Here is a 113,632-nt window from a genome sequence, read left to right on the forward strand (position 1 = left end):
TTTGCCTGGTGGCAATAGCGTTGTGGTCCCACCTGATCCCATGCCGAACTCAGAAGTGAAACGCAACCGCGCCGATGGTAGTGTGGGAGTTCCCATGCGAGAGTAGGTCACCGCCAGGCTCCTAATTTGAACGAACCCCGTCTCGAAAGAGGCGGGGTTTTTTCGTATTTACAGCGTGCCACTTCTGCACGGTGTAAGAGTGCAAAAGGGCGTGGCTGTAAGCTGACTTTTGTACGATGGACCAAGGCACTCTGAGTTCCATGGTGCTGGTTGTTCGCTGAATTGTGATGGAGCCGCAAGCCCCCTCGGAGGGCCGTCTAACCAACGCTTTGAGGGCATTATTCAGTATCGAACGGGCTGAACTGGTGTGATGTTGAATGGCAATTCATCGAACAGGGTAATTAGTCGCCAAACGGATCTTTCAGGGCGAAAAAGCCCTTTACCTTTCACTGCGCTTCCGTATAATTCACCTCGTTCGCTAGGGGCATAGCTCCAATTGGTAGAGCACCGGATTCCAAATCCGGGTGTTGGGGGTTCGAGTCCCTCTGCCCCTGCCATCTCTAGCGAAGAAAGCCCGCTTTTTAAGCGGGCTTTTTTTGTGCCTGTTCGCTGCTGCTTCCACCCTTTTCCCTCTTTGCAAACTCGCCAATCGAGGCAGAACGATAGGTTTCCTGGCGGCGCTCCAGAGACTCGCTAAGCCCTTGCCCCGATCTCTTAGAGTGATTGATGTGGAACCTTTCCAGGAAACGCTACAAGGCCTCAGAGTCGCTATTCAGCGTAGGTTGCCTTGCTTTGCCGTTGGGGCTTTTTATGCGGCTGAAGCGTTACTGCCCGGAGGAGAGAAGCAGGGCAGTGCGGTCGATGCCAATCTAGGGGCTTTGCCTTCATCGACGCCGCTGCTGCACTGCCAGGGTGAGTGACGCAGCCTCTTTCTTTGCGGTTTAAACCACGGGAACGAGAAAGATGTTCTGCACGAAGTGGAGAATGAGCATGCTTCCTAAGGCTGAAAGTAAAGGGGTTATCAGCCAACCCACCACCACTCGACCCAATGTGCGCCACTGGATGGGGAGGCCCTTGAGGATACCGATTCCAACCACTGCACCAATTACGGCCTGGGAGCTGGATACCGGCACCAGGGGTATGGCGGGTAGCCCGAGATTTTGTACGGCGTCAGACAGGCTTTGAGACGAGAAGAGGAATAACACCAGGGAGTGGGCCATAACGACAACCCAGGCGGCAATCGGTGTCATGGGGATCAGGCTGTTGCCCACCGTCATCATCACTTTTTTGGAATAGGTGAAGACACCCACTCCAATGGCAATGCCACCGGCGAGAAAGAGTTGCATGGTCGGGCTGAATTCAAGGCCAAACCACACGCTCTGTTCAAGCGGAGTACTGGGCACAAACACGCCCATGACGTTGGCGATGTTATTGGCGCCAAGTGCGTAGGAGCCAAAGGCTCCGGCCAACAACAAGCCAAAGCGGGTCCAGTTGTCCAGGGCGAACAGACCTGGCCGTAATCGTGAGATGATCCAGCTGGTCATCTGGTACAGGGCGATGGCGGTAAAGAACGCGATGATGGGACACAGTACCCAGGTGGAGAGGATTTTACTCAGGACTTTGGGATCGGTGCTGGTGTGGCTGAAGAGGTTCCAACCGATAATGGCACCCACAATCGCTTGTCCTGTGGATACCGGCAGGCCCCATTTGGTCATCAGGTAGACCGTCAGCGCTGCGGTAAGCGCAACGGTAAAGGCGCCCCCGATGGCCGAGATGCTGCCCAAGCTGCCCAGGGTGTGGCTGGCGCCGGCTCCGCTGATTACGGCTCCCAACACCACCATCAGTGAGCAGACCGCCGCGGCAGTGGTAAAGCGAATCATCCTTGAGCCAACAGCGGTACCAAAGACGTTGGCGGCGTCATTGGCGCCAAGCGACCATCCTAGAAACAGACCACTGGAGAGAAAAATTACGATACTGATGTCCATACTCTTCCCCTTACAGCATGCGTTTCAGGGTGAAGATGGATATCCGGTCACTGACATCTTCGGCGATGCTGGCCAGGTCATCGATGCGGTCGAAGAAGTAGCGTAATTGCACTTTGCAGGTGAGGGGCAGGTCGGTGGCAAACAGCAGTGTCTTGGCCTGGTTGCAGATCTCGTTGGTGTCACTTTCGAAAAGGATCACCTTCTGGTGGTACTCCCGCACACGTTGCAGGTCGCTGAAGAAACTGCGCGCGCACAAGACGGTGTGGTCCAGTGTTTTCCCTACCAATTCCAGTAACTCATACAGGCTGTCATGGACCTCTTCAGGGACCGTTGGCTGTTCGATCTTCAGGTGGATGCCGATGGTCTCCTGTTGATTGATCAGCTTATCGATAAGTTCTATGAGCAGGGCGACATCGGACCGGAGGTCCGGAATCAGGGTGCGGGCATAAAGCCGATTGTCGATCTCCCGGCGTAAGCGGTCGGCGTTGCTCTCGATGGCACGAAGCTCAGCCAGGGTGGTTTCAAAATCCTGACCCTGGCCGCCCTGGGTCAGGTAGATGTGCCACAGGCGCACAAACTTATGATGAGAGAGCGTGACCTGATCCAGGAATTCGTAAACCAGCGTTTCGGTACTTTGGCTCTGGTTGAGCAGGGAACGCACTTTGGTAAACCAGCGCATGGCACCTCCTTGTTGCGTAGACAGATATGCGGGGGAGAGGATTAAGGGGCCTGAGCAGGCCCCTTAGGGCTTACTTAATTAAAGTTACTTGAGATGCTGTAAGTTGCATTGGTTTTGGAACCAACGTGTCCGTCGGACAGGCCCGTGGCCTGGACTTCCGTCTTCAGGTGTTGATACAGGGCATCCAGGCTGCTGCGATCGCTGGTCTGCCCTTTGAATGAGATCTCCGCCAGGCTCATCCGAGGGCGACGGTAGTATGGGGTCCAGACCTGGAACTCCACTTCGGCATTACCATACTGGCTGTTGGCAACGTCACCTTCCCACTCGTAAGTGCGCATGACCACGGTTTGCTGCAGCGTTTCCTGATGGGTGGTCATCAAGTCCTTAACCACGGCCCAGGCATTGGGATCACGCTGGATGTGGGCGATGACGGTGACGATGTCCACCTCTTTGACATTGATGTCGGCAGGAGAAAAGGGGATGTCATAGCTGACACTGTACTTATCCTGGCCATTGATGTGGTCAATCTCCGCCTTGGTATAGCCACTGAGTTCGCCAAAGCCAGAAGGGTCTGCTGCACGCAGCTTAACGGTGATCTTGCTCTTCTTAGGTTTGGTGACGTGCTCTCTGACCCGGATGGAGACGCTGTGCGCTTTCAGTGCCCGGTCCTGAGTGTCCAGGTAGGTCACCAGCTTCTCGGATACTTCATCGTCCCACTCGATGAAATCGTAGGTTTGCTTGAAGCTGTCGGTCAGGGTATCGGTAGCGTATGGCAGGGTCTTGCCGGTGTCGGCACCGATGGCGTACTCAATATTGTCGAAGTCCCCTTTTGACAGGGCGTAGGCCTGGCCAGAAAGGCAGAGTGCAATGACACTCAGCAGCAATTTGTTGGGTCTCATGATCTTCTCTCCTTAGAACGCAAACTGGATTCGGGCCTGAACGATATTGGTATCCTGGCTGGTGAATTCCGTGCCATCGATGGCCTCGTAGCTCTTGGGATAGTCCGCCTCGGCGTAGACGTAGTTCAGTTGGGCTTTGAGGTTACGCTCCAGGTACCAGTTCAGGCCCAATACATAATTGGTCATGTCGCCACCGTACTTGAGCACATCGGTAGCAAAGTTGGCCTGGTCATAGCGCAGAGCAACCTCCCATGCCCCCCAGCCCCCCTGAGAAACGGCATGCTTGGGCTTTGGAGAGCGCAGTTTGCCTTTTTTGTAGCTCCAGCTTTCTCCGGTGATAACCCAGGAGCCGGACAAGTACCAGGCGTCTACATCCACATTGTCGGTCTCGACGGCGTCAGCCGAGGAGGCGATGTATTCGGATTGGACCATCAAGTTTTGATACTGATAGATGAACTCGGCGCCATAGCTCTGACTGCTTTTCGCAGCAAACTTGCCGGTGTCGACCATTCGACCGGTGGCTTTGGTGCCCGGACGAGCCCGGTAGCGCATCTCAAGATATTGATCCTGGTCGCGATCCAGGCCGGTATACAGATAACTGGCACCGACACTCAGGAAGTGCAGATTGTTATTGATTGGCGTTGCAGTCAGGCGGGCGTTATAGGTCAGCACCTCATCGTGATAGATCGATTCATTCTCATCCAGCTCGCCATCCTCGATGACCAGCTCAACCTCCTCGACCGTTTTGGCATCCCAGCCCAAGCCGGTTTGCAGCATCCACTGGTTGCCGATATAGCGGTACTGAACACCCAGGGCACGTTCGGGAGCAAAAGCATCCGTCGGCGCACGCTCCATAAACAACAGGTTGGCGGAGCTGCCGGTGCTTTCCAGGCCGAAGGCGTACTTCTGGTAGCCAATGGTCAGCTTGCTGTTCTCCCAGCCTTCGTAACCGATGTTGGCGTCTTTGATGTCGACTTCGTTGTCGGCAAAATCGATTTCGATTTCGTATTCCCAGTCACGGGCAAACTGACCTTCAATGCCAAAGCGCAGGCGACGAATGGAGGTCGTGTTGAAGGCTTCATTGTAATCATTGAGCTTCTTGCCGGTGTATAGCTCCCCGGCATGGACGGCATCGGCCTGAATGCGCGCCTTGAACTCCAGACTGGCGCGACCATCTCGCGACACCAGTTCCGGAGACGCTTCGCCCTTACTGAACTTGACCCGGTCAGTGTGTTTGGCGGCATCACGGGCGTCGATCACTTCCATTTCCAGGATCTCGATACGCTCCTGCAGTTCCTTTAAAGCCTCTTGATCCGCTGCCAGGGTGGCTGAAGAAGTCAGCGCGATTGTAATACCCAAGGCCAGGGTGGAAGGGCGCATGCGTTTCATAAGTACCTCCTCCTATGGAGTCTGTTTTTGTTGGCAATATGCTAATTGCCTTTAGTCCTGTTGTTAGGGTACCGATCGGTCAGGAAGATATCGTGATCGCGGTCAATAAATCTCAACTAAATCTGACAGTTTGTGGTTTTATAAAAAGGCGGCTGATCGGCATGTTGGTGCCGCCCAAAGGTTTGGGTTGAACGCTGAACGGAAGTGCTCTGTGGTGCCCGAGATTAAGTGGCTATTGGCTGGATCCGGTGAATTCCTTGTCGGCTTACGTCAAGTCGGTAGGTTGATAGGGCTGTCTCTTGATTGTTTCGACTCTCAATCGCCAGATAGAGACTGCTGATCTGTTCCACCCGGTATTTACGGATTTGCTTGTCTTCGTATTGCAGAATGGTATCGCTGCGTGAGGGCAGAAGTCGTAACTGGGGGCTGAGATTTAGTGTCAGATTTTCAATGAACAAGTTTGGGGTTTCTGAAGCGCTGGGACGCTGCCGGTAGCGACGCCGGTAGTACCAGGTCGCTGCGATGCGGTTTCGCTCTGCCGTGGGCAGTTTGGCCAGTACCGTGGAAGACAGGTGCGCCATTCTTTTTCCGGCCCGTTGGAAAAAGGTGTCTTTGACCTCAACCAGAAAGTGGCTTCGCTGGTAGAAACGATAGTGGTGCTGGTGGAAGCGGCTGTGGAACAGGTCGACGAGTTGGTGGCGTCCCACCTCTTTGATGCGGTCCTTGAAGATGTAAGAGAGCACCAGGGAAAAGAAAAAGGGGGTGGAGAAATTGCCAAAGGCTTGTTGTGTGGCGAAGGCTATCGCGGTCGCAAACGCCATTGCGACGGCAGCTGAGAAACCGAGAATGGCCTGTTCCTGCCATATCGGTCCCCCCATTGGCTTCCGGATAAGCTGGTAGGGGCGCTCGATCAGTTTTTGGCTCAGGCTCAGTCGAGCCATTAGCCGCTCTCTTCCGGATTCATCCTGACGTTCCAGCGTCACCCCCAGGCGCTCTGCATAGCGCCTGATAAAACGAAAACCGCGCTTAAAGCGGTGCTTTTCCTCCCTTCTGAGTCCTTTGAGCTGAACATTCAGCAGAGCCTGATGGTAATGAAACAGCACCAGATGGCGGGCCAGCATCAACTGTTTGCGGGATTTGGGCTCGGTAACCAGGGTGCTCAGTCGGCACAGTTGAAGCACCAGACCGTGGTAATCCAGCAGTGCAGCGCCTTCCACCAGCCGAATCAGGCGCTGCAGGCCAGTGACCAGACTGGCCAGAGTTTGACGAAAGTGCTCGGGATTGGACTGAGCCAGCGCTGGCAGAGCGCGGCAGTGTTGGCGCAAGCTTTGCCGGGTGACAGGATGCTGTGGTATCAGTTGGCTTTGATGCAACTGATTCTGATAGAAGCGTTCAGCGCTAAATGACTCGCCGTCGTTGACCATGGAACCGGGAAACAGCAGCTGCATTTTCCACTGAGCCTGCCGGGTCGTCGGGAGTAAAGTCACCTGCAGGTCCAAATGGTAGCGGTCAACTATCGACGGCGAGATCATCGCTTTACCACTTGCTATAGGGCTGCTTCATCAGCATCGAGTTGTAGTAGCGCGCATCGCCGGTGACCTCCTCTCCAAGCCACTCCGGCCGGGAAACCGCTTGTTCTTCGGATTCCAGTTCAACTTCGGCCACCACCAACCCTTCGTTATCTCCGTAAAACTCATCCACCTCAAACTGCAGCGCGCCGTGGTCTACCAGGTAACGGGTCTTGTCGATCACGCCTGGCTCGCACAGTGCCATCAATGCTTTTGCATCTTCTAGCGGGATCTCTCTTTCCCACTCGTAACGGCTGGCGCCGGACGCGTTGCCAATCCCTTTGATGGTAAGGAACCCTTTATCCCCTTTAACGCGCACGCGCACGGTGCGCTCGGGGACACTGCAGAGGTAGCCCTGAGTGATGCGAGTCAGCTTGTGAGCATCCTGCTTATAACCGTCACCGGACACCCGATATTTACGTTCAATTTCCACACTCATGTCGGGCTCCTCAGTTCGCCAACGGTTTGTTGCTCATGCCAATAACGCGCTTAATCGCTTCGAGATAATTGATGTTTTCGACCCCCACTAGCTTGAGGTCCTCAATGGTCTTAAGGATCTCTTCCACTTCGGTGGATTCCGAGTTGACGCTCACGATCCGGGCACCGTTAACCAGAACATTGGCCACCTCACAGATGGTGTTGTTGACCATGTAGCCAAAGCGCTCCTTATGGATGCGAACGGCTTGCAGCTCCGGCTGGGCATCGATCAGCGCCAGAAATTCATCGAGGGTGTAGCTTTCCTGATCCAGCGGGGGGCAGGGCACCATAAAGGCGGGGAACACATCCGCTTCCAACTGGGCGGCAGGGATTGGGAATTCGGCTTTGAGCTTGGGATCCCACTGTTCGAGTCCGTCCTGGCGCTGGACAAAGGTTTTAATGTCCATCTTGCCGTCCCGGATCTTGGTGTTATTCACATCGTTGGTGCGGGAGACAATGTAAATCTCGTCGCTGTGACGGCACCAAACCTTTTCCGGGACCGGCACGGAAAGGCGGGCCATGCGCTCAGCCGCTTCGCTGAAGCTCTGACCAAATGTGCGGAATTCGAATCTGGGTTTGGAGATTTCGCCGATCTTGAGTTCGCTCATAGGGGGGTCCTTGTGTGATGTCACGTACATTTCTTTAACGGCCTGTTTGCCTGAAATTCATGCTACGCCGACAACCAGGAAAAAGTATGACCAAAGTCAAATTATCTCAAATTAGTTCAAACCAATTCTGACATGCTGTTGTTTCTTGTGACTAGATTGACTGAATAAAAACTATAAAAAACAATGCAATGCACTCCTTGGTGGGACGAAAATAAAAATTGCGTTTGTTTGATTTTGTTTGCATTTGAGTTTTCTTGATCTGAGTCGAGATTTTCTCGTTTTCCAGATGCTAACCTGCCGCTATCAACGCGTTAAAAAGGATGCAGCACAATGGGTGGCGTAAGTGGTGTGAGCGTGGTTCAACAGGGAGGGGCGGCACAGAGCGCTTTGGATAATACCCGGGCCAAAGAGGCGTCCGCGGCGCCGACTGACGACCTTCTCGATATGGCCCGTTACCGAATGGAACATCTGCCCGAGAGGGTTAAATCTCCATTTGAGCAGGGGCTGGAGCGTTATGGGTTGTTGGTTGCTGTGCTGGCATTCTGCTGGCTGTATTTTGGTCCGGTTCCAGGATTTTTGCAGCAGATTGACCCGGGGGTGCTGGGCAAAACCGCTTACCAGCATTGGCAGGAGGTGGGCGCCGAACAGTTTCAGCTGCACTCGGTTGCGATGCTCGCGATTTTCACGACTGCCGTCATCTTGTGGATCAGTGAGGCCCTGCCCAATTACTTGACATCCCTTATTGTCATCATCGCCATGGTGTTGTGCGGCGTACTGCCGGAGCGGGTTGCTTATGCGAATCTGGGCCATCCCATCATGTGGCTCAATATTCTCTCCTTTATCCTGGCTTCCATGCTGGTTACCACCGGAGCGGCGAAGCGATTTGCGCTCTGGTTTATCTGCCGCTTCGGCACCCAGGCCACCCCGATCTTTTACAGCTTTATGGTGATCAACCTGGTGTTGTCGGCCTTTATCTCCGCCACCACCGCCAAAGCGGCCATCCTGATGCCGATTTTTATGGTGATTGCGGCGGTCTACGGCGCGACAGGTGGTGAAAACCGTAATAACTTCGGGCGAAATCTGGTGCTGCAGAACCTCCTGCAGATCAACCTGTGTGCGGGAGCCTTTGTCACGGGTTCCGGTGCCAACTTGCTGGCTGCCAGCCTGATCGCCGGTGCCATTGGCGGCAGCTTCTTTTTTGCTGACTGGATGATCGTCGCTGCGCCTATTGCGATCTGCATGATCTTTATCGGCTGGTTGCTGGGCACACGGGTGTTTTTCCCACTGGCTCCGGAAGAGCGCTTGCCTCACATTGAGGGGGGCATGGAGCGTCTGAAAGCGGAGTTGGACGCAATGGGGCCGGTAAAGACCAGTGAGATTCGGGCCCTGATCATCTTTATTACCATCCTGGCGCTTTGGGCTACGGACCGTTATCACGGCGTCAGCGCGACGGCGGTTGCATTCCTGGGCGCGATCATCGCCTTGTCCCCCCGGATTGGGGTCGTCAACTGGAACCAGGTGGACATTCCCTGGCACCTTTTGATGTTCTCAGCCGGGGCTTATACCTTGGGGGCAGGCTTTAAGCAGACTGACATGCCGAACCTGGTGGTCAATGCAGGCCTTGAGTGGTTTGGCATGGGTGATGAAACGCCGTTTTGGGTGTTCTACATCAGTTTGACCGGGTTGATGCTGTTAAGCTCTCTGGTATTCCAGTCCAAGACCATGCGGACCATGCTGTTTGTGCCTATCGCTATCGGTATCGCACAGCGATTTGGTTACCCGGTCATGAGCCTGGCTCTCCCCGTTGCGTTGCTGATCGAGCATGTCTATGTACTGCCCTTTAACAGTAAGCCCGCGCTGCTGTTATACAGCACGGATCACTACAGCCTTACTGACACTTTTAAGTTTGGTTTCAGTATGTTAATGATTGGTTGGGTGGCGAGCGTTGTGCTTGGCGAAACGTGGTTCCGTTGGTTGGGATACACGCCCAATGGGGTTTTCTGGTAGCCCCCGTGGTTTTAGGATAAATCGCATTTATGTCGAAGAAAGACGCAGAGATCCGGAGCAAGCTCGCGCTGCTGCAGTTGGTAGAGGAACTGGGCAGCGTCAGCAAGGCTTGCGAGATCATGGGCTACAGCCGGGACAGCTACTACCGCTTCAAAAAGCAGTTTGACGAAGCCGGCCCGCAAGGGCTGAAAAACCTGTCCAAGAAGCGCTCAGTGATGAAGAACCGCCTGGCACCGGAAGTGGAAGCTCAGGTGATTGAGATCGCACTGGATTACCCCAACTATGGCCAGTCCCGGGTTGCTGAGTTGCTGACGGCCCGAGGCTGCATCATTTCACCTAGCGGTGTCCGCTCTGTGTGGCTGCGCCACAATCTCGAAACTAAGAAAAATCGTCTTCTGGCTTTGCAGAATCAGTTGGCTCAGCGGGCCGAGCTGGATGGGGCCAGTCGAGACAAGATGGAGATGGTTCATCGACTGACTCAGGATATGGGGGAGTTGGAGTGTCAGTATCCGGGCGAGCTTTGGGTGCAGGATACCTTCGCCATTAACACCAACGGCGGATTGGGCACCCTGTACCAGCACACCTTTATTGATGCCTACACGCAGTTGGCTTTTGTCCGCCTCAGTGCTGACAAGGATGCCCGTGCCGCTCAGCAGTTTTTGCATGAAGGCGCCGTGCCCTGGTGCCACACTCTCAATCTGCCAATCGATACGATCCTGACCGATAAAGGGGCGGAATTCTTTGGCCCTCAAAGCGGCCCCTATCAGACGATGATTGCTGAGCTGGGTTGCAAGCACATCCATATGCGGGCCTACAACGGACCGGTGGTCAACGGTCTGGCAGCACGCTTCCAGTCCCTGATGAACAATGAGTTCTATGCTCCGCTATTCAAAAGCAGCCGGGTTGAGGAGATTGCGACATTGCAGGCCAAGCTTGATCAATGGCTGAGCGACTACAACCAATCTTTTGCGGTGTCCGGGCGTTACACACTGGGGAAAGCGCCGATGCAGACCTTACAAGTCAGCCGTCACCTGATTCCACAACATTGTGGTGGTCTGAACGACTAGCTCTTACCGCAGGGCCAAACGTCCTCCAAGAAAGCCCGCTTTTTAAGCGGGCTTTTTTTGTACCGGTTCGGTGGCTTAACGATGGGCAAACACGCTCAGCCCCAGCGCCCTGGCAAAGTGAGAAACGGCCGCTACGCCACGGACACTGTTTCCCGCTTCATCCAGTGGGGGTGAAAAGGCCGCGACGGCCAGCCGCCCGGGCGCCACGGCCAGCAGACCACCGCCTACCCCACTTTTTCCGGGTAGCCCGACCTGGTAGGCAAAATCCCCCGAGCTGGTATACAGCCCTTCCATCATCATTTCGGCAAGAACCGGTTGAACGTGCTTCTCCGCCAATACCCGTTCCTGCGTCACGGGGTTAACGCCTCCATTTGCCAGACAAGCCCCCATGGTGGCCAGATCGACCGCGCTCACCAGAGTGGAGCATTGGCGCGTGTAGATGTCGACGGCTTCCATCGGATCGCTGTAACAGGCGCCTGCAGAGTACAGCAGCCAGGCGATGGCGCGATTGTGGAAGTTTGTCGTTTGCTCCGACTGATTGACCTCGTCCGACAGTGGGATTGCACGTCCAGCAAACCGCGATTGGGTGTTAAGAATGGCGTTCCAGCGGCGGTCCGGTGTCTCGCCCTCCACCAGGCTGGCTGTGGCGATGGCACCCGCATTCACCAGGGGGGAGAGCGGTTTGCCGCCATGCAGTTCCAACGCTATCACTGAGTTAAAGGGGAGCCCGGTAGGGTCCGCTCCCACCTTTTGCTGAACCCCGTCAGCGCCAATCTGGTCAATGACGTTGCAAAGGGTAAAGACCTTGGATATCGACTCAATAGCAAACCGGTAATCCGCGTCGCCCATTGAGGCTACCTGGCCATCTACCGTCACCACCGCAAGCCCCAAAAGATCGGAGGGCACTGAAGCCAGGTAGGGGATGTAGCTGGCATTAACACCACCAGAGACTGTACCGGCAAATCTCAGGGCATCGGTCATGGCATCTGAGATGGCATTCATCGATATCAGCATGCGCTCTACTCCTTTGGCTCCCAACTGAAGGGCTCAAATTTGGCGCCCGGCATGCGCCAATGGGGGCGTCGCAACGCATAGATGATCAAGGGGATGGCCACGAAGAAGAGTGTTCCGCCGATCAGCAGCCCCACAAAGGTGGCCGGGCTGCCCACTGATATCTGTGCCGGAGGGATAAAGGAAACCAGGAACGCCAGCAGGGCAGCGAGAAAACCGAGCCCGCCGAAAAACCACATCCCGACTTTGCCACCGGGCACGCTGTAGGGACGGGGGCGGTCCGGCTGAGAGTGGCGCAGGTAGATGGCCGCAGCAAACATCAGCAGGTACATCACCAGATAGAGGATCACGGTTAACTGGCTCAGGATCTGGTAAGCCGCTTCAACCGATGGCAGTACCACAAACATCAGACCCAGAATCGTCACCAGTACCGCCTGAAGCACCATCAATGTGACCGGAGCACCATGTGAGTTGGTCTTCTGCAGGAACGGCGGAAGGTAGCCGGCGCGGCCCACCTCCAGCAGACCGGCGGAAGGCCCGGCGACCCAGACCGTAACGCCGCCCAGTACACCAAAAGCCAACATCGCAGCGATGATGGAGCCTGCCCAGGGGACGCCAAAGAACTGGAAGAAATCGTCGTAGGAAACCAGCAGGCTCTGCACCAGGTTGATCTGGGCTTTGGGAATGATGATGGCGATCGCCAGGGTGCCAAGCACAAACACTGCCACGGTGGCGATGGAGGAGATCATGATCGCCAGGGGGTAGTTGCGGGTCGGGTTATCCACCTCACCCACATGGATGGCGTTCATCTCCATGCCGGCATAGAACAGGAAGATGGATGCCGCTAACACCAGATTGTTGAAGTTGCTGAGGTCGGGTACCAGATCACCAGCTTTTAGCGCGATCTCGGAATGGCCGGTCATGGCGTAGTAGGTCAGGCCCATCACAATCAGAATCCCGGCGGGAAGAATGGTGCCAATCAGGCCTCCCCACTTGGCGACCGGGGCGAAGGCCTTGGCCCCAAACAGACCGATAGCCGTGGCCAGCCAGTAAACCCCAACCACAATCGCCACGGTGTAGTACTGATTGGCGGCCAGAGCCTGGTCCCAACTCTGGTCCGGGCCGATAAAGGCGAGCGACACGGCCGCAAAGGTCAGTACGGTGGGAAACCAGATGGTGACCTCGATCCAGAGCATCGCCATGGCGAGAAACGCGATGCGGGGACCAAACGCCTCCCCCACCCAGCGGAATACGCCGCCTTTCTGAGGCCAGGTGGTGGCCAGTTCTGCGGCAACAATGGCTACGGGGATCAGGAAGAACACGGCGGCAAACAGGTAATAGAACGCGGAGCTGACGCCATATTCCGCTTCGGCGGGTAAACCTCGCAAACTGACGACGGCGGTGATGTTCATCACCGCGAGCGTCATTACCGACAGCTTAACGGTTTGGCTGGTCGATTGAGATGAGCCTGACATACGCCCTCCCTCAACGGGTTGCGAATGGTGGCGGCGTACCGCCACTGAGGTGACTTAACCGTGCGTGAAGGAACCCCTTTCGCTCTGGGTAAGAGGCACCTGAACCGGGCGCTTCTGAAAATGCTCAATGGCGCGACGGATGTCGTCCATCAACAGGCTGGCCAGATCCATATCCACCCCCTGACGCACCATCACGCGCATCACTGCAATGTCTGAAGCCTCACCTGACAGCTGGAATGCTGGCACTTGCCAGCCACGCTCTAACAGCTTGGCAGAGAGGTCATAGAGGCTGAAGGGCAGGGTCTCGCCCTCCCGAACCCGGAAGCAGACCGCCGGGATACCCTGCTTCGGATCCCCGGTATTGATGAACTCAAAGAGACCAAAGCGATTCAACTCGTTTGCCAGGTATTGGGCCACCTGATAGCACGCATCCTGAACCCGTTTATAGCCATCAAATCCAAGCCGGTTAAACAGGTAATACTGCGCCACTACCTGACCGGCAGGGCGGGAGAAGTTGATGGCAAAGGTGCCCACCTGCCCACCCAAATAGGGGACGGAGAAGATCAGGTCCTCAGGCAACTCAGCTTTGTCCCGCCATACGATCCAACCCACGCCAAGCGGAGCCAGCCCATACTTGTGCCCCGAGGTGCTGATCGATTTGACCCGGGGTAAACGAAAATCCCAAACAATGTCCGGTGTGCAGAATGGGGCTAGAAAGCCGCCGGACGCCGCATCCACATGCAGGTCGATATCCAGCCCGGTTTGTTGCTGCAGCAGGTCTAACGCATCGGACAAGGGTTTTACCTGCTCGTAGTGGCCGGTGTAGGTCACGCCAAAGGTGGGGACAACGCAGATGGTGTTCTCATCCACCGCCTCCAGCATGCGCTCCACATCCATCCCAAAATTGCCCGGCTTCATTGGGATCTGGCGCATCTCAATGTCCCAGTAGCGGCAGAACTTCACCCAGCAGATCTGGACCGGACCGCACACAAGATTCGGCTTGTCCGTTGGCTTTCCTTGCGCTTTACGGCGAGCACGCCAACGCCACTTCGCTGCCATCCCACCCAGCATGCAGGCCTCTGAAGAGCCAACCGTCGACGTACCGAGGGAGTTGGCGAGATCGGGCGCGTTCCACAGGTCCGCCAACATGTGAGCACAGCGGATCTCCAGCTCAGCCGTTTGCGGGTATTCGCTCTTGTCGATCATATTCCGGTCTATCGCCTGATCCAGGATACGGTGCACCTCGTCCTCCTCCCAGGTCTGGCAGAAGGTCGCCAGGTTCTGGCGAGGGTTGCCATCCAGATAGAGCTCATCTTCCACCAGTTGGAGAATGTCCCGGGGAGACTGCTCCTCCGGAGGAAACTTGTACTTAGGGAGCGGCTTGGCGGTGTCTCGGGCCGCAAAGGTGGTGTCATTCAACTTATGACGAATGTCATCTCTGGAAATCAGGGACATAGAAATTCTCCTGTTGCTCTGAGGAGGCCTGAGCCGCAGGGGCAAATGGAAGTGACGGGTGGCAAGTCACCGGTGCGGGACCTGCCAGCGGCAAAAATCAGAGGCCAGACGGAGAATTAAGAAAAGTCGCCCGAGCCTGGATTGTCAACGTGCCTGATAAGGGGGCAGCCGGACGGCCCATCCTCTATCTGTCCTATACTCCAACAGCACGTTCGTGCGCTTACTTGAAAATCCCCCACTCTCAACCTGCAAGGAGACCTGTCAATGGAACCCAAAGCGGCGTTTGTAGACCGGGCTTGGCGCTTTGCCAGCCTGGCAGTTTTGCTGATTGTGGCCACCTTTTACTCTCTTTTAGTTCAGGCCGACGAGGCTGGAGCGAAACCCAATATTTTGGTGCTTTGGGGTGATGACATAGGCCAGACCAATTTGTCGGTGTATTCACATGGGTTGATGGGTTACCAAACCCCCAATATCGACAGCATCGCGGAACAAGGCATGATGTTCACCGATTACTACGGTGAGCAGTCCTGTACTGCGGGGCGCTCTTCGTTTATCACCGGACAAAGTGTGTTTCGGACGGGGCTATCCAAAGTGGGGATGCCTGGCGCTAAGGAGGGGTTGAGCACAGAAGATCCGACCCTGGCGGTTCTGCTCAAGGCGGAAGGTTATGCCACTGGCCAGTTTGGCAAGAATCACCTGGGGGACCGGGATGAGCATCTGCCAACCAACCACGGTTTTGATGAGTTCTTTGGCAACCTTTACCACCTGAATGCCGAGGAGGAGCCGGAGCTGCCGGACTACCCCGGTGATATGAAAATGGCGGATGGCAAAACCTTCCGCGAAACTTTTGGTCCCCGAGGCGTGATTCACTCCTACGCCGATGGACGCATCGAAGATACCGGCCCGCTGACCCGCAAACGGATGGAAACCATCGACGACGAAACCGCGGCGGCCGCTCTCGAGTTTATTGAGCGCGAAACCAAACAGGGAAAACCCTGGTTTGTTTGGTGGAACGCCACCCGGATGCACTTCCGTACCCATGTGAAGGAGGAATTGCGTGGGATCTCGGGTCAGGACGAGTATGCCGACGGCATGGTCGAACATGATCGACACATTGGCCTGTTCCTGGAGAAGCTTAATCAGCTTGGGATTGCGGATAACACCATCGTGTTTTACTCCACCGACAACGGCCCTCATATGAACACCTGGCCGGATGCGGGGATGACGCCGTTCCGGGGAGAAAAGAACACCAACTGGGAAGGGGGCTGGCGCGTACCAGCGATGGTGCGTTGGCCCGGGAAAATCGAAGAAGGCTCGGTCTCTAACGCCATCATGCACCACATGGACTGGATCCCCACCTTCCTGGCGGCGGCGGGCAACGACGACATCAAGTCTGCGCTGGTGAAAGGGGGCGTTAAGTCGATCGGGCGCAGTTACAAGGTGCACCTGGACGGGTATAACTTCCTGCCCTACCTGACCGGCCAGTCAGAGTCCTCGCCACGCCATGAGATCTTCTACTTCTCCGATGATGGTGATCTGACGGCACTGCGCTATGACGACTGGAAGCTGCTGTTTATGGAGCAGCGCTCTCCCGGCACGCTGGAGGTCTGGGCCAATCCCTTTACGCCGCTGCGGGTGCCTCTCATCTTTAACCTGCGTCGGGACCCCTTCGAGCGGGCCCAGATCACCTCCAACACCTACTATGACTGGCTGCTGGATCACGCCTTTATGCTGGTGCCGGCACAAGCCTACGTTGGCAGCTTCCTGGCGACATTCGAGGAATTTCCACCCCGGATGAAAGCCGCCAGTTTCAGTCTGGATAAGGTGATGGAGAAACTGGAGACATCCGGAACTTCACAATAAACGGCATGGTGCTTCCCGCCTTTCTTTTGGGGAGGCGGGGAGCGTCCGGGAGAACCTGAAATGACCATGATGATTGGACGGGTCGTTGCCGGGGTGGTGATGCTCTGGCTTGCCTGTTCGGCGTGGGCTGATCCTCTGCCCTCCTGGCGAAGCGGCCCGGTGAAAACAACCATCACTGAGTTTGTGGAGACCACAACAACACCGGGAGACCCTAACTACCTGCCGGAATCTGAACGGGTAGCGGTGTTTGATAACGATGGCACCCTATGGGCAGAGCAGCCCTTCTACGTCCAGTTCGCCTATGCCATGGAGCGCGCCCGCAACGCGGAACCGGGCACACTCAGTGAGCCGTTGGCCAAAGCACTGAAAGCGGGCGATGTGGGGGCGATCATGGAGAGTGGTGCGGACAGTCTGATTGAGCTTCTGGCGGTCAGCCACGCCAATCTCTCAGTCGACGAGTTCCAATTGGATGTAGCGCGCTGGTTGTCGCAAGCCCGCCACCCCGAGACCGGGCTGCCCTATACCAGAATGGCTTACCAACCGATGTTGGAGCTGTTGCGCTATCTGAGGGACCGGCGCTACCGGGTCTACATCGTTTCCGGTGGAGGCTCTGACTTTATTCGGGCGTTCTCCAGCGAACTGTATGGGATCCCACCCAACCAGGTGATAGGCAGTCTCGGCAATCTTGAAGCGGTAGAGCTGGATGGGCGGTTGGTGTTGATGAAGCGGCCCGGTATTGCCTGGCTGGACGACGGCTTGAACAAGGCGCTGGCAATCGAGCGTGTGATCGGACAACGGCCGGTATTGGCGGTTGGCAACTCCGATGGTGATTACCCGATGCTGGTATGGACCACTGAAGGGGAGGGGCCAAGGCTTGGCGTACTGGTGCATCACACGGATAAAACGCGGGAGTACGCGTACGACAGAGACAGCCACATCGGCAAGTTGGATAAAGCGTTGGACGAGGTGGAGTCGCGGGGATGGGTCCGTATTGATATGGCCCGGGATTGGGCGCAGATCTACCCTCAGACCCCCTGAACCCGGAATCCGGCAGCGGCTCCGTGAGCGACTGGCGCTGTCGGGACTTATTGCTGTGGTGCTGCTCTGCCCTGGGGCGGTACTGGCGGATGTTCCTGGTGTCGCCTCCGACGCGGCTGGGTACGCGACTGAAGGGACGTGCGACCGCTGCCATCAGCAACAGGCGAACGCCTGGCAGGGCTCGGATCACAGCTGGGCGATGCGTCCCGCTCAGCCGGCTAATGTGCTGGGGGACTTTGAAGGCGCCAAGTTCGAGGAAGCGGGCGTATCAGCCCGCTTTCATCGCAGTGAGCAACGCTATCTGGTTACCCTGAAGGGGCCGGATGAGCCGGAAGCCACCTGGGAGGTGGCCTACACCTTCGGCCACAGGCCTTTGCAGCAATACCTGGTGACGCGCCCCGGTGGCCGCCTTCAGGCGCTGACCCTTGCCTGGGACTCCCGTGACAAAGCGGCGGGGGGACAGCGCTGGTTCTCACTCTATCCGGGGCAATCCTTCTCGGTGGATGACCCGCTGCACTGGCAGGGGCGCTACCAGAACTGGAATGCGATGTGCGCGGACTGCCACTCCACCCATCTTCAGAAAGGCTACCAACCCGATACCGACCAGTTTGCCACCACCTGGCAGGAGTTGAGTGTGGGCTGCCAAAGTTGCCACGGTGCCGGGCAACGACACATCGACTGGGCTGAGGGGCGGTTACCCGATGCCTCAGATGCGCCCGGCTTGCCGGTGGCGCTTGGCGCCCTCTCAGGTCAGCAACTGGCCCAGCAGTGTGCCCGCTGCCACAGTCGCCGGCAGATGCTGGGCGTGGGGCATCAGATGGGGGAACCCCTACTGAACGTGGCCCTGCCAGCGCTGCTGACCGAGGGGTTCTATTACCCGGATGGCCAGATCCAGGGCGAGGTTTATGTGTATGGCTCGTTCTCACAGAGTCGTATGCACCAGATGGGGGTAACCTGCACCGATTGCCATGACCCCCACAGCGGCCAACTGAAGCAGCAGGGCAATGCTCTCTGCACCCAGTGCCACGGCAGCCGCCCGGATCCCCGCTTCGTATCACTGAGGCCTGGCTCCTATGACAGCGAGGCCCATCATCATCATCCGTCGGGCTCTGAAGGGGCCCTGTGCGTCAACTGCCATATGCCGGAAACCACCTACATGGTGGTGGACCCGCGCCGGGACCACAGCTTTCTTATTCCGCGGCCGGACGACAGAGGGGAAACCGGCAGTCCCGACCCCTGTACCGATTGCCATCAGGAGATGAGCCCGGGTGATGCCTCCGAGTGGATTGTCCGTTGGTTTGAGAAAGGGGAACGGCGCCGAAGCGAACGACCCCACTGGGGGCCCGCCTTCAATGCCGCCCGTTCCGGCGATCCTGATGCGCTGGCACTGCTGATTGAGCTGGTTACCGACCAGACTCAGCCGGAGCCGGTACGAGCCACCGCCGTAGCGTCGCTGCCCCTCTACGGCAACGACGCTTTGCCCCATCTTGAAGCGGCGCTTCGCGATCCCTCTGCCTCGGTGCGGGCGGCAGCGGTTCCGATTTTTGCTGAGGCTCCTGAAGCGGTCAAAGTCCGTTTGCTGTTGTCTCTGCTGGATGACCCGATGCTGGCGGTCCGGGATGAGGCACTCAAAGCGCTGGCTGGCACCTCGCCGCAGGGGTTGGGGGAGGCGCAACCGCGCTTTGCACAGCAGCTTGAGGCGTATCATCAGCGGCTCAGGCAGAATGCTGACCTGCCGGGAAATCGGCTGAACCTGGCGGTTCTGGAGGCGCGAATGGGTGATGTCGAGGGGGCGATTGGACACTATGAGGCGGCGCTCAATATGGATCCCTATTTTTTCCCGGCCCGGGTGAACCTGGTGACCTTGCTGAGCCAGCAGGGCAGTGTTGACAGGGTGCGTGCGGTTTTGGACCAGGGTCTGGCGCTGGACGATATCGCCCCTGCCGATCGAGCTCAATTGGCCTATCTCAGAGGGTTGGCTGCGGCTCAGTCCGGAGAATTGGAGCAGGCGAACCGATGGCTGGAGCAGGCGATTGCTCTGCAGCCAGACCACCTGCGCAGTCACTACAACCGGGCACTGATACTGGATCGGCTTGGCCGAAAAGAGGAGGCGCTCGGTGCGTTGCAGCAGGGGTTGCGGCTAGCGCCTCAGGCGCCGGATCTGCTCTACGCTTCGGTCTATCTCAATGCGACCCTGGGGAACCTGCCCCAGGCCCTCTCCGATCTGGCAACGCTGCGTCAGTTACGCCCTGATGATCCTCAATTGGAGCGCCTGGAATCGCAACTGAGAGGACAGTGAACACTCTGGGTCACTCCAGGCCATAGTGTGTGGAGAGGTAGTCGAGTACGCGCCTGAGGTCCTCTTCAGAGAGCGGCGCCATTCCCTGCTCCTCCACCATCCATTCGAGCGTCTCCTGCCAGCTATCCCGGCTCAGTCCCTGCTGAGTCACCAGGTGCAGGGAGTGGCAACCGGAGCAGGCACCGGCGACCAGTTCAACACCTTCGCCAGACTCCAGCGGGTCGAAGCTAATTGGTGGGCCTGGTACCCGGATGGGCTGCCAGTCCGGAGGTGTCGGGTTCTGGCTCGCCAGCCAGGTGATGACCGCCGCTCGGGAAGCAGGCTCGGACAAGCCGGGGAATACCATATTGGTGCCAGGGGCAAACGCGCTGGGGGCCGACAGAAAACGGTCCAGCCGCTCTGCGTCCCATCGGCCTTGGTGCTGCTTCAGCGCGTCACTGTATTGGAACGCCGGGTAGGAGGCGATGTCGCGCTCAGCCAGTCCCCACAGAGGGGGGCCGATGGCCGGTTTGGCGTCGGGCCCGGTCTGATGACAGGCGGTACAGGCCAGAGCCTGCGGGGGGATCGTCTCAGCGAAAGCGAGGTTGCCCCCCCAAAAGAGCAGCCAGAGCGCGGCCAGAGAGCCAAAGGGTGCCTTTTGCATCAGCCCACCATCAGCGCGATTCGGTGGTAACTGTTGTTCAGATACCCTTTGGGGTTCCAGGCGATGGCGAACGGCTGACTGATCCCCTGATCATCGGTCGCTTTGGCCCATATTTCGTAATATCCCGCCTCCGGAAAATCGATTTTGGCGGTGAAGGTCTGCCAGGCGCCCGCATTTACCGGCGGGCTCAACGCCGCTTTTTCCCAGGTGGCACCAAAGTCTTTCGACACTTCAACGCTCGTGACATTGCGATCGCCAGACCAGGCATGTCCCCGAATGGTGGCCTGCTTTCCCGATACCGTGCTGTTGGTCTGGGGAGAGGTGATCAGGGATTTCACCGGCATCCGTTCAATGATCACAAAGTCCTTTTCCGCCACCTTTTCACCCGGGGCTACCGGATGGTTGGGAACGCGGTATGCGGTGCCGGTCATCTTCGGCCCATCGTGCACTTGATCCCGGATCTCGATACGGGTCAGCCATTTTTGGGAGCAGGAGCCGGGCCAGCCGGGCACCACCAGTCGCAACGGGGCGCCATTCATGGGGTGCAAGGGTTCACCATTTTGCTCAAAGGCTACCAGGATGTCTCCGCGCATCGCTTTCTCAATCGGCACGCCACGGGAGATCGGCAGTTTGTCGGGTTGGCCGGAGAGGTGCTTGTCAGCACCATAATGGGCCGTGTAAACCGCATCCGGTTTGACCCCCGCTTTCTTGAGCAGGTCGGAGAGCCGGACGCCGGTCCATTTGGAGCAAGCGACCGCCCCGTAGGTCCATTGATTGCCTTTGGCCTTGGGGTCAAAAAAGGCCCGGCCATTGCCACCACATTCGATCAACAGCGCTTCGGTCACCACATCAAATTCCGACTTGAGCTGCGCCAGAGTCAGGGTCATCGGTTGCTCTACCAGACCGTCGATGGTGAGAGTCCACTTGTCGGCATCCACCTCCGTGGGGGGGAGGCCGTTATTGCGGATAAAGTGTCTGGCGGTCGGGGTGATGTCGTCATCCAGCAGGTGAGGGGGCGTTTCGGCATTGACCGGACGGTCATTCAACACCACTAGGCCATCTTTACCCTCAATCACCATATCTTCCAGCCCCTCGGCGAACGCAGCCGGAATGATCCCCGCCGGCATCGAGCGGTGGAAGGGGATGGCGCCCCCGAGTACTGCCGCCATGGTGGCCAGCCCCGCGCCTTTCAGAAAGCCCCGGCGATCGGGATAACTCTGGCGTCCAAACACCTTTTCATCGGCGTGGTCGGGATCGTTCTGATACAGCTCATACAGCCCTTTTTGCTGGTTGGGTTTGCGATCAGACATGGTGGACCCTCCTGAGAAAATCTTTGCCGCTGGCGGATCGTTTGAACCTCCGGGCCCACGGCAATGGATGTTGTGTCAGAGGTGAGTATAGAAAAGGCTGAAAAAATGGCGTGTTAAGGGAGGATCCTGAGCATGCCGTCCGGCATCGAAAAACGCCTCAGACTCATTGGTGGAGCCCGAGACGCCGTCTGGAATGGGGGAAGTGAATGTTACCCTGGCTAAGGGGCTATGGTGATGCGGTGACCTCGAAGGCATCGACCGGAGCCTCGAAGGCGATCACCAGAACACAGGGTTCTGTGCTGACGCACTGACCATGATGAACCGCCTTGGCCGGGCCGTAAGCGTACATGCCGGTTTTCAGGGTGGCGGGGTCCTGTCCTTCATAGGTCAACCGCATTTCGCCTGACACCAGCACCATCCGCTCAGCCGAGGTGTGCCAGTGAGGAGGAAAGGCATAGCCACCAGGGATCTTAAACAGGATGTCAGCATTGGGCTTGGCCGGATCGCCATGGATCACCGCCAGTTCGCAGCCTTCGGGAAAGAAGGCGGGGCAGGGGCCCCACTGCACAATGCTGTCATCGGGTGACAACGAGAGCGCCAGTTCGTTGGCCCGGGTAGCAGGGCAGGCCAGCAGGATCAGTGTCAATAGCAGGGAGGTGGTGATTACTTTTGTCATTACGCACTCCTCAGGGCCAACTTCATCAAGAGACCAGTAGATAGTTATAGTCGCTGAGAGTGTCAGGCAGACAGAGTACCCCTGTCGCTTGCCCGGTACCGGTGGGGTGATAAAATGGCGCCCGCTCTCGCTCAATGATGATGAGCCAACCAATGGGCACACTCGATTATCGAAGTCGCGATGGCGAGGGTGCTCCCCCAGTGCCGAGATGGTGCTGCTGTGATACTGTCCTCTGTTATGACCACACTGACCCCAAGACAACAAGCCGCGCTGGAGCAGATGGGGATTACCCCCTTAACTCTGCGGCGGCCAAAAGTCCCCCTGGCCCTGATCCGACCGGATCGGGAGGCGCTTCAGCAAACCCAGCTGGCCGCCGATCTGCTGCTGTTGCTCGACACCCAACTGGAGGCGTGCCCCCAGGCAGCGGCGGAGAGCGAGGTTGCGGCGAACCGTTACTGGGTGATGGGGACGGCCCGTCCGGGCACCCAGACTCACCTCTACTCCCCCAAGCTCGACAAACCCCTGTCGGTTGATGAGAAGCGCCGACTGTGGCGGAGCCTGCAACGATGGCTCTGAGTTTTCAAAAGGCGGCTGACGCCCCGTTTGAGGTGATGTGGCGCATTGAACAGACGGCTCACGCCTACCCCTGGTCCGAATCACTGTTGCGTTCCTGTCTGACTGCCCCTTACTGGGGGGAACTGGCCAGCGATGAGGAACCCGTTGGGTTTTACCTGTTTCAGCAAGTGCTCGATGAGGTGACGCTGATGAACATCTGCGTTGACCCGGCACAGCAGGGAAAGGGATTTGGCCGCGAGATTCTGACCCGGGCGCTGGAGCAGGCCAGGGAAGCGGGGGCGGTACAGTGCTTCTTAGAAGTCAGGGCCAGCAACCTTGCGGCGCTGACCCTGTATCAAAAGATGGGGTTTGCTGAGGATGGCCGCCGAAAGGGCTATTACCCTACCGCCGACGGCCGTGAAGATGCGGTCCTGATGTCCCGCGCTCTTACTTAACCTCTTTACCCTGTGCCTGAAGGTCGGCGTGGTAGCTGGAGCGAACCAGCGGCCCACAGGCGGCGTGGGTGAAGCCCAGATCGTCCGCAACCACTTTCATCTCATCAAACTCTGCCGGGGAGACGTAGCGCTTCACCGGCAGGTGGTGACGGCTCGGCTGCAGGTATTGGCCCAGGGTCAGCATCTCGACATTGTGGCGACGCAGATCCTTCAGTACCTCAACGATCTCCTCGTTGGTTTCACCCAGACCCATCATCAGACCGGACTTGGTGGGCACCGTCGGGTGCATCGCCTTGAACTTCTTCAGCAGATCCAGTGACCACTGGTAGCTGGCTCCCGGGCGTGCGGCACGATAGAGGCGCGGTGCGGTTTCCAGGTTGTGGTTGAACACATCCGGCGGATTGTCCTTCAGGATCTCCAGGGCACGATCGATGCGGCCACGGAAGTCCGGTACCAGGATCTCAATCTTGATATCCGGGTTGCGCTTGCGGATTTCACGGATGCAGTCGGCAAAGTGCTGGGCGCCACCGTCACGGAGATCATCCCGGTCAACGGAGGTGATCACCACATACTTCAGCTTCATGTCGCGGATAGTGCGGGCCAGTTTGACCGGCTCTTCCGGGTCCGGCTTGAGCGGGCGGCCATGGGCCACATCGCAGAAGGGGCAGCGGCGGGTGCAGATGGCGCCAAGGATCATAAAGGTGGCGGTGCCGTGGTTGAAACACTCCGCCAGGTTGGGGCAGGAGGCTTCTTCACACACGGAGTGCAGGCCATGGTCGCGCATCGCTTGCTTCACCTGATCGATTCGCTCACTGGAAGCGGGCAGTTTGATCCGCAGCCAGTCCGGCTTGCGCAGCATCTCTTCCCGCTCGGTGGGCATCACCTTGACCGGGATCCGGGCTACCTTGTCCGCATCACGGAGTTTTACCCCCGCCTGCAGACGTTCGGGACGTTCGGTCATCAATCCAATCCTTCTTTTTCTACAATCGCCTGGTAACCCAGACGCTGGGGGAAAATCTCACACAGATGGCGGGCCGCTTCCTCAACGGTGCGAGGGCCACCCAGGGCGGCGGTCTGCACCATTTCAAGGCCGGCGTAGCCACAGGGGTTAATGCGCAGGAAGGGGGACAGATCCATGTCCACGTTGAGCGCCAGGCCGTGGAAAGAGCAGCCTTTGCGGATCCGTAGCCCCAGAGAGGCCACTTTGCGCTCGTCCACATAGACGCCGGGGGCGTCGCATTTGGACGCCGCCTGGATGTCGTAGCGGGCCAGCATATCCACCAGGCTTTGCTCGATCTCAGTCACCAGCTCACGCACACCAAGCTTGCGTCGGCGCAGGTTGAGCAGCGGGTAAGCCACCAGCTGACCAGGACCGTGATAGGTAACCTGGCCACCGCGATCCACTTTCACCACCGGAATGTCACCGGTGGCCAGCAGATGCTCGGCTTTGCCTGCCTGTCCTTGAGTAAACACCGGAGGATGCTCCACCAGCCAGAGTTCATCTGGCTGTTGTTCATCTCGCTCGTCGGTGAAGTTCTGCATGGCGTGCCATACGGATTCGTATGGCTGAGTGCCGAGATGGCGAATGATTAGGGTGTTGGCAACCAATCTGGACCACTTCTTTGGCTGAAACTGTTGCCCGCATTATACCCGGGCAAAGTGAGAATGCCAGATGGATCACACTTTACAGGACGCCGCGAACCCCATCGATAGCGGCCAGCTCAGTGTAGAGCAGTTCGATGTGCTCTTTGCTGGTGACCACGGTGGTCACACTCACTGAAATGTACGTGCCTTTGCTGGAGGGTTTCACGCTCGGGATGTAGTCACCCGGAGCGTGCTGCTGCAGCACGGCCACGACACGATCCGCCAGAGTGTCGTCGGTCAGGCCGAGCACCTTAAACGGGAACTTACAAGGAAAATCAAGGTATTCGTCGAATTTGGTATTCATGGGGACTCCAACTGCGGTTTCTGACCGCTCTTAATGGGGCTCATTGTACCAGAATTCAAGACCCGGCAACGAAAACGGGGTGGCCACTGGCCACCCCGTTTTACCGGCTCCGGGTTCAGAACCAGGAGAGGAACAGCAGCTTGAAGTAGTCGAGCAGTTTGGAGAACCAGCTGCCTTCATTGACGTCTTCCAGCACTACCAGCGGGAACTTGGCGATGTCCTCACCGTCCAGCTGGAAGTAAACGGTACCCACCACATCACCGCGGTTGAGCGGCGCTTTCAGCTCCTGGCTCAACTCAAAGTTGGCTTTCAGGTTGTCGGACTGGCCACGGAAGATGGTGACCGGAGTGTCTTCCAGAACGCCCAGACGCACTTCCGGCTTATCGCCATACCAGATCTTCTGGTTGGTGAACTCGTCACCCGCTTTGTAGGGGGTAACGGTCTCGAAGAAACGGAAGCCGTAGTTCAGCAGCTTCTTGCTCTCTGCTTCACGGGACTGCGGGCTCTTGGCACCCATCACCACGGCGATCAGACGCATGCCGTCTTTGGTGGCGGAGCTCACCAGGTTGTAGCCGGCGCCGCCGGTGTGGCCGGTTTTCATGCCATCCACATTGAGGCTGCGATCCCACAGCAGGCCATTACGGTTGTGCTGGCGGATGTTGTTGAAGGTGAACTCCTTCTCGGAGTACAGCGGGTAGTACTGGGGAATGTCGCGGATGATGGCACGGCCGAGGATGGCCATGTCGTAGGCGGTGGTCACCTGATCGGTGGCGTCCAGGCCATGCGCGTTGGCAAAGTGGGTATCGGCCATGCCCAGTTGAGCGGACCAGGCGTTCATCAGATCGGTGTAGGCGGACTCGGTACCGGCAACGTGCTCGGCGATGGCCACACAGGCGTCGTTACCGGACTGGATCACCATGCCGCGGTACAGGTCCATCAGGTTGACCTCCTTGCCCACTTCGATCCACATGACCGAGGAGCCAGGGAAGTTCTTGGCCCAGGCGTTGTTGGAGACCTTCACCATATCGGTCTCGCGTACGTTGCCGCGATTGAGTTCCTGACCCAGCACGTAAGAGGTCATCATCTTGGTCAAGCTGGCGGGCTTACGCTGTTCGTAAGCGTTGCTTTCAGCCAGTACCTGACCAGTCTGGAAGTCCATCAGCACATAGGAACCAGCGGCGACCGTCGGAGCGTTGGGGATCACGGACGGTGCAGCGGTCACGGAGGCGGACAGCAGCAGAGCGGAGGCGGTAGCAAGAGTGCGTTTTACGAAATTCATGTCAGGTGAGTACGCTTTTGTGAAATTTATTCGTTGGATTGAGGCGGTTAGCCGTCCATAGCGGCACAGTATATCAAGAGACCACTGAGCCATCGCAAAAGTTTCAATTGGGTTCCGGTTCAACCACCTTAAAGGCCTGGGGGTAGCCCTCAGAACGCAGCGTCTTCAGCCACTGTTCGGCGGTGGCCGTATCCGCCAAAGGGCCCAACTGTAACTTGTGCAGGTTTCCACTGGACTGGATCCGAAGCGGGTGCCCCAGCTTCTGCTCCAGTTCGGGTTTCAGGGTGTTCAGGGTGTCGGCATCGCCACTGGCCACCAGCTGGATATAGAGCGTCGGCGCGCCCTTAAGTGGCGGCACCGTGCTGTTCGGGCCGTCGAAATGATACGCCTCGACCCGAACCGGTGCGGTGCCCGATTTCAGAATGTCGAGGTGCCAGGCCGCCGCATAGGAGAGATCGATGATCCGCTCAGAATGAAACGGGCCGCGATCATTGACCCTCACCACCAGGCTTTTGCCGTTGCTCAGGTTGGTGACCTTGGCGTAGGTCGGCAGCGGCAGGCTGCGGTGCGCAGCGGAGAAGCTGAACATGTCGTAGGTTTCGCCGTTGGAGGTCAGGTGGCCATGAAACTTGGCCCCATACCAGGACGCGGTGCCCTCTTCGACATAACCTTCCGCACTGGGCAGCACCTGATACTGCTTTCCCCACACCTCATAGTCCCGGTTGCCGCCACGGCTTTTCGGCTCGTAGCGGGGCACGGGCGGTTCCAGTTGGCTCAGGTCCGGCGCGCCTTCCGGGGCCTTATCCTGCGCCATCTGGTAGCGTTCGGTGGGGGCGCTGCTGCAGGCCGCCAACGTGATGGCCAGAGCGTAAGGGGCGACGGTCCGCACCTTAATCATCGGCTCTGGCCTCTTTCAGCTGCTGGCTGAACTGCCACACGGCCATCGCGTAGAGCGGGCTGCGGTTATAGCGGGTGATGGTGTAGAAGTTGGGGTGTGCCAGGTAGTGTTGCCACTGCTTGTCGGCCACCTCCAGTTGCACCAGGCTAAAGGGTCCCTTAGCGTCGGCATCCGCGGCGACACCATGAGAACGCATCGCAGCGCCATCATGTTTCAGCGGCTTGCCATCCCACATCACTTTGTCCAGCGGCGCATCTGCGGCCACGGTAACCGGCTCGATGGCGATCTGGCCATGCTGCCAGCGGTGCTTGGCGAAGTAGTTGGCGACACTGCCGATGGCATCAGTGGGGTTGCCGATCAGGTCCCGCTTACCGTCGTTGTCGAAATCCACGGAGTAAGCCAGGTAGGAGGAGGGGATAAACTGCCCAAATCCCATCGCTCCGGCGTAGGAGCCTTTGGTGTCGGTCAAATCCCAGCCCTGTTCCTGGGCGAGTTTCAGGTAGTGGCCAAACTCTTTACGGAAGAAGGTTTGGCGAGGCGGATAGTGGAAGCCCAGGGTGTAGAGGGCGTCCAGCACCTTGTGACGTCCAAGGTGGCGGCCGTAGTAGGTTTCGACACCGATGATGGCGACGACGATCTCCGGCTCAACGCCAAAGGTCTCCTCGGCACGGGCCAGGGTATCCTGATGCTCGTCCCAGAAAGCCAGCCCGGCTTCGAGACGTTCCGGTGTCAGGAACAGGGGGTAATACTGGTACCAGGGTTTGGCTTCCCAGGGTTTCTGGATGGCGTCCAGCACGTCCTGGCTGAGGCTGGCCTGTTCGAAGGCCTGCTCGAGGTAGGCCTTGGACAATCCCTGCGCTTGCCATTCGGCAACAAAATCGGTTTTGGGGTCCGCCGTCGCGGCGGCGCTGCTGCACAAAAGTGCAGCAGCCAAAAGGGAGCGTCCAATCATGGGGTTACCACTTACTTACTGGGCGATAAAGCGCCGGTGGGTATGAATGGCCATCAGAATGCCAAATCCGGCCATCAATGTCAGCATCGAGGTACCGCCGTATGAAACCAATGGCAGGGGAACCCCCACCACCGGCAACAAGCCGGAAACCATGCCGATATTCACGAACACGTAGACGAAAAAGGTCAAAGTGATGGACCCGGCCAGAAGGCGGCCGAAAGCGGTTTGGGCTCGGCTGGCAATCACCAGTCCCCGGCCAATGATGAACAGGTAGATCGCCAGCAGCAGGGCGATACCGATGTAACCGAACTCCTCGCCCAGCACCGCGAAAATAAAGTCGGTGTGACGCTCAGGCAGGAAGTCGAGCTGAGACTGGGTGCCCTGCAACCAGCCCTTGCCCTCAAAGCCGCCACTGCCGATGGCGATCTTCGATTGAATGATGTGGTAACCCGCGCCCAGAGGGTCTTTCTCCGGGTCCAGCAGGGTCAGTACCCGGGTGCGCTGGTAATCCTTCATCAGGAAGAACCAGAGCACCGGAAGAAACGCCAGTACCCCGGCCACACAAGCCCCCACGACGGCCCAACTCATGCCGGACAGGAAGAGTACGAACACCCCGGAGGCGGCCACCAGGATCGAGGTGCCAAGGTCAGGCTGAGCGGCAATCAGCAGAGTAGGAACCAGCAGCAGACCGGCACCGCCCAGCAGGTAGCGCTTTTTCGGGGGCAGCGGGAACTGACTGATGTACCAGGCCATGGTGATGGGGAAGGCGAGCTTCATCAGTTCCGAGGGTTGGAACTCCATAAAGCCCAGGTTCAACCAGCGTCGGGCGCCTTTGTTGATCTCCCCGAACAGGTCCACCGCCACCAGCAGTGCGACCCCCACCAGAAAGATGGGCAGAGCCCAGCGGCGATAGATCTCCGGATTGATCTGGGCCAGCACAAACATCACGAACAGGCCCAGGCCGATGCGGAACAGCTGGCGGTCCAGCATCGCCATGCTTTCGCCGCTGGCGCTGTAGAGCACCAGCAGACCATAGCCCATCAGCACCAGCAGAGCGCTCAGCAGGGGCAGGTCCAGATGCAGTCGGAACCACAGGTTGGGACGGCTTCCAGGCGCGTTGACCATCACTCAGCCTCCTCTTGAGCTGGCTCCCGGCTTTCCGGGTCCAGGTAGAAATCAAACAGGGCCCGGGCGACCGGGCCGGCATTCGCGCCACCCCAGCCAGCGTTCTCCAGCACAATGGAGATGACGATCTGCGGATCGTCATAGGGGGCGTAGCCGACAAACAGGGCGTTATCCCGCAGATGTTCGGCGATGTTGTCTTCGTCGTATTCGGCGTCTTCTGCCAGGCCGAATACCTGGCCGGTACCGGTTTTCACGGCGGACTTATACTTGGCGTCGTTGAACTGGCGGTAACCACTGCCCATCGGGTTGTGGGCGGTCAGGTACATGGAGCGCTGAATCGCTCTCCAGGACTCCGGCCGGGCCAGCACCATCGGCGGCTTGTCGATGATGGGGGCCTCGGTACGCACCCCTTCGGTTTCTGTGGCGGCCAGGAAGTGGGGCACATGACGAACCCCGTTGTTGGCCAGAATCACGGTGGATTGTGCCAGCTGCAGCGGGGTGGCGGTCCAGTAGCCCTGGCCGATCCCTACGGAGATGGTGTCACCGATGTACCAGGGCTCCTTGTAGCGGATCCGCTTCCAGTCACGGGTGGGCATATTGCCCGCTGACTCCTCCATCAGGTCCACTCCGGTGCGTTCACCAAAGCCGAACTGGTACATGAAGTCACTGATGTCGTTGATGCCGGTCTTGTAGGCCAGATCGTAGAAGTAGGTATCGCAGGAGGAGGCGATCGCCTTGTTCAGGTCAACCCAGCCATGGCCCCAACGCTTCCAGTCACGATAGCGGCGCTCCACCCCTGGGATCTGCCACCAGCCCGGATCCCATATCTTGGTGTTTTCGGTCACCACGCCCTTCTCTAGACCCAGCAGCGCCAGGTGTGGCTTTACCGTGGACGCTGGCGCGTACTGACCCTGTGTGGCGCGGTTGATCAGCGGACGGTCACCGTCGTTCAACAGTTCGCTGTACTCCCGGCTGGAGATCCCGCGAACAAAGACATTGGGGTCGTAACTGGGGCTGGACACCATAGCGAGGATGCCACCGGTTTTTGGATCGATGGCCACCACGGCACCACGTCGTCCCTCCAGCACCTCTTCGACCTTCTTCTGCAGCGGCAGATCGAGGGTCAGGTGAAGATCGGTGCCGGACTCGGTGGCCTGGGCGCTGAGGGTCCGCACGATACGGCCGCGGTTGTTCACTTCCACCTCAAGCATGCCTGGTTGACCGTGCAGCTGAGATTCGTAGAAGCGTTCAATCCCCTGTTTGCCGATGCTGCGGGTGGCGGCATAACGGGCCTCTTCGCCATTCTGCTCAAGGCGAAGCTGGTCCTGACTGTTGATGCGGGCCACGTAACCGAGCAGGTGCGTCAGACTGCCACCATGGGGGTAATGGCGCTTAAGGCCCGCCTCTACGGTGAAGCCGGGGAAGCGGTATTGGTTGACGCTGAAGTGCGCTACTTGCGCTTCAGTCAGCTGATCCACCAACACCAGAGGCTTAAATCGACGGTGCCCTTTCAGGCGCTCCCGGAAGGTTTCCAGCTGCTGATCGGAGAGGTCCAGTACCTCTTTCAGCCCGGTCAGACTGGCGTCCATATCGTCCACCCGCTCCGGTACCGCCTCCAGGGCGAAAATGGGCTGGTTATCCGCCAGCAGGATGCCGTTCCGGTCGTAGATCAGGCCGCGGTTGGGGGCCACCGGGATCAGACGGATCCGGTTGTCATTTGAGCGGGTCTGGTAATCCTGATGGTCGACGATCTGGACGCGATAGAGATTGCTCAGCAGAACGCTGAACATCACGATGACAAAGGCAAAGCAGACGATCGCCCGCCGTGTGAAAAGTGCCGACTCTGCGGCGTGATCCCGAAAGGCAACCCGTTGCCGATAACGTCTCATTCGCGATGATATGGATGGTTGTTATTGATGCTCCAGGCCCGGTACAGGCTCTCGGCCATGACTACGCGAACCAATGGGTGAGGCAGGGTCAGGTTGGAGAGTGACCAACTCTGTTCCGCCGCCTCTTTGCACGCTGGCGCCAGGCCTTCCGGGCCACCAATCAGGATGGCCACATCACGGCCGTCCAGTTGCCAACGTGTCAGTTGTTTGGCCAGGGTTGGGGTATCCCATGGCTTTCCGGGGATATCCAGAGTGACAATATGGCACCCTTTAGCGGCCGCCAGCATCGCCTCGCCTTCCTTGTCCAGGATGCGATCGATGTCGGCGTTTTTGCCCCGTTTCCCGGCCGGGATCTCCACCAGCTCCAGTGGCAGATCCCGCGGGAAGCGACGCTGATACTCAGTGAACCCCTTGGTAACCCAGTCGGGCATCTTGGTGCCCACGGCGATCAGCTTCAGTTTCATTTACTGCCCCGGGTGTGCGGCCCAGAGTTTTTCCAGCTGGTACAGATCCCGCACCTGCTCCTGCATCACGTGCACGATCACAGAGGAGAGATCCACCAGTACCCATTCACCGGTGTCCTTACCTTCCACGCCCAGCGGTTGCTGGCCAATCTCTTTGGCCTCAACCACCAGGTGCTCAGCGATGGAGCGAACGTGGGTTTTGGAGGTGCCAGTGCACACCACCATAAAATCGCAAACGTCTGAGCGGTCGGATACATCCAGTACTACGATGTCCCGGGCTTTCAGATCGTCCACCTTGTCTACAGCAAAATCTTTCAGTTCAACAGGTTTCACCCTGAACTCCTCATCTGGAAGTTGGCAAAGCGGCGCATTATACCGATTTCGGCTCTTTGCCACCAAGATTGATGCCATAAAGGCTGTGTTGCTCGATGTAGTCAACCACCTTGGCCGGCATCAGGAAGTGGGGGGACTGCCCCGCAGCCATCTGGCTTCGCAGGGTGCTGGAGGCGATATCCAGTTGCGTTACTGCCAGACAGTGGATCAGGCCCGCTGGTTGCTGATGCAGCCTTCCTGGGTCCTGGCAGCCGTAGCGTGCCAGCCAGGGCTGGATTGGCGCATCGTGGGAGATCGGGTAACCGGGGCGATGACACACGACCAGATGCGCCAGCTCCAGTATCCGCTCCGGCTTGTGCCAGCGGGGCAGGCTGAGAAGCGAGTCCATGCCGATGATAAAACAGAGCGGCGTATCGGGGTGCTCCTCGCGATAATGTTCCAGCGTGTCCACCGTATAGGAGGGGGATTCCCGGCTCAGTTCGCGGGCATCGACGTCCAGCTCCGGGTGGTCGGCGACCGCCAGCCTGACCATCTCCAGTCGCTGCTCCGGAGAAACATCCGGGCTGTCTTTATGGGGAGGGATGGCGTTGGGCAGCAGGCAGATACGGGTAAGCCCCAACTGCTGATGCACTTCGTAAGCACTGCGCAGATGCCCGTTGTGGATCGGGTCAAAAGTGCCGCCAAAAATCCCGATAGCGCGTTTCATGCGGCCCCCATCGGCAGGTAGTTGGGGTCAAACCGGGCGCACAGATCCGCCAGCGTCAGCCACTGGCTGGGCTCATCCTGATGCTCTCCCTTGAGCATCGCCTCCAGCTTTCCGGCAGCCGCCATCGCCGTGGCTACCCGCTCGGCTCCTAAACGACCGAGGCAGTTCTGGTAGAGACGCTGACGCTTCTCCCAGACCCGGGCGGCTTTCATCAGTTCAGGCAGGGAGCGTCCCTCAGCCTGACCGGCACAGAACCCGAGCAGCAGGGTCAGCTCCCGATTGATGGCCCAACTGACCAGCGTCGGGGCAGTCCCCTCCTGACGCAGCTGCGCCAGGATCTTCAGGGCGCCGTCCAGGTTACCCGCCAGCAGGGTGTCCGCGAGCTCAAACACGCTGTAGCGGGACTGATCCTGCAGATGCTCTGCCAGCGCGGCCTGGTTCAGGCGCTGGCCACCGGCGATCAGCGCCAGCTGTGCCATCGCCTGATCGGCGGCCAGCAGGTTGCCTTCAAACAGGCTGGCCAGGTAGCTCTGGGCATCCCGGTCCAGCGCCAGCTGATGGCGCCGGGCGCGGTCAGCGATCCAGCGCTGATAGTGGGGACCTTCCGGCGTCAGGGCTTGCACATAGAGGCCGTGCTTATCGAGGGCCTTAAACCACTTGCTGTTGGTCTGCTCTTTGGCGGCCTTGGGGCCGTGCAGCAACAGCCAGAGATCCTGTTGGCCAGAAAGCTCCTCAGCCAGTTCCGCCAGAGCGGCAGCACCATCGGTACCGGGCTTCAGCGTGGGGAGTTCCAGCTCGATGATTCGGCTGCTGGCAAACAGCGACAGGGATTGGCACTCCTGACGGAGCTCATCCCAGTTGAAAGGGGATTCCTGTACCAGCGAGAGCCGCTCCTGCGCACCCGCCCGATAACAGGCCTGGCGCAAGGCATCACGGCACTCTTCACGGATCAGAACGTCATCCCCGAACACCATCAGGATGGGGGGCAACCTGTCCAGGTGCTGGCCGAGCTGACTCGGGAAGATCCGCATCAGTGCGCAGGCTCTTCGTCGATGCGAGTTGCGGAGAGGGCCCGCATAATGCGATCCGCGGCCTGAGCACGCATCTCGCCAAGCAGCAGTTCAAGCTCCCGGTTTTTGGCCAACGCGGTACGCGGGTCATCCAGGTAGTCCCGGCGGATCTCAATATTGAAGGTCTGCGGCTCCTGTTCTCCCACGGTGATGGAGCTGCTGACGGAGTAGATCAGCTCATACTCGGCCACCTGGCCGGAGGGGAACAGAGACAGGGTGGATCGCTCCAGACGGTCCTGACCCAGCCACAGGCGGGGGGCCTTTTCGTCCTGAACCACTTCAATGCCGGACAGACGCAGGCGCTCTCTCACCAGACGGTGCAGTTCGCTTTGGTCATCGGCGCTCTCCAGGCGGAGTGGGTTCAGCGCTTCGGGGTACTGGTAGTTACTCTGCAGGCGAAAACCGCAGCCAGCGGTGGCCAACAGGGCAAACAGTGTGATTGCGGTAAGAAGGCGTCGGATCACCTTCATCTCCTTATGGTAAAAGGCACCCCGTAGGGTGCCTGAATTTCGCTTAGTTGGCGACGATGTTGAGCAGCTTTCCGGGGACGTAGATCACCTTACGGATGGTCTTGCCTTCGGTGAAGTTTGCCACGTTCGGCTCAGCCAGGCCGAGGGCCTGAACCTGCTCCTGGCTGGCATCGGCTGCCACGGTGATGCGGGCACGCACCTTACCGTTTACCTGTACCACTACCAGTTTCTCATCCTCAACCATGGCGTCTTTGTCTGCAACCGGCCACTGCGCTTCGTCCACGGAACCCTCGTTGCCCAGAGCATTGTACAGCGCGTGGCTGGTGTGCGGGACGATCGGGTACAGCAGCAGAACCACGGCATCCAGCGCTTCCTGCAGCAGAGCGCGGTCGTTATCGCTCTCCTGAGGGGCCTTGGTCAGCTTGTTCATCAGCTCCATCACAGCCGCGATGGCGGTGTTGAAGGTCTGACGACGGCCGTAGTCGTCGGTGATCTTGGCGATGGTCTGGTGCACGGCACGACGCAGCGCTTTCTGGTCGTTGTCCAGGCTGGACAGGTCAAGCTTCGGTGCCGGACCTTTGGCCACATGCTCGTGAGCCAGTTTCCACAGACGCTTGATAAAGCGCAGGGCACCCTCAACACCGGACTCCTGCCACTCCAGAGTCAGCTCCGGCGGTGCAGCAAACATCATGAACAGACGCACGGTATCGGCGCCGTACTTCTCTACCATCTCCTGCGGGTCGATGCCGTTGTTCTTGGACTTGGACATCTTGGTCATGCCAGCGTGAACCAGTTCACGACCTTCCGCATCGGTGGCTTTGAGGACGTTGCCCTTGGCGTCGCGCTCCAGAGTGACTTCGGTGGGCGCAACCCAGACGCGCTGGCCGTTCTCGCCGGTGTAGTAGAACGCGTCACACAGCACCATGCCCTGACACAGCAGGCGTTTGGCCGGCTCGTCGGAATCCACCAGGCCGGCATCGCGCAGCAGCTTGTGGAAGAAGCGGAAGTAGAGCAGGTGCATGTTGGCGTGCTCAATACCACCGATGTATTGGTCTACCGGCAGCCAGTAGTTGGCTTTGGCCGGGTCCAGCATCTGGTCGTCGGTGCCCACGCTGGTGTAGCGGGCGTAGTACCAGGAAGACTCCATAAAGGTGTCGAAGGTGTCGGTTTCGCGGGTGGCTTTCTCACCATTGATGGTGGTTTCCGCCCAGGACTTGTCCGCCTTGATGGGGCTGGTTACGCCATCCATCACCACGTCTTCCGGCAGGATCACCGGCAGGTCTTCGGCGGGAACCGGCACGGTTTCACCGTTCTCCAGGGTGGCCATCGGGATCGGGGCGCCCCAGTAGCGCTGACGGGACACACCCCAGTCGCGCAGACGGAAGTTGGTGGTCTTGTGGCCCTTGCCCATTTCGCCCAGCTTGTCGGCGATGGCGTTCAGGGCGCCGTCGAAGTCCAGACCGTCGAACTCACCAGAGTTAAACAGGATGCCCTTCTCAGTGAAGGCCTGTTCGGAGATGTCCAGTTCGCCTTCCTGCGGCTTGATCACACCTTCGATCGGCAGGTCGTACTTAGTGGCAAACTCGTAGTCACGCTGGTCGTGAGCCGGTACCGCCATTACGGCGCCGGTGCCGTAGTTCATCAGTACGAAGTTGGCGACCCATACCGGCACTTTGCGGCCGGACAGCGGGTGGATGGCATACAGGCCGGTGGCCATGCCTTTCTTCTCCATGGTGGCCAGTTCCGCTTCCGCCACCTTGGTGTTCTTGCACTCGTTGATGAATGCGGCCAGCTCCGGGTTGCTCTCGGCGGCTTTTTCAGCCAGCGGGTGCGCGGCGGCGATGCCAACGTAGGTTACGCCCATCACGGTGTCCGGACGGGTGGTGTAGATGGCGAAGGACTCATCCATACCGTCCACGTCGAAGGTCATCTCGACGCCTTCGGAGCGGCCGATCCAGTTGCGCTGCATGGTCTTAACCATCTCAGGCCAGCCGTCCAGCTGATCCATGTCACCCAGCAGTTGATCCGCATAGTCGGTGATCTTGATGAACCACTGGGGGATCGCTTTCTGCACCACCGGGGTATCACAGCGCCAGCAGCAACCGTCAACCACCTGCTCGTTGGCCAGTACGGTCTGGTCGTTTTCACACCAGTTCACGGCGCTGGTCTTCTTGTAGATCAGGCCTTTTTTGTACAGTTCGGTGAAGAACCACTGCTCCCAGCGGTAGTACTCCGGCTTACAGGTGGCCAGTTCGCGGCTCCAGTCGTAGCCGAAGCCCAGCATTTTCAGCTGGCCCTTCATGTATTCGATGTTTTCGTAGGTCCAGGGACCCGGCGCGGTCTTGTTCTTGATGGCGGCGTTTTCTGCCGGCAGACCGAACGCGTCCCAACCGATCGGCTGCAATACGTTTTTGCCCTGCAGTCGCTGGAAGCGGCTGATCACGTCACCGATGGTGTAGTTACGGACGTGACCCATGTGCAGTCGGCCGCTGGGGTAGGGGAACATGGAGAGACAGTAGAACTTCTCCTTGCTCGCGTCCTCTTTGGCGACAAAGGTCTGGTTGTCATCCCAGTGCTTCTGCACCTGGGTTTCGATCTGGGCGGGATTGTATTGCTCTTGCATCGACACGTCGGGAGTCCAAGATTGAATTTTGATTTCGAGCCAGGAATGACCCATAAAGATCTGCATAGAATAACGCAGGAGCTTCTTTGGCAACAAGGGCAGAAACCGATGCCGGGGAGCCTTGACCTCACTACCTCGAGGAGGACGTTATGGGGATGGAATCAAGCCGATTGATTCATCAGTATGAGCAACTGCTCAGTGAAATAGAACGCCGTTATCGGAACGATCCGGATCTGACGCTGGGGCAACTGGATGCCGTACTGAAGGAGAGCCGCACCTATCTGGCGATGGAGTCGACTCTGTCTGCAGAGCAGATGGACCTGGTGGAGCAGTTCCTGCGACGGGATCTGGCGGAGTACGCCCGCCAGTTGGAGAGCGGGGAAGCGCCGGAGCCGGACAGCGTGTTCACTCTGGGGCTGGAGAACAGCATCTGGAGCTGGCTGGTGGAGATCACCGATCGCAGCCAGATGGAGTGGCATGAACTGAATGAGGAGCTGCGCCATCACGGCACTTTCCAGGCGGGCGAAGTGGTGGGACTGGGCGAACTGGTGTGCGACAACTGTGGTCACACCATGTCGTTCTTCCATCCGGATACCCTGCCCAAGTGCCCCAATTGTGATGGGGAGCAGTTCTCCCGTCGTCCTCTGGAACCCTGAGTCTCAAGCGTTCACTCGATAAAAAAAGCCGGGCAATGCCCGGCTTTTTTTGAAGGTTGCGATCAATCGATGCGCTTGTACTTCAGACGGTGCGGCTCGGTGATGTCGATGCCTTGCTCCTTCTTCATCCAGTCGGCGTACTCGTTAAAGTTGCCTTCGAAGAAGTTCACCTTGCCCTCGTCACGGTAGTCGAGGATGTGGGTGGCCACACGGTCCAGGAACCAACGGTCGTGCGAGATCACCATGGCGCAACCCGGGAACTCCAGCAGGGCGTTCTCCAGTGCGCGCAGGGTTTCTACGTCCAGGTCGTTGGTCGGTTCGTCGAGCAGCAACAGGTTGCCGCCGGCCTGCAGCAGCTTGGCCAGGTGCAGACGGCCACGCTCACCACCGGACAGTTCACCAACGCGCTTCTGCTGGTCGGTGCCCTTGAAGTTAAAGCGGCTGACGTAAGCACGCGCCGGGATCTCGAAGCTGCCGATCTTCAGGATATCCTGACCGCCGGAGACTTCCTGGAACACGGTGTTGCTGTCGCCCATGCTGTCGCGGAACTGGTCTACGGAGGCCAGCTTCACGGTATCGCCCAGCACGATCTCACCGGAATCCGGGTTCTCCTGGCCGCTCAGCATGCGGAACAGGGTGGACTTACCGGCACCGTTGGGACCGATGATGCCGACGATGGCACCCTTCGGCAGAGTGAAGGAGAGGTCGTCGATCAGTACGCGGCCGTCGTAGGACTTGGTCAGGTTGTTGATCTCAAGCACCTTGTCACCCAGACGCGGACCCGGCGGAATGAACAGCTCGTTGGTCTCGTTGCGCTTCTGGTAGTCGCTGCTGTTCAGCTCCTCAAAGCGGGCCATACGGGCCTTAGACTTGGCTTGACGGCCTTTCGGATTCTGACGAACCCACTCCAGCTCTTTCTGGATGGACTTCATGCGAGCCTTTTCCTGGGCGGCTTCCTGCTCCAGGCGAGCCTCTTTCTGCTCCAGCCAGGAGGAGTAGTTGCCTTCCCACGGAATGCCTTCACCACGGTCCAGTTCCAGGATCCAGCCAGCGGCGTTGTCGAGGAAGTAACGATCGTGGGTGATCGCCACCACGGTGCCGGGATACTCCACCAGGAAGCGTTCCAGCCAGGCTACGGACTCGGCGTCCAGGTGGTTGGTCGGTTCGTCCAGCAGCAGCATGTCCGGCTTTTCCAGCAGCAGACGGCACAGGGCGACACGGCGGCGCTCACCACCAGACAGGTTCCCCACCTTGGCGTCCCAGGAAGGCAGACGCATGGCGTCGGCGGCACGCTCCAGGGCGTTGTCCAGCTGGTGGCCATCTTTAGCGGCGATGATGTTCTCCAACTCACCCTGCTCTTTGGCCAGAGCATCGAAGTCGGCGTTTTCATCGGCGTAGGCGGCGTAAACCTCGTCCAGGCGGGTCAGGGCGTTTTTTACGTCCGCCACCGCTTCCTCAACCACTTCCCGTACGGTTTTGGTCATGTCCAGCTGAGGTTCCTGCGGCAGGTAACCGACTTTGGTGCCGGGTTGCGGACGGGCTTCCCCTTCGAACTCGGTGTCCACGCCAGCCATGATGCGCAGCAGGGTGGATTTACCCGCGCCGTTCAGACCCAGAACACCGATCTTGGCGCCAGGGAAGAAGGAGAGGGAGATGTCTTTAAGGATATGGCGCTTGGGCGGTACCACCTTGCCCACGCGCAGCATGGAGTAGATAAACTGAGCCATTTCCAAGATTCGGTTAGGTGAAAATCAGGGGCCCGATTGTACCTCAGAACCGCCCGGGATGCGCACAGACCTTTCATTTTCCCGACAACAAGCGGATTTTGCTTTGTGGTATCTGCGTCGTTGACCGGTGGCGGCAGAGCCCTACGAAGGTGCAGCAATTTTCATCAGTTATGATCATTTGCTGTCACCTGCTCACAAATTGCTCAGTTCCTTTTGTTTTCACTGTGTAAAACGAGAACTTCCCCCCCTTTTTTCCTCGACTCACTTTGGTACACTGGCGACGCCGACATGGCTCAGAATAATAATCATTTGCATTTAGTTTGATGACGACAGGGTGGTTTACACAATGAAAACCCTTCCTTTCAGTCTGGTGAGTGTGGCCGTGTTCTCGGCGATGACTGCACCGGCTATGGCTGAGGAAAAGCAGCAGGAGATACCCGCCCACCGCCAGGCTCAAGAGGTGATGGTGGTGTCCGGTTCCCGTTTGGAGCAGAGCCTGGATCAGGTCGCTGGCTCAGTGGTGGTGATCGATGAAGAAGCGATCGCCCGCAATATGAGCACCGACTTTGCCACGCTGTTCCGTACCGAGTCAGCGGTGGACGTAAAGGGAGGCGCCGGTAAGCCCACCTCCGTGACCATCCGCGGTATCGGTGGCAACCGGGTGATGATGGTAAAGGACGGTGTGCGGGTGAATAACCAGTACGCCTCACCGCTGGGTCCGGGTGCGGAAGGCACCGGCCGTGGCCTGACTGAAGTGGAAACCCTGAAGCAGGTGGAAGTGGTCAAAGCGGCCGCCTCTACCATGTACGGTTCCGATGCATTGGGCGGTGTGGTGGTGATGAGCACCAAAGACGCCTCCGATTATCTGCTTGGCGACGCCACCTACTTCTCCGCCAATGCCGGTTACACCGGGATGAACAATGAGTGGTCCACCGGCTTTACCGGTGCGGCCGCTTACGGGGATTTTGAGAACCTGCTGACGGTACAGCACCGCAACGGTGAAGAGCAGCAGAACTACGATGAAACCCTGCCGCAGAGTGACCTGGTCAACAACAGTGTGCTGTTTAAAAGCAAGTACCTGATGAACGACTACACCAATATTCAGCTGACCCTGGATTACCTGGATCAGCAGCTGGACCGTTGGGAGCAGCGTGACTACAACGGTGTACGCAATGAAGACCGCGATATTGACCGTCGTACCCAGGCGTTCAACAGCTCTCTGCGACTGCGCTCAGACAAAGCCACCCTGTTGCACGACAACCTTGATGTGGTGATGTACTACGGTTTCACCGATCAAAACGAGCACCGTGATTACTTTGCTGTCCAGGACGATCAGCGCACCGGTATGAGCCAATACCGCGACTACAACTTTGAAGAGTCGCGCATCGGTCTGGCCAGTACCTTTGGCAAATACATCGGTGGCGAAAGCTATGGTCATCAGATGACCTTCGGCCTGGATGTCGAGTCCTCCTCAATGCAGCGTCATCGGACCTACTTCACCCCCGGCGAGTCTGGTGGCTGGATCGGTGAAGACCAGTTCGCGTTTGCTGATACCGACAGCCTGCGGGTTGGCGCTTTTTTCCAGGACGACATCAGACTGCTGGACGGCAAGCTGAATGTGGTGGCGGGCCTGCGCTACGACTACTACCGCAATACCCCGGATGCGCAGATGGCGGAAGACGCGGGTCGTGACCCGGCGGACTTCCAGGAGATGAGCGAGAGCTTCTGGTCGCCCAAGCTGGGTCTGGTGTACCACCTGACCGATGCGGTCAGCGTTTACACCCAGTACGCCTACGGCTACAAGATGCCGACCCCGGATCAGAAGTGGGGTGAGCTGGAGATCCAGGACGGTCGCATGCCGTTCCCGGTGGAGATCATGCCGAACTATGAGCTGGAGTCTGAAAAGTCTCATACCATCGAGGTGGGTGTGCGTGGCAGCCACAACCGCACCTCCTATGAGCTGACCGGTTTCTACACTCAGGCCAAGGACTACATCGACTGGGAATTCCACGATGCACCTATGTGTACCCCAACCAGCTGGGGTCTGCCTTTCCCGATCTTTGGTCCCTGGTGTGAAGACCCCAACAAGAACGATCCGGTACTGGCGCTGCAGTACGACTACATGAATCGTGACAAGGTTGAGATCTACGGCATCGAGGGTCAGGCCAGTCACTGGTTCACCGACGATCTGGAACTGTGGGGTAACTTTGCTTACACCTACGGCAAGGACAACGAGGGCAACTTCCTCAACACCATCAGTCCGCTGAAGGTGACCGTTGGCGCCAACGCCTACGCCACGGTGGCCGGCATCCCGACGCAGTTTGGTGGTGTGGTTCGCATGGCGGGCGCCATGGATCGCGTCAAGGACATGCCGATCATTCCGGAAGACTCCATCCTGTACGATCCCAAGTACAACGAGGCGTACACCACCGCTGGTTATGCCGTGGTGGATCTGACCATGGCGATGGAACTGACCGATAACTGGAAGTTGCGTGCCGGGGTGTTCAACCTGTTCGATAAAGAGTACGTGGAATACTCGGATGTCGCGGGCCAGTCCAAGTACCTGATGGACAACATGGGTGCACCGCAGAGCAACTTCACCCAGCCGGGTCGCTATGTGAACGTCAATGTGAATTACCGCTTCTGACGGGAAGTCGCGTACAAAACCGGGCCAAGGCCCGGTTTTTTTGTGCCCGCAAGGAAAGAGATTTCGATCGCCCGTTATGGTCTTATCAGTGTGACCGTGGTCTCAAAAGCTTGGGTTGGCGTCGGCATGGGAGTACACTGTGGCGCCAAAACCTACCCCTACAAAGATCACACCGCCCAGGAGAGACGGATGCTGGATAAAAAGATGAACATCGCCGACTTTGACCCGGAACTGTTTGCCGCGATGGAAGCCGAGAAGGTGCGCCAGGAAGAGCACATCGAGCTTATTGCCTCTGAGAACTACACCAGCCCCCGTGTGCTGGAAGCTCAAGGCTCCCAGCTGACCAATAAGTACGCTGAAGGCTATCCGCACAAGCGTTACTACGGTGGCTGTGAGCACGTGGATGTGGCCGAGGAACTGGCCATTGAGCGTGCCAAGCAGCTGTTCGGCGCCGACTACGCCAACGTCCAGCCTCACTCCGGCTCCCAGGCCAACGCCGCCGTGTTTATGGCGCTGCTGCAGCCGGGCGATACCGTACTGGGCATGAGCCTGGCCCACGGTGGCCACCTGACTCACGGTGCTCACGTCTCCTTCTCCGGCAAGATCTACAACGCGGTCCAGTACGGTATCACGCCTGAAACCGGTGAAATCGACTACGCCGAAGTGCGTGCCATGGCGCTGGAGCACAAGCCGAAGATGATCATCGCCGGCTTCTCCGCCTACTCCGGTGTTATCGATTGGGCCAAGTTCCGCGAAATCGCCGACGAAGTGGGCGCTTACCTCTTTGTGGATATGGCTCACGTAGCTGGCCTGATCGCCGCAGGCGTTTACCCCAACCCGCTGCCTCACGCTCACGTGGTCACCACCACCACCCACAAGACGCTGGCGGGTCCTCGCGGCGGCCTGATCCTCTCCGCCATCGGCGACGAAGCGGTTTACAAGAAGCTGAACTCCGCCGTATTCCCCGGTGGCCAGGGTGGCCCGCTGTGCCACGTGATTGCTGCCAAAGCGGTGGCCTTCAAGGAAGCGCTGCAGCCGGAGTTCAAAACCTACCAGGAGCAGGTTGTGAAGAACGCCCAGGCGATGGCTGACACCTTTATCAGCCGTGGCTACAAAGTGGTTTCCGGTGGCACCAAGAACCACCTGTTCCTGCTGGACCTGATCGACAAGGACATCACCGGTAAGGATGCGGACGCGGCCCTGGGTCGTGCCAACATCACCGTGAACAAGAACTCCGTGCCGAACGATCCCCGCAGCCCCTTCGTGACCTCCGGTCTGCGCATCGGTACCCCGGCGCTGACCCGTCGTGGTATCAACGAGGGTGAAGCCCGCGAGCTGACTGGCTGGATCTGCGACATCCTGGATAACTTTGGTGATGAGTCCGTGGTAGAGCGCGTGAAGCAGCAGGTTCTGGAGCTGTGCCAGCGTCACCCGGTGTACGCCTAAGGTACTGGGTTCCAGACCGTGACCAAGCCCGCCATTTTGGCGGGCTTTTTCGTCCTGCCGTGTTAACCCCAAGCGGAATTTTCGATATGCTTTGCCGACAGTTAATACTGCGGTAATTCCATTCCCCAATCGTTGGAGGAGCAATGCACTGTCCCTTCTGTGCTGCGACCGATACCAAGGTGATCGATTCCCGTCTGGTGGCGGATGGCCATCAGGTTCGACGTCGCCGTGAATGCCTGACCTGTCACGAGCGTTACACCACCTTTGAAACTGCCGAACTGGTGATGCCGCGGGTGATCAAATCCGATGGCGCCCGTCAGCCTTTCGATGAAGAGAAACTGCGCCGTGGTATTCAGCGCGCTCTGGAAAAGCGCCCGGTTGGGGCCGAGCAGGTGGAGCAGGCGATCACCAAGATCAAATCTGCCCTTCGTGCCACCGGAGAGCGTGAAGTCTCCTCTCAGTTGGTGGGCAACCTGGTGATGGAGCAACTGCTGCCTCTGGACAAGGTGGCGTACGTCCGCTTCGCTTCGGTGTACCGCGCTTTCGACGATCTGGCTCAGTTTGGCGAGGAGATCGCCAGTTTGGAAAAACGCTGATGTTCTCACCGGAAGACGCCCGCCACATGGCGCGGGCGCTTGAGCTGGCCCGTCGTGGTCAGCTCACCACCCGCCCCAATCCCCGGGTTGGCTGCGTCCTCGTGAAAGAGGGGGCCGTAGTGGGGGAGGGCTATCATATTCGTGCTGGCGGACCTCACGCCGAAGTGCACGCTCTTCGCGCCGCCGGTGATGCCGCCCGTGGTGCTACCGCTTATGTCACCCTTGAACCCTGCAGCCACTTCGGTCGCACGCCCCCCTGCTCCCAGGCCTTGATTGATGCCGGGGTGGCCCGGGTGGTTGCCGCCATGGTGGATCCCAACCCCCAGGTCGCCGGGCGGGGTATGAAGATGCTGGCGGACGCCGGCATACAGGCCGAGCACGGTTTGATGGCCGCAGAAGCGGAAGCGGTGAATCCCGGCTTTATGAAGCGGATGCGAACCGGGCTGCCCTTCGTCCGCATTAAGCTGGCCTCCAGTCTGGACGGCCGCACGGCGCTGGCCAATGGCGAGTCCAAATGGATCACCGGCCCGGAAGCCCGCGCCGATGTGCAGCGTTTGCGTGCCATCAGTGACGCGGTGATCACCGGAGCGGATTCGGTGCTGGCGGACAACCCCAGCATGAACGTCCGCCATGGCGAGTTGGGCCATTGGCAGAACCGCATTGCCGCCGATGACTTGATTCAGCCACTGCGGGTGGTAGTGGATGGCCGTGCCCGGCTCGCGCCGCCACTGAAACTGCTGGAAAGCGACGGCCCGCTGATGCTGGCGTCACTGCAATCCTATGGTTGTGACTGGCCAGAGTCTGTCAGCTGCTGGACCGGCGATGACAATGGCGCTGGCAAAGTGGATCTGCGGGGACTGCTGGAAGAGCTGGGGCGTCGTGAGATCAACGAGGTGCTGGTGGAAGCGGGCTCGGCTCTGGCCGGCGCCTTTATCGCCGCAGGCCTTTGGGATGAGCTTTGGCTCTACCAGGCGGCAAAATTGATGGGCAGTGACGCGCGAGGTCTGGTAGCCTTGCCCGCCTGTGAGTCCATGGCGCAAGTGGCGTCACTGTCAGTGAAAGATGTACGGCGAGTGGGGGCGGATCTGCGCCTGATCCTGACTCGCCAGGAGAACGACTGAATGTTTACCGGGATCATCGAAGCGGTAGGTACTCTGCGCAAGCTGGAGCCTCGTGGGGGCGATCTGCGTCTCACCGTGGCCACCGGCGCGCTACCGATGGACGATGTGCAGTTGGGAGACAGCATTGCCACCAACGGCGTCTGTCTGACCGTGGTGGAGAAAGGGGCGGAGCATTACGTTGCCGACGTCAGCGCCGAAACTCTGGCTCTGACCCAGTTCCCCCACTATGCCGTCGGCCAGAAGGTGAACCTGGAGCGGGCGGTAACCCCGTCCACTCGCCTTGGTGGCCACCTGGTCAGCGGCCATGTGGATGGCACCGCTGTGGTGCAGGCCCGTGAGGCCCGCGCCCGCGCCATTGAATTCTGGTTGGAAGCGCCCGCTGAGTTGGCGCGCTACCTGCCTCATAAAGGCTCCGTCACCATTGATGGCGTCAGCCTGACCCTGAACGAAGTGGACGGCGCCAAGTTCCGTCTGACTATCGTGCCGCATACCGCACAGGAAACCACCTTGATGGATTTGAAGGTGGGCGATCGCGTCAATCTGGAAGTGGACCTGTTAGCCCGCTATCTGGAACGCCTGATGCAACCGGCTCAGACCCAGAACGACTCCGGATTAACTCTGGAAATGCTGGCTCGAGCCGGGTTTATGAAGTAATTGAGGAAGACCACAGTCATGGCACTGAATACGATCAACGAACTTATCGAGGACATCCGTCAGGGCAAGATGGTGATCCTGATGGACGATGAGGATCGGGAGAACGAAGGCGATCTGATCATGGCCGCCGAGGCGGTGACCCCTGAGGCGATCAACTTCATGGCCCGTTACGGCCGTGGACTGATCTGTATGCCGATGAGTGCTGAGCGCTGTGATCGTCTGGGCCTGCACCAGATGGTGTCTAAAAACACCGAGCAGTACGGCACCGCCTTTACCGTTTCCATTGAAGCGGCCGAAGGGGTGACCACCGGCATCTCAGCGGCGGATCGCGCCCGCACCGTTCAGGCCGCCGTGGCCAAGGACGCCAAACCCTCTGACCTGGTTCAGCCCGGCCACATCTTCCCGCTGCGTGCGAAAGATGGCGGCGTACTGAACCGCGCTGGCCACACCGAAGCCTCAGTGGATCTGGCCCGTCTGGCGGGCTTCGAGTCCGCTGCGGTGATTGTCGAGATCCTCAATGAAGATGGCACCATGGCGCGCCGTCCGGAGCTGGAGGTGTTCGCCAGGGAGCACGGTCTGAAGATGGGCACCATTGCCGATCTGATCGAGTACCGTAACCACAACGAAACCACCATCACCCGTGAAGTCAGCGGCACGCTGCCGACCCGTTACGGTGAGTTCGACATGGTGGGCTACCGCGACTCCATCAACGGCCAGTTCCATGTGGCGCTGTGCAAGGGACCCGTTACCGAAAACACGCTGGTCCGGGTGCACCTGCACGATCCGCTGAAGGATCTGCTCGGCTGCATCGGCGACAGCGCCTGGCCGCTGGACACTGCCATGGCCCGCATTGCGGAAGAGGGCGGTGTGCTGGTGATTCTGGGTCGTGAGCGTGAAGCGGAAACCCTGGAAGACCAGCTGCGTATCCTGTCTCAGGAGCAGCAGGGACAGCGTGTGCCCCGTAAAGCGCAAGGCGCCTCCCGGACTGTTGGTGTGGGTTCTCAAATCCTGGCAGACCTGGGGGTTACCCATATGCGTCTGTTGTCCGGTCCCAAGCGTTACCACGCCCTGTCCGGTTTCGGTCTGGAAGTGACCGAATACGTGCAAGAATAACGGCAACGGCGGGCGCTGGGATCAGGCGTCCGCTGTGCTATCATTACGCCACTTTTTTGCCCCCTGTCGTTTGGGGCACAGAAAAACACTACGGAAATGAAGATGAACGTAATCGAAGGCAACATCGAAGCCAAAGGCGCTAAGATCGCGATTGTGGTTTCCCGTTTTAACAGCTTTATCGTCGACAGCCTGCTGGAAGGTGCGATCGATACCCTGAAGCGGTTCGGTCAGGTTAACGAGGAAGACATCACTGTTGTTCGGGTACCCGGTGCGTTTGAACTGCCGCTGGCCGCTCGTCGCGTTGCTGCTAAGGGTGAGTTCGACGCGATCATCGCCCTGGGCGCTGTGATCCGCGGTGGCACTCCGCACTTCGACTTCGTTGCCGGTGAGTGCAACAAGGGACTGGCCCAGGTGATGCTGGAGTTTGATACTCCGGTTTCCTTCGGGGTACTGACTACCGACACCATTGAGCAAGCCATCGAGCGCGCCGGCACCAAAGCGGGCAACAAGGGCGGTGAAGCGGCCCTGGGTGCGCTGGAGATGGTTAACGTCCTTAACCAACTGGCCTAAGGCCGGAGAAATTTGTGAAGCCTTCCGAGCGTCGTAAGGCCCGCCGTCTGGCGGTGCAGGCCATCTATTCCTGGCAAATGAGCGGCAACCCTGTTGCCGATATCGAGCATGAGTTCCTGACCGAGCAGGACACCAAAGGGGCCGACCTGGCTTACTTCCGTGAATTGCTGGTGGGTGTGGTGTCTCAGGCGTCTAACCTCGATGCCAAATTGAAGCCTAATCTGGCTCGTCTGGTGGAAGAGGTGGATCAGCTGGAGCTGGCCATTCTGCGCCTGGGGGCCTTTGAACTTATGCATCGTGACGATGTCCCCTACAAAGTGGTGATCAACGAGGCCATTGAGCTGGCAAAGGCCTTTGGCGCGGAAGAGAGCCACAAGTTCGTCAACGGGGTATTGGACAAGCTGGCCATTTCCCTCCGACGTTAAGCGGACAGGAAGACAGGGAGCGCGGCCACATCAGGTGGCCGTGTCGCGTTATGGGATCCGAATTTGATGTCATCAAGCGCTACTTCGACCGCCCCGTGCACCGTAAAGACGTGCTCAAGGGGATCGGCGATGATGGTGCTCTTCTGGCACTGCCTGCCAATAGCGAACTGGTGATCTCCACCGATACGCTGGTGTGTGGTACCCACTTTTTGCCGGACATTGCGCCGGCGGACCTGGCGCACAAAGCGGTTGCGGTGAACTTAAGTGACCTCGCCGCAATGGGCGCTGAACCGGCCTGGATGACCCTGGCCATCACCCTGCCCGAAGAGGACGCCACCTGGCTGGAGGCCTTTTCCGAAGGGTTGCATGAGATCTGTCAGTACTACGGTGTGGCACTGGTGGGTGGAGACACCACCCGCGGCCCCCTGAGTCTGACGGTAACGGTTCACGGTTACCTGCCTCAGGGCAAAGCGTTGCTGCGCAGCGGTGCCCGCATCGGTGACTGGATCTACGTCACCGGTAACCTGGGTGACAGTGCGGCGGGTCTGCGCTGCCTGCTGGGCCAACTGGATACCGAAGAGTCCTCCCGCGAATACCTGCTGGAGCGCCACCTACGTCCCCGTCCTCGCTTGCTGGCGGGCAGGGCGCTGCGTCACCACGCCTCCAGTGCGATGGATCTCTCCGATGGTCTGGCTTCCGATCTGCAACATATCCTGACCGCGTCCGGTGCGGGAGCGCAGGTTGAACTGAACCAGTTGCCGATGTCCTCGGTACTCAAGTCGGTGGTTTCGCCCGAGCAAGCGCTGGAATTGGCGCTGGCTGGCGGTGAAGATTACGAACTGCTGTTTACCGTGCCAGAGGCGGAAAAAGGCGCACTGGCGACCGCGCTGGCGGAGACCGGAACCAACCACACCTGCATTGGTCAGATCATTGCCGGTGAAGGGGTCCGCTACCTCCGTAATGGTGAGCCCGTTGAGATGACACTGTCCGGATACGACCACTTTAAGGAGTCAGAATGACCCGCATTGCGGAGCGTTTGCCCGGCCTGAAACTGACCAATCCCGTGCATTTCCTGGCGGTGGGATTCGGTTTGGGACTGGCCCGCAAGGCCCCCGGAACCTGGGGCACGCTGGCGGCGTTGCCCTTCTATCTGCTGATGGCGGATTTGAGTCTGGGCCTCTACCTGGGGATCATCCTGGTGATGTCGTTGGTGGGGATCTACCTCTGTGGTAAAACCGCCGAGGACATGAACACTCATGACCACCCGGCCATCGTCTGGGATGAAGTGGTGGGGATGCTGATCGCCATGATCATGCTGCCGACCGGCTGGGAGTGGATTCTGGGTGCGTTTGTGGCGTTTCGATTCTTCGATATCCTCAAACCTTGGCCCATCCGTCTGTTGGACAAGCACGTTCACGGCGGTTTGGGGATCATGGTGGATGACCTGCTGGCGGGCGTATTCGCCCTGGGCGTGGTTCAGTTGGCCGCGTTTCTGCTTATCTGAGGCCCTTGGGCTGAAGAGAAAAAGCCGCCCATCGGGCGGCTTTCTTGTATCAGGATTCAACGTCCTGACGAGGCGTGGTATCCGCCTGGGATTCGGTACCAGAGTCCTGCTCAGACGTTTCCATCGCAGCCCGCTCTGCTTTGGAGATGTAGCGCGGCTTATTGCTGTTGGTGGCCTTTTTCGCCTTGGAACGCTTCGCCTGCTTCAGCAGGGTCTGCTTAACCTTCTTTTTGCGGTTCACCGGAACTCACTCCTCTGTCAGGGAGACGCCGATATTGGAGACGCCCGCATCGCGCAGGTCTTTGCGCAAGCCCTTAATCGCTTCCACATCCGCTCGGCTCAGTTCCTCAACCAGAGTCAGCAGCTCCGCCTGAAGGCCGCGCTCATCCTGCATCAGCGGATGGGCGAAAACGAAGTCCTCAAGCGCGTCCTCATCCTCGATATCCGGCTGTTCACTGGCTTCGATAAAGGCGGCTACGGTGCTGCTGGAGAGCTTGGAGATGTTCACCAAATCCGCTTCAACCTTCTGCTGCAGTGCCGTCAGGATGGTGCTGATCGCCATCAGGGCATCGGATGCCGGGTAGACGCCGTAGAACTCGTGCACTTTCGGATCCGGCATCAACTCTTCCAGCTGATCCAGCATGCGGTCGTAGTTAAGCCGGATATCTTTGCTGTAGAGGGACTGCCACAGCATATCCATCTGGGTCACGGCTTTGTCGGCACCTTCGGCTTCCGTGATCTCGGCGAACAGCAGGTAGTTGGGCAGCATACGTTCGGCCAGCGCGGTGGCAAACAGGGTTTTTTGCCACAGGTCGAGGGCTTTGATTCGGCTGAAGAAGCCTTGTTTTGCAGTCATGTGTGTGTCCGTCAGGCCGCCAGTATGGCTTTGGCGGCGGATTCTACTTTATCCAGCTCATCCCGCAACTCCAGCAGTTCGGGCTGGAGGGATTCCGAGGAGTTGCCCTGCTTCAGGGCCGCTTCGAGCTGGGCGCACAGTTTTTGCAGTGCCGGCACACCAGAATAGCAGGTGGCACCGTGCAGTTTATGAATGGTTCGCACCAACTCGCCATCGTCCCGGACGTGTTCCAGTTGGGAGCGGGTGTCCGGAATGCTGTCCAGCAGCATCGACAGCATCTCTTTGGCCAGCTCGGCGTTACCGCCGGCTTGCGTCAGGGCGAGAGACCAGTCCACCACCGAGCTGTTGCCCTGAGGGGAACGGACCCAACGCAGTAGAACCTGTTTCAGGTCCGATTCGTCGATCGGCTTGGTGAGGTAATCGTCCATGCCGGAAGCGAGGATCTTTTCACGTTCATCGCCCATGGCGTGCGCGGTCACCGCAATCACCGGGCTGTGGCGACTGCGAGAGTCCAGTCGGATCGCCTGAGTGGCCATCAGGCCATCTACGTCCGGCATCTGGATATCCATAAAGATGGCGTCGTAGCTGTTCTTCTGACACAGGTCGATGGCGGCTTGCCCGCCGCTGGCGGTATCCACTTCGGCAACCAGTTCCCGAAGCAGGGTGGCGATCAGTTTCAGGTTGGCCGGGTTGTCGTCCACCGCCAGTACTTTGAGGGGACGGGTTACCGGGCTGGGGCTTGGCGCCACAGAGAGGGCTGCCGGGGTCAGTTCCTCCAGCATCAGGCTGGTATAGAGTCGTCGCTGGCTCAATGGCAGGGCCAGCAATCGGGCCTTGCCCTGATCGGCCATCTGACGTGCCCAGCTTTCCGGCTGGCCTTCGTACATCAGGATCAGTTGCCCCCCCTTGGCTTCCAGTGTGGGCTGGATGGCGGCCAGAGCGTCGTAGCTTGGTACACTGCCGATGGCGATTAGGGTGTAGTCCATCGGCGCTTCGGTGACCAGGGTATCGGAGAGGGCCAGCAGGGTACCGGAGGGCAGCGGCGCCGTTTCCCACTGCTCCAGTTGCCGGATCAGCGCGGCGCGGCTGAGACGACGGCCTTCAAGCAGGGCGATACGCGCACCCTTGATGGGTGCCTTGGCTAACGGGTCGCTGATGGAGAAGCCGCTCTTCTCGATGCTCAAGGTAAACCAGAAGGTGGAACCTTGATCCTTGTGGGAGGTGAAGCCGATCTGCCCCTCCATCTGGTTCACCAGACGCTTGGTGATCACCAGGCCCAGCCCTGTGCCACCAAAGCGACGGCTCACTGAGCTGTCCGCCTGTCCAAAGGGCTGGAACAGCATCGCCTGCTGATCGTCGGCAATGCCAATGCCAGTGTCAGACACCTCCGCCCGCAGCAAGACACGGTCAGCACTCTCATCCGCCAGATCGATGCTCAGGCGGACGCAGCCTTTGTCAGTAAATTTGATGGCGTTGCCCATCAGGTTGGTGATCACCTGCTGAATACGGAGCACATCACCACAAAGGCTGTCGGGGACGCGTTCATCAATCTCCACCACCATCTCCAGCCCCTTGTCAAAGGCGGAGCCGGAGAGCAGTGTCAGGGTTTCATCCAGCGCGTCACGCAGCGCAAAGGGCACGTTATCCAGCACCATCTTGCCCGCTTCCAGCTTCGAGAAGTCGAGAATGTCGTTGATGATGGAGAGCAGGTTGGAGGCGCTGCGCTCAATGGTGCGCAGGTAATCCTTCTGATTGTCGTGCAGGGGGGTCTTCAGCAACTGGCGGGTAAAGCCGATGACGCCGTTGAGCGGCGTGCGCAGTTCGTGGCTCATATTGGCCAGGAACTCGGACTTGATGCGGCTGGCTTCCAGGGCCCGCTTCTTGGCGATGTCCAGTTCCACGTTCTGGATCTCGATCTGCTCCAGGGTTTCGCGCAGGTCGGAGGTGGCCTGGTCGATGTTCTGCTGCATCTCGTTGTGGTACTCGGAGAGCGAGGCGGCCATGGCGTTGATGCCACGTTTGAGGTGGTCCAACTCGCCGATCAGGTCCCCTTCAAGCCGGGTGTCCAGCTTGCCTTCGCGGATTTTGGCGACCGCGCGCACCATCTCTGTGATGGGGTGGGTGACGTTCTTGAGCAGGCGGAAGGTGAACAGCAGGTTAAGCTGCACACCGATCAGCACGATGATAAAGGCGGCGACCGCAGCCCGGTACTGCTCCAGCAGGGCTTCATGCTTGTTCAACTGCAGGGCGATGTAACCCAGTTGAGCCAGCCGGTTAGCGCCGAGGGCGGAAGAGGTGCCTTCGCTCATTATCGGGGTTCGCAGCACCAGCGTATCGCCGAAGTGCTCCACCTGAGTGCCCTGGTTGAGGTCCCGGTTCTCCGGCAGCTTGATCAGCTCAAAATCGCGGTGATACTTACTGCTGACAAAGATCTGGTTTTGATTGTCGAAAACGGCGATGGACTGGACCAGCCCGGAGTTCTGACGGTGAGTGAGATCAATCAGGCGTTTGGTGTATTCCCGATTGTTCATCAGCAGGCCATATTCGCTGGCGATGGCGAGTGGCTCGATGATATTGGTGCCCTGGCGCAGCAGGGTTTGCTCCAGTTCCGAGAATCGGCTGGAGGTGAAATAGCCACCCAGCAGCAGGCCCACCAGCATGGTCGGCGCCAAAGCCAGCACCAGTACCCAGGTGCGCAGACTGTATTTGGTCACCGTTTTCATCTATGGGACAATGCTCCCCTTATCCAATGGTCGGGCTACGCTCGATCCCCCTATTGTAAACATTGACGCTTTCCATGGCACAGTTTTATTCCGCAAAGTCCAACAAAACAAAGCACTTGTCCCAAAAAATCACCCTGACTCCCCAAGGCTTGGACCATCAGGGGCAGGCAGTGGCTGAGCATCAGGGCAAGGTCGTGTTCGTGCCGGGCCTGCTGCCCGGCGAAAGCGCTCAGGTGCAACTGGTGGAGAACAAGGCCCGCTTTGCCCGCGCCAAAGTGGTCAAGCGTCTGTCCGATCATCCCGAGCGGATCACGCCGCCTTGCCCCCACTTTGCCCGCTGCGGCGGATGCCAGTTGCAGTTTGCGCCGCCGACACTGCAGCGCACTCTGAAGCAGGAGGCACTGGGCCAGGTTGTTGGCAAGTTGTCCGGCCTGACGCCGGAGCAGTGGGCGGAGCCGCTGGTGGGGCCGGATTGGCACTACCGCCGTCGTGCCCGCCTTGGGGCGCGAGTCGAGCAGGGGAGCCTGATGCTGGGATTCCGTCAGGAGGGCAGCAATCGCCTGACCCCCATTGACCATTGCCCGGTATTGGCAGAGGCCCTGAGCGAGCTGATCTCGCCGCTGCAAACCCTGCTGGCCCCGATGAAGCTAGCCCGTCACCTGGGCCACATCGACCTGATGCTGGCCAGTGAAGGGCCGGTGGTGGTGTTGCGGCTGCTAAGGCCCCTTCGACAGGAGGAGCAAGCGGCTCTGGCGGCGTTTGGTCAGGCGCGCGGTGTGCGGATGTTGGTGCAGGGAGAGACGCTGAGCGAGCTGAATGGCGATGCGGTTTCTCCGCTTCATTACGGCATCGGGGTCGGACGACCGGAACCCGCGTTTTTGCCTGGTGACTTCTTCCAGGTAAACGATGTCGTTAATCAGGCGATGATCACTCAGGCGATCGATTGGCTTCAGCCAAAGCCGGATGAAAAAGGGCTGGACCTGTTCTGCGGCGGTGGCAATTTCACCCTGGCACTGGCGGGACACTCTGCCGAGGTCATCGGAGTGGAGGGCGTGCCCGCCATGGTGGAGCGGGCCCGACATCGTGCTGAAGAGTTGGGTTTGGCTCAGCTCAGCTTTGAGTATGCGGACCTCAATGGCGAGGCTCCGCGGGCTGAGTGGCTGAAAAAGGTGGATTGGGTGCTGCTGGACCCTGCTCGGGCTGGCGCGCCGGGCGTCATGGAGTGGCTGGCGAAGTTGCGCCCCAGTCGCGTGCTCTATGTGGCGTGCAACCCGGCCAGTCTGGGCCGTGACGGCAAAGTGCTCGCCCAGCAGGGATATCGGCTGACAAGACTTGGTCTGGTGGACATGTTCCCTCATACTCATCACCTTGAGTCGATGGCTCTGTTTGAGCCATGCACCACCAAACATCCTAAGTAGTTGGTTGCGCAAGGAGGGGAACGCAAACCATGGTATCGGTTCGTCAAATTCATTTTGGAGATTCGCCACAGGCCCTGATGCAGTGGCTTGATGGGCTTGGCCTGATGCATCAGCAGCAGGAGGCGTTGGCCGACTGCTATCGCTATTGCGAGGCGTTGCCCTGTGAAGATCCGGCCTTGAAAGAAGCGCGTCTGATGAGGGCGCGTGAGATGATCGAGATCCTGCATCCCCTCAATATGGATCTGGACACCATCAAGGCCAGCCTACTCTACGTGATGTTTGACGCTGGCCTGCTGGACAGCGAAATCCTTGAGGAAACTCAGGGCACCGCTATGGCCACTCTGGTGCAGTCGGTCGTCGTGATGGACGCCATCCGGACCCTCCGTCAACAGAGCTCTCCCGGTGCCAGCCAGATTGAAAACCTCCGCAAGATGCTGCTGGCCATGGTGGAGGATGTGCGGGCGGTGGTGATCAAACTCGCGGAAGCCGTGGTGCTGCTGCGGGAAGTGAAAAACGCCGACGAGGAGACTCGGGTGGTGCTCGCCCGTGAGGTTCGGGATGTGCATGCCCCCCTGGCTAACCGGCTGGGGATTGGTCAGCTTAAGTGGGAGCTGGAGGATCTGGCGTTCCGCTACCTGCATCCGGACACCTACATGGAGATCGCCCGCTGGCTCGATGGTAAGCGGATCGACCGCGAGCAGTACATCGACCTGTTTGTCTCCGGTTTGCAGGCCTCCCTGGATGAAGAGGGGATCCGGGCCGAAGTGTATGGCCGCCCGAAACACATCTACAGCATCTGGCGCAAGATGCAGAAAAAGAACCTCGCCTTCGACGAACTGTTCGATGTGCGCGCGGTTCGCATCATCGCTGAACGTCTGCAGGATTGTTATGGCGCATTGGGTGTGGTCCACACCCAGTGGCGTCACCTCCCCAACGAATTTGACGATTACATCGCTACCCCCAAACCCAACGGTTACCAGTCTATCCACACTGTAGTGATGGGGCCCGAGGGCAAAACCGTTGAGATCCAGATCCGAACCCGTGAAATGCACGAGGACGCGGAACTCGGGGTAGCGGCTCATTGGAAGTACAAAGAGGGCACAGGCGGCAAGCAGGGGGGCTTCGAAGAGAAGATCAACTGGCTGCGCAAGATCCTGGCCTGGCAGGAAGACGTGGTGGAAGCGGGCAACCTGGTGGAGGAGATCCGCTCCCAGGTGTTCGAAGACCGGGTGTACGTCTTTACCCCCAAAGGCGAAGTGGTGGATCTCCCCGCAGGCTCTACCGTGCTGGATTTCGCCTACTACATCCATTCTCAGGTGGGCCACAAGTGCATCGGTGCCAAGATCGATGGCCGCATCGTTCCCTTCACCACCACGGTCGAGACCGGCCAGCGGGTGGAGATCATCACCGCCAAGCAGCCCAACCCCAAACGTGACTGGCTGAACCCCAACCTGGGTTACATCAAGACCAGCCGTGCCCGCAGCAAGATCCAAAGCTGGTTCAAGCAGCAGGATAAAGACAAGAACATCGCCGCTGGCCGTGACATGCTCGAATCGGAGCTGACCAAAGTTGGCCTCTCGTTGGCGGACACCGACAGCGCCATCGAGCGGTTCAACATGCACAGCATTGATGACCTGCTGGCTGCCATCGGTGGGGGCGATGTGCGGCTGAACCAGGTGGTGAACCACCTGCAAAGTCGACTGCAGCGTGAAAGCTACGATGAGGAGCAGGCGCTGGAGGATCTGATTTCCAAGCACTCCGGTCGTCGTCAGAGCCAGGGACACATCGAAGTGAATGGCGTCGGCAACCTGCTGACCCACATGGCCAAGTGCTGTGAGCCTCTGCCGGGCGACAGCATCTATGGCTTTATTACTCAGGGCCGCGGCGTATCAGTGCATCGGGAGTCCTGTGAACAGTTGGCCAGCCTACTGGAGCGCCACCCGGAGCGGGGCGTCGAAGTGGTCTGGGGCGAGAACTACAGCGGCGGACACAGCGTCAGTTTACGCGTGGTGGCCAATGACCGCTCCGGCCTGTTGCGCGACATCACCACGCTACTGGCCAACGAGAAAAGCAACGTGCTGGAGATGCGTAGCCGTTCCGACACCAAGCAGCAGACCGCCTCCATCGATCTGAAGATGGAGCTGTACAACATGGAATCCCTGAGCCGGATCCTGAGCCGTTTGAGCCAACTGCCCGGCGTGATTGAGGCCAGAAGACTTTGAGCACTTCGCTACCTGACGCCCCCATTGATCGCCTATTGGCGATCATGGCGGCCCTGCGCCATCCCGAAACCGGTTGCCCGTGGGACCGCAAGCAGACCCTGGCCACCATCGTGCCCCATACCCTGGAGGAGGCGTACGAGGTGGCGGACGCCATTGAGCGCAGCGATCTGGATGAACTGCCCGGGGAGTTGGGCGACTTGCTGTTCCAGGTGGTGTTCTATGCGCGTATCGCTGAAGAGGCGGGGCAGTTCGACTTTCTGGAAGTGGTTAACCGGCTTAACGCCAAGCTGGTGCAGCGTCATCCTCACGTGTTTGCCGGGCTGGATGCGGACGAAGTGACCATCAAAGCCAACTGGGAGGCGGGAAAAGCGCAGGAGCGAGCGGAAAAGGCTCAGCATTCGGCGCTGGATAATGTCCCGTTGAATCTGCCGGCCCTGTCCCGCAGTGCCAAGCTGCAGAAACGGGTGGCCCGGGTGGGCTTCGACTGGGACAGCCTAGGCCCGGTGGTGGATAAGATTGTCGAAGAGATCGACGAAGTGATGGATGAAGCGCATCAGGCGGTTCAGGATCAGGACCGGCTCGAGGAGGAGATGGGGGATCTGCTGTTCGCGGTGACCAATCTCTCGCGCCATCTCAAGGTAGACCCGGAGCAGGCACTGCGTAAGGCGAATACCAAGTTTGAAAGACGCTTCCGGCAGGTGGAGAATCTCTGTGCCGAATCCGGCCTGGCGGTGGATAGCGCGGGGCTGGAGCAGCTGGAGGCGTTCTGGCAGCAGGTTAAGGCGGGAGAAAAGCGTTAATTAGCGCGGCTGACCGTTGTTGGATTTGGGGGCCTCTGGTATAATGTCGTCCCGTCCTATTGGTTGTTGCCGCAGTTCCTGTGCGCAGCACGAAGTTCCCAATTTTCTCAGGTTCAGCATGACTACAAACTACATCTTCGTTACGGGCGGGGTGGTCTCCTCCTTGGGTAAAGGTATTGCTGCAGCGTCCGTCGCTGCGCTGCTGGAAGCCCGCGGTCTTAACGTCACCATCATGAAACTGGATCCCTACATCAACGTGGATCCGGGCACCATGAGCCCGACTCAGCATGGTGAAGTGTTTGTGACCGAAGACGGTGCCGAGACCGACCTGGATCTGGGCCACTACGAGCGCTTCATCCGCACCAAGATGACCAAGCGCAACAACTTCACCACCGGCCGCATCTACTCCGACGTTCTGCGTAAAGAGCGTCGTGGTGACTATCTGGGTGCCACCATCCAGGTGATCCCGCACATCACCAACGCCATCAAAGAGCGCGTTGTTGCCGGTGCCGAAGGCCATGACGTGGCCATCGTTGAAGTGGGCGGCACCGTGGGTGACATCGAGTCCCTGCCGTTCCTGGAAGCCCTGCGTCAGCTGGCGGTTGAACTGGGCCGTGAGCGCGCCATGTTCATGCACCTGACCCTGGTACCCTACCTGGCTGCTGCTGGCGAAGTGAAAACCAAGCCGACTCAGCACTCCGTAAAAGAGCTGCTCTCCATCGGTATTCAGCCGGACGTACTGGTGTGCCGTTCCGATCGCGCCATCCCCGCCAATGAGCGCCGCAAGATTGCCCTGTTCTGTAATGTTCAGGAGCGTGCGGTGATCTCCATGAAGGACGTGGACAGCATCTATAAGATCCCTGCTCTGCTGAAGTCTCAGGGTGTGGACGATCTGTTCGTTCAGCGCTTTGGCCTGAGCTGCCCGGATGCCGACCTGAACGAGTGGGAGAAGGTGATCTACGAAGAAGCCAACCCCACTGGTGAAGTGACCATCGGTATGGTCGGCAAATACGTTGAACTGCCTGACGCCTACAAGTCTGTGAATGAAGCGTTGAAGCACGCTGGCTTGAAGAACCGTCTGCAGGTCACCATCAAGTACATCGACTCCCAGGATGTTGAGACCAAGGGCGAAGAAGCCCTGCAGGGCATCGACGGTATTCTGGTACCCGGTGGGTTCGGTGAGCGTGGCGTTGAAGGCAAGATCATGGCCGCCCGCTACGCCCGTGAGCACAACCTGCCTTACTTCGGCATCTGCCTGGGTATGCAGGTGGCACTGATTGAGTACGCCCGTAACGTGGCGGGTCTGAAAGGCGCACACTCCACCGAGTTCGATCCCAAATCCAAGCATCCGGTTGTGGGTCTGATCACTGAGTGGCTGGATGCCGAAGGTAAAGTGGAAGAGCGTACCGAAACCTCTGATCTGGGCGGTACCATGCGTCTGGGTGGCCAACTGTGCCACCTGGTAAAAGGCACCAAGGCCCAAGCGCTGTACGGTTCTGACACCTGTGTTGAGCGTCACCGTCACCGTTATGAAGTGAACAACAACTACCGTGAAGCGCTTGAAAAAGCGGGTCTGGTATTCTCCGGCCTCTCAACCGATAAGAAATTGGTGGAGATGATCGAGATCCCCAGCCATCCTTTCTTCGTGGCTGGGCAGTTCCACCCCGAGTTCACCTCGACGCCGCGCGATGGCCACCCGCTGTTTGAAGGGTTCGTCAAAGCGGCAGGTGAATTCAGCAAAAGCGTAAGCTGAACCTGACTCCATAAGCCGGGCCAATAGGTCCGGCTTTTCTGTTTTTGGAAAAACTGAGGAAGCTAATGATGGCTAAAATCGTCAAGGTACTGGGCCGTGAAGTGATGGACTCCCGCGGTAACCCCACCGTGGAAGCGGAAGTGCATCTGGAAGGCGGCTTTATCGGTATGGCCTGTGCGCCGTCCGGTGCCTCCACCGGCACCCGTGAAGCACTGGAGCTGCGCGACGGCGATAAGTCCCGTTATCTGGGCAAGGGTGTTCTGAAAGCGGTTGGCAACGTCAACGGCCCGATCGCTGAAGCGCTGGTTGGCCAGAATGCTCTGGAGCAGCGTGCCATCGACCAGATGATGATCGATCTGGACGGCACTGAGAACAAAGACAAGCTGGGTGCCAACGCCATCCTGGCTGTGTCACTGGCCAACGCTAAGGCGGCTGCCGCTGCCAAGGGTCTGCCGCTGTACGCTCACATCGCTGAACTCAATGGCACTCCGGGTGTGTACTCCATGCCGCTGCCGATGATGAACATCCTTAACGGTGGTGAGCACGCCGATAACAACGTCGACATCCAGGAGTTCATGATCCAGCCGGTCTCTGCCCCGAACTTCCGTGAAGGTCTGCGCATGGGCGCCGAGATCTTCCACGCGCTGAAGAAGGTGCTGTCTGCCAAGGGTCTGAACACCGCAGTAGGTGACGAAGGTGGCTTTGCTCCCAACCTGGCTTCCAACGCTGACGCGCTGGCAGTAATTAAGGAAGCGGTTGAAGCGGCCGGCTACGTGCTGGGCAGCGACGTTACCCTGGCGCTGGATTGTGCGGCCTCCGAGTTCTACAAGGATGGTCAGTATGTTCTGGCTGGCGAAGGCAAGAGCTTCGATTCCAACGGTTTCTCCGACTACCTGGCGGAGCTGACCAAGCAGTACCCGATCGTCTCCATCGAAGACGGTCTGGATGAGTCCGATTGGGATGGCTGGGCCTACCAGACCGAGATTCTGGGCGATAAGATCCAGCTGGTGGGTGACGACCTGTTCGTAACCAACACCAAGATCCTGAAGCGTGGCATTGAGAACAAGATCGGTAACTCCATTCTGATCAAGTTCAACCAGATCGGTTCTCTGTCCGAGACTCTGGACGCCATCAAAATGGCCAAAGACGCAGGCTTCACTGCGGTGATCTCTCACCGTTCCGGTGAAACTGAAGATGCCACCATTGCTGACCTGGCAGTGGGCACCGCTGCGGGCCAGATCAAAACCGGCTCCCTGTGCCGCTCTGACCGCGTAGCCAAGTACAACCAGCTGCTGCGCATCGAAGAGCATTTGGGTGACAAGGCGCCCTACCGTGGCCGCTCCGAGGTGAACGGCCAGGCCTGAGTCCTGCTGTTTTAACCTACAAAAGCCGCCTTCGGGCGGCTTTTTGCTTTTCTTTTTCCGGAGCTTGCGCCAAGATCTTTGGACATTTGGTTTGAGGCGGTGTGGATGCGGATCTTACTGGTGGTGTTGACCCTGTTGCTGGTGGCACTGCAATACCGACTGTGGGCGGGTGAGAACAGCCTGCGGGAGGTCGTGCGGCTGCGCGAGCAGATCCAGCGGCAGCTGGAGGGAAACTCCGCACTGGTTGAGCGCAACCAGGTCTTGATGCAGGAGATTAAGGACCTGCGCGATGGCCTGGATGCCGTCGAGGAGCGTGCCCGCCATGAGTTGGGTATGGTCCGGGAGGACGAGCAGTTCTATCGGGTGATCCGCCGCCCTCAATCCTGAGTCCCTGGGAGTTCCCATGCCACTGAGTCACACTGATCCGCTCTACGCCGTGGTGCCTGCCGCTGGCGTTGGTAAGCGGATGGGCGCGGATAGGCCCAAGCAGTATCTGCTGCTGAATGACCGCACCATTCTGTCCCATACCCTGTCCGTGCTGCTTAGCCACCCGAGGATCCATAAGGTGATCGTCGCTCTGGGGCCACAGGACGGATATTTTGATGAGCTGGATGAAGCTGCCGACCCGAGTTTGATTCGTGTGGATGGCGGAGCGGAGCGGGCCGACTCGGTACGACTGGCGCTGTCGGCGATCGAGGAGCCCACGGCCTGGGCACTGGTCCATGATGCTGCCCGGCCCTGCCTGAGCCACGACGATATCGATAAGCTGCTGGCCCATCCCGGTGACGAGGGGGCGATTCTGGCAACCCCGGTTCGGGATACCATGAAACGGGCCGGTCACGACGGTGGAATCGATCATACTGTGCCAAGAGAGGATCTCTGGCACGCCCTGACCCCACAGCTGTTTCCAGCCGTGCCCCTGCGTGAGGCACTGATCCGAGCTGAGCAGGATGGCGCGGTGATCACCGACGAAGCCTCCGCCATGGAGCGGGAGGGATGGCATCCGGCACTGGTGGCCGGGCGTCCGGATAACATCAAAATCACGCACCCAGATGATCTGCGCCTGGCGCAGCTGTTTTTAGCCAGTAGAGAGGCAAAGTAATGCGGATCGGACACGGTTTCGACGTACATAAATTTGGCGGTGAAGGTCCCCTGGTCCTGGGTGGCGTTTCCGTTCCTTTTGAGCAGGGTCTGTTGGCCCACTCCGATGGTGACGTTGTGCTTCACGCCATCAGCGATGCGCTGCTGGGGGCACTGGCGCTCGGAGATATTGGCCGCCACTTTCCCGATACGGATCCCGCCTACGCAGGCGCCGACAGCCGGGAACTGCTGCGCCACTGTTACTCACTGGTGCGGGAGAAGGGCTACCGTCTGGGCAACCTTGATGTGACCATCATCGCCCAGGCACCGAAGATGGCTCCCCATATTGATGCCATGCGTGCTCACCTGGCGGCGGACCTTGATGCCGAGTTGGATCGGATCAACGTCAAAGCCACTACCACTGAGCGACTTGGTTTTACTGGCCGTGGCGAGGGGATCGCCACCGAAGCGGTGGTGTTGCTCTGCCATGACTGATTACACATTGCCTGAATGGCACTACCTGCTGGGTGCTCCTGAGTCTGAAGCGGTTATCCGTCGTGAGCCGGAACACTTTCAAGTGGACGAATTGCTGCCCTTCACGCCGGACGGCGCCGGAGAGCACCACCTGTTGCACATCGAAAAGCGCGACCTGACCACCCACCAGTTGGCGAAGATCGTGGCTCGCTTTGCCGATGTCCCGGCTCGTGATGTGAGCTGGGCGGGTCTGAAAGACCGCCATGGTGTGACCCGCCAGTGGCTGTCGGTGCGGATCCCCGGCAAGGTGGACCCGGATTGGGCCCAGTTGAATGACAGCAACATTACGCTGCTGGCGGCGCATCGCCACGGGCGTAAATTGCGCACCGGAGCGCTGCTGGGCAATCGCTTCAAAATTGCGCTTTCCAGCGTCACTCATCCGGAAGCGCTGGAGACCCGCCTGGCGGAAGTGCTCAAGGGCGTGCCCAACTACTATGGTGAGCAGCGCTTTGGCCATGGTGGCATGAACGTAGCCCGCGCTGCCGAGATGTTTGGCGGGCGTAAAGTCAAAGACCGCAACAAGCGCAGCATCTACCTGTCTGCTGCTCGCAGCTTCCTGTTTAACAAAGTGGTCTCAGCCCGTCTGGCTCAGCACGGCCTGACCCCGCTGGGGGGGGATGCCGTGATGCTCTCCGGCAGCAACAGTTTCTTTGTGGCCGAGCAGTGGGACGCAGCGCATCTGACCCGCCTGCTGGAAGGGGACATCGATCTTTCGGCGCCTCTGCCGGGGGATGGTGAGTTGCATAGCCAGGGCGCAGCGCAAGCTTTTGAACAGTCTGTCCTGGCCGACTTCCCGACACTGTGTGATGGACTGAAGAGCGCCAGAGTGGATCCGGACCGACGCCGATTGCTGCTCAAGCCAGAGCAGTTCCGTCATCATTGGGACGGTGACCTGTTGTGGCTGGAGTTCGTCCTGCCTGCGGGGGCATTTGCCACCAGTATCCTACGTGAGCTGGTTCGCTACCAGGATGCGCAAGCCATTGAGATGCGGTCAGAAATCGAATAACAATAGGCAGGTTATGAAGATCTTAGTCAGCAACGATGATGGCGTGCACGCACCGGGGATCAAAGCCCTGTCTGATGCTTTGTCCGCCATTGCCGAAACCACGACGGTTGCTCCAGACCGGAATTGCTCAGGGGCGTCAAACTCATTGACGCTCACCAACCCGTTGCGCGCCCAGCGCCTTGATAACGGCTATTACCAGGTGAACGGTACTCCCACCGACTGTGTGCATCTTGCGATCCGCGAACTGATGGAAGGGGAGCCTGATCTGGTGGTGTCCGGCATTAATGCCGGGGCCAATCTGGGCGACGATACCCTCTACTCCGGTACCGTGGCAGCGGCGATGGAGGGGCGTCACCTGGGCCTGCCCACCATTGCGGTATCTCTGGTGGGGCGCAAGCTGGAGCACTATGACACCGCGGCGGCGATCACCGCTCGCATTGTCCAAGGATTGCTGGCTAATCCTCTGCCCAAAGAGCAGATCCTCAATATCAATGTTCCCGATCTGCCACTGGAGCAGATCCAGGGGATTCAGGTGACCCGTCTTGGCGCACGCCATAAAGCGGAAGGGATGGTGAAAACACAGGATCCCGCTGGCCGTGACATCTACTGGCTGGGCCCTCCGGGCAGTGAACAGGATGCCGGTGAGGGCACAGACTTCTATGCTGTTGCCAATGGTTTTGTCTCCGTTACGCCACTGACGGTCGACCTGACGGCCCACAGCCAGTTGCCCACCCTGACCCGGTGGTTTGAGCAACTATGAGTGCACGCGCTTTGGCTTACGGCAGTCGTCTGGTTCAGCAACTTCAGAGTGGGGGGATCCGGGATCCTCGTGTACTTGAGGCGATCGCTACTGTTCCTCGTCACCTGTTTGTTGATGGTGGGCTGGCACCGCGCGCCTGGGAAAACACCGCTCTGCCTATCGGACAGGGCCAGACCATCTCTCAACCCTATATCGTGGCATTGATGACCGAGCTGCTGCTGCAGCGTCTGGGTCCAGGCCCGGTTCTGGAGGTGGGGACAGGCTCCGGCTATCAGGCGGCGGTATTGGCCAGTCTGGTGCCGCAGCTTTGCACGGTGGAGCGGATTAAGAGCCTGCAGATCCAGGCCCGCCGTCGTCTGAAGCAGTTGGATCTCCACAACATCGCCTTCAAGTACGGCGATGGCTGGCAGGGGTGGACAAGCAAAGCCCCCTTCGGCGGCATTCTGGTGACTGCAGCGGCCAGTGAAGTGCCCACCGCATTGCTTGAGCAACTTGCGGAAGGGGGACGGATGGTGATTCCGGTAGGCGGTCAGTACCAGGTGCTGAGAGTGATCGACAAGATCGATGGCGAGTTACACACTCAGGATGTGGAAGCGGTGCGCTTTGTTCCTCTGGTACCGGGGGACACCGAGTAGATGGTTGAGCAGGCCCGTAGCTGGCCCTTTCCCGCTGTTGCGCGCCTGGGGGTAATGACACTGGTGTGCTGGCTTGGCGGCTGTTCTCTGCAGCAGCCACCGGCTCCGGTGGAAACCCTCTATGCGGGACAGACCTATCGGGAACGTGAGCGCGGCAGCCTGCAGAGCCAGAGCTATACCGTAAAAGCGGGGGACACCCTCTATTCCATTGCCTGGGCCTCGGACCAGGACTTCCGCACTTTGGCTCAGCGTAATGGTTTGAGTGCGCCTTACGTCATCCACCCTGGTCAGACCATAAAACTGAGTGGTTCGGTAACAAAAACACACAATTCATCAACAGCAACTCCGTCCAGGCCTGCTACTCCCAAACCCAGTGGTGGCGCGGCCTCTACAGGTCAAGTTGCTAAATCATCCACAGAAAACGGACAAAACAAATCGGTTGATCCCGCCTCGCAGCCTAGTTATGCTGGTTCTGCGCCTTCACAAACGGGCAACAATAATAATGCTGCCTCGGTGACGGCGTCGCGCGACACCGCATTGCCGAATCGCGTTGCCCAGTGGCGATGGCCCGTTCAGGGGAAAATCATACGCCGTTTTTCAGCCACGGAGCAGGGCAACAAAGGGCTCGATATTGCTGCCGCCACCGGGACACCGGTGACCAGCTCTGCCGAGGGGCGGGTGGTGTACGCAGGGAGCGCGCTGCGCGGGTATGGCAAGCTGATCATCATCAAACACTCCGATGAGTTTCTTAGTGCCTATGCCCACAACAGCCGGATCCTGGTGAAAGAAAAACAAAGGGTCAGCGCCGGACAGAAGATCGCCGAAGTGGGCAGCACAGATGCCGACAGGCCAATGTTGCACTTCGAGATCCGATACAAAGGCAAGTCAGTTGATCCGCTACGCTATTTACCCCGTCAATGAGGGGAGTTGGGTTGTCAGAACAAGGAGGAACACCGTGAGAACAAACTAGGTTTGGGACAAACTGGGAGATTAGCCAATGAATCGCAAGAGCAACGCTTTTGATGATATGGCTGCCGTCGATTTAAGCTGTACTGGGGTTGTGGGGACCTCGGAAGGGATCGAAGCCAACGAAAACGAGGCAACTGCCTCATCCAACATTGATCAACTGGTCCAGGACGATCTTCAGAAGAACCTGGATGCGACTCAGTTGTACCTCAGCGAAATCGGGTTTTCCCCGTTGCTGACGGCCGAAGAAGAAGTCTATTACGCCCGTCGGGCTCAGCGTGATTGCGCTAAGTCGCGCAACCGCATGATCGAAAGTAACCTCCGCCTGGTGGTCAAGATTGCCCGCCGCTACAACAATCGTGGTCTGGCACTGCTGGATCTGATCGAAGAGGGCAACCTGGGCCTGATCCGAGCGGTGGAGAAGTTCGATCCCGAGCGTGGATTCCGTTTCTCAACCTATGCCACCTGGTGGATCCGCCAGACCATTGAACGGGCCATCATGAACCAGACCCGAACGATCCGTCTGCCCATCCATGTGGTGAAGGAACTGAACGTCTACCTGCGCACGGCCAGGGAGCTGGCTCATACCCTGGATCACGAGCCGACGGCCGAAGAGATCGCCATGAAGCTGGATAAACCGGTGGAAGATGTCAGCCGGATGCTCAAGCTGAATGAGAAGATCAGCTCGGTGGATACGCCGATTGGCGGAGACTCCGATAAGGCTTTGTTGGATGTGATTGCCGATGATGACCGCGTTTGCCCTGAAGTTCAGGCGCAGGACGATGACATCAATGGATCCGTTGTACGTTGGTTGGGAGAGTTGAACTCGAAACAGAGGGAAGTTCTGGCACGCCGCTTTGGTTTGCTGGGTTATGAGCCTTCTACCCTTGAGGATGTGGGACGTGAGATCGGACTGACCCGTGAGCGGGTAAGACAGATCCAGGTCGAAGCCTTACGGCGACTGCGTGAGCTGATTGGTGCGCAGGGCCTGTCGGTAGAATCCCTGTTCAAACCGTAACGACAACCTGACCAAAAACGCCGCCTGACCACGATTGTGGAGGCGGCGTTTTTTATTGGCTCAATGCCGGATTCAGAGCTGCCCTTTCAGACGGTAGAGCAGGTCCAGAGCCTGACGGGGAGTGAGGGAGTCAGGATCAACCCGTTCCAGCGCGTCAACAACCGGGTGCGGTTCTGGCAGCAGGGGCAGTTGGCCGTTCGGTGCGAGGGCAGCGGCTCCGCTTACGGGCTGCTGCTCCAACTGAGACAGGCGCTGCTTGGCTGCATAGACCACCGCTTTCGGCACCCCGGCCAGGGCGGCAACCTGCAGGCCGTAGCTGCGGCTGGCCGGTCCCTCCTGAACCGCGTGCATAAAGGCGATGGTATCGCCATGCTCAACCGCATCCAGATGGACATTGTGTACGCCTTCCAACTGGGCCGGCAGTTCCGTCAGCTCAAAGTAGTGGGTGGCGAACAGCGTCATCGACTGGATCTGGCTGGCCAGATGCTGGGCCGCTGCCCAGGCCAGTGACAGACCGTCATAGGTCGAAGTGCCTCGACCAATCTCATCCATCAGAACCAGACTGCGGTCGGTGGCGTTATTCAGAATGTTGGCGGTCTCGGTCATCTCAACCATAAAGGTGGAGCGGCCGGACGCCAGGTCATCCGAGGCGCCAATCCGGGTGAAGATGCGATCCACCGGGCCGACGACAGCGTGCTCGGCCGGGACAAAACTGCCGATGTGAGCCATCAGGGTAATGAGCGCGGTCTGGCGCATATAGGTCGACTTACCGCCCATGTTGGGGCCGGTCACGATCAGCATGCGGCGCTCGGGTGAAAGCAGAACCGGGTTGGCGATAAAGGGTTCACTCATCACCTGCTCAACCACCGGGTGGCGGCCGCCATCGATCTGAATGCCCGGCTGCTCACTCAAGTGTGGGCGGTGGTAGTCCAGGGTATCCGCTCGTTCTGCCAGGTTCTGCAATACGTCCAGTTCGGCACAGGCAAAAGCGGACTCCTGCAGCGCGGGCAGAACCGGAAGCAGCAGATCAAACAGCTCTTCGTACAGGCGCTTCTCCAGGGCCAATGCCTGACTCTGGCTGGTCAGCACCTTGTCTTCCAGCTCCTTCAACTCCGGCACAATATAGCGCTCGGTATTCTTCAGAGTCTGGCGGCGGACGTAGTTGGCGGGCACCAGCGTGGATTGCGCCCGGCTGACTTCAATAAAGAAGCCGTGCACCTTGTTGTAGCCGACTTTCAGGGTCGCGATGCCACTGCGCTCCCGCTCCTGCTGCTCCAGTTGGGTCAGGAAGTCGGTAGCGCCCTGAGACAATGCACGCAGTTCATCCAGCTCTGCGTTATACCCTTCGGCCAGCACTCCACCATCGCGGATCACCACCGGCGGGTTCTCTTTGATGGCCCGGGTCAGCAGGTCCAACTCCTCCGGGAACTCCCCAAGCTGGTTGTGTAATTGTGCCAGTTGGCGACCGGGCAACTGGGTCATCAACTCCCGCAGGAGCGGCAGTTGTCCCAAAGCCTGACGTAGGCGGGTCAGATCGCGGGGGCGGGCGCTGCGCAGCGCCAGGCGTGCCAGTACACGCTCCAGATCGCCGACCGGTTTCAGCTGTTCGGAGAGCTCAACGAAGGCGGCCTGATCCTTGATGCAGCTGACACTGTCGAGACGTCCCTCAAGCACACTGCGCTGGGTGAGCGGTTGATGCAGCCAGCGTTTGAGCAGACGGGAACCCATGGCAGTGGTGGTACGATCCAGTACTGACGCCAGGGTATTGTCAAAACCGCCAGCCAGGTTCTGGGTCAACTCCAGGTTCTTGCGGGTGGCGGCATCCAGCACAATGGCACTGCCATCCTGCTCTTTAATCAGGGCCCGGATGTGGGGCAGGGCGGTGCGCTGCGTATCCTTGACGTACTGCATCAGACAGCCTGCGGCGCAGAGTGCGCGCTCCGCCTGTTCAACGCCAAAGCCGGTCAGGTCCCGGGTGCCAAACTGATCGTTCAACAGGGCGCGGGCGGTGCCCAGTTCAAACTCCCACTCGGGACGGCGGCGGCACCCTTTGATGTGCTCAATCAACGCCATTTTCGGGAACAGCTCCGGATAGAGCAGTTCCGCCGGGCGGGTGCGTTGCAGCTCCGCTTGCAGGGCCTCATCGTCGGCCAGTTCGTTCACCACAAAACGGCCGGAGGCGATATCCAGTGTGGCGAAGCCGTATTGACCACGGGATTCATACACCGCGGCCAGCAGATTATCCTGCCGCTCCTGCAGCAGGGCTTCATCGGTCACTGTACCCGGTGTGACAATCCGCACTACCTGGCGCTCGACCGGACCTTTACTGGTGGCCGGGTCGCCGATCTGTTCGCAGATGGCGACGGAAACACCCTGTTGAACCAACCGAGCGAGATAGCCCTCCACCGCATGGTAGGGGACTCCGGCCATGGGGATGGGATCGCCGCCGGAGTGGCCGCGGGCAGTAAGGGAGATGTCGAGCAGCTCGGCGGCCCGTTTGGCGTCGTCAAAAAACAGCTCGTAGAAATCCCCCATGCGGTAAAACAGCAACACGTCGGGATGCTGGGCCTTGATGGTCAGGTACTGACGCATCATTGGGGTGTGCTGTTCCAAGTTGGCCGGGCTGCGCTGGGTCACGAGGTCTCCTGAAGACGAAAGAAAGCTAGCCCGCTATGATACCCAAAATTACCGCCGCTGCAGGGGCGATGGCGGGGAAATTTACCTCGTTTCGCGCAATTGCCAATCAACCAGGGTTGATACTGTATGATTGTACAGTATACTACTGGCATTACATCGAATCCTGTCGCCGCCAAGGCATCTTTTCTGGAGCTTTAAATGGACGAGAACAAAAAACGCGCCCTAAGTGCTGCACTGGGTCAGATCGAGAAGCAGTTTGGCAAAGGGTCCATCATGCGTCTTGGCGATGCGACCACTCTGGACATCGAGTCCGTGTCCACCGGCTCTCTGGGTCTGGACATTGCTCTGGGTATTGGCGGCCTGCCGTATGGCCGTATTGTTGAGATCTACGGCCCGGAATCTTCCGGTAAAACCACCCTGACTCTGCAGGTGATTGCAGAAGCGCAGAAGCAGGGCAAGACCTGTGCCTTCGTTGACGCCGAGCACGCGCTGGATCCGGTTTACGCCGAGAAGCTGGGTGTGAACGTCGAGGAGCTGCTGGTGTCTCAGCCGGACACCGGTGAACAGGCTCTGGAGATCTGCGACATGCTGGTGCGCTCCGGCGCGGTTGATGTGGTTATCGTTGACTCCGTTGCTGCACTGACTCCGAAAGCGGAGATTGAGGGCGAGATGGGGGATTCCCACGTTGGCCTGCAAGCCCGTCTGATGTCTCAGGCTCTGCGTAAGCTGACCGCTAACATCAAGCGCTCCAACACTCTGTGCGTGTTCATCAACCAGATCCGTATGAAGATCGGTGTGATGTTCGGCAGCCCGGAGACCACCACCGGTGGTAACGCGCTGAAGTTCTACGCCTCCGTTCGTCTGGACATCCGCCGTATCGGTGCGGTGAAGGATGGCGACGAGGTTGTGGGTAACGAAACCCGCGTTAAGGTTGTGAAGAACAAGGTTTCCCCGCCGTTCAAACAGGCTGAGTTCCAGATCCTTTACGGTGAAGGTACCTCCAAAGAGGGTGAGCTGATCGACCTGGGCGTTCAGCAGAAGCTGATTGAGAAGTCCGGTGCCTGGTACAGCTACCAGGGCGAGAAGATCGGCCAGGGCAAAGCCAACAGCATCCGCTTCCTGAAAGAGAACGTGGCCATCGCCAACGAGGTTGAGCAGCAACTGCGGGCTCAACTGCTGCTGAAGGCAGCACCGAAGAGCGAAGAGGAAGACGAAGTCGAGGCGCCGGAGCTGGGCTAAACGCCATGGCGAAAGAGCCACAGGACCGGGATCCGGTTGCTGCTGCGGTGGGACTGCTGTCCCGCCGTGATCATAGCCGCGAGGAGTTAAAGCGAAAGCTGCGCTCCCGCGGCTTTGTCGTTTCCGACATAGATAAAGCCATAGAGCGGGTCGATGAGTGGGGTTACCTCAATGACGCCCGCTTTGCCGAGGGCTTTGTTCGTTATCGCTCCGGGCGCGGCCTGGGGCCTATTCGACTGGCCAATGAACTGCGAGAGCGGGGGGTCTCTTCAGACCTGATCCGACAAACTTTCGCCGAGGCTGAGCAAGATTGGTTTGCCCTCTGTCTCGAGGTCTGCGAACGCAAGTTTGGCAACCCCGTACCCACAGATTTCAAGGCCCGGGCCAAGGTGCAACGCTACCTGGCTTACCGGGGCTTCGACATGGAACAGATCCGCTACGCCCTCGAGTCACTGCGCGGCTGACGGTAAAAAACGCGATACGGCTGGATATCTGCTGCCTTGGTGCTGGTTTGAGCAGGAGGGTTGCGGATATAATTGGCCGTTTACATAGCTTGCTGGCACTCGCCAGCGCTTACTGTCAGTTTTTTCAGGATGACCTCATGCACATGACCACCGCCGAGATCCGGACCGCGTTCCTGGAGTATTTCCGTTCTCAAGGCCACGAAGTGGTGGCATCCAGCTCCCTGGTGCCCCATAACGATCCCACGCTGCTGTTCACCAATGCCGGTATGAACCAGTTCAAGGATTGTTTCCTCGGTGCTGAGCAACGGGCGTACACTCGCGCGACAACCGCACAGCGTTGCGTACGTGCGGGTGGCAAGCACAATGACCTGGAAAATGTTGGCTTTACCGCTCGTCACCATACTTTCTTTGAGATGCTGGGTAACTTCAGCTTTGGTGACTACTTCAAGCAGGACGCCATCAAATACGCCTGGCAGTTCCTGACTGAAGTTCTGCAGCTGCCCAAAGAGAAGCTGTGCGTTACCGTTTACCACTCCGATGACGAAGCCTTCGACATCTGGAACAAAGAGATCGGCATTGCGGCGGAGAACATCATCCGCATCGGCGATAAGCCGGGCAAACCCGCCTACACCTCTGACAACTTCTGGCAGATGGGCGACACCGGTCCGTGTGGCCCCTGCACCGAGATCTTCTACGATCACGGCGACCACATCTGGGGCGGCCGTCCGGGCACGCCAGAAGAGGATGGTGATCGCTTTATCGAGATCTGGAACATCGTATTCATGCAGTTCAACCGTCACGCTGACGGCACCATGGAGCCGCTGCCCAAGCCCTCTGTGGATACCGGCATGGGTATCGAGCGTGTGGCAGCCATCATGCAGGGTGGCCACTCCAACTACGACATCGACATCTTCCAGCGTCTGATCAAGAAAGCGGCGGAAGTGACCGGCACCACTGATCTGGACAACAAGTCCCTGCGCGTTGTGGCAGACCACATCCGTTCCTGTGCCTACCTGATTGTTGATGGTGTTATGCCCTCCAACGAAGGCCGTGGTTACGTACTGCGTCGCATTATCCGTCGTGCCATCCGTCATGGCCGCAAACTGGGCGCGACCGACACCTTCTTCTACAAGCTGGTTGGTGAACTGGCGGACGCCATGGGCGCTGCCGGTGAAGAGCTGAAGCAGCAAAAAGCTGTGGTGGAAAAGGTACTGCGCATCGAAGAGGAAAACTTTGCCCGCACTCTGGATCGCGGTATCCAGCTGCTGAATGACGCGCTGGATAACCTGGAAGGTGAAGTGCTGGACGGTGCCACCGTATTCAAGCTTTACGACACCTACGGTTTCCCTGCGGATCTGACCAACGATGTGGCCCGTGAACGTGGCTTCACCATCGACGAAGATGGCTTCGAAGTGGAGATGGAGCAGCAGCGTCAGCGCGCACGCGATGCCGGTCAGTTTGGTACCGATTACTCCAAGGTGGTCAGCATTGACGGTGAGAGCGTCTTCACCGGCTACGACCGCACCGACGATCAGGGCCAACTGATGGCGATCCTGGTGGACGGCAACGAAGTGGACAGTCTGTCTGGTGAGATGGGTACCGAAGCGGTACTGGTTCTGGACCAATCTCCCTTCTACGCCGAGTCCGGCGGTCAGGTGGGTGACACCGGTGTGATCCGCACCGAATCCGGCGAGTTTGAAGTGACCGATACCCAGAAGCTGGGCAACGCCATTGCTCACAAGGGCAAACTGGTTTCCGGTCAGTTCCAGCGTGGTGAGACCGCCACCGCCGAAGTAGATGCCGGTCGTCGTGACGCGATTCGTCTGAACCACTCTGCAACCCACCTGCTGCACGCGGCACTGCGTAACCTGCTGGGTGATCACGTGGCTCAGAAGGGCTCTCTGGTGATGGCCGATCGTCTGCGTTTTGACTTCTCTCACTTTGAAGGGGTTACCGGTGAAGAGCTGGTTGCCATCGAAAATCAGGTGAACGAGCAGATCCGCGCTAACCTTGCCATTGAAACAGAGCTGATGGAGATCGAGGCTGCCAAGGCTGCCGGTGCCATGGCACTCTTCGGTGAGAAGTACGACGACCAGGTTCGTGTACTCTCCATGGGCGACTACTCCATCGAACTGTGTGGCGGTACCCACGCCAAGCGCACCGGCGACATCGGCTTCTTCAAGATCATCTCTGAGGGCGGTATCGCTGCTGGCATCCGTCGTATTGAGGCGGTGAGCGGGCAGGGTGCCGTAGCGTTTGCTCGTGGCCAGGAAGCGCAGTTGCTGGAAACCGCGACTCTGGTCAAGGGGGACGCGCAAAGTGTCGCTTCTAAGGTTAAGGGGCTGCTGGACAAGAACCGGCAGCTGGAAAAAGAACTGGAGCAGCTGAAACAGAAGCTGGCTTCTGCCGCCAGTGCCAACCTGGTGGACAGCGCCATTGAGATCGGTGGCGCCAAAGTCCTGATCAGCCAACTGGAGAACGCTGACAGCAAAGCCCTGCGTGGTATGGTCGATGACCTGAAAAACCAACTGGGCAGCGGCATTGTGCTGCTGGGTAATGTTGCTGATGGCAAAGTGGGCCTGATCGCGGGTGTGACCAAAGACCTGACCGGTCAGGTCAAAGCTGGTGAACTGGTCAACCTGGTGGCTCAACAGGTTGGTGGCAAAGGGGGCGGTCGCCCCGATATGGCCATGGCCGGTGGCACCGATGCTGCAGCTCTGCCTGCGGCACTGGAAGCGGCGAAAACCTGGCTGGCTGAAAAGCTGTAATTGGACCTGTCTGTGTCTCTTTTTGTACAGAAGTTTGGTGGTACCTCAGTGGGCTCTTTTGAGCGCATTGAGGCCGTCGCCGACCGAATTGCCCGCAGTGCTCGCGCTGGCCACCAACTGGTGGTCGTGTTGTCGGCCATGGCGGGTGAAACTAACCGTTTATTGTCGTTGGCCAAGCAGGTCTCGGCGACCCCCTGCCCCCGGGAACTGGATATGCTGGTCAGTACCGGCGAGCAGATCTCCATCGCCCTGATGGCGATGGCTCTGCAGAAGCGGGGCCTGAAGGCTCAGTCTCTGCTGGGCGAGCAGGTGGGTATCCTGACCGACGAACGCCACGGCAGAGCCCGAATCAGGGAAGTGGAAACCGAGCGTCTTAAAAGCATGCTGGCGGATGGGATCATCCCCATCGTGGCAGGCTTTCAGGGACGTTGCGGTAACAACCAGGTGACCACATTGGGTCGGGGTGGCTCAGACACCACGGCGGTGGCCATCGCCGCAGCCTTGCGGGCTGATGAGTGCCAGATCTTCACCGACGTGGATGGGGTGTACACCACCGATCCCCGGGTGGAGCCCAAGGCACGTAAGATGAAGACGATTACCTTCGAAGAGATGCTGGAACTGTCCAGCCTTGGCGCGAAGGTGCTGCAGATCCGTTCCGTGGAGTATGCTGGTCGTTACAATGTGCCACTGCGTGTGCTGTCGAGCTTCCGCGATGGAGAGGGCACTCTGATCACCTACGAGGAGGATGCCATGGATGCACCCGTCGTTTCAGGTATCGCGTTCAGTCGTGATGAAGCCAGTTTGACACTGGTTGGTGTGCCGGATGCCGCCAATGTGGCAGCGACGATTTTGACGCCCATCGGTGACGCCGGCATTGACGTCGATATGATCGTTCAAACCGCGACCGGAGACGGTAAAGCTGACTTCACCTTTACCGTTGCCAGGAATGATCTGGATCAGGCACGGGCGCTGTTATCGCCGGTTTTGCCCCAGTTAGGGGTGGCCACGATTCGCAGCGATGATACGCTGTGCAAAGTGTCTGTCGTCGGGGTGGGAATGAAAAACCACTCTGGCGTTGCCAGCCAGATGTTCCAGACTTTGGGACAGGAAGGGATCAGCATCTCCTTGATCGCCACCTCCGAGATCAAAATCTCCGTGGCAATCGACGAGAAGTACCTGGAGTTGGCGGTTCGTAGCCTACACCAGTCATTTAATCTGGATGAGGGGGAGTAAATCTCCCCTAGTGGCTATAGATTTAATCTGGTCTAACTTTATAATACTGCTGAAAGATTCAACCGCCGCTGCGGAATGAGTTGGAGATAGAGGAGCAATAGAATGCTGATTTTGACTCGCCGTGTTGGCGAAACCTTGATGATTGGTGACGAAGTCACCGTGACCGTACTGGGTGTAAAAGGCAACCAGGTACGTATCGGCGTGAATGCTCCGAAAGAGGTTTCTGTTCACCGCGAAGAGATTTACATGCGCATCCAGGCCGAGAAAGACGGCGGCGCTGCCCCCAGCGGCAACTTCTGAGTTTAGAAAGGCCGGCGAATTCGCCGGTTTTTTTCTGCCTGTTGATCCGAGAGGGCATCTGGCAGCCCCTCCCCAGCTTCCCTGCCACACCCCTCTTTTTCACCCTGTTTTGGTGGCAAAAACGGCGCCTGTTGAGTGCGTTGACACCACCTTGGTGGAATTCCGTGCAAACGCGATCTTGGCGCAGAAAAAGCGTTTGACTTATTTCCCTTAGCCCGTAATATACGCCCCACGAAACGGTGAGGTGGCCGAGTGGCTGAAGGCGCGCCCCTGCTAAGGGCGTATACCGACAGGTATCGAGGGTTCGAATCCCTCCCTCACCGCCATTGCGCGTCCGTAGCTCAGCTGGATAGAGTACCTGGCTACGAACCAGGCGGTCGGAGGTTCGAATCCTCCCGGACGCGCCACTATTCCCGGAGCCGCGCAGAGCGCGGCTCCTTGGTTTTCTAAGGATGGAAACCACATCAAATTACGCATCCGTAGCTCAGCTGGATAGAGTACCTGGCTACGAACCAGGCGGTCGGAGGTTCGAATCCTCCCGGATGCGCCATCTTCAGTCGGCACTTGCCGACCGGTGCGGGCGGTAAAGGAACAAGCCAGGCACTATACTTCGCCACCAGTGCGAACCACAAGTTTGATGCGCGTCCGTAGCTCAGCTGGATAGAGTACCTGGCTACGAACCAGGCGGTCGGAGGTTCGAATCCTCCCGGACGCGCCATCTTCCCCCAAGTGGCTGGGGTAATTGCCACACCGATGCGCGTCCGTAGCTCAGCTGGATAGAGTACCTGGCTACGAACCAGGCGGTCGGAGGTTCGAATCCTCCCGGACGCGCCATCTTCCCCCAAGTGGCTGGGGTAACTGCCACACCGATGCGCGTCCGTAGCTCAGCTGGATAGAGTACCTGGCTACGAACCAGGCGGTCGGAGGTTCGAATCCTCCCGGACGCGCCATCTTCCTAAACCCGGCCTTTGGCCGGGTTTTTTGCATTCAGGGTGCGTTGGTCGGATTGCCGGCCTGCGCGCAGAGCGCTCCGGCGTTCAGGCGGCGCAAGCCAAACGGTTGGCTTGCTGCTCTCTGCCTTTACCCTCCCGGACGCGCCATCTTCCTAAACCCGGCCTTTGGCCGGGTTTTTTGCATTCAGAGCGCTTTCCCGCATCACTCAAGCTCTCCCCCTCTTCATTTGGCTTGCGTCTGCTCCCCCGTTGGAATCATCTATTTGCCCGGCTGGCCCGGAATACTCACTCAGCCGCCTAGTGGTAAGACCAATTTGTTTTTGTGGTTCTGTGTTCTCTAATTGCCTGATTTAAAAATACTGAATTGGTATAACCAACAGACGGGTGGTCAGATTGGCTTTGACATGATTATGCGCATCGTGTGAATATCGATGCCCTGTTGCTGGAATGTTATGGAGCTGACATGGAGACACTCACACCACTTTTGACCCAGGCTGCCGGACTGATGGTGATGGGGATGGTTCTGGTGTTTGCGTTTCTGGGCTGTTTGGTTATGGCCCTGAAAGTGATGGCCCGGTTGTTTGCTCCGGCTCCGAAATCGGAAGCCACCACAAGGGAAGACGGCGCTGTCGATCCCACGCTGATCGCCGCCATCGGTGCTGCGATTCATGCTCACCGCCGTGCCACTGAACGATAAGGAGAACCCATGAAGCCTACCCCCCTGGCACTGACTGACGTGGTGTTGCGTGATGCACACCAATCTCTGCTGGCTACCCGAATGCGTCTGGAGGATATGCTACCAGTCGCGGAACAACTGGATCGCGTTGGCTACTGGTCTCTGGAAAGTTGGGGCGGCGCCACGTTTGATGCGTGCATTCGCTATCTTGGTGAAGATCCCTGGTACCGGATCCGGGCCCTGAAGGAGGCGATGCCAAATACTCCGCAACAGATGCTGCTCCGAGGGCAGAACTTGCTGGGCTATCGCCACTATGCGGATGATGTCGTCGAGGCCTTTGTAGAACGTGCCTATGCCAGCGGTGTGGAGGTGTTCCGCATCTTTGACGCCCTAAATGATACCCGCAATCTGGAAACCGCCATCCGTGCGGTGAATGCGGTGGGCGGGCATGCTCAGGGCACCCTCTCCTACACAACCTCTCCGGTCCACACATTGGAAAGCTGGGTGACGCTGGCCAAAGCGCAGGAAGCACTGGGGTGTCAATCGCTCTGCATTAAGGATATGGCCGGTTTGCTGACACCGCAGGCCGCCTTCGAACTGATCTCGGCGCTGAAGAGTGAAACGTCACTGCCCATCGCCATGCAGTGCCACGCGACCACCGGGCTGTCGACCGCCACCTATCAGAAAGCGATCGACGCAGGCATCGATGTACTGGATACCGCCATTTCGTCGATGAGCATGACCTATGGCCATACCGCCACGGAAACGGTTATGGCGATGGTGGCCGGGACGGAACGGGACACCGGCTATGACCCCGCTGCGCTGGCGCCCATCGCTCAGCATTTCCGTCAGGTTCGTACCAAATACGCTCAGTTTGAGGGCAGCCTCAAAGGGGTCGACGCCCGCATTCTGACGGCGCAGGTACCCGGCGGCATGCTCACCAATATGGAGAACCAGCTTAAGGAGCAGGGCGCACTGGATCGACTTGATGAGGTGCTTGAGGAGATCCCACGGGTGCGTAAGGAGCTTGGTTACCTGCCACTGGTGACGCCCACCTCCCAGATTGTTGGTACACAGGCGGTGCTGAATATCCTAACGGGCCAGCGTTACCAGAGCATCACCAAGGAAACCCAGGGCGTACTGCGTGGCGAATATGGTCGAACGCCCGCGCCGGTAGATGAAGCGCTGCAAGCCAAGGTACTGGACGGTCAGGCACCGATAACCGGACGCCCCGCCGACGAACTGGCGCCCGAAATCCCGCGACTGACGGAAGAGCTGACGCAGATCGCCGGTAAAGAAGGTATCGAACTGGCGGACACGGTGCTTGATGACGTACTGACCTACGCCCTGTTCCCGCAGATTGGTCGTAAGTTTCTGGCCAATCGCCACTGCCCGGAGGCGTTTGAGCCTGTCCCGGATCCAGCTAAGTCGAAAGTGGCTGACAGCGCGCCCGTCGCGCCGGCTCAGCCCGCCACCTATCAAGTGCGGGTCAATGGCCAAAACTTCACGGTGGAGGTGTCCGAAGGGGGAGAACTGACCCGTATCGAGCCTGCTGCGCCAGCGCCTGCCGCAGACCCGGTGAGTGCTCCGGCGTCGCAACCGAGCAGTGTGCTCAATGCTCCTCTGGCGGGCAACATCTTCAAAGTACTGGTGGGCCCGGGCCAGCAGGTCAACGCTGGTGAAGTGGTGATGGTGATGGAAGCGATGAAGATGGAGACGGAGATCCGGGCCAGTGATACCGGCCAGGTGCATCAGTTGCATGTCAAAGAGGGGGACAGCGTGTCCGTTGGTGATCCCCTGGTGAGCCTGGCTTAAGGAGCGGTTGTGGAGGGATTCAACGCATTTTGGCTGCAGACCGGTCTGGCCAACTTTAGCTTGGGGCAGGGCATCATGATGGCAGTTGGCGCGACGCTGCTCTATCTGGCCATTGTCCGCCGTTTTGAACCGTTGTTGCTGCTGCCCATCGGGTTTGGTGCGATTCTGGCCAACATTCCCGGCGGCGGTTTTAACGAGCCGGGAGGGTTGCTGTATTACGCCTACCACGTGGGGATTGAGAGCGGTGTCTTTCCGTTGCTGATCTTCCTCGGTGTCGGTGCGATGACCGATTTTGGTGCTCTGATTGCCAATCCCCGCACGCTCTTTCTGGGGGCGGCGGCCCAGTTCGGTATCTTTGCCACCCTGCTGGGGGCGATCGCACTGAACCTGGTGCCCGGCTTCTCCTTTACCCTGGAGGACGCTGCGGCCATCGCCATCATTGGTGGGGCGGATGGGCCTACTGCCATCTTCCTGGCCTCAAAGCTGGCGCCGGATCTGCTCGGTGCCATCGCCGTTGCGGCGTACTCCTATATGGCACTGGTGCCCCTGATTCAGCCACCCATCATGAAGGCTTTGACCACTGAAGCCGAGCGTCGCATTGAGATGGCGCAACTGCGGGAAGTCAGCAAGCAGGAGAAGATTCTGTTTCCGCTCCTGGTTCTGGGCCTGACCATTTTGTTCCTCCCTCCTGCGACCCCACTGGTCGGGATGTTCTGTCTGGGCAACCTGATGCGGGAAGCGGGCGTGGTGGATCGCCTCTCCAACACGGCACAGAATGAGCTGATCAACATCGTTACCATCTTCCTGGGTCTGGCGGTAGGGTCCAAACTCTCTGCCGACAAGTTCCTCACTGTAAACACACTGGGAATTCTGGCTCTGGGGGCGGTGGCTTTTGCCGTAGGGACGGCAGCGGGCGTACTGTTGGCCAAGCTGATGTGCCGACTCAGCGGGGGTAAAGTGAATCCGTTGATTGGCGCGGCGGGCGTGTCTGCCGTGCCGATGGCGGCACGAGTGGTGAATAAGGTGGGTCTGGAAGCCAACCCTCACAACTTCCTGCTGATGCACGCGATGGGCCCCAATGTGGCTGGCGTGCTGGGCAGCGCAGTGGCTGCCGGTGTGCTGCTGGCGGTACTCGGGTAAACCTCAACTACATCGACTGGGTGTTGGTGAGCCACAACAGCAGGCTCATCACGCCCAGCAGTCCGGCGGAAAACACCAGAATATAGATAAACCCTTGTTGTCCCTGCTTCAGGCTGAAGCCATTGATCTGGAGATACACGAACCAGAGCAGGCAGAGCAGCATGGGGATTAAGAAAAGCCTGGCGATCATGATGTGCCTTTACCTCCCTTTTTTCCCAAGCTTAACACTCACATTCCCCTCTTGTCAGGGATTGTAAAATCCGAGTAAACAACTGTTTTTGCGTGATCTTCGTCACTATGGGTGAATGAGCGAGCCGGTAGCATTGCGCCTGCTTATTGGACGGAGAAGATCATGCGCATAGCCCTCTTATTGTTGTTATTGCCCTTTCAGGCCGGGGCATTCTGGGGGTTGAGCCTACCCGAATGGTTAGAGCGGGAGAGCCGCCAATTGGCCAAGGAATTAAATAGTGGAGTGGGGCAGAGCCAGAATCCGAACTTCCTGCGGGCGGAGTTCCAGGGGGGGGTAATGTCATTCTATTACCGGGCCGTCAGCGCCGACGCTATGGCCCCCTTTGGTGCGGTGGTCGAGGATCAGACTGATGCCGTGATCCGCGGTTACTGTCAAAGTGCGTACTACCGAAAACGTCTGGACGCGGGACTGGTCTACCGCCATATCTACGAGGGTCCCTCTGCGCCGCCCTCCCTCACCATACGCGCCAGCTCCTGCCAGGGGAGCTACTGATTTGTCAAAGTTGCACGTGAGAGCAATGTTTCGACAGCGCAGTTCGGGTAAACTCTTTCACCGGAGGTACTCAACGTGCAATTAACCAGTTTCAGCGATTTCGCCTTTCGCGCCCTGATCTATTTGGGCACCCTGCCACCGGGTGAGCTGACCAGCATCAGCAAGGTGACCGAAGTGTACGGGGTATCCCGCAACCATATGGTTAAGGTGATCAACAAGCTGGGTCATGCCGGCTTTGTCACCACCGTGCGTGGCAAGCACGGCGGTATCCGTCTGGCCAAGTCACCAGACGAGGTTGTTCTGGGGGATGTGGTTCGGGCTCTGGAGCCGCTCAAGCTGGTGGATTGCGGCAGCCCGTTCTGTCATATCGTGCCGGCCTGCCGCCTGAAAGATGTGCTTCAGGAAGCCACCGATGCCTTCCTGGCCTCTCTGGACCAATACACCCTGGCGGACATGCTGAAGCAGAATCCGCATCTGGTCACCCTGTTACACCAGCCACCGGCCCGCTAGATGCTGACCAGTTTTACCCTTTGGGGGTTATTCTTCAGCGCCTTTATCTCGGCGACGCTAGCCCCCGGCGGCTCCGAAGCGGTGCTGGCTTACCTGGTCAGTCAGGGGCAGTGGGCCGTGCTACTGTTGCTCCTGGTGGCGACGATTGGCAACACCCTTGGCTCGTTGACCAGCTATGTTATTGGCAGGGTGGTGCATCGACGTAAATCCCCGGAGCAACTGCTGTCCGGAAAAGAGAGCCGGGTGTTGGGCTGGGTTGAGCGGCATGGGATCTGGTCCCTTCTGCTGGCCTGGCTTCCCGGTGTCGGCGACGCTATCCCTTTGTTGGCCGGCTGGTTTCGTTTTCCCGTCCTGTTTAGTACGCTGTTGATCTTTATCGGTAAGTTTCTGCGTTATTCAGTGGTTGCCGGGGTCACGTTAGGGGTCCTCGGAAGCGCCTGATCGATATACACAACCCGGAGGTGTTATGAAAGGTTGGCAAAAGCTCTCGCTGGCAGCCTTGGTCTCGGCGACGCTTATCGCCTGTGCAGGGGAACCCCGCACACCGGCTATCCCGGAAGGCTTCACGTTGATTGAGCAGGTGGATGCGGCACCAGGAGAGGTCCGCATCCCCTATCAGAAGTACCGGCTCGAGAACGGCCTGACCGTGATTCTGAGTCCCGATGACTCCGATCCCCTGGTCCATGTGGACGTCACCTATCATGTCGGCTCAGCCCGAGAGGAGTTGGGCAAGTCCGGCTTTGCCCATTTCTTTGAGCATATGATGTTCCAGGGCTCAAAGCATGTGGCTGATGAACAGCACTTCCAACTGGTGACGGAAGCGGGGGGAACCCTCAACGGCACCACCAACAGCGATCGCACCAACTATTTCGAAACCGTTCCGGATAACCAGCTCGAAAAGATGCTCTGGCTCGAAGCGGACCGCATGGGCTTCCTGTTGGATGCGGTGACCGAAGAAGCATTTGAGATCCAGCGTGCCACGGTGAAAAACGAGCGCGGACAGCGTGTCGACAACCGCCCCTATGGTCGTCTGAATGAGCGTGTCGGTCAGGCGATGTACCCTCAGGGGCACCCCTACTCCTGGCCGGTTATTGGCTGGATGGAGGATCTTGACCGCGGCAATGTCGAGGATCTGCGCCGCTTCTTCCTACGCTGGTATGGCCCCAACAATGCCACTTTGACCATCGGCGGTGATTTCGATGTGGCTCAGACCCTGGCCTGGGTAGAAAAGTACTTTGGCCCCATTCCTCGTGGGCCGGAAGTGGAAAACGCACCCAAGCAGCCCGCGACCCTGGAGAGTGACCGCTATATCTCCATGGAAGACAAAGTGCATCTGCCGCTGGTCTACATGAGCTTCCCCACCGTCTATGCCCGTCACGAAGATGAAGCCGCGCTGGATCTGTTGGCGGACATTCTGGGTGGCGGCCGCACCTCCATCTTCTATAAGAACCTGGTTCAGGAAGGGTTTGCGGTACAGGCCGGGGTGAGTCACCCCTGCCGCGAGCTGGCTTGTGAGTTCGGTCTCTATGCTCTGGCGAACCCGGCCAAAGAGTTGAAGCTGGCGAAGATTGAGGCGTTGATCCGCGAATCGATCGCCGAGTTTGAACAGCGCGGTGTCAAACCCGAAGACCTGGAGAAGGCCAAGGTTCAGCACGAAGCGAACACCCTCTATGGACTGCAAAGTGTCCGTGGCAAGGTCAGCACCCTGGCTTTCAATGAAACCTTCTTCGATAACCCGGATCTGATTGCCGAAGATCTGGCCCGCTATGATGCCGTTACCGCCGACGATGTGGTGCGCGTGTTCAACACCTACATCAAGGGCAAGAGCGCAGTGATCATGAGCGTAGTGCCGGAAGGACGCCTCGACCTGATCGCTGCCGCAGACACCTTTACCCCCGCGCCGCTGGAACTGAAAGCCACTCCGCAAACGCTGCAAGCGGTGATGCCTCCGGTGATTGTGGACAGCTTTGACCGCAGCCAGGTGCCGCCTGCCGGCCCCAACCCACAGGTGGAACTTCCCGCCTTGTGGCGAGGCAAACTGGAAAACGGCATTCCGGTGATTGGCACTCAGAGTTTGGAAACTCCCACCGTTGAGTTGCTGATCGCTCTGGATGGCGGCAACCGCCTGCTCTCTCCGGAGAAGGCGGGCCTCGCCCAACTGACGGCGGCGATGATGAGCGAATCTACCGAGCGTTACAGCACCCCCGAGTTTGCTGAAGCCCTCGAACTGCTGGGTTCCCGCATCAACGTCAGCGCATCCGGCTATCGAACCTACGTTTCCGTCAGTGCCCTGACCCGAAACCTGCAGCCGACCATCGACCTGCTGCTGGAGCGTCTGCTGCACAGTGCCTTTGACGAAACCGACTTTGCTCGCGTCAAAGAGCAGCACCTGCAGGGGCTGATGCACTCCAAGAATGAGCCGGGCTGGATCGCTTCCAGCGCCTGGAGCGGCCTGGTGTATGGGGAAGACAATCCTCAGGGTCATCCCCTCGACGGCACCCTTGAGAGCGTTTCTGCGCTGACACTGGAAGACGTCAAGGCGTTCTACGCCGAGCAGTTCCGTGCCGGTAACGCGGAGGTGGTTGTGGTTGGGGATCTCCCGCAGACCGAACTGATGAGCGCACTGGCGCCGTTGTCTCAGTGGCAGGGCGGTAAGACGCCGTGGCCCGAGATGCAGCCGATGCCGCAACTGGGTGGACCGGTGATCTACCTGCTCGACAAGCCCGGCTCCGCTCAGTCGGTAATTCGCATCGGCAAGCGCACCGTACCTTACGACGCCACCGGTGAGCACTTCCTCTCTACCTTGATGAACTACCCCCTGGGTGGGGCGTTTAACAGCCGCATCAACCTGAATCTGCGTGAGGACAAAGGCTACACCTACGGTGCCCGCAGCGGCTTTAATGCCGGCCCGGAGCTGGGGCAGTTCCTGGCTTCAGCCGATGTGCGCTCTGATGCCACTGCCGCCTCTGTGGCGGAGTTCATCAAGGAGATCAGCGAGTACCAGGCCAACGGTATGACTGCTGAGGAACTGGCCTTTATGAAGTCCTCCATCTCCCAGGCAGAGGCACTCAAGTTCGAGACACCCGGACAGAAAGCCCGTTTCCTGGACAAACTTCAGCGCTATGACCTGAGCGATGACTACGTGAAGCAGCAGGGGCGCATCATCGCTGATGCCACCCTGGATGAGCTCAATGCAGTGGCAGCACGGGAGTTGAAGCTGGAGCAGATGATCATTCTGGTGGTCGGTGACAGAGCCAGCAATGAGGAGGCACTTCGCCAACTGGGCTATGACGTACGTCTCATTAGCCTGTAAACTAAGTGCCATAACCTTCACATTCCACAGTAAATGGGCGGCCTTCGGGTCGCCCATTACTCAACAAAGAGATCGGCATTGAACGCCTTCAACACAGCTGTCGAGCGGTTAAGCCAACCCGAGTGGCGAGATGCCCTGCGTGGCTTAAATCGCGGTATTGAACGGGAGGCTCTGCGCATCGATGCTCAGGGTCGCCTGGCTCAGGATATTCACCCTGTTGCATTGGGCTCAGCCCTGACCCACCCCTGGATCACCACCGACTTCAGTGAAGCCCTGATGGAGCTGATAACGCCGGTGTACCAGGACCCGGATGCCCTGCTGGATCATCTGGCGGACACCCACAGTTTCGTTTTACGCCATCTGAACGGTCAGCGTCTCTGGCCCTTCTCCATGCCTTGTTTTATCGACTCGGCGGAGAACATTCCGATCGCGCAGTATGGCACTTCCCATACCGGACAAATGAAAACCCTGTATCGGGTGGGCCTTCAGCACCGTTATGGTGCCATGATGCAGGCCATTGCCGGGTTGCACTTCAACTTCTCCGTGCCTAAGGCGTTGTGGGAAGCGCTGGGTGTCGATGGTGAGGATCAGGACGCGATCTCTGAGCGTTACTTCTCCCTGCTGCGCCACTTCAAACGTCACGCCTGGGTATTGGCCTACCTGTTTGGGGCCTCGCCCAGCCTGTGCCGCTCCTTCCTGCAGGGGCGCGACCCTGCCTCGGGGCTGCCCTTTGAGGAGCGCGACGGCACGCTGTATCTGCCCTACGCAACCTCACTTCGGATGAGTGACCTGGGCTACACCAACAAAGCTCAGGACAAGCTTCAAGTCAGCATCAACAGCATCGACGAGTACATTCGTGACCTTAAGGAGGCGATCAGCCTGCCTTCCGAGGAGTACGCTAAGTTTGGGGTTAAGGTGAATGGCGAGTATCGCCAGCTTAATGCCAATGTCCTGCAGATTGAGAACGAGCTGTATGCCACCATGCGGCCCAAGCGCACCGCGGCTTCGGGGGAGACCCCGTCCGATGCGCTGGCGCGGGGTGGCGTCGAGTATGTCGAGGTGCGCGCACTGGACGTGAACCCGTTTGAGCCCCTGGGTATCAGCCGCGACCAGATCCTGTTGCTTGACCTGTTCCTGCTCGATGGTCTGCTGGAGCCGCAGCCTGCTCGTGATGAGCAGGAACTGACCGAACAGAAGGCCAACTTCAAAGAGGTGGTGCTGGACGGGCGTCGTCCCGGCAAAACCCTGATGCGGAACGGGCAGCCGGTGGCGCTGGCGGACTGGATGAGCGAACTGATGGCGCGCTGGGGCAAGTTGGCCGCGATTCTGGATGCCGCCAATGGGGACGAGCGTTACGGTCAGGCGCTGAACGCCTGGTTGGGCGCAGCCCGCGACCCGGAGCAGACTCTGTCAGCCAAAGTGCTGGCGGTGAGTCTGGCTGAAGGCCATGGCCACTGGGCGGATCGCATGGCGACCGAGCATCGGGAGGCCCTGCTGAACCGGGATTACGCCCGTCTGAGCGAAGCTCAACTGGTTACTGCGGCTGCGGACTCTCTAAAAGCGCAATCAGCACGTGAAGCGGAAGACCAGGGCAGCTTCGAGCAGTTTCTGGCGGACTACTTCCGTCGCCAAAATGGTGGCTCTGACAACTGAGGAGTGAGGGTATGGTGGATAAACTGCGATGGGGTGCAATGGCGGCGTTGCTTCTGGCCGGATGCGCCAGCCAGGGTGACCTGACGAAACCCTGCGGCGAGTTGTCCACCTTCTATCAGCCCCCGGAGACCCAAAACCTGTTTAAAGTGGTGGTCACGCGGATTAACGAGGAAAACGTGATCAGCAAGCCCACCTACCAACTTGCACCCGGCACTTATCAGATTCGCCTGGTGGAGTTGATCGATGACCCGAGACTGTCGGTGTCGTTGCGCAACCGCAGCTACAAGGAGCTGACCCTCAAGGTGGATGCCGATGTTCGCTATCATCTGGCGGCCAGGTTCAACAGCGATAAGCGCTACCAGGGGATATCCCAGCAGTATTGGGACCCGGTCGTGTGGCGGGAGTCCACCACCGAATGCCGTATGAAATAGCACAACGCCCCGCATCGACGGGGCGTTGTTGTATCAGGTGAGCAGCATCATGCCGCCCAAACCCATAAAGACGACAGCACAGACGCGGTTGAAGCCTTTTTGGGCACCGGGGTTGGCCAGGTGATTGGCGAGCGCACAGCCCCCCAGAGCAACCAGGTTGAGGATGAGGAAGTCGACTGCGGTAAAGGTCAGGCTCAGCACCATGAACTGCTCGGTGAGGCTTTCACCGGACTGGATGAACTGGGGAAACAGCGCCGCGAAGAACAGCAGGCCCTTGGGGTTGGCCAGACCGATCATCAGGGTTTGTCGGAACAGCTCCCGGCGGCTGCGACACTGGTGTTGATAGCCTTCGGCAGCGGGAGTGGCTTTGCGCACTCGCCAGGCGTTGATGCCAAGCCAGATCAGGTAGGCAGCACCGCCATAACGGAGCAGATCGTACAGAACCGGTTGGGCGGTGATCAGGGCACCGATACCGGTAGCGGAGAGCACCATGAGGATCATGCCGGCGACATTAGAGCCCAGTACAGTGAAGAGGGCACGGCCGTGTCCGAAGCGGACGCTGGTCGAGAGGGTCATCAGGGTCATGGGACCAGGCGCTGCCAGCAGCACCACCACAGTGGCCAGATAGACCAAGTACAACTCGGTGGACATGAGAGTGATTGATTGGGTTTCACGAGGCGCGCAATTTAAGCAGTGACTGGGTCGCCTGTAAAGGGGCGACATAAAAAAACGGGAACCCCTGCCAAGGTTCCCGCAAAATTAGGAGGATAATGATGAACACAGTTAATCGGTTCAGTTAATGAGACTGCGGCCCTTTCCTTAAGTTCCACTTACAGGCAAACTTTTTCCAAGAAACTTCAAAATCTCCTGAATAACAATACGATGCAGGCTACATTTTTTCGCAACCTGGTGATGCTTTCTGTTCTGACCTCAGTGCTGGCAGGCTGTGCCACGCCGCCACCGCGGGATCCGGAGAACCTTTGCGCCATCTTTGAAGAAAATCGAAGCTGGTATAAGGCGGCCAAGGCCACGGAGGAGAAGTGGGGGGTGCCGGTTCATGTGCCGATGGCGATGATGTACCAGGAGAGCTCCTTCCGGCACAACGCCCGTCCGCCGATGCAGTACTGGTTCGGCTTTATCCCGGTGGGGCGTGCCTCCAGTGCCTATGGATATGCCCAGGCAAAGACCATGACCTGGGACGACTATGTCCGTGAAAACAATCGCTCTTTTGCCAGTCGAAGCAACTTTTCCGATGCCCATGATTTTATGGGGTGGTTCATCTATAAGAGTCATCAGGTCAACGGTGTGTCCAAATGGGACGCCTATGCGCAGTACCTCAACTACCACGAAGGGTGGGGGGGCTATCGCCGTGGCACGTACAATCAAAAGCCCTGGCTGATCAATGTGTCAAGAAAGGTTGACGAAAGATCGAAGCGTTATGCCGCGCAATATCGCCAGTGCAAAGAAGACCTCGACCGCAGTTGGCTGTGGCGACTGTTCTTCGGTTGACAGAAACAGAGTAGGGTGCCACCAGGCGCCCTTTTTTGGGTCACAAGGAGGGGAGATGACCGTACTGTACCGAGTGGTGGGAAGGGATGACTGGGAGCAGGCCAAGTTGCTGGGGTACGTGCCCCCCTGTGGCAGTGATCGTCGAGCGGGCTGGGTGCACCTGAACTGCCCGGAGGATGTGGCGTTGGTTGCGGGACGCTACTTTGCGCCTGAGGAGCAGCCTTTGGCGCTGGAGCTCGACCTGGCCGGTCTTGAGGCACAGCTGGAGTGGTTGGGGCCGACGCCAGAGAAGAACTGGCAGCAGCCGGTTCTGAAGGTATCCTCACTGCAACTGACCTGGGTCAGTGCGGTGCATGAGTTGATGCCCCGGCGAGAGGGGCGGACGGTGCACTACCGGCTTGGTATCGCAGAGCCGCTGTAAGGCGGTGACGCTCCCCAGCCTGAAAAAACAAAGCCCCGCGATGCGGGGCTTTGTTGTATTGGGGTGCTGCCGTTAGCGTTCGAAGAACGCGTTGGCGCGCTTGATGATGCCAGCGCTGTCCAACTCCAGCACGGTGTGCATCTCCTCCTGACTGCCCTGCTCGATAAAGCGATCCGGCAGGCCCAGTTGAAGAACACGCCTGGCCAGGCCCTGTTGCGCCAGGGACTCCAGCACGGCGGAGCCGGCGCCACCCATGAGGGCGTTCTCTTCCAGCGTGATCAGGTGGTCATGACGCTCAGCCATCTGCTTGACCATCTCATGATCCAGCGGCTTCACAAAGCGCATGTTCACGACGGTGGCATTCAGGGTCTCGGCAGCTTCCAGCGCATAGGGCAGCAGGGTACCGAAGTTGAAGATGCAGATCCCTTGCCCTTCACGGCGGATCTCCGCTTTGCCGATGGGCAGAGCGGTCATCTCAGCGGTCGGTTCAACGCCCATGCCATTACCGCGAGGGTAGCGAACCGCAGCCGGACCATTGTGAACGTGGCCGGTATAGAGCATCTGACGGCACTCATTCTCGTCCGCCGGGGCCATAACGGTCAGGTTCGGGATGCTGCGCAGGTAACTCAGGTCGAACGCCCCCTGGTGGGTTTGACCATCGGCGCCAACCAGGCCACCACGGTCGATGGCGAACAGCACCGGCAGGTTCATGATGGCTACATCATGGATCACCTGGTCGTAGGCCCGTTGCAGGAAGGTGGAGTAGATCGCCACCACCGGGTTGAGTCCTTCACAGGCGAAACCAGCGCCCAGCGTGACCGCATGCTGTTCGGCAATGGCGGCATCAAAGTACTGACTCGGGAAGCGCTGCGAAAACTCCACCATGCCTGAGCCTTCACGCATCGCCGGGGTGATGGCCACCAGCTTGTCGTCCTGGGCGGCCATATCACACAGCCAGTCGCCAAACACCTTGGAGAAGGTGGGCTTGCCCGGCTCGGACTTGGGCAGCTTCCACTCTTCGGGATTGAACCTGGGGACGCCGTGGTAACCGATCGGGTCCTCTTCCGCTGGCTGGTAGCCTTTGCCCTTCTTGGTCATGACATGGAGGATCTGGGGGCCCTTCAGGTTGCGCATATTGCGCAGGGTATCCACCAGGCCTTCCACATCGTGTCCGTCGATGGGGCCGATGTAGTTGAAGCCAAGCTCCTCGAACAGGGTACCGGGTACCACCATGCCTTTGAGGTGCTCCTCGGCACGGCGGGCCAGCTCCTTGATGGGCGGCATGGCGCCCAGCACCTTCTTACCGCCTTCACGAATGGTGGTATAGAGGCTGCCGGAGAGCAGGCGGGCCATGTGCTTGTTCAGTGCACCAACATTCTCGGAGATGGACATCTCGTTGTCGTTGATGATCACCAGCATGTCTTTGTGGATGTCACCCGCGTGGTTCAGCGCTTCAAAGGCCATGCCTCCGGTCAGCGCGCCATCACCAATCACCGCCACCACTTTGCGCCCGGCGCCTTCACGGTCGGCGGCAATGGCCATACCCAGGGCGGCGCTGATGGAGGTGCTGGAGTGTCCCACGCTGAAGGTGTCGTACTCGCTCTCTTCCCGCCAGGGGAAGGGGTGCAGGCCATCTTTCTGACGGATGGTATGCATCTGCTCGGCACGACCGGTGAGGATCTTGTGCGGGTAAGCCTGGTGGCCCACGTCCCAGACCAGGCGGTCAAACGGCGTGTTGTAGACATAGTGCAGAGCCAATGTCAGCTCGACAGTGCCCAGACCGGAGGCGAGGTGCCCCGAGGAACGGCTGACCGAACGCAGCAGGAAGGTACGTACTTCGTCGGCCAGCAGGGCCAGTTGCTCCTGAGGGAGTTGTCGCAGTTGCTCCGGCGTCAATGCCTGTGAAAGGAGCGGGTAGTCAGACAGATCCTGGCTCATTATCCGTATTCGCTTGTTTGTTTCGTTACTGGCCGCGCTCGACAATGTAGCGAGCGAAGGCTTTAAGTTGTTCGGTATTGTACGGCAACTCTGTGAGTGCTGTCAGGGCATCCTGATAGAGAGTCTGCGCCGCGTCACGAGCGCCATCCAGTCCGAGCAAAGCGGGGAAGGTGCTCTTGTCCGCCGCAAGGTCGGAACCCTGGGGCTTACCCAACTGCTCAGTGTCAGCCGTAATATCGAGAATGTCGTCCTGCACCTGGAACGCCAGGCCGATCGCTTCGGCAAAGCTAAGCAGCGCGTTGCGCTGGGCTTCAGGCAGATCCGGTACCGCATAACTGCCCAGTTCAACGGAAGCGCGGATCAGGGCGCCGGTCTTCAAACGGTGCAGTTGGGTCAATGCCTCCAACTCGATACGTTTGCCGGTGCTCGCCAGATCGATCGCCTGACCGCCGCACATTCCCTGGTAACCGGAAGCCCGGGACAGAGCGCGGATCATGGCGATGCGGTTGGGCTCCAATGCAGAGGGCAGCGGGCACTCGGTCAGCAGTTCGTAGGCGAGGCCTTGCAGTGCATCGCCCGCCAGAATCGCCGTGGCTTCGTCGAAGGCGATGTGAACTGTAGGCTGGCCACGACGCAGATGGTCATCGTCCATGGCGGGAAGATCATCATGGATCAACGAGTAGGCGTGGATGCACTCGACAGCGGCCGCCAGTGGATCCAGCGCTTTCTCGTCGGCACCCAGCAGGCTGCCGGTGGCGTACACCAGGAAGGGGCGAACCCGTTTGCCACCCAGCAGTGTGCCGTAGCGCATGGCGTCAAGCAGGCGGGCATCGGTGACCGGCAGTTCATTGAAGATCTGCTCCAGCGTCTGGTTTACCCGGTCCTGATAGTGGCTCAATGCGGTTTGCATCAGGCGTCCTCGGTACCGAAGGGTTGCAGGGGTTGCTCCGGATCCTGGGTCAGGATCTGCACCTGCTGCTGGGCCTGCTCCAGCTTTTGCTGGCTGGCGCGAACCAGGGCGATGCCGCGTTCAAACTGGGCTAACGCCTGCTCCAGGGGCACTTCCCCCTGCTCAAGCTGAGCCACGATTCCCTCAAGTTCGGCCAGGGCCGCCTCAAAGGCCATATTTTCCGGTTTTTTCGCCACTGTCTGACTCCCATGGATGTCGGGGGCTAAAAGGTACTGTTTTGGTCTGCTTGGATCAATGAAGCAGCGCTCAGCTTCGGGATTTTTCTCTAAACTTGCCAGTGCCGGAACCGATAAGGACAATAAGGCCGTTTTTTCAGTTTGCTGCGGCCGACTTTGGTCATTAACCCCCTACAGTGGATTGTAGCTAGGAGTATCTGTGGATCTGGCAACCCTCATCGGCCTCATTGGTGCCTTTGCTTTCGTCATCATGGCAATGGTCCAGGGCGGTGACGTGATGATCTTCGTCAACATCGAATCGGTGCTTATCGTAATCGCCGGTTCCCTGTTTGTGGTGATGATGAAGTTCAACCTGAAGCAGTTTTTCGGGGCCGTCAAAATTGCCGCGAAGGCATTCATGTTCAAGCTCGACAAGCCCGAAGCGTTGATCGAGCAGTCTGTCACCATGGCTGACTCCGCCCGCAAGGGGGGCTTTCTGGCCCTGGAAGAGGCCGAGGTCAACAACAGCTTTATGAAGAAAGCGGTGGACCTCCTGGTGGATGGTCATGATGCCGAAGTGGTGCGGGATGCGCTGTCCAAAGACATCGGCCTGACCGCAGAGCGCCATACCGCAGGCATCGACATCTTCCGCAAGCTGGGTGACGTGGCACCGGCGATGGGGATGATCGGGACCCTGATCGGTCTGGTGGCGATGCTCAACAACATGGATGACCCCAAAACCATCGGCCCCGCCATGGCGGTCGCGCTGTTGACCACCCTCTATGGCGCCATCATCGCCAACATGGTTGCCATGCCCATTGCTGACAAACTCGAACTGCGCATGCAGGAGGAGATGCTAAACCGTCGCCTTATCATGGACGCAGTGCTGGCGATTCAGGACGGTCAGAATCCCCGGGTGATCGAGGGCTTCCTCAAGAATTACCTGAATGAGAAGAAGCGCGCCATCGATACCACGGAGGATTGATGTCGGAATTTGCTCCCAAGCGTAAGAAGGCGGCCGGCGCCCCGGCCTGGATGGCGACCTTCGCGGACCTCGCCACCCTGCTGATGTGCTTCTTCGTTCTGCTGCTGGCCTTCTCTGAGATGGATGTGCTTAAGTTTAAGCAGATTGCCGGCTCCATGAAGTACGCCTTCGGGGTGCAGAACAAGGTGGAAGTGAAGGACATCCCCCGTGGCACCTCGGTGATTGCCCAGGAGTTTCGACCGGGTCGCCCCGATCCGACCCCCATCGAAGTGATTCAGCAGCAGACCGTGGAGTTCACCCGCGACATGCTGAACTATCAGCCCGGTGAGTCTGACGAAGCGGGCGGTCAGCAGAACCAGAGCGGTAACAGTCGTGGTGGCGCATCCAGCGAGACCGCCAACGAAACTCAGAAACGGCAGCAAACCCAGAGCGATTCCCATACGTCCGCCTCCGATGCGGATAACATCAACGAGTTGACCAAGAAGATCGCCCAGCAGCTGGAGGATCAGATCCTCGATGGTGCCATTGAGGTGGAATCCCTTGGTCAGCAGATCATCATTCGCATTCGGGAACAGGGCGCCTTCCCGGCCGGTTCTGCTTTCCTGCAGCCCCGGTTCCGTCCCGTGATTCACGCCGTAGGCAACCTGCTTAAGGATGTGCCCGGCATCATCAGCGTCACCGGCCATACCGACAACACCAACATCAGCAACGAGCTCTATCGCTCTAACTGGGAATTGTCGACGCAACGTGCGGTGGCGGTGGCTCATGAACTGGTCAGAGTGGATGGCTTCGACCCGGGTCGCATGGAGTTGCGTGGTGTAGCGGACAACGAGCCGCTGGTCAGCAATGACACCTGGGAGGGGCGGGTTCGTAACCGCCGGGTGGAGATCAGCATCAACCAGGGTAAAGCAAAAGAATCGGAACAGATCAGCGTGCTGCCCTGAGTCAGTTCACCTTTACATGCCCGTTGTCTCACTTCTATGCTCGGAAAAGCGCCGGGAGGCTCCCGCCTTGTCGTGGCCTGGGGTATAATCCCGCGCTTTTAATGCTTAGGTGTCAGACAGGTCATGAAATTTATCGTCAAGCTGCACTCGGAAGTGATGATCAAGTCCAAGCCGGTGCGCGTGCGTTTCTCCAAAATGCTGGTGTCCAACATCCGCAACATCCTGCGTAAGCTGGATGACGACGCGCGGGTGCGGTTTAACTGGGATCATATCGTGATCAGCAGTGCCAAGGACGACCCGGAGCTGCGTGACCGATACGTTCAGACCCTCAAGTGTCTGCCTGGCATCAGTCACTTTCTGGAAGTGACTCAGCACAATTTTGAATCTCTGGATGACATCTACCAGCACACCCAGCGTATCTTTGGTGAGCGTCTGGCGGGTAAAACCTTCTGCGTTCGCGTAAAGCGCTCCGGCAAGCACGAGTTCAGCTCTCTGGATGTTGAGCGTTATGTGGGCGGCGGTCTGAATCAGCACAGCGAAAGCAACGGTGTGAAGCTGAAAGATCCGGATATGACCATCCATATTCAGATTGAAGAGGACAAGTGCTACCTGGTTGAGCATCGTCACCCGGGCCTGGGCGGCTTCCCCATCGGCTCTCAGGAAGATGTATTGAGCCTGATCTCCGGTGGCTTTGACTCCGGCGTATCCTCTTACCAGGTGATTAAGCGCGGTACCCGCACCCACTACTGCTTCTTTAACCTTGGTGGCGCCGACCATGAGCGCGGCGTGAAAGAGGTGGCTTACTACCTTTGGAAAAAGTACGGCAGCTCCCACCGCGTACGCTTTATCAGCGTTCCGTTCGAGCCGGTGGTGGAAGAGATCCTGGAGCGCATTGATAACGGCCAGATGGGTGTGGTGTTGAAGCGCATGATGATGCGTGTTGCCGCCGAAGTGGCTGCTCGCTTCGATATCCCTGCGCTGGTGACCGGTGAGGCGATGGGCCAGGTCTCTTCTCAGACCCTGTCCAACCTCAATGTGATCGACCGCGCTACCGATACCCTGATCCTGCGTCCGCTGATCACCTGGGACAAGCAGGAGATTGTCGACACCGCGCGCGCCATCGGCACCGCGCCCTTTGCAGAGGTGATGCCGGAGTATTGTGGTGTGATCTCCCAGCGTCCGACCGTAAAGGCGGTGCTGTCCAAGGTGGAAGCGGAGGAAGCCAAATTCTCCGAAGACCTGATTGAGCGGGTGATGGCGTCGGTGAAAGTTGAGGACATCCGGGAGTTGGCGATGGCACAACCCACAGAAACCATTGATATGGAAACCGTCCAGCAGCCGGGCGCCGGCGAGGTCATTCTGGATATCCGTGCACCGGAAGAGGAGGAGCAGAGTCCCCTCGAGGTGGATGGCAGCGAAGTGATCACCTTGCCCTTCTTCAAGCTGGCCAGCCAGTTTGAGAGTCTGGACGCCAGTCGCACCTACCTGCTGTACTGCGATCGCGGTGTGATGAGCAAGCTCCAGGCGCTCTATCTCAAGGAGCAGGGGCATAACAACGTCAAGGTTTATCGACCCTGATCGTCATTCAATCGTAAACGGCGCCTTCGGGCGCCGTTTTTTGTGGTGGGAATTTGGTCTCGCTGTGATAGTGTACAAGAGTCAAAGCCATCCAGAAGGCCATCTTTATCCGTCGAACAGCGTGGTAACCCAATGTATTACAAGAATGACGATGTCCGCATCAACGAAATCAAAGAACTCCTCCCTCCCATCGCCATTCTGGAACGATTTCCGGCAACGGAAACGGCGTCTGAGACGGTCTTTAATGCCCGTCGCGCCATCCACAAACTGCTGCAACGCGAAGATGACCGCCTGCTGGTGGTGATCGGCCCCTGCTCCATTCACGACCCTGAAGCAGCGCTTGAATACGGCCGCCGTCTGCGCGAACTGCGTGAGCAGTATCGTGACACTCTAGAAGTGGTGATGCGAGTCTACTTTGAAAAGCCTCGCACTACCGTTGGCTGGAAAGGGCTGATCAACGACCCGGGCCTGGACAACAGTTTCCGCTTGAACGACGGCCTGCGTACCGCCCGCAAACTGCTGGTGGATCTCAACGATCTGGGACTGCCTACCGCCGGTGAGTACCTGGATATGATCACGCCGCAATACGTGGCCGATCTGATGTGCTGGGGCGCCATTGGGGCCCGTACCACTGAATCCCAGGTACACCGTGAGCTGGCCTCCGGTCTCTCCTGCCCTGTGGGCTTCAAGAACGGCACCGACGGCACCATCCGCATCGCCATCGATGCCATCGCCTCAGCCAGTGCGCCGCACCACTTCCTGTCGGTGACCAAGTATGGCCATTCCGCTATCGTGGCGACGGCGGGGAACCCGGATTGTCACATCATTCTTCGTGGCGGTAAGGAACCGAACTACAGCGCTGAACATGTACAGGCCATCACCGCAGAGCTGGCGGAGGCGGGGCTGCCGCAAAACCTGATGATCGACTTCAGCCACGCCAACAGTGCAAAGCAATACAAGCGCCAGATGGCAGTATGTGATGATGTGTGTGGTCAGCTGGCGGCAGGGGAGTCCGCCATCTTTGGGGCGATGATTGAAAGCCACCTGGTGGAGGGGCGTCAGGATCTGGCGGCAGGTAAAGCCTTGACCTTTGGCCAGAGCATCACCGATGCCTGCATCGGTTGGGCGGATACCGAAAGCGTATTGGCCCAGCTCTCTGAAGCGGTGAGCCGACGCCGGGAGCGGTAAGCGGAATGAACAAAAAAGGCCTGCATCTGCAGGCCTTTTTTCTGTCAGGTATTGGGCTGTAACTGCTGGTACAGACGCTGATGATAAGGGCAGGGCAGGTTGTGTTCCCTCGCCCTTTCGAGCAGGTAGCCGGTGATCGCCCCCAACTCGGTGGGACGGCCGGCCTGAACATCCTGAAGCATCGAGGAGTGGTTGGCCGCCGTGGCCTCTGCCACACCAAGGGCACGCTCCAGAATGGCGTGAGCCGGTTCCTTCTGGCCCAGTGATTGGCCGACCAGGGCGATCTCCTCACTGAGCGCTTCCAACTCCCCTCGATACCCCTCGGCCAGCAGGGCGCCATTGCAAACGCGCTCCCGGGCGGTCAGTGGATTGATCAGCAGATTGACCGTCAGTTTCTGCCACAGGGCTTTCAGGATCTGCTCATCATAGACAAACCCCAACGCGGCTAGGGAAGCAGGAAGCGGCGTGTCGGTATCCACACCGGAAAGCGGTCCGACCCTACGCTGGCCAGCACCGGTATGACGCACGGAATGGGCGTCGAGTTTCAGGGCGCCATCGGTCAGACTCCCCGCCCACCAGGGGCGCTCAGGCCAACGGCCTGCTGCGGCTTGTTGTGGCCCAAGGCCATTGTGTAGCAGCACCAGCGGCACATCCTCAGGAAGCCAGGCCAAAAGCGGCGTCAAGGCGCTCAGACAGTCCTGCGCCTTGGTCAGCACCAGAACGACGCTCAGCGGCTGGGGCTGATCGCTGCCACAGTGGGTAAAGTCGTGGTGTTGCTTGGCGCCGGAAAGGGAAAACAGCTGATGAGAGCGGAGGACCCGAGGCTGTCCTGGACGACGCAACAGGGAGACTTCGAAACCCTGATCGCTGAGGGCATGGGCCAACAGTTGGCCCAACGCTCCTGCGCCAAGAATGCCGATGGTCATCGGGCTTGCCAGCGCCTTAACAGCAGCAACAGCAAGTGGAAGCAGAGCGCGCCAAGCATATCGGCTGCCAAGTCCGCAATTTCGGCACTGCGGTAGGGCAGTTGAGCCTGAACCACCTCAATGATGGCGGCGTAGACCAACAGCAGAGTCAGTTGGGTCAGCGGACGCCAATTGGTGGCCAGTTGCAGCAGGGCGGCCAGGGAGAAAAAGGCGCCAAGGTGCCCCAGCTTGTCAAAGTGGTTGAAAGGCTGACTGTACCCGGGTTTGGAGAACACCAGGTAGGAGGTCACGATCAGGGCCAGCAGCAGAAGCAGTTGTCCGAAGCGGCGTTGATCGGTTGTGGGTTGAGTAATGATCTGCAGCATGGGGCGATAGTAAGCAGCCAAATGGCGTCTGTCATCAAAAAACAGGGCGGTTGCGACCTTGGTAGGGAGCGGGAATCGTGCCAGCCAGACCGTCGTAAGGTACACTTGCACCAACATTATGGTAGGAGGATCCCATGCCGTCATTTGACATCGTATCTGAAGTGGATGCGGTAGAAATCAAAAACGCCGTCGACAACGCCGTCCGTGAACTGGACACCCGCTTCGATTTCCGTGGTGTGGAAGCCAGCTTCAGCTACAAGGATATGGTGGTGACCATGAAGGCCGAGGCGGAGTTCCAGATCCAGCAGATGGAGAGCATTCTGCGCGGTAACCTGGCCAAGCGTAATGTGGACGCCGATGCCATGAGCCTGGGCAAGGCCGAGTTTTCGGGTAAGACCGTCTCCCGCCCCGCCACCTTCCGTCAGGGCATTGAACAGGACTTCGCCAAGAAACTGGTGAAACTGATCAAGGAATCCAAGATCAAGGTGCAGGCCTCCATCCAGGGCGACAAAGTCCGGGTAACGGGCAAGAAGCGTGATGACCTGCAGGAAGTGATGGCACTGCTGCGCGGCGAAAACCTGGACCAACCGGTGCAGTTTAATAACTTCCGTGATTGATCACTGAAGCTAAACACAAAAACGGGCTGCCTTAGGGTGGCCCGTTTTGTTATATAACCCTAATTCCCATGGGTTCCGTCGGGCGCAGCCCCACGCTACGCAAAAACTCTCCTGTTTGTTTCGGAGTTCGGGGCCTGCGGTAGCGTGCCGCCTATGGCGCACGAACTGAGCGGGAAAATGGCCGCAATCGCCGCGGAGCAATCGTTCAATCTTAAGCTGGGCGTCTAGTTAAGGCGCTCATTTTCCAAACGCGTACAGTGATTTTGTATGCCTGAGGCGGGGCATTGGCATCAGTACAAAGTTCACGCCTAGGATGACTGGAAAGCATGGACGAGGAGACAGTATGTCAGACGAAGTGATTACTTCCGCTGTTGCTACTGTACAGGCAGGCGTTGCCAGAGCGGATGGGAAGCTGTCTTTGACCGATTCGGACGTGACGTTTGAGCTGTTTAATCAGCAGTTCGGACTGGGCCCCAATCGGTTTTTGCGTAACGACATTACGTCCGGCAAGCGGTGCGAGTTTATCGTTGCTGGCCCCAGTCAGTGGATTGAGAGGCTGAGCGAGAAAGCCCACTGATGCTTCTCCTTAATAGGGGCTTTGCCCGATAAGACGACGCCCGCCAACGCGGGCGTTTTTCTACGCGGTTTGGGGGTCGAAGCGACTGTGGTCCCGGCCATGGCGTTTGGCTTCCAACAGCCAGTTGTCCGCTCGCTCCATCAAGGCCTGAGGCGTATCCCCCTCCCCCTTCAGGGCGCTGACACCGGCGCTGAAGGTCAGGGAGATTGGGCAGGAGGCGCCCACTTCAAAGGGACGGTTCTGTACCAGCTTATGCAGTTTAGCCAGCACCTCCCGGGCTTCCTCCAGCGAGGTCTGACTGAGTACCAGGCAAAACTCTTCGCCCCCGTAGCGAGCCAGCAGATCGCCGGCTCTGAGACCCGCCTTCAGGCGCTGCGCAAACGCGGTGAGTAACCGGTCACCCACCGCGTGGCCATAGCGGTCATTGACCCGCTTGAAGTGGTCCAGATCCAGCATCACAACCGTAAGGGGCTGACTATTCCGAATGGCGCGTTCACCGGTAAGCATCAGGTGTTGGCGCAGAAACGCCCGATTGTAGAGGCCGGTGAGGGGATCTTTCAGAGAGGAGCGCTCCAGGGCCGTGGCGCGATTTACCAGGGTCCAGGCCAGCAGCGTGGCCATCAGCAACAGCAGCAGCCGGCTGATCTGGTCCGGCATAAAAAACTCACCATAGCGGACAACCCACTGTGGGTCGGAGGGCTGGTGGCCAAGCTGGTGGCTGGCCAACAGGATCATCCCGCTGTAGGTGATCAGGGCCAGAATACCTCCATAGAGGCTGAGTCGTCGGTCGTAGCGCAGGGCGGTGGCGGTGATGGCGATAAAGTAGAGTGCAAATGTCCCTTTGTTATTGACCAGCGCCAGAGGAGTATCCCGGCAGATAAAGTCCAGCCAGAGCCCGGCGGTGATAAGGGAGACATCGAGGGTTACTGAGAAGAACGCCATGGCTGGAACGTAACGGCGTTGCCGCAGAAAGGCACTCCACATCAAGGCGATGGCAAGCGCAATGTAACTCACCACCAGGGCGGGAGTCAGGTCGGTGCCGGTCAACAGCTTGTAGCTGGGCACCAGGGTGATAAGCAGAATAAGCCAGACCCGAAGCCTGGCCATGGTGTGCTCACCGGAGGAGGCCGCCAACAGCGTCTGCTGCTCTGGCTGCCTCCAGAAAGGAACCTGAGTCATCGCCTAAGTCCTTGGCAACAAATGAATTGTTCTACCTTACCCTGTTCACTCGGCTTGAGTCGAATGGAGATGTTCTTGCGTTGCTTGGTTTGGGTCTTTGATGGGGCCCTGTTTATGAAGCAGGTGTATCAGAAACAGCACGGGTACGCCGAGCAGGCTGGCAAAAACAAAGAACCAGATGTAGCCGATCTGGTCCACCAGGTATCCAGAGAAGCCCGCCACAAATTTGGGGAACAGCAACATCATGGAGGAGAGCAGGGCGTACTGGGTTGCCGAGTAAGCGGTGTTCACCAGGCTGGACAGATAAGCGATAAAGGCGGAGGTGGCGATGCCGGCGCTCAGGTTATCCGCGCTGATGGCGAACACCAGCAGGGTGAGGTTGTAACCGACGTGGGCCTGCAGCGCGAACAGCAGGTTGGTGGCGGCCACCAGGGAGGCCCCCAGGAACAGAATCGGAATGGTGCCGAAGCGGAACACCAGCGCACCGCCCACGGCCGCGCCCACCAGAGTCATGATCACGCCGAACACTTTGGAGACGGTGGCGATCTCCCCTTTGGAGAACCCCATATCGATGTAGAACACGTTGGCCATCACTCCCATTACCACATCAGAGATGCGATAGCAGGCGATCAGCGCCAGGATCAGCAGGGCCTGTTTGCCGTAACGCTCAAAGAAGTCCTTAAAGGGGGCGATGATGGCGCTGTGGCCCCAGGCCAGAAATCGGGCCAGGGGAGCGGGAAGGTGGCTGAGTTGCTCCAGTGTGGCAGCCTGAGCGTCGGTCGCCTGCTGTCGATTCACCTCCGGCTCGCTGGCCAACAGCGTGGTGAGCAGGCCGATACCCATGGCGCCGGCCATCACCAGGTAGGCGGTGTGCCAGGCTTCCACCCGGTAGATGGACGGGTCCGGATCCGCCCAGGCGGCAACGGCGAGCGCCCCCGCGCTGGAGAGGATCATCGCCAGTCGATAACCCATCTGGTAGGCGGCGGCCAGGGCGGCCTGCATCTTCTCTGGCGCGGCTTCAATCCGGAAGGCATCCACCACAATATCCTGAGTGGCGGAGGCAAATGCCACCATCAATGCAAACCCGACAAGCAGCGGAAGGTCGGCGATGGGGTCGGTCATCGACATCCCCCAAAGCCCCAGCATCAGCATCACCTGAGCCAGCACCAGCCAGGCCCGGCGACGGCCGAGGGTTCGGGAGAGGAGCGGGATCGGCAGGCGATCTACCAGCGGCGCCCAGAGAAACTTGATGCTGTACGCCAGGGTAACCCAGCTCAGGAATCCGATGGTGGCCCGCTCAATCCCCGCCTCCCGAAGCCAGGCGGACAGGGTGCCGAAGACCAGCATCAGCGGCAGGCCGGAAGAGAAGCCTAACGCCAGCAGCACCAGAACCCGTTTATGCAGGTAGACAGAGAGGGGTTCAAAGCGTTGAGCCAGTCGGATCATGGGCAGGGCTTCCAGGTGGCGGAGGGTTCAGAGTACGGTGGGGAAGGGGGCGGATACAAGGCCCGCCCCGACCGGGTGTTTATTCCGGCAGCAGTGTGGCTTTGATCAGCATCAGCGGGGTGACAGGGACAGTGTCGCCGGGCACCTCATCGTGCGGGCCGGTTTCTACCGCCGCCATGGCATCCAGAACCTCTGTGCCTTCAACCACTTCACCAAATACGGCGTAACCCCAGCGACGGCTGGAGGGATCCAGACGTTCGTTGTCGGCCACATTGAAGTAGAACTGATTGGTTGCCGTGTGCGGTTCATTGGTGCGCGCCATGGCGATGGTGCCGTAGCTGTTGGAGAGGCCATTACCGGACTCATTGACCACGGGCGCTCGCTCCGGGATCGGTTTGTAATCCTTATCGTAGCCGCCACCCTGCACTACGAAATCGCCGATAACGCGGTGGAATACGCTGTTGTTGTAGGCTCCATCCACCACGTAAAGCAGGAAGTTATCCACGGTCAGTTCGGCCCGGCTGCGATCCAACTCCACCACCAGGTTGCCGAAGCTGGTTTCCAACTGCACCTTAGGGAACAGGTTGCCAGGTTGAATGCGGGGATCCTTCTCTGCCGCCAGACCGACGCTGGCGAACAGGAGGGTGAGCGCAAAAGTGAGGGCACGGGTCATATCGGTTTCCTTACTGAATGAATTGGTGCAACTCGGGGTCGTTAAGCATGGCATTGAGCAACTGGTTGAGGCGATCGTTCACCTCCCGTTCCAGAACCGAGGACTCCACCTTGAGTACCCCTTTCAACTCACCACGGGCCTGGTATCGCTTAACCAGTTGGCGGTTGTCCTGCTCCACCACCAGCGTGGCCGTGGCGCGACTGTTTGCAGTATGGCGCATGGTGCTTTGATCCACATCCACCAGCAACTCCTCCAGGGTCAGTGCCATGCGGACCTGACCCTGGCCGCTCATGGCGTAGCCCTGCCGGCTCAGACCATCACGCAGGCCCGATTCGAGCAGGGCGCGGGGGTTGCTGGAGGCGTTGATCAACTGGGCTGGGCCATCCCCGTCCTGAATGCGCACCAGGAAGGTGTCAGTACGGTGGTCTGTTGAGGTCAGCTCGACGCTGGTGGCGTGAGCTGCGCTCAGCCCAGACATCGGCTCAGTGGGGGCCAGAATCAGACTCTGGGGATGACTGGCGCAGCCACTCAGCACCAGGGCGGCGGCGAAAAGGACGTTTTTCATTGGGTTATCCCTGTTGTAACCGTTGCGGGGCAGAATACCTGATTCTGCCCCGGACTGAACAGGCTCAGCGTTTCTGGGCTTCCAGCACCACAAACTTGGCGTTGGAGGCGATGGTGGTGCAGCCGCCAAACAGGCGGGTCAGTTTGATGTGGTAACCCAGATGGCGGTTGCCGACGATGCGCAGACGCCCCCCTTTCTTCAACACCCGTTTGGCATCACGGAACATCTGCCAGGCAATATGGTCGGTGACGGCTTGTTGCTGATGGAACGGGGGGTTGCACAGCACCCAATCCGCCTGCCCGCCGTCCATGCCGGAGAGACAGTCGTTCCAGACCACTTCGAAGCGATCACTGTCGGCCACCTTAGCCAGGTTGAGGTTGGTCGATCGAACGGCATCCCAGGATTCATCCACCGCCACCATCTCTGCATCCGGGTTGGCTTGCAGCATGGCCATCGACAGCACGCCGTTACCGCAACCGAGATCCACCACCTGGCCTTTGGCTTTGGGCAGGTGGGCCAGCAGCAAGCGGGCACCGATATCCAGAGCTTTAGCACCGTAGACATTGGGGTAGTTGCTGATGGTTTCGTCCACCGGCTCGCAAAACCAGTCGAGCAGGGTGGGCTGGCCGCTCACACGTCCGCAGAGCTGACCGTAAACCAGACGGGCTTTCTTAACGGCCCGGGACGGACTTACCTCGTCCAGCAGCTGGCGGGTCAGATCGGGCAGGCTGGAGGGCATGTCCTTCTGGCGGGCGCCGATCACCACCGGCGTACCCTCGGGCAGGTGGGCGTTCAGCCAATCCAGTTGGGCAGTCAGCAGACGCAGACTGCGGGGCAGTTTGATCATCACCCCGGCGATTGGCGTATCCACTTCATCCAGCATTTTCAGTGCCTGGAGATCCGGCTCCAGTTGGTTCAGTTCCAGATTCTGCTCCAGGGCCTGATGCGCCACAAAGCTATCGTTTACCCAACACAAGGAACGATCCGCCAGGCCGCAGGCCAGTGCGCCAAAGTGGTCATTCAATACCAGCAGGGTGCCTTCAGGAAGTTGGTGGGCCCCGAGCAGCAGTTCGTCCGCGGCATCCCAGGCCTGCAGGCTATCCTGGGGCTGGGGCGGGAAGCGCTCAAGGCGAAGTTCGGTGCCGTTGACGGTAAGCTGGGACATGCGGGAGACTCGTAACCAAAAGGGGAATTTTCGCAAAAATGCCCGATCCTGAACAGTGCATCCGTGACAATGCTGGCCGTGTGCTGGCCCGGGTGATCCCGAACTGGATCCCTGCCGAGGCGCAGTCAGCACTGTGGCCGGTTCTTGATGCCTTACCTTGGCAGCAGCCCGATGTGCAGATCTTTGGTCGTCGTCACCCCATCCCCCGACAACAGTGCTACCTGGGACACCCCGGCTGCGAGTACCGTTACTCAGGATTGCTGCTGTCACCGGAGCCGGTGCCCGATGCCATACAGGCACTGATGGATCGCCTGGGTGAGGGCTTTAATGCGGTGCTGGTAAACCGCTATCGCCACGGTCAGGACCGTATGGGCTGGCACCGGGATAATGAACCGGAGTTGGCCCCCGACCTGGCGATCCTCTCTTTGGGGGGCACCCGTCGGTTACGGCTGCGCTTTGACGCCAAAGACAGCCATGGGGTGGACCTGCCCTCCGGCAGTCTGCTTTGGCTCTCGCCCGGGGTGTACCACTGCCTGGCACCCACTGCTCGGCCCGTATCGGAGCGGGTGAGTCTGACCTTCAGACAGATCCAGCCGGGTTTCCATCACCCTTGCCCACACTCGTCTCAGGCGGTATAACTCGCTCCCATCGCCCATTGTGAGCGGCGTCACAGGCCGTCGACAGGAACGCTTTATGAGCATGCAAAACATCATTGAAACCAAGATCCAAGCCGAGTTCTCCCCAACCCATATGGAAGTGATCAATGAGAGTCACATGCACCGTGGGCCTGCGGAGGAGAGCCACTTCAAATTGATTCTGGTTTCCGAGCAGTTTGAGGGGCAGCGCCTGCTGACCCGTCACCGCGCGGTCAATGCGGCGCTGGCTCAGGAGCTGGCGGGCACGCTGCACGCTTTGGCGTTGCACACCTACACCCCCGCTGAGTGGTCCGAACAGCAGCAGGCCCCCCGCACGCCCAGCTGCCTGGGCTAACCCGCCCCTCTTAAGGATTTCTTTCCCAGTCGGGATTTGTTATCAAAAGGTTAAGTTGTCTTTTGGTAGCGGGTCCCGATGTCTACAACTCCTCTGTCCTGGATAGATCGCGTCAGCGAGTGGCTCGGCACGCTCTGTGCCTTGCTGATGCTGGCGATGTTGCTGTTGGCGACCGCCGTTGTTGTGCTGCGTTATGGGCTGGAAACCGGGTCTATCGCTCTGCAGGAGACGGTGCTCTATCTTCACGGCGCGCTCTTCACCCTTGGTGCCGGCTTTACCCTCAAACACAACGGCCATGTTCGGGTCGACATCTTCTATCGCAACTGGAGCGTTCGTCGTCGGGCCTGGGTGGATCTCCTCGGCACCCTGCTGCTGTTGCTGCCTTTTATGGGGTTTATCGCCTGGCAAAGTTGGCGCTATGTGATGGCGAGTTGGGCCGGGTTGGAGGCCTCCCCTGAAGCGGGCGGGCTGGCGCTGGTCTATCTGCAGAAATCGCTGATCATGGCGATGGTAGCGACCCTTGTGTTGCAGGCGCTGGCGGAGATCGCCAAAGCGGTTGTGACCTTGAAAGGGGGGCAAGCGGCATGATGGCGATATTGCTGTTCCTCGTGGTCTGTCTGGTGCTGCTGTGCGGCTATCCGGTGGCCTTTGCCCTGGGCGGCACTGCCCTCTGGTTTGCGTTTATCGGCTCTGCTACGGGTCACCTCGACGGCGCCTTTCTTGGCGCGCTGCCCAATCGACTCTACGGGATCATCAACAATCAGACCCTGATGGCGGTTCCCCTGTTTGTGCTGATGGGAGTGATCCTGGAACGGTCGCGTCAGGCGGAGCAACTGCTGGAGGCGATGGGACAGCTGTTTGGGCGTTTGCGCGCCGGGCTGGCCATCTCGGTGATGCTGGTTGGGGTGCTGCTGGCAGCCAGTACCGGGATCGTGGGGGCTACCGTGGTCACCATGGGGTTGCTGTCGCTGCCCGCCATGCTCAAGCGTGGCTATCACCCCGCCTATGCGTCCGGGGCGATCTGCGCCACCGGCACCCTGGGTCAGATCATTCCGCCCTCCATCGCTCTGGTGTTGCTGGGGGATGTACTTTCCTCCGCGTACCAGCAGGCCCAGTTGAAGATGGGGGTGTTTTCTCCGCGAACGGTCTCTGTTGGGGATCTCTTTGCCGGAGCGCTGATCCCGGGGCTGGTTCTGGTCGGACTCTACATCGTCTATACCCTGCTGCTCTCCTGGCGGCGCCCTGAGCGTTTCGCCGCGACGGAAACGGTCACACTGGACTACGCTTTTTTTCTGAACCTGCTCAAGGCGTTGGTGCCGCCCATCGCGTTAATCCTGATGGTGTTGGGATCGATCCTGATGGGTTTGGCGACACCAACTGAAGCGGCGGCAGTGGGGGCGTTTGGCGCTCTGGCGCTGGCGCTGGCAAAGCGCAGTCTGGGCTGGCAGGCGCTGTTGCAGGCACTGAGGGAATCGGTTCGAGTGACTGCCATGGTGTTTATGATTTTGGTGGGCGCGGCGCTGTTTTCCCTGGTGTTCCGGGGGTTGGGCGGCGAGACACTGATCCATAGTGCTCTGTCAGACCTACCCGGAGGCGTGGTTGGGGCGACACTGGTGGTGATGCTGGTGATCTTCCTGCTGGGCTTCATCCTCGACTTTATCGAGATCACCTTTGTGGTGGTGCCCATGGTGGCGCCGACATTATTGATGCTGGGGCTGGATCCGGTCTGGCTGGGGATCATGCTGGGGTTAAACCTGCAGACCTCCTTCCTGACGCCGCCATTCGGTTTCGCCCTCTTCTATTTACGTGGTGTGGCGCCGCCTTCATTGGACAGTGCCACCCTGTACCGGGGCGTGGCCCCTTTTATTGCCCTGCAGATCCTGATGATGTTGCTGTTGGCGCTATGGCCGGAACTGGCCACCTGGCTGCCTGAGCGGATCTACGGCTAACTCGAGGAGAACAACATGAGAAGGATTGCACTGAGCCTGCTGATATTGACGACAACACTGCTGGGCTGTCAGCCGGGTCCCCAGGTCGAAACTGCGGCCCCCGACGCAGAACCGCAGCAGACGTACCAATGGAAGCTGGTGACCTCCTGGCCCAAGAACTTCCCCGGTTTGGGGATGGCGCCGGAGCGGTTTGCGGAAAGGGTGAACGCCATGTCTGGCGGGCGACTGACCGTTACTGTCTATGGAGCGGGTGATCTGGTTCCCGCGTTTGAGGTATTTGATGCGGTCAGTCAGGGCACTGCCGAGATGGGGCACAGCGCCGCCTACTACTGGAAGGGCAAAGCCCCTGCCGCCCAGTTCTTTGCTTCCATACCCTTTGGTATGAATGCCCAGGAGATGAACGGCTGGCTGAACTACGGTGGCGGCATGGCCCTGTGGCGGGAAGTGTACGCGCCCTTTGGCATCATCCCTATGGTCGGAGGCAATACCGGCGTACAGATGGGGGGCTGGTTCAACAAGGAGATCAACGGCATTGAGGACCTTAAGGGGCTGAAGATGCGGTTGCCGGGGCTGGGGGGAGAGGTCTTGTCCCGTATCGGCGGAGTACCGGTGACCCTGCCGGGAAGAGAGCTCTTTACCGCACTGCAGACCGGCGCCATTGATGCGACCGAGTGGGTTGGCCCCTACAACGACCTGGCTTTCGGCCTGCATAAAGCTGCCAAGTTTTACTACTACCCGGGCTGGCATGAGCCGGGCACCACGCTGGAGTTCCTGGTAAATAAGGCGGCGTTTGAAGCCCTGCCGTCGGATCTGCAGGCGATTGTGGAAACCGCTGCTCAGGCGGTTAACCAGGACATGCTGGACGAGTACACCACCCGAAACATTGCCGCTCTGGACACCCTGGTGAACGAACACGGTGTGGAGCTGAGGCAGTGGCCGGATGACGTGATTGAAGTGCTGCGCGCCGCCAACGACGAGGTGATGGCTGAAGAGGTGGCCAAGGACCCCCTGATGAAGAAGGTCTACGAGAATTATCGGGCCTACCAGGAGGGGGTGTGGCGATATCACTCTCTGTCGGAAGAGGCCTACAACGACATCCGCCAGTAAGCAGCATTGACCCCGCCACATTGGCGGGGTTACCTTTTGCACTCTGGATGGATAGACGTATAGAAGGAGATCTCCATGCCCCTGCTCGACAGCTTTACTGTGGATCACACCAGGATGGCCGCCCCGGCAGTGCGGGTAGCGAAGACCATGGCCACCCCTAAGGGAGACACCATCACCGTATTCGACCTGCGGTTCTGTCTGCCGAATGCGGAGATCCTGAGCGAAAAGGGTATCCACACTCTGGAACACCTGTTCGCCGGCTTTATGCGTGAGCACCTCAATGGCGAGACGGTCGAGATCATCGACATCTCTCCGATGGGCTGCCGCACCGGTTTCTATATGAGTCTGATTGGCACCCCTTCGGAAGCCCAGGTCGCGGATGCCTGGCGCGCCAGCATGGAGGATGTGCTTGAGGTGAAAGCACAGAGCGACATTCCGGAACTCAACGAGTACCAATGCGGCACCTATGCCATGCACTCCCTGCTGGAAGCCCAGCAGATTGCCAAAGGGATCCTGGAGCGCGGGATTGGCGTCAACCAGAATGACGAACTGACGCTCAGCCCGGAACGCCTGTCTGAACTCTGAGTCTGAGATTGGTCAATAAAACGCCTCGCACTGCGAGGCGTTTTTGATCGGGCCGAATGCACAATGACTCCGTTTAACCCACGGGAAACACACTTAACCCCAGAGAAAACCGTGCATTTGCCTGACTGAAGGCGGTTGACTACGGCAACCGGTCATTTTCGCCAATTGCTGAACCGGTTTCAGCTCTCAGAAGGGATAACCCAGCGGTCGGAAAAACGTGAGGGGATGCCGGAGAGGTGGCCCCTAGTGGTGAATAATTCTACAAAAAAGGCCAAAACATGGTCGATATTAATCGATTGTGTCCATTAGGCCATCACCTCGTAAAGGTAAAGCCATTTTTCATGGCAGCAGTGGGGCCTTTGCGGTATTATGCGCCCGAGTCGCCGTGACGCAGGTCGCAAATTTTGGGATTTTTTTGCGCTACCGGGTGTCCCGCGGCGTAAGTGAGAACGATGTCAAGAAAGCCGTCGCGCCGCGAAGCGCAAGGGCGGCGAGATGGACTTCCCAGACAAAGCAGTGCAGTGAGTATGATTACAATAAAACAAGGATTGGACCTGCCCATCAGCGGCGGCCCAGAACAAGTAATCCAGGATGGTCCCGCCATCGCTCGCGTTGCGATCCTGGGTGAAGAGTATATTGGCATGCGCCCCACTATGTCCGTAAAGGAAGGGGATCGCGTTAAGAAAGGCCAGGTGATCTTCGAAGACAAGAAGAATCCGGGCGTCCAATATACAGCCTTCGCCAGCGGGATTGTCAGTGCGATTAACCGGGGTGCCAAGCGCGTCCTCCAATCCGTGGTCATCGACGTTGATGGCGACGAACAAGAAACCTTCGCCCGCTACGACGCCTCCGCGCTGACTTCGCTGGAGCGTCAGGCTGTTCAGGACAACCTGGTTGCCAGTGGTCTGTGGACCGCTCTGCGCACCCGTCCGTTCAGCAAAGTGCCCGCATTGGACAGCATTCCGGCGGGCATTTTTGTTACTGCCATCGACACCAACCCGCTTGCTGCGGACCCGAAAGTCGTAATCGCAGACCAGTCCGAGGCCTTTAAGCAGGGCCTGACTGTGCTGACTCGACTCACCGAGGGTAAGGTTTTCCTCTGCAGCGGTGCCGAACAGGTTGCCGGTGCAGATGTGGCAGGTGTTGAGGCGGCTCAGTTTGCCGGTCCGCATCCGGCAGGTCTGCCGGGCACTCACATTCACAACCTGCTGCCAGCCAGTGCATCCCGCACCGTATGGCACATCGGTTACCAGGACGTCATCGCCATCGGAAAGCTGTTCACTACCGGTGAACTGCACGTTGACCGTGTGGTCGCCCTGGCCGGCCCGGCGGTCGTGAAGCCCCGTCTGCTGCGCACCTCAATGGGCGCGGACCTGACTCAACTGACGGCAGGTGAACTGAGCCACAACCACGTCCGGGTGATCTCCGGCTCCGTGCTGGCTGGCCGCACTGCCGTGGGTCCTCACGCGTTCCTCGGTCGCTACCACAACCAGGTTTGTGCGCTGACCGAAGGCGATGAGAAAGAGCTGTTTGGCTGGGTTCTGCCTGGTGCCAACAAGTTCTCCTTCACCCGCACTTTCCTGTCCCACTTCAGCCCGAGCAAGCTGTTCGATATGACCACCAGCACCGGCGGTTCCGACCGCGCCATGGTGCCGATCGGTCAGTATGAGCGTGTTATGCCTCTGGACATCCTGCCGACTCTGCTGCTGCGGGATCTTATCGCCCGTGACACCGACAACGCCCAACTGCTGGGTGCGCTGGAGTTGGATGAGGAAGATCTGGCCCTGTGTACCTTCGTTTGCCCCGGCAAGTACGACTACGGTCACGAGCTGCGCAGCTGCCTTGAGATCATCGAGAGGGAAGGCTAATGAGTCTGAAGCATTTTATTGAGCGTATTGAGCCCGACTTTGAGAAGGGCGGGAAATACGAAAAGTGGTATGCGCTCTATGAAGCCGCGGCCACCATTCTCTATACCCCGGGTAAAACCACCCGTGGTACCACGCACGTCCGCGACAACATCGACCTGAAGCGGATGATGATCACCGTTTGGCTGTGTACCTTCCCGGCCCTGTTCTTCGGTATGTACAACGTCGGCTGGCAGGCTCAGGAAGCTCTGGCTGCCGGTTTTGGCACCCCGGACATGTGGCAGGTTGCCCTGTTTGAACTGCTGGGTGGCAGCCTGAGCACCGATACTGGTGTACTGGGACTGATGTTCTACGGTGCCTGTTTCTTCCTGCCCATCTACGCCGTGACCTTCGCGGTGGGTGGTTTCTGGGAAGTGCTGTTTGCCTCCGTGCGCAAGCACGAGGTGAACGAAGGCTTCTTCGTGACGTCCGTCCTGTTTGCCCTGACTCTGCCGGCGACCATTCCGCTGTGGCAGGTGGCTCTGGGTATCACCTTCGGCGTTGTGGTGGCGAAGGAACTGTTCGGCGGTACTGGCCGTAACTTCCTGAACCCTGCTCTGGCCGGTCGTGCGTTCCTGTACTTCGCTTACCCGGCTCAGATCTCCGGTGATGCGGTTTGGGTTGTGGCCGACGGCTACTCCGGCGCCACCATGCTGGGTCAGGCAGCCGCCGGTACCATGGATTTCGCCAACTACGCCTGGTACGCCGCGTTCTCCGATCCGGCCTGGCAGGATGCGTTCCTGGGCTTTATCGAGGGTTCCGTTGGTGAAACCAGCACTCTGGCCCTGGCCATCGGCGGCCTGGCCATCATGTACACCCGCATCGCCTCCTGGCGCATCGTTGCCGGTGTCATGGTGGGCATGATCGCCATCGCCTCTCTGTTTAACCTGATTGGCTCTGACACCAACCCGATGTTTAACCTGCCGTGGACCTGGCACCTGGTTATGGGTGGCTTCGCTTTCGGTATGTTCTTCATGGCCACGGATCCGGTTTCCGCCTCCTTTACCAACCCCGGTAAGTGGGCCTACGGCATCCTGATCGGTGTCATGACCGTGCTGGTTCGGGTGGTGAATCCCGCATTCCCGGAAGGGATCATGCTGGCGATTCTGTTCGCCAACCTGTGGGCGCCGCTGTTTGACCACTTTGTGGCGCAGGCCAACATCAAGCGGAGACTGGCACGCAATGTCTAAGAAAAACGATACCTTTGGCAAAACTCTGGGCGTGGTGATTGGCCTCTGCCTGGTGTGCTCCCTGGTGGTGTCCGGTGCCGCGGTTGCCCTCAAGCCTCTGCAGGAGCGCAACAAGGCGGAAGACACCCAGCGTTACGTACTGGAAGCGGCAGGTCTGCTGGATAAAGTGGACGGCGGCATTCAGGCCACCTTCAACCGTTACATCGACGCTCGGGTCATTGACTTCGACAGCGGTGAGATCGACAGCAGCATCGACGCGACCACTTACGACCAGCGTAAGGCCGCTCGTGACCCGGCGACCTCCTCCGTTCCGGCCAACGACGTCGCCTCCATCAAGCGCCGTGCCGACAAAGGCCTGGTGTACCTGGTGAAGGACGAGAACGGCGAACTGGAAACCATCATCCTGCCGATCCACGGCTACGGTCTGTGGTCCACCATGTATGCGTTCGTGGCTCTGGAGCCCGACTTCAACACCATCAAGGCGCTGGTGTACTACGACCAGGGTGAAACCCCGGGTCTGGGTGCTGAAGTTGAGAACTCGCGCTGGAAAGCGCAGTGGGTGGGTAAGAAGCTGTTTGACGACAATGGCGAACTGGCCATCAAAGTTGTCAAAGGCGGTGCTCGCCAAGGAGACATCCACGGTGTAGATGGCCTGTCCGGCGCCACTCTGACCAGCAACGGTGTGCAGTACAGCCTCGATTTCTGGATGGGTGAAGAAGGTTATGCAGCCTTCCTGGCTAAGGCCCGCAAAGGAGAGCTGAACAATGGCTGAGAAATCCTTGAAAGAGGTCCTGGTCGGACCGATCTTCGGTAACAACCCGATTGCTCTGCAGGTTCTGGGTGTCTGTTCCGCTCTGGCGGTAACCACCAAGATGGAAACGTCCACCGTGATGACGCTGGCGCTCATCTTCGTGACCGCGTTTTCCAACCTGTTTATCTCGCTGATGCGAAACCACATTCCCGGCAGCGTCCGAATCATCGTTCAGATGACCGTTATCGCCTCGCTGGTAATCGTGGTGGACCAGGTGCTCAAGGCGTACGCCTATGACATCTCCAAGCAGCTGGCGGTATTCGTTGGTTTGATCATCACCAACTGTATCGTAATGGGCCGCGCTGAAGCCTTTGCCATGAAGAGCCCGCCGCTGGTGAGCTTCGTTGATGGCGTCGGTAACGGCCTGGGCTACGGCTTTATCCTGCTGACCGTAGGGTTCTTCCGCGAGCTGTTTGGCAGCGGCACCCTGTACGGTGTGGAGATCTTCTCTAAGGCCTCCGAGGGTGGTTGGTATCAGCCGAACGGTCTGATGCTGCTGGCCCCCAGCGCCTTCTTCCTGATTGGCTTCATCATCTGGGCGCTGCGCACCTGGAAGCCGGAACAGGTTGAGCCCAAGGAGTAAGGAGCGAACATGGAACACTATATCAGCCTGTTTATCCGGGCGATCTTTATCGAAAACATGGCCCTCTCCTTCTTCCTGGGGATGTGTACCTTCCTGGCGGTTTCCAAGAAAGTGACCACCGCCATGGGTCTGGGTGTGGCCGTGATTGTGGTACTGACTCTGGCAGTACCGGTTAACCAGTTGATCTACACCAACATCCTGGCTCCAGGTGCCCTGAAGTGGGCCGGCCTGCCGGATGCGGATCTGAGCTTCCTGCAGTTCATCACCTTTATCGGTGTGATTGCGGCCCTGGTTCAGATTCTGGAGATGGCTTTGGATAAGTACTTCCCGCCGCTCTACAACGCGCTGGGGATCTTCCTGCCGCTCATCACCGTAAACTGCGCCATCTTCGGTGCCGTGTCCTTTATGGCTCAGAAGGAGTACACCTTCGCTGAGTCCGTGGTCTACGGCCTGGGTGCGGGCACTGGTTGGGCGCTGGCTCTGGTGTTGCTGGCGGGTATCCGCGAGAAGATGAAATACGCTGACGTGCCGGACGGGCTGCGTGGTTTGGGGATCACCTTTATCACCGCTGGCCTGATGGCTCTGGGCTTTATGTCCTTCTCCGGGGTGTCGCTGTAAGCGGCCGTCG

108 protein-coding genes, 7 tRNA genes and 1 rRNA gene are annotated in these 113,632 nt (G+C 58.9%); 72 read left to right on the forward strand and 44 right to left on the reverse strand.

What is annotated here, in order from left to right; genetic code table 11:
• Positions 1-4 precede the first annotated feature (4 nt).
• A 5S ribosomal RNA gene (gene rrf / locus KUV52_RS07585) occupies positions 5-119 on the forward strand.
• 361 nt (positions 120-480) lie between these two features.
• Positions 481-557: transfer RNA gene (locus tag KUV52_RS07590), tRNA-Trp, on the forward strand.
• 384 nt (positions 558-941) lie between these two features.
• Here KUV52_RS07590 and KUV52_RS07595 read toward each other — a convergent pair.
• From KUV52_RS07595 to KUV52_RS07625, 7 genes are all read right to left on the reverse strand, one after another.
• Positions 942-1,985: an inorganic phosphate transporter gene (locus KUV52_RS07595; RefSeq protein ID WP_222525348.1), complete on the reverse strand. Its 1,044-nt coding sequence runs from the start codon at positions 1,983-1,985 to the stop codon at positions 942-944.
• 10 nt (positions 1,986-1,995) lie between these two features.
• Positions 1,996-2,664 carry a DUF47 domain-containing protein gene (locus tag KUV52_RS07600; protein ID WP_222525349.1) on the reverse strand — a complete coding sequence of 223 codons (669 nt, stop codon included), beginning with the start codon at positions 2,662-2,664 and terminating at the stop codon, positions 1,996-1,998.
• A gap of 74 nt (positions 2,665-2,738) precedes the next feature.
• Complete coding sequence (locus KUV52_RS07605) at positions 2,739-3,563, reverse strand: hypothetical protein (RefSeq protein WP_222525350.1); 825 nt, start codon at positions 3,561-3,563, stop codon at positions 2,739-2,741.
• A 12-nt stretch (positions 3,564-3,575) separates the two neighbouring features.
• The gene (locus tag KUV52_RS07610) at positions 3,576-4,952 is read right to left on the reverse strand and encodes an OprO/OprP family phosphate-selective porin (protein ID WP_222525351.1); all 1,377 of its coding nucleotides are present in this window, start codon (positions 4,950-4,952) and stop codon (positions 3,576-3,578) included.
• 224 nt (positions 4,953-5,176) lie between these two features.
• Complete coding sequence (locus KUV52_RS07615; RefSeq protein ID WP_222525352.1) at positions 5,177-6,439, reverse strand: hypothetical protein; 1,263 nt, start codon at positions 6,437-6,439, stop codon at positions 5,177-5,179.
• Between the two features lie 49 nt (positions 6,440-6,488).
• A complete protein-coding gene (locus tag KUV52_RS07620; RefSeq protein ID WP_222525353.1) occupies positions 6,489-6,959 on the reverse strand; it encodes a CYTH domain-containing protein in 471 nt (156 codons plus the stop codon).
• Positions 6,960-6,969: 10 nt separating this feature from the next.
• The gene (locus KUV52_RS07625) at positions 6,970-7,605 is read right to left on the reverse strand and encodes a hypothetical protein (RefSeq protein ID WP_222525354.1); all 636 of its coding nucleotides are present in this window, start codon (positions 7,603-7,605) and stop codon (positions 6,970-6,972) included.
• A gap of 330 nt (positions 7,606-7,935) precedes the next feature.
• Here KUV52_RS07625 and KUV52_RS07630 point away from each other — a divergent pair, with 330 nt between their 5' ends.
• Positions 7,936-9,612, forward strand: coding sequence for an SLC13 family permease (locus KUV52_RS07630; protein WP_222525355.1), 1,677 nt, complete (start codon positions 7,936-7,938; stop codon positions 9,610-9,612).
• 29 nt (positions 9,613-9,641) lie between these two features.
• The gene (locus tag KUV52_RS07635; protein WP_222525356.1) at positions 9,642-10,679 is read left to right on the forward strand and encodes a helix-turn-helix domain-containing protein; all 1,038 of its coding nucleotides are present in this window, start codon (positions 9,642-9,644) and stop codon (positions 10,677-10,679) included.
• Between the two features lie 75 nt (positions 10,680-10,754).
• Here KUV52_RS07635 and glsA read toward each other — a convergent pair whose 3' ends face one another.
• From glsA to KUV52_RS07650, 3 genes are read right to left on the reverse strand one after another with little or no spacing between them, the layout of a single operon-like run.
• The gene (gene glsA / locus KUV52_RS07640; RefSeq protein WP_261389941.1) at positions 10,755-11,693 is read right to left on the reverse strand and encodes a glutaminase A; all 939 of its coding nucleotides are present in this window, start codon (positions 11,691-11,693) and stop codon (positions 10,755-10,757) included.
• A 5-nt stretch (positions 11,694-11,698) separates the two neighbouring features.
• Positions 11,699-13,165: a putative glutamine/gamma-aminobutyrate antiporter GadC gene (gene gadC, locus KUV52_RS07645; protein ID WP_222525357.1), complete on the reverse strand. Its 1,467-nt coding sequence runs from the start codon at positions 13,163-13,165 to the stop codon at positions 11,699-11,701.
• A gap of 54 nt (positions 13,166-13,219) precedes the next feature.
• Complete coding sequence (locus KUV52_RS07650) at positions 13,220-14,620, reverse strand: glutamate decarboxylase (RefSeq protein WP_222525358.1); 1,401 nt, start codon at positions 14,618-14,620, stop codon at positions 13,220-13,222.
• 264 nt (positions 14,621-14,884) lie between these two features.
• Between KUV52_RS07650 and KUV52_RS07655 the strand changes: the two genes are divergently transcribed.
• Genes KUV52_RS07655 through KUV52_RS07665 form a run of 3 tightly spaced genes read left to right on the forward strand, consistent with a single transcriptional unit; the run spans position 14,885 to position 19,820 of the window.
• Positions 14,885-16,483, forward strand: coding sequence for an arylsulfatase (locus KUV52_RS07655; RefSeq protein WP_222525359.1), 1,599 nt, complete (start codon positions 14,885-14,887; stop codon positions 16,481-16,483).
• 60 nt (positions 16,484-16,543) lie between these two features.
• Positions 16,544-17,521 carry an HAD family hydrolase gene (locus KUV52_RS07660; protein ID WP_222525360.1) on the forward strand — a complete coding sequence of 326 codons (978 nt, stop codon included), beginning with the start codon at positions 16,544-16,546 and terminating at the stop codon, positions 17,519-17,521.
• A gap of 55 nt (positions 17,522-17,576) precedes the next feature.
• On the forward strand, positions 17,577-19,820 hold the full coding sequence (locus KUV52_RS07665) for a tetratricopeptide repeat protein (RefSeq protein ID WP_315900172.1): 2,244 nt from the start codon (positions 17,577-17,579) through the stop codon (positions 19,818-19,820).
• A 10-nt stretch (positions 19,821-19,830) separates the two neighbouring features.
• On the opposite strand, the gene KUV52_RS07670 is transcribed toward KUV52_RS07665, so the two are convergent.
• The 3 genes from KUV52_RS07670 to KUV52_RS07680 all read right to left on the reverse strand — a co-directional run bounded on the left by KUV52_RS07670 (position 19,831) and on the right by KUV52_RS07680 (position 22,449).
• Positions 19,831-20,463 (reverse strand): c-type cytochrome, encoded by a 633-nt coding sequence (locus tag KUV52_RS07670; RefSeq protein WP_222525361.1) that lies wholly within the window; start codon positions 20,461-20,463, stop codon positions 19,831-19,833.
• On the reverse strand, positions 20,463-21,773 hold the full coding sequence (locus tag KUV52_RS07675) for a molybdopterin-dependent oxidoreductase (RefSeq protein ID WP_222525362.1): 1,311 nt from the start codon (positions 21,771-21,773) through the stop codon (positions 20,463-20,465). The genes KUV52_RS07670 and KUV52_RS07675 overlap by 1 nt, the downstream gene beginning before the upstream one ends.
• A gap of 226 nt (positions 21,774-21,999) precedes the next feature.
• Positions 22,000-22,449, reverse strand: a complete 450-nt coding sequence (locus KUV52_RS07680) for a cupin domain-containing protein (protein WP_222525363.1) — start codon at positions 22,447-22,449, stop codon at positions 22,000-22,002.
• A 219-nt stretch (positions 22,450-22,668) separates the two neighbouring features.
• Here KUV52_RS07680 and KUV52_RS07685 point away from each other — a divergent pair, with 219 nt between their 5' ends.
• Positions 22,669-23,025, forward strand: coding sequence for a hypothetical protein (locus KUV52_RS07685; RefSeq protein WP_222525364.1), 357 nt, complete (start codon positions 22,669-22,671; stop codon positions 23,023-23,025).
• A complete protein-coding gene (gene rimI, locus KUV52_RS07690) occupies positions 23,016-23,459 on the forward strand; it encodes a ribosomal protein S18-alanine N-acetyltransferase (RefSeq protein WP_222525365.1) in 444 nt (147 codons plus the stop codon). Before KUV52_RS07685 ends, rimI begins: the two co-directional genes overlap by 10 nt.
• Here rimI and lipA read toward each other — a convergent pair.
• From lipA to leuS, 14 genes are all read right to left on the reverse strand, one after another.
• Positions 23,452-24,420 (reverse strand): lipoyl synthase, encoded by a 969-nt coding sequence (gene lipA / locus KUV52_RS07695; RefSeq protein ID WP_222525366.1) that lies wholly within the window; start codon positions 24,418-24,420, stop codon positions 23,452-23,454. The two genes, rimI and lipA, sit on opposite strands and share 8 nt — an antisense overlap.
• Complete coding sequence (gene lipB / locus KUV52_RS07700; protein ID WP_222525367.1) at positions 24,420-25,067, reverse strand: lipoyl(octanoyl) transferase LipB; 648 nt, start codon at positions 25,065-25,067, stop codon at positions 24,420-24,422. Before lipB ends, lipA begins: the two co-directional genes overlap by 1 nt.
• Before the next feature lie 76 nt (positions 25,068-25,143).
• Positions 25,144-25,407, reverse strand: coding sequence for a DUF493 family protein YbeD (gene ybeD, locus KUV52_RS07705; RefSeq protein ID WP_222525368.1), 264 nt, complete (start codon positions 25,405-25,407; stop codon positions 25,144-25,146).
• Between the two features lie 115 nt (positions 25,408-25,522).
• The gene (locus KUV52_RS07710) at positions 25,523-26,686 is read right to left on the reverse strand and encodes a serine hydrolase (protein ID WP_222525369.1); all 1,164 of its coding nucleotides are present in this window, start codon (positions 26,684-26,686) and stop codon (positions 25,523-25,525) included.
• Positions 26,687-26,789: 103 nt separating this feature from the next.
• A complete protein-coding gene (locus KUV52_RS07715) occupies positions 26,790-27,584 on the reverse strand; it encodes a septal ring lytic transglycosylase RlpA family protein (RefSeq protein WP_222525370.1) in 795 nt (264 codons plus the stop codon).
• Positions 27,577-28,536, reverse strand: a complete 960-nt coding sequence (gene mltB / locus KUV52_RS07720) for a lytic murein transglycosylase B (RefSeq protein WP_222525371.1) — start codon at positions 28,534-28,536, stop codon at positions 27,577-27,579. The genes KUV52_RS07715 and mltB overlap by 8 nt, the downstream gene beginning before the upstream one ends.
• A gap of 15 nt (positions 28,537-28,551) precedes the next feature.
• Positions 28,552-29,661: a rod shape-determining protein RodA gene (rodA, locus tag KUV52_RS07725; RefSeq protein ID WP_222525372.1), complete on the reverse strand. Its 1,110-nt coding sequence runs from the start codon at positions 29,659-29,661 to the stop codon at positions 28,552-28,554.
• On the reverse strand, positions 29,661-31,550 hold the full coding sequence (gene mrdA, locus KUV52_RS07730) for a penicillin-binding protein 2 (RefSeq protein ID WP_222525373.1): 1,890 nt from the start codon (positions 31,548-31,550) through the stop codon (positions 29,661-29,663). The genes rodA and mrdA overlap by 1 nt, the downstream gene beginning before the upstream one ends.
• Positions 31,547-32,014, reverse strand: a complete 468-nt coding sequence (gene rlmH, locus KUV52_RS07735; protein WP_222525374.1) for a 23S rRNA (pseudouridine(1915)-N(3))-methyltransferase RlmH — start codon at positions 32,012-32,014, stop codon at positions 31,547-31,549. Before rlmH ends, mrdA begins: the two co-directional genes overlap by 4 nt.
• Positions 32,015-32,347, reverse strand: coding sequence for a ribosome silencing factor (gene rsfS / locus KUV52_RS07740; RefSeq protein ID WP_222525375.1), 333 nt, complete (start codon positions 32,345-32,347; stop codon positions 32,015-32,017). It lies immediately after the preceding gene.
• 37 nt (positions 32,348-32,384) lie between these two features.
• Entirely contained in the window at positions 32,385-33,053 is a 669-nt protein-coding gene (nadD, locus tag KUV52_RS07745) for a nicotinate-nucleotide adenylyltransferase (protein WP_222525376.1), read from the reverse strand.
• Complete coding sequence (gene holA, locus KUV52_RS07750; protein WP_222525377.1) at positions 33,050-34,084, reverse strand: DNA polymerase III subunit delta; 1,035 nt, start codon at positions 34,082-34,084, stop codon at positions 33,050-33,052. Before holA ends, nadD begins: the two co-directional genes overlap by 4 nt.
• Positions 34,084-34,587 carry an LPS assembly lipoprotein LptE gene (gene lptE / locus KUV52_RS07755; RefSeq protein ID WP_315901009.1) on the reverse strand — a complete coding sequence of 168 codons (504 nt, stop codon included), beginning with the start codon at positions 34,585-34,587 and terminating at the stop codon, positions 34,084-34,086. Before lptE ends, holA begins: the two co-directional genes overlap by 1 nt.
• Positions 34,588-34,636: 49 nt before the next feature.
• Positions 34,637-37,216, reverse strand: a complete 2,580-nt coding sequence (gene leuS, locus KUV52_RS07760; protein ID WP_222525379.1) for a leucine--tRNA ligase — start codon at positions 37,214-37,216, stop codon at positions 34,637-34,639.
• A gap of 149 nt (positions 37,217-37,365) precedes the next feature.
• On the opposite strand from leuS, the gene KUV52_RS07765 reads away from it, so the two are divergent.
• Positions 37,366-37,872 carry a zinc ribbon-containing protein gene (locus tag KUV52_RS07765; RefSeq protein ID WP_222525380.1) on the forward strand — a complete coding sequence of 169 codons (507 nt, stop codon included), beginning with the start codon at positions 37,366-37,368 and terminating at the stop codon, positions 37,870-37,872.
• Positions 37,873-37,934: 62 nt separating this feature from the next.
• Here KUV52_RS07765 and ettA read toward each other — a convergent pair whose 3' ends face one another.
• Positions 37,935-39,599 carry an energy-dependent translational throttle protein EttA gene (ettA, locus tag KUV52_RS07770; protein WP_222525381.1) on the reverse strand — a complete coding sequence of 555 codons (1,665 nt, stop codon included), beginning with the start codon at positions 39,597-39,599 and terminating at the stop codon, positions 37,935-37,937.
• 346 nt (positions 39,600-39,945) lie between these two features.
• On the opposite strand from ettA, the gene KUV52_RS07775 reads away from it, so the two are divergent.
• The 10 genes from KUV52_RS07775 (at position 39,946) to KUV52_RS07820 (ending at position 49,675) form a co-directional block, all read left to right on the forward strand.
• A complete protein-coding gene (locus KUV52_RS07775; RefSeq protein WP_222525382.1) occupies positions 39,946-42,246 on the forward strand; it encodes a TonB-dependent hemoglobin/transferrin/lactoferrin family receptor in 2,301 nt (766 codons plus the stop codon).
• A gap of 189 nt (positions 42,247-42,435) precedes the next feature.
• The gene (gene glyA / locus KUV52_RS07780; protein ID WP_222525383.1) at positions 42,436-43,692 is read left to right on the forward strand and encodes a serine hydroxymethyltransferase; all 1,257 of its coding nucleotides are present in this window, start codon (positions 42,436-42,438) and stop codon (positions 43,690-43,692) included.
• Between the two features lie 143 nt (positions 43,693-43,835).
• On the forward strand, positions 43,836-44,288 hold the full coding sequence (gene nrdR / locus KUV52_RS07785) for a transcriptional regulator NrdR (protein ID WP_222525384.1): 453 nt from the start codon (positions 43,836-43,838) through the stop codon (positions 44,286-44,288).
• Complete coding sequence (gene ribD, locus KUV52_RS07790; protein WP_222525385.1) at positions 44,288-45,409, forward strand: bifunctional diaminohydroxyphosphoribosylaminopyrimidine deaminase/5-amino-6-(5-phosphoribosylamino)uracil reductase RibD; 1,122 nt, start codon at positions 44,288-44,290, stop codon at positions 45,407-45,409. Before nrdR ends, ribD begins: the two co-directional genes overlap by 1 nt.
• Positions 45,410-46,063: a riboflavin synthase gene (locus KUV52_RS07795; protein ID WP_222525386.1), complete on the forward strand. Its 654-nt coding sequence runs from the start codon at positions 45,410-45,412 to the stop codon at positions 46,061-46,063.
• 18 nt (positions 46,064-46,081) lie between these two features.
• On the forward strand, positions 46,082-47,176 hold the full coding sequence (gene ribBA, locus KUV52_RS07800) for a bifunctional 3,4-dihydroxy-2-butanone-4-phosphate synthase/GTP cyclohydrolase II (protein WP_222525387.1): 1,095 nt from the start codon (positions 46,082-46,084) through the stop codon (positions 47,174-47,176).
• A 102-nt stretch (positions 47,177-47,278) separates the two neighbouring features.
• Positions 47,279-47,746, forward strand: coding sequence for a 6,7-dimethyl-8-ribityllumazine synthase (ribE, locus tag KUV52_RS07805; protein WP_222525388.1), 468 nt, complete (start codon positions 47,279-47,281; stop codon positions 47,744-47,746).
• Positions 47,747-47,760: 14 nt separating this feature from the next.
• On the forward strand, positions 47,761-48,171 hold the full coding sequence (gene nusB / locus KUV52_RS07810) for a transcription antitermination factor NusB (RefSeq protein ID WP_222525389.1): 411 nt from the start codon (positions 47,761-47,763) through the stop codon (positions 48,169-48,171).
• 50 nt (positions 48,172-48,221) lie between these two features.
• On the forward strand, positions 48,222-49,190 hold the full coding sequence (gene thiL, locus KUV52_RS07815) for a thiamine-phosphate kinase (RefSeq protein WP_222525390.1): 969 nt from the start codon (positions 48,222-48,224) through the stop codon (positions 49,188-49,190).
• On the forward strand, positions 49,187-49,675 hold the full coding sequence (locus KUV52_RS07820) for a phosphatidylglycerophosphatase A (protein WP_222525391.1): 489 nt from the start codon (positions 49,187-49,189) through the stop codon (positions 49,673-49,675). The genes thiL and KUV52_RS07820 overlap by 4 nt, the downstream gene beginning before the upstream one ends.
• Before the next feature lie 49 nt (positions 49,676-49,724).
• Here KUV52_RS07820 and KUV52_RS07825 read toward each other — a convergent pair whose 3' ends face one another.
• Genes KUV52_RS07825 through barA form a run of 3 tightly spaced genes read right to left on the reverse strand, consistent with a single transcriptional unit; the run spans position 49,725 to position 53,254 of the window.
• Positions 49,725-49,916 carry a DUF2986 domain-containing protein gene (locus KUV52_RS07825; protein WP_222525392.1) on the reverse strand — a complete coding sequence of 64 codons (192 nt, stop codon included), beginning with the start codon at positions 49,914-49,916 and terminating at the stop codon, positions 49,725-49,727.
• A 6-nt stretch (positions 49,917-49,922) separates the two neighbouring features.
• Positions 49,923-50,531, reverse strand: a complete 609-nt coding sequence (locus KUV52_RS07830; RefSeq protein WP_222525393.1) for a YjaG family protein — start codon at positions 50,529-50,531, stop codon at positions 49,923-49,925.
• Positions 50,532-50,542: 11 nt separating this feature from the next.
• A complete protein-coding gene (gene barA / locus KUV52_RS07835; protein WP_222525394.1) occupies positions 50,543-53,254 on the reverse strand; it encodes a two-component sensor histidine kinase BarA in 2,712 nt (903 codons plus the stop codon).
• Between the two features lie 74 nt (positions 53,255-53,328).
• Here barA and rlmD point away from each other — a divergent pair, with 74 nt between their 5' ends.
• The 13 genes from rlmD to rpoS all read left to right on the forward strand — a co-directional run bounded on the left by rlmD (position 53,329) and on the right by rpoS (position 66,810).
• Positions 53,329-54,672 carry a 23S rRNA (uracil(1939)-C(5))-methyltransferase RlmD gene (rlmD, locus tag KUV52_RS07840; protein ID WP_222525395.1) on the forward strand — a complete coding sequence of 448 codons (1,344 nt, stop codon included), beginning with the start codon at positions 53,329-53,331 and terminating at the stop codon, positions 54,670-54,672.
• A 29-nt stretch (positions 54,673-54,701) separates the two neighbouring features.
• Positions 54,702-56,894: a GTP diphosphokinase gene (relA, locus tag KUV52_RS07845; protein ID WP_222525396.1), complete on the forward strand. Its 2,193-nt coding sequence runs from the start codon at positions 54,702-54,704 to the stop codon at positions 56,892-56,894.
• On the forward strand, positions 56,891-57,694 hold the full coding sequence (gene mazG, locus KUV52_RS07850) for a nucleoside triphosphate pyrophosphohydrolase (protein ID WP_222525397.1): 804 nt from the start codon (positions 56,891-56,893) through the stop codon (positions 57,692-57,694). Before relA ends, mazG begins: the two co-directional genes overlap by 4 nt.
• A 118-nt stretch (positions 57,695-57,812) precedes the next feature.
• Complete coding sequence (locus KUV52_RS07855; RefSeq protein WP_222525398.1) at positions 57,813-59,447, forward strand: CTP synthase; 1,635 nt, start codon at positions 57,813-57,815, stop codon at positions 59,445-59,447.
• A 68-nt stretch (positions 59,448-59,515) separates the two neighbouring features.
• Positions 59,516-60,811 carry a phosphopyruvate hydratase gene (gene eno, locus KUV52_RS07860; RefSeq protein ID WP_222525399.1) on the forward strand — a complete coding sequence of 432 codons (1,296 nt, stop codon included), beginning with the start codon at positions 59,516-59,518 and terminating at the stop codon, positions 60,809-60,811.
• A 105-nt stretch (positions 60,812-60,916) separates the two neighbouring features.
• Positions 60,917-61,198, forward strand: a complete 282-nt coding sequence (ftsB, locus tag KUV52_RS07865) for a cell division protein FtsB (protein ID WP_222525400.1) — start codon at positions 60,917-60,919, stop codon at positions 61,196-61,198.
• A 16-nt stretch (positions 61,199-61,214) separates the two neighbouring features.
• Positions 61,215-61,913, forward strand: a complete 699-nt coding sequence (gene ispD / locus KUV52_RS07870) for a 2-C-methyl-D-erythritol 4-phosphate cytidylyltransferase (protein ID WP_222525401.1) — start codon at positions 61,215-61,217, stop codon at positions 61,911-61,913.
• Positions 61,913-62,386 (forward strand): 2-C-methyl-D-erythritol 2,4-cyclodiphosphate synthase, encoded by a 474-nt coding sequence (ispF, locus tag KUV52_RS07875; protein ID WP_222525402.1) that lies wholly within the window; start codon positions 61,913-61,915, stop codon positions 62,384-62,386. Before ispD ends, ispF begins: the two co-directional genes overlap by 1 nt.
• Positions 62,379-63,431 (forward strand): tRNA pseudouridine(13) synthase TruD, encoded by a 1,053-nt coding sequence (gene truD / locus KUV52_RS07880; protein ID WP_222525403.1) that lies wholly within the window; start codon positions 62,379-62,381, stop codon positions 63,429-63,431. Before ispF ends, truD begins: the two co-directional genes overlap by 8 nt.
• A gap of 13 nt (positions 63,432-63,444) precedes the next feature.
• Positions 63,445-64,191 (forward strand): 5'/3'-nucleotidase SurE, encoded by a 747-nt coding sequence (gene surE, locus KUV52_RS07885; protein ID WP_222525404.1) that lies wholly within the window; start codon positions 63,445-63,447, stop codon positions 64,189-64,191.
• On the forward strand, positions 64,188-64,826 hold the full coding sequence (locus KUV52_RS07890) for a protein-L-isoaspartate(D-aspartate) O-methyltransferase (protein WP_222525405.1): 639 nt from the start codon (positions 64,188-64,190) through the stop codon (positions 64,824-64,826). The genes surE and KUV52_RS07890 overlap by 4 nt, the downstream gene beginning before the upstream one ends.
• Positions 64,827-65,747, forward strand: coding sequence for a peptidoglycan DD-metalloendopeptidase family protein (locus KUV52_RS07895; protein WP_261389942.1), 921 nt, complete (start codon positions 64,827-64,829; stop codon positions 65,745-65,747).
• Positions 65,748-65,823: 76 nt separating this feature from the next.
• Positions 65,824-66,810 carry an RNA polymerase sigma factor RpoS gene (gene rpoS, locus KUV52_RS07900; protein ID WP_222525406.1) on the forward strand — a complete coding sequence of 329 codons (987 nt, stop codon included), beginning with the start codon at positions 65,824-65,826 and terminating at the stop codon, positions 66,808-66,810.
• Positions 66,811-66,882: 72 nt separating this feature from the next.
• Here rpoS and mutS read toward each other — a convergent pair whose 3' ends face one another.
• Positions 66,883-69,405: a DNA mismatch repair protein MutS gene (gene mutS / locus KUV52_RS07905; RefSeq protein WP_222526809.1), complete on the reverse strand. Its 2,523-nt coding sequence runs from the start codon at positions 69,403-69,405 to the stop codon at positions 66,883-66,885.
• Positions 69,406-69,645: 240 nt separating this feature from the next.
• Here mutS and recA point away from each other — a divergent pair, with 240 nt between their 5' ends.
• The 14 genes from recA (at position 69,646) to KUV52_RS07975 (ending at position 80,035) form a co-directional block, all read left to right on the forward strand.
• The gene (gene recA / locus KUV52_RS07910; protein ID WP_222525407.1) at positions 69,646-70,686 is read left to right on the forward strand and encodes a recombinase RecA; all 1,041 of its coding nucleotides are present in this window, start codon (positions 69,646-69,648) and stop codon (positions 70,684-70,686) included.
• Between the two features lie 5 nt (positions 70,687-70,691).
• On the forward strand, positions 70,692-71,150 hold the full coding sequence (locus tag KUV52_RS07915; protein WP_222525408.1) for a regulatory protein RecX: 459 nt from the start codon (positions 70,692-70,694) through the stop codon (positions 71,148-71,150).
• A gap of 137 nt (positions 71,151-71,287) precedes the next feature.
• Positions 71,288-73,918, forward strand: a complete 2,631-nt coding sequence (gene alaS / locus KUV52_RS07920) for an alanine--tRNA ligase (protein WP_222525409.1) — start codon at positions 71,288-71,290, stop codon at positions 73,916-73,918.
• A 12-nt stretch (positions 73,919-73,930) separates the two neighbouring features.
• A complete protein-coding gene (locus KUV52_RS07925; RefSeq protein ID WP_222525410.1) occupies positions 73,931-75,151 on the forward strand; it encodes an aspartate kinase in 1,221 nt (406 codons plus the stop codon).
• Between the two features lie 102 nt (positions 75,152-75,253).
• Positions 75,254-75,451, forward strand: a complete 198-nt coding sequence (gene csrA, locus KUV52_RS07930; protein ID WP_013344374.1) for a carbon storage regulator CsrA — start codon at positions 75,254-75,256, stop codon at positions 75,449-75,451.
• 238 nt (positions 75,452-75,689) lie between these two features.
• Positions 75,690-75,777, forward strand: a tRNA-Ser gene (locus KUV52_RS07935).
• A gap of 4 nt (positions 75,778-75,781) precedes the next feature.
• Positions 75,782-75,858, forward strand: a tRNA-Arg gene (locus tag KUV52_RS07940).
• A gap of 66 nt (positions 75,859-75,924) precedes the next feature.
• Positions 75,925-76,001 (forward strand) — tRNA-Arg (locus KUV52_RS07945).
• Positions 76,002-76,092: 91 nt separating this feature from the next.
• A tRNA-Arg gene (locus KUV52_RS07950) sits at positions 76,093-76,169 on the forward strand.
• Positions 76,170-76,208: 39 nt separating this feature from the next.
• Positions 76,209-76,285: transfer RNA gene (locus tag KUV52_RS07955), tRNA-Arg, on the forward strand.
• A gap of 39 nt (positions 76,286-76,324) precedes the next feature.
• Positions 76,325-76,401: transfer RNA gene (locus KUV52_RS07960), tRNA-Arg, on the forward strand.
• A gap of 466 nt (positions 76,402-76,867) precedes the next feature.
• Complete coding sequence (locus KUV52_RS07965; RefSeq protein WP_222525411.1) at positions 76,868-77,101, forward strand: OadG family transporter subunit; 234 nt, start codon at positions 76,868-76,870, stop codon at positions 77,099-77,101.
• A gap of 9 nt (positions 77,102-77,110) precedes the next feature.
• Positions 77,111-78,895, forward strand: coding sequence for a sodium-extruding oxaloacetate decarboxylase subunit alpha (oadA, locus tag KUV52_RS07970; protein WP_222525412.1), 1,785 nt, complete (start codon positions 77,111-77,113; stop codon positions 78,893-78,895).
• 9 nt (positions 78,896-78,904) lie between these two features.
• Positions 78,905-80,035, forward strand: coding sequence for a sodium ion-translocating decarboxylase subunit beta (locus KUV52_RS07975; protein WP_222525413.1), 1,131 nt, complete (start codon positions 78,905-78,907; stop codon positions 80,033-80,035).
• A 7-nt stretch (positions 80,036-80,042) separates the two neighbouring features.
• Here the strand turns inward: KUV52_RS07975 and KUV52_RS07980 are convergent, their stop codons facing one another.
• Positions 80,043-80,225 (reverse strand): hypothetical protein, encoded by a 183-nt coding sequence (locus KUV52_RS07980; RefSeq protein ID WP_222525414.1) that lies wholly within the window; start codon positions 80,223-80,225, stop codon positions 80,043-80,045.
• Positions 80,226-80,387: 162 nt separating this feature from the next.
• Between KUV52_RS07980 and KUV52_RS07985 the strand changes: the two genes are divergently transcribed.
• The 6 genes from KUV52_RS07985 (at position 80,388) to KUV52_RS08010 (ending at position 86,684) form a co-directional block, all read left to right on the forward strand.
• Positions 80,388-80,777, forward strand: coding sequence for a hypothetical protein (locus tag KUV52_RS07985; RefSeq protein ID WP_222525415.1), 390 nt, complete (start codon positions 80,388-80,390; stop codon positions 80,775-80,777).
• Positions 80,778-80,852: 75 nt separating this feature from the next.
• Positions 80,853-81,287 (forward strand): nitric oxide-sensing transcriptional repressor NsrR, encoded by a 435-nt coding sequence (gene nsrR / locus KUV52_RS07990; protein WP_222525416.1) that lies wholly within the window; start codon positions 80,853-80,855, stop codon positions 81,285-81,287.
• Positions 81,288-81,728 (forward strand): YqaA family protein, encoded by a 441-nt coding sequence (locus KUV52_RS07995; RefSeq protein WP_222525417.1) that lies wholly within the window; start codon positions 81,288-81,290, stop codon positions 81,726-81,728.
• Between the two features lie 25 nt (positions 81,729-81,753).
• Positions 81,754-84,600 (forward strand): M16 family metallopeptidase, encoded by a 2,847-nt coding sequence (locus KUV52_RS08000; protein ID WP_222525418.1) that lies wholly within the window; start codon positions 81,754-81,756, stop codon positions 84,598-84,600.
• Between the two features lie 33 nt (positions 84,601-84,633).
• The gene (gshA, locus tag KUV52_RS08005; RefSeq protein WP_222525419.1) at positions 84,634-86,253 is read left to right on the forward strand and encodes a glutamate--cysteine ligase; all 1,620 of its coding nucleotides are present in this window, start codon (positions 84,634-84,636) and stop codon (positions 86,251-86,253) included.
• Between the two features lie 11 nt (positions 86,254-86,264).
• A complete protein-coding gene (locus KUV52_RS08010) occupies positions 86,265-86,684 on the forward strand; it encodes a hypothetical protein (protein WP_222525420.1) in 420 nt (139 codons plus the stop codon).
• Between the two features lie 33 nt (positions 86,685-86,717).
• Here the strand turns inward: KUV52_RS08010 and KUV52_RS08015 are convergent, their stop codons facing one another.
• Positions 86,718-87,335, reverse strand: a complete 618-nt coding sequence (locus KUV52_RS08015; RefSeq protein WP_222525421.1) for a LysE family translocator — start codon at positions 87,333-87,335, stop codon at positions 86,718-86,720.
• A gap of 231 nt (positions 87,336-87,566) precedes the next feature.
• Between KUV52_RS08015 and KUV52_RS08020 the strand changes: the two genes are divergently transcribed.
• Together KUV52_RS08020 and KUV52_RS08025 are read left to right on the forward strand one after the other, a co-directional pair.
• On the forward strand, positions 87,567-88,193 hold the full coding sequence (locus tag KUV52_RS08020) for a hypothetical protein (protein WP_222525422.1): 627 nt from the start codon (positions 87,567-87,569) through the stop codon (positions 88,191-88,193).
• A gap of 55 nt (positions 88,194-88,248) precedes the next feature.
• A complete protein-coding gene (locus tag KUV52_RS08025; protein ID WP_222525423.1) occupies positions 88,249-88,614 on the forward strand; it encodes a DUF952 domain-containing protein in 366 nt (121 codons plus the stop codon).
• Positions 88,615-88,686: 72 nt separating this feature from the next.
• On the opposite strand, the gene dxs is transcribed toward KUV52_RS08025, so the two are convergent.
• Genes dxs through xseB form a run of 3 tightly spaced genes read right to left on the reverse strand, consistent with a single transcriptional unit; the run spans position 88,687 to position 91,698 of the window.
• Complete coding sequence (dxs, locus tag KUV52_RS08030; protein ID WP_222525424.1) at positions 88,687-90,552, reverse strand: 1-deoxy-D-xylulose-5-phosphate synthase; 1,866 nt, start codon at positions 90,550-90,552, stop codon at positions 88,687-88,689.
• Positions 90,553-90,577: 25 nt separating this feature from the next.
• Positions 90,578-91,465, reverse strand: coding sequence for a (2E,6E)-farnesyl diphosphate synthase (ispA, locus tag KUV52_RS08035; RefSeq protein WP_222526810.1), 888 nt, complete (start codon positions 91,463-91,465; stop codon positions 90,578-90,580).
• A complete protein-coding gene (gene xseB / locus KUV52_RS08040; protein WP_222525425.1) occupies positions 91,462-91,698 on the reverse strand; it encodes an exodeoxyribonuclease VII small subunit in 237 nt (78 codons plus the stop codon). Before xseB ends, ispA begins: the two co-directional genes overlap by 4 nt.
• Before the next feature lie 199 nt (positions 91,699-91,897).
• Between xseB and pomA the strand changes: the two genes are divergently transcribed.
• The 4 genes from pomA to aroG all read left to right on the forward strand — a co-directional run bounded on the left by pomA (position 91,898) and on the right by aroG (position 96,372).
• A complete protein-coding gene (pomA, locus tag KUV52_RS08045) occupies positions 91,898-92,662 on the forward strand; it encodes a flagellar motor protein PomA (RefSeq protein ID WP_222525426.1) in 765 nt (254 codons plus the stop codon).
• A complete protein-coding gene (locus tag KUV52_RS08050) occupies positions 92,662-93,606 on the forward strand; it encodes a flagellar motor protein MotB (protein ID WP_222525427.1) in 945 nt (314 codons plus the stop codon). The genes pomA and KUV52_RS08050 overlap by 1 nt, the downstream gene beginning before the upstream one ends.
• A 123-nt stretch (positions 93,607-93,729) precedes the next feature.
• A complete protein-coding gene (gene thiI, locus KUV52_RS08055) occupies positions 93,730-95,184 on the forward strand; it encodes a tRNA uracil 4-sulfurtransferase ThiI (protein WP_222525428.1) in 1,455 nt (484 codons plus the stop codon).
• A 132-nt stretch (positions 95,185-95,316) separates the two neighbouring features.
• The gene (aroG, locus tag KUV52_RS08060; protein ID WP_222525429.1) at positions 95,317-96,372 is read left to right on the forward strand and encodes a 3-deoxy-7-phosphoheptulonate synthase AroG; all 1,056 of its coding nucleotides are present in this window, start codon (positions 95,317-95,319) and stop codon (positions 96,370-96,372) included.
• A 44-nt stretch (positions 96,373-96,416) separates the two neighbouring features.
• Here the strand turns inward: aroG and KUV52_RS08065 are convergent, their stop codons facing one another.
• Positions 96,417-97,298 carry a ketopantoate reductase family protein gene (locus tag KUV52_RS08065; RefSeq protein ID WP_222525430.1) on the reverse strand — a complete coding sequence of 294 codons (882 nt, stop codon included), beginning with the start codon at positions 97,296-97,298 and terminating at the stop codon, positions 96,417-96,419.
• Positions 97,295-97,780, reverse strand: a complete 486-nt coding sequence (locus KUV52_RS08070; protein WP_261389943.1) for a VanZ family protein — start codon at positions 97,778-97,780, stop codon at positions 97,295-97,297. The genes KUV52_RS08065 and KUV52_RS08070 overlap by 4 nt, the downstream gene beginning before the upstream one ends.
• Before the next feature lie 17 nt (positions 97,781-97,797).
• Between KUV52_RS08070 and KUV52_RS08075 the strand changes: the two genes are divergently transcribed.
• Positions 97,798-98,280: a YajQ family cyclic di-GMP-binding protein gene (locus KUV52_RS08075; RefSeq protein WP_222525431.1), complete on the forward strand. Its 483-nt coding sequence runs from the start codon at positions 97,798-97,800 to the stop codon at positions 98,278-98,280.
• A gap of 343 nt (positions 98,281-98,623) precedes the next feature.
• A complete protein-coding gene (locus tag KUV52_RS08080) occupies positions 98,624-98,857 on the forward strand; it encodes a hypothetical protein (protein ID WP_222525432.1) in 234 nt (77 codons plus the stop codon).
• Between the two features lie 60 nt (positions 98,858-98,917).
• On the opposite strand, the gene KUV52_RS08085 is transcribed toward KUV52_RS08080, so the two are convergent.
• The 5 genes from KUV52_RS08085 to KUV52_RS08105 form a co-directional block, all read right to left on the reverse strand.
• Positions 98,918-100,036: a sensor domain-containing diguanylate cyclase gene (locus KUV52_RS08085; RefSeq protein ID WP_222525433.1), complete on the reverse strand. Its 1,119-nt coding sequence runs from the start codon at positions 100,034-100,036 to the stop codon at positions 98,918-98,920.
• Between the two features lie 45 nt (positions 100,037-100,081).
• Positions 100,082-101,482: an AmpG family muropeptide MFS transporter gene (locus KUV52_RS08090; protein ID WP_222525434.1), complete on the reverse strand. Its 1,401-nt coding sequence runs from the start codon at positions 101,480-101,482 to the stop codon at positions 100,082-100,084.
• 79 nt (positions 101,483-101,561) lie between these two features.
• Positions 101,562-102,155, reverse strand: a complete 594-nt coding sequence (locus KUV52_RS08095; RefSeq protein WP_222525435.1) for a peptidylprolyl isomerase — start codon at positions 102,153-102,155, stop codon at positions 101,562-101,564.
• A gap of 10 nt (positions 102,156-102,165) precedes the next feature.
• The gene (locus KUV52_RS08100; RefSeq protein WP_222525436.1) at positions 102,166-102,720 is read right to left on the reverse strand and encodes a YajG family lipoprotein; all 555 of its coding nucleotides are present in this window, start codon (positions 102,718-102,720) and stop codon (positions 102,166-102,168) included.
• A 64-nt stretch (positions 102,721-102,784) separates the two neighbouring features.
• On the reverse strand, positions 102,785-103,885 hold the full coding sequence (locus tag KUV52_RS08105) for a methyltransferase (RefSeq protein ID WP_222525437.1): 1,101 nt from the start codon (positions 103,883-103,885) through the stop codon (positions 102,785-102,787).
• 38 nt (positions 103,886-103,923) lie between these two features.
• Here KUV52_RS08105 and KUV52_RS08110 point away from each other — a divergent pair, with 38 nt between their 5' ends.
• The 11 genes from KUV52_RS08110 to nqrE all read left to right on the forward strand — a co-directional run bounded on the left by KUV52_RS08110 (position 103,924) and on the right by nqrE (position 113,622).
• Positions 103,924-104,523, forward strand: coding sequence for an alpha-ketoglutarate-dependent dioxygenase AlkB family protein (locus KUV52_RS08110; RefSeq protein WP_222525438.1), 600 nt, complete (start codon positions 103,924-103,926; stop codon positions 104,521-104,523).
• A 55-nt stretch (positions 104,524-104,578) separates the two neighbouring features.
• A complete protein-coding gene (locus KUV52_RS08115; RefSeq protein WP_222525439.1) occupies positions 104,579-104,875 on the forward strand; it encodes a BolA family protein in 297 nt (98 codons plus the stop codon).
• A gap of 78 nt (positions 104,876-104,953) precedes the next feature.
• A complete protein-coding gene (locus tag KUV52_RS08120) occupies positions 104,954-105,463 on the forward strand; it encodes a TRAP transporter small permease subunit (RefSeq protein WP_222525440.1) in 510 nt (169 codons plus the stop codon).
• A complete protein-coding gene (locus KUV52_RS08125; protein ID WP_222525441.1) occupies positions 105,460-106,824 on the forward strand; it encodes a TRAP transporter large permease subunit in 1,365 nt (454 codons plus the stop codon). The genes KUV52_RS08120 and KUV52_RS08125 overlap by 4 nt, the downstream gene beginning before the upstream one ends.
• Before the next feature lie 15 nt (positions 106,825-106,839).
• The gene (locus KUV52_RS08130) at positions 106,840-107,931 is read left to right on the forward strand and encodes a TRAP transporter substrate-binding protein (RefSeq protein WP_222525442.1); all 1,092 of its coding nucleotides are present in this window, start codon (positions 106,840-106,842) and stop codon (positions 107,929-107,931) included.
• Positions 107,932-108,006: 75 nt separating this feature from the next.
• Positions 108,007-108,516 carry an S-ribosylhomocysteine lyase gene (luxS, locus tag KUV52_RS08135; protein ID WP_222525443.1) on the forward strand — a complete coding sequence of 170 codons (510 nt, stop codon included), beginning with the start codon at positions 108,007-108,009 and terminating at the stop codon, positions 108,514-108,516.
• 527 nt (positions 108,517-109,043) lie between these two features.
• Positions 109,044-110,384 carry a Na(+)-translocating NADH-quinone reductase subunit A gene (locus KUV52_RS08140; RefSeq protein WP_222525444.1) on the forward strand — a complete coding sequence of 447 codons (1,341 nt, stop codon included), beginning with the start codon at positions 109,044-109,046 and terminating at the stop codon, positions 110,382-110,384.
• A complete protein-coding gene (locus KUV52_RS08145) occupies positions 110,384-111,610 on the forward strand; it encodes an NADH:ubiquinone reductase (Na(+)-transporting) subunit B (protein ID WP_222525445.1) in 1,227 nt (408 codons plus the stop codon). The genes KUV52_RS08140 and KUV52_RS08145 overlap by 1 nt, the downstream gene beginning before the upstream one ends.
• On the forward strand, positions 111,603-112,382 hold the full coding sequence (locus KUV52_RS08150) for a Na(+)-translocating NADH-quinone reductase subunit C (protein WP_222525446.1): 780 nt from the start codon (positions 111,603-111,605) through the stop codon (positions 112,380-112,382). The genes KUV52_RS08145 and KUV52_RS08150 overlap by 8 nt, the downstream gene beginning before the upstream one ends.
• A complete protein-coding gene (locus KUV52_RS08155; protein ID WP_222525447.1) occupies positions 112,375-113,004 on the forward strand; it encodes an NADH:ubiquinone reductase (Na(+)-transporting) subunit D in 630 nt (209 codons plus the stop codon). The genes KUV52_RS08150 and KUV52_RS08155 overlap by 8 nt, the downstream gene beginning before the upstream one ends.
• A gap of 9 nt (positions 113,005-113,013) precedes the next feature.
• On the forward strand, positions 113,014-113,622 hold the full coding sequence (nqrE, locus tag KUV52_RS08160; RefSeq protein WP_222525448.1) for an NADH:ubiquinone reductase (Na(+)-transporting) subunit E: 609 nt from the start codon (positions 113,014-113,016) through the stop codon (positions 113,620-113,622).
• Positions 113,623-113,632 lie beyond the last annotated feature (10 nt).

It is taken from the genome of Ferrimonas balearica, assembly GCF_019802055.1.
Lineage (GTDB): Bacteria > Pseudomonadota > Gammaproteobacteria > Enterobacterales > Shewanellaceae > Ferrimonas > Ferrimonas balearica_A.

Excerpts from the sequence above, each read along its gene's own strand:
- ispD (WP_222525401.1), top strand. The coding sequence starts at position 61,215 with ATGCCACTGAGTCACACTGATCCGCTCTACGCCGTGGTGCCTGCCGCT.
- nadD (WP_222525376.1), bottom strand. The coding sequence starts at position 33,053 with ATGAAACGCGCTATCGGGATTTTTGGCGGCACTTTTGACCCGATCCAC.
- KUV52_RS07605 (WP_222525350.1), bottom strand. The coding sequence starts at position 3,563 with ATGAGACCCAACAAATTGCTGCTGAGTGTCATTGCACTCTGCCTTTCT.
- KUV52_RS08065 (WP_222525430.1), bottom strand. The coding sequence starts at position 97,298 with ATGACCATCGGCATTCTTGGCGCAGGAGCGTTGGGCCAACTGTTGGCC.
- KUV52_RS07890 (WP_222525405.1), top strand. The coding sequence starts at position 64,188 with ATGAGTGCACGCGCTTTGGCTTACGGCAGTCGTCTGGTTCAGCAACTT.
- KUV52_RS08000 (WP_222525418.1), top strand. The coding sequence starts at position 81,754 with ATGAAAGGTTGGCAAAAGCTCTCGCTGGCAGCCTTGGTCTCGGCGACG.
- KUV52_RS07635 (WP_222525356.1), top strand. The coding sequence starts at position 9,642 with ATGTCGAAGAAAGACGCAGAGATCCGGAGCAAGCTCGCGCTGCTGCAG.
- KUV52_RS07675 (WP_222525362.1), bottom strand. The coding sequence starts at position 21,773 with ATGTCTGATCGCAAACCCAACCAGCAAAAAGGGCTGTATGAGCTGTAT.
- KUV52_RS07795 (WP_222525386.1), top strand. The coding sequence starts at position 45,410 with ATGTTTACCGGGATCATCGAAGCGGTAGGTACTCTGCGCAAGCTGGAG.
- rlmD (WP_222525395.1), top strand. The coding sequence starts at position 53,329 with ATGGCACAGTTTTATTCCGCAAAGTCCAACAAAACAAAGCACTTGTCC.
- rpoS (WP_222525406.1), top strand. The coding sequence starts at position 65,824 with ATGAATCGCAAGAGCAACGCTTTTGATGATATGGCTGCCGTCGATTTA.
- KUV52_RS08050 (WP_222525427.1), top strand. The coding sequence starts at position 92,662 with ATGTCGGAATTTGCTCCCAAGCGTAAGAAGGCGGCCGGCGCCCCGGCC.
- KUV52_RS08100 (WP_222525436.1), bottom strand. The coding sequence starts at position 102,720 with ATGAAAAACGTCCTTTTCGCCGCCGCCCTGGTGCTGAGTGGCTGCGCC.
- KUV52_RS07680 (WP_222525363.1), bottom strand. The coding sequence starts at position 22,449 with ATGACAAAAGTAATCACCACCTCCCTGCTATTGACACTGATCCTGCTG.
- KUV52_RS07630 (WP_222525355.1), top strand. The coding sequence starts at position 7,936 with ATGGGTGGCGTAAGTGGTGTGAGCGTGGTTCAACAGGGAGGGGCGGCA.
- KUV52_RS08125 (WP_222525441.1), top strand. The coding sequence starts at position 105,460 with ATGATGGCGATATTGCTGTTCCTCGTGGTCTGTCTGGTGCTGCTGTGC.
- KUV52_RS07660 (WP_222525360.1), top strand. The coding sequence starts at position 16,544 with ATGACCATGATGATTGGACGGGTCGTTGCCGGGGTGGTGATGCTCTGG.
- barA (WP_222525394.1), bottom strand. The coding sequence starts at position 53,254 with ATGAAAACGGTGACCAAATACAGTCTGCGCACCTGGGTACTGGTGCTG.
- glsA (WP_261389941.1), bottom strand. The coding sequence starts at position 11,693 with ATGCTGATATCGATGAATGCCATCTCAGATGCCATGACCGATGCCCTG.
- rodA (WP_222525372.1), bottom strand. The coding sequence starts at position 29,661 with ATGGTCAACGCGCCTGGAAGCCGTCCCAACCTGTGGTTCCGACTGCAT.
- KUV52_RS08020 (WP_222525422.1), top strand. The coding sequence starts at position 87,567 with ATGCAGGCTACATTTTTTCGCAACCTGGTGATGCTTTCTGTTCTGACC.
- KUV52_RS07670 (WP_222525361.1), bottom strand. The coding sequence starts at position 20,463 with ATGCAAAAGGCACCCTTTGGCTCTCTGGCCGCGCTCTGGCTGCTCTTT.
- truD (WP_222525403.1), top strand. The coding sequence starts at position 62,379 with ATGACTGATTACACATTGCCTGAATGGCACTACCTGCTGGGTGCTCCT.
- nrdR (WP_222525384.1), top strand. The coding sequence starts at position 43,836 with ATGCACTGTCCCTTCTGTGCTGCGACCGATACCAAGGTGATCGATTCC.
- KUV52_RS08145 (WP_222525445.1), top strand. The coding sequence starts at position 110,384 with ATGAGTCTGAAGCATTTTATTGAGCGTATTGAGCCCGACTTTGAGAAG.
- KUV52_RS08085 (WP_222525433.1), bottom strand. The coding sequence starts at position 100,036 with ATGACTCAGGTTCCTTTCTGGAGGCAGCCAGAGCAGCAGACGCTGTTG.
- KUV52_RS07610 (WP_222525351.1), bottom strand. The coding sequence starts at position 4,952 with ATGAAACGCATGCGCCCTTCCACCCTGGCCTTGGGTATTACAATCGCG.
- KUV52_RS08120 (WP_222525440.1), top strand. The coding sequence starts at position 104,954 with ATGTCTACAACTCCTCTGTCCTGGATAGATCGCGTCAGCGAGTGGCTC.
- KUV52_RS08080 (WP_222525432.1), top strand. The coding sequence starts at position 98,624 with ATGTCAGACGAAGTGATTACTTCCGCTGTTGCTACTGTACAGGCAGGC.
- KUV52_RS08075 (WP_222525431.1), top strand. The coding sequence starts at position 97,798 with ATGCCGTCATTTGACATCGTATCTGAAGTGGATGCGGTAGAAATCAAA.
- holA (WP_222525377.1), bottom strand. The coding sequence starts at position 34,084 with ATGCGGATCTTCCCGAGTCAGCTCGGCCAGCACCTGGACAGGTTGCCC.
- recA (WP_222525407.1), top strand. The coding sequence starts at position 69,646 with ATGGACGAGAACAAAAAACGCGCCCTAAGTGCTGCACTGGGTCAGATC.
- KUV52_RS07710 (WP_222525369.1), bottom strand. The coding sequence starts at position 26,686 with ATGAATTTCGTAAAACGCACTCTTGCTACCGCCTCCGCTCTGCTGCTG.
- ftsB (WP_222525400.1), top strand. The coding sequence starts at position 60,917 with ATGCGGATCTTACTGGTGGTGTTGACCCTGTTGCTGGTGGCACTGCAA.
- rlmH (WP_222525374.1), bottom strand. The coding sequence starts at position 32,014 with ATGAAACTGAAGCTGATCGCCGTGGGCACCAAGATGCCCGACTGGGTT.
- glyA (WP_222525383.1), top strand. The coding sequence starts at position 42,436 with ATGCTGGATAAAAAGATGAACATCGCCGACTTTGACCCGGAACTGTTT.
- luxS (WP_222525443.1), top strand. The coding sequence starts at position 108,007 with ATGCCCCTGCTCGACAGCTTTACTGTGGATCACACCAGGATGGCCGCC.
- ybeD (WP_222525368.1), bottom strand. The coding sequence starts at position 25,407 with ATGAATACCAAATTCGACGAATACCTTGATTTTCCTTGTAAGTTCCCG.
- KUV52_RS07595 (WP_222525348.1), bottom strand. The coding sequence starts at position 1,985 with ATGGACATCAGTATCGTAATTTTTCTCTCCAGTGGTCTGTTTCTAGGA.
- KUV52_RS08070 (WP_261389943.1), bottom strand. The coding sequence starts at position 97,780 with ATGTTGGTGCAAGTGTACCTTACGACGGTCTGGCTGGCACGATTCCCG.
- KUV52_RS07715 (WP_222525370.1), bottom strand. The coding sequence starts at position 27,584 with ATGATTAAGGTGCGGACCGTCGCCCCTTACGCTCTGGCCATCACGTTG.
- KUV52_RS07895 (WP_261389942.1), top strand. The coding sequence starts at position 64,827 with ATGGTTGAGCAGGCCCGTAGCTGGCCCTTTCCCGCTGTTGCGCGCCTG.
- KUV52_RS07820 (WP_222525391.1), top strand. The coding sequence starts at position 49,187 with ATGACCCGCATTGCGGAGCGTTTGCCCGGCCTGAAACTGACCAATCCC.
- rimI (WP_222525365.1), top strand. The coding sequence starts at position 23,016 with ATGGCTCTGAGTTTTCAAAAGGCGGCTGACGCCCCGTTTGAGGTGATG.
- leuS (WP_222525379.1), bottom strand. The coding sequence starts at position 37,216 with ATGCAAGAGCAATACAATCCCGCCCAGATCGAAACCCAGGTGCAGAAG.
- lipA (WP_222525366.1), bottom strand. The coding sequence starts at position 24,420 with ATGACCGAACGTCCCGAACGTCTGCAGGCGGGGGTAAAACTCCGTGAT.
- KUV52_RS07915 (WP_222525408.1), top strand. The coding sequence starts at position 70,692 with ATGGCGAAAGAGCCACAGGACCGGGATCCGGTTGCTGCTGCGGTGGGA.
- KUV52_RS07765 (WP_222525380.1), top strand. The coding sequence starts at position 37,366 with ATGGGGATGGAATCAAGCCGATTGATTCATCAGTATGAGCAACTGCTC.
- oadA (WP_222525412.1), top strand. The coding sequence starts at position 77,111 with ATGAAGCCTACCCCCCTGGCACTGACTGACGTGGTGTTGCGTGATGCA.
- KUV52_RS07985 (WP_222525415.1), top strand. The coding sequence starts at position 80,388 with ATGCGCATAGCCCTCTTATTGTTGTTATTGCCCTTTCAGGCCGGGGCA.
- KUV52_RS08110 (WP_222525438.1), top strand. The coding sequence starts at position 103,924 with ATGCCCGATCCTGAACAGTGCATCCGTGACAATGCTGGCCGTGTGCTG.
- mltB (WP_222525371.1), bottom strand. The coding sequence starts at position 28,536 with ATGATTGGACGCTCCCTTTTGGCTGCTGCACTTTTGTGCAGCAGCGCC.
- KUV52_RS07650 (WP_222525358.1), bottom strand. The coding sequence starts at position 14,620 with ATGTCCCTGATTTCCAGAGATGACATTCGTCATAAGTTGAATGACACC.
- KUV52_RS08090 (WP_222525434.1), bottom strand. The coding sequence starts at position 101,482 with ATGATCCGACTGGCTCAACGCTTTGAACCCCTCTCTGTCTACCTGCAT.
- csrA (WP_013344374.1), top strand. The coding sequence starts at position 75,254 with ATGCTGATTTTGACTCGCCGTGTTGGCGAAACCTTGATGATTGGTGAC.
- KUV52_RS08015 (WP_222525421.1), bottom strand. The coding sequence starts at position 87,335 with ATGTCCACCGAGTTGTACTTGGTCTATCTGGCCACTGTGGTGGTGCTG.
- KUV52_RS07620 (WP_222525353.1), bottom strand. The coding sequence starts at position 6,959 with ATGAGTGTGGAAATTGAACGTAAATATCGGGTGTCCGGTGACGGTTAT.
- KUV52_RS07980 (WP_222525414.1), bottom strand. The coding sequence starts at position 80,225 with ATGATCGCCAGGCTTTTCTTAATCCCCATGCTGCTCTGCCTGCTCTGG.
- alaS (WP_222525409.1), top strand. The coding sequence starts at position 71,288 with ATGCACATGACCACCGCCGAGATCCGGACCGCGTTCCTGGAGTATTTC.
- KUV52_RS08095 (WP_222525435.1), bottom strand. The coding sequence starts at position 102,155 with ATGACCCGTGCCCTCACTTTTGCGCTCACCCTCCTGTTCGCCAGCGTC.
- ettA (WP_222525381.1), bottom strand. The coding sequence starts at position 39,599 with ATGGCTCAGTTTATCTACTCCATGCTGCGCGTGGGCAAGGTGGTACCG.
- KUV52_RS07995 (WP_222525417.1), top strand. The coding sequence starts at position 81,288 with ATGCTGACCAGTTTTACCCTTTGGGGGTTATTCTTCAGCGCCTTTATC.
- KUV52_RS08130 (WP_222525442.1), top strand. The coding sequence starts at position 106,840 with ATGAGAAGGATTGCACTGAGCCTGCTGATATTGACGACAACACTGCTG.
- ribE (WP_222525388.1), top strand. The coding sequence starts at position 47,279 with ATGAACGTAATCGAAGGCAACATCGAAGCCAAAGGCGCTAAGATCGCG.
- KUV52_RS08140 (WP_222525444.1), top strand. The coding sequence starts at position 109,044 with ATGATTACAATAAAACAAGGATTGGACCTGCCCATCAGCGGCGGCCCA.
- KUV52_RS07830 (WP_222525393.1), bottom strand. The coding sequence starts at position 50,531 with ATGACTGCAAAACAAGGCTTCTTCAGCCGAATCAAAGCCCTCGACCTG.
- relA (WP_222525396.1), top strand. The coding sequence starts at position 54,702 with ATGGTATCGGTTCGTCAAATTCATTTTGGAGATTCGCCACAGGCCCTG.
- KUV52_RS07600 (WP_222525349.1), bottom strand. The coding sequence starts at position 2,664 with ATGCGCTGGTTTACCAAAGTGCGTTCCCTGCTCAACCAGAGCCAAAGT.
- KUV52_RS08010 (WP_222525420.1), top strand. The coding sequence starts at position 86,265 with ATGGTGGATAAACTGCGATGGGGTGCAATGGCGGCGTTGCTTCTGGCC.
- mutS (WP_222526809.1), bottom strand. The coding sequence starts at position 69,405 with ATGATGCGTCAGTACCTGACCATCAAGGCCCAGCATCCCGACGTGTTG.
- dxs (WP_222525424.1), bottom strand. The coding sequence starts at position 90,552 with ATGAGCCAGGATCTGTCTGACTACCCGCTCCTTTCACAGGCATTGACG.
- mrdA (WP_222525373.1), bottom strand. The coding sequence starts at position 31,550 with ATGAGACGTTATCGGCAACGGGTTGCCTTTCGGGATCACGCCGCAGAG.
- KUV52_RS07965 (WP_222525411.1), top strand. The coding sequence starts at position 76,868 with ATGGAGACACTCACACCACTTTTGACCCAGGCTGCCGGACTGATGGTG.
- surE (WP_222525404.1), top strand. The coding sequence starts at position 63,445 with ATGAAGATCTTAGTCAGCAACGATGATGGCGTGCACGCACCGGGGATC.
- thiI (WP_222525428.1), top strand. The coding sequence starts at position 93,730 with ATGAAATTTATCGTCAAGCTGCACTCGGAAGTGATGATCAAGTCCAAG.
- KUV52_RS08155 (WP_222525447.1), top strand. The coding sequence starts at position 112,375 with ATGGCTGAGAAATCCTTGAAAGAGGTCCTGGTCGGACCGATCTTCGGT.
- KUV52_RS07855 (WP_222525398.1), top strand. The coding sequence starts at position 57,813 with ATGACTACAAACTACATCTTCGTTACGGGCGGGGTGGTCTCCTCCTTG.
- ribBA (WP_222525387.1), top strand. The coding sequence starts at position 46,082 with ATGGCACTGAATACGATCAACGAACTTATCGAGGACATCCGTCAGGGC.
- KUV52_RS07655 (WP_222525359.1), top strand. The coding sequence starts at position 14,885 with ATGGAACCCAAAGCGGCGTTTGTAGACCGGGCTTGGCGCTTTGCCAGC.
- ribD (WP_222525385.1), top strand. The coding sequence starts at position 44,288 with ATGTTCTCACCGGAAGACGCCCGCCACATGGCGCGGGCGCTTGAGCTG.
- KUV52_RS07625 (WP_222525354.1), bottom strand. The coding sequence starts at position 7,605 with ATGAGCGAACTCAAGATCGGCGAAATCTCCAAACCCAGATTCGAATTC.
- eno (WP_222525399.1), top strand. The coding sequence starts at position 59,516 with ATGGCTAAAATCGTCAAGGTACTGGGCCGTGAAGTGATGGACTCCCGC.
- KUV52_RS08150 (WP_222525446.1), top strand. The coding sequence starts at position 111,603 with ATGTCTAAGAAAAACGATACCTTTGGCAAAACTCTGGGCGTGGTGATT.
- gshA (WP_222525419.1), top strand. The coding sequence starts at position 84,634 with ATGGGCGGCCTTCGGGTCGCCCATTACTCAACAAAGAGATCGGCATTG.
- aroG (WP_222525429.1), top strand. The coding sequence starts at position 95,317 with ATGTATTACAAGAATGACGATGTCCGCATCAACGAAATCAAAGAACTC.
- KUV52_RS08115 (WP_222525439.1), top strand. The coding sequence starts at position 104,579 with ATGAGCATGCAAAACATCATTGAAACCAAGATCCAAGCCGAGTTCTCC.
- ispF (WP_222525402.1), top strand. The coding sequence starts at position 61,913 with ATGCGGATCGGACACGGTTTCGACGTACATAAATTTGGCGGTGAAGGT.
- nqrE (WP_222525448.1), top strand. The coding sequence starts at position 113,014 with ATGGAACACTATATCAGCCTGTTTATCCGGGCGATCTTTATCGAAAAC.
- KUV52_RS07775 (WP_222525382.1), top strand. The coding sequence starts at position 39,946 with ATGAAAACCCTTCCTTTCAGTCTGGTGAGTGTGGCCGTGTTCTCGGCG.
- KUV52_RS08105 (WP_222525437.1), bottom strand. The coding sequence starts at position 103,885 with ATGTCCCAGCTTACCGTCAACGGCACCGAACTTCGCCTTGAGCGCTTC.
- thiL (WP_222525390.1), top strand. The coding sequence starts at position 48,222 with ATGGGATCCGAATTTGATGTCATCAAGCGCTACTTCGACCGCCCCGTG.
- KUV52_RS08025 (WP_222525423.1), top strand. The coding sequence starts at position 88,249 with ATGACCGTACTGTACCGAGTGGTGGGAAGGGATGACTGGGAGCAGGCC.
- gadC (WP_222525357.1), bottom strand. The coding sequence starts at position 13,165 with ATGTCAGGCTCATCTCAATCGACCAGCCAAACCGTTAAGCTGTCGGTA.